This is a genomic window from Bradyrhizobium tunisiense (genome assembly GCF_042263385.1).
GTDB classification, from domain to species: Bacteria; Pseudomonadota; Alphaproteobacteria; order Rhizobiales; family Xanthobacteraceae; genus Bradyrhizobium; species Bradyrhizobium tunisiense.
Window position 1 is genome coordinate 57,672 of sequence record NZ_JBHLEV010000002.1, and the last position, 115,343, is coordinate 173,014.

At 63.4% G+C, this 115,343-nt stretch carries 75 protein-coding genes (2 of these 75 cut by a window edge); 50 read left to right on the forward strand and 25 right to left on the reverse strand.

Translation table 11 applies throughout. The annotated features are described in order from the left end of the window. The 10 genes from ACFDR6_RS07795 to fhuB form a co-directional block, all read left to right on the forward strand. A protein-coding gene (locus ACFDR6_RS07795; protein ID WP_375857961.1) for a TonB-dependent receptor crosses the window boundary here: on the forward strand, positions 1-2,137 show its 3' portion. The gene continues 203 nt to the left of window position 1, outside the view; the window shows 2,137 of its 2,340 coding nt (coding positions 204-2,340); the start codon falls outside the window, past its left edge; its stop codon occupies positions 2,135-2,137. Positions 2,138-2,513: 376 nt separating this feature from the next. Then, positions 2,514-2,741 carry an MbtH family protein gene (locus tag ACFDR6_RS07800; RefSeq protein WP_212092589.1) on the forward strand — a complete coding sequence of 76 codons (228 nt, stop codon included), beginning with the start codon at positions 2,514-2,516 and terminating at the stop codon, positions 2,739-2,741. Between the two features lie 21 nt (positions 2,742-2,762). Then, positions 2,763-3,518 (forward strand): thioesterase II family protein, encoded by a 756-nt coding sequence (locus ACFDR6_RS07805; protein WP_375857962.1) that lies wholly within the window; start codon positions 2,763-2,765, stop codon positions 3,516-3,518. Further along, complete coding sequence (locus tag ACFDR6_RS07810; protein WP_375857963.1) at positions 3,487-4,455, forward strand: TauD/TfdA family dioxygenase; 969 nt, start codon at positions 3,487-3,489, stop codon at positions 4,453-4,455. Before ACFDR6_RS07805 ends, ACFDR6_RS07810 begins: the two co-directional genes overlap by 32 nt. A gap of 65 nt (positions 4,456-4,520) precedes the next feature. Then, positions 4,521-14,267: a non-ribosomal peptide synthetase gene (locus tag ACFDR6_RS07815; RefSeq protein ID WP_375857964.1), complete on the forward strand. Its 9,747-nt coding sequence runs from the start codon at positions 4,521-4,523 to the stop codon at positions 14,265-14,267. A 2-nt stretch (positions 14,268-14,269) separates the two neighbouring features. Then, the gene (locus ACFDR6_RS07820) at positions 14,270-20,830 is read left to right on the forward strand and encodes a non-ribosomal peptide synthetase (protein ID WP_375857965.1); all 6,561 of its coding nucleotides are present in this window, start codon (positions 14,270-14,272) and stop codon (positions 20,828-20,830) included. After that, entirely contained in the window at positions 20,823-37,256 is a 16,434-nt protein-coding gene (locus ACFDR6_RS07825) for a non-ribosomal peptide synthase/polyketide synthase (protein ID WP_434056901.1), read from the forward strand. Before ACFDR6_RS07820 ends, ACFDR6_RS07825 begins: the two co-directional genes overlap by 8 nt. A gap of 4 nt (positions 37,257-37,260) precedes the next feature. Then, positions 37,261-38,241, forward strand: coding sequence for an alpha/beta hydrolase (locus ACFDR6_RS07830; protein ID WP_375857967.1), 981 nt, complete (start codon positions 37,261-37,263; stop codon positions 38,239-38,241). 66 nt (positions 38,242-38,307) lie between these two features. Further along, positions 38,308-39,240 (forward strand): ABC transporter substrate-binding protein, encoded by a 933-nt coding sequence (locus ACFDR6_RS07835; protein ID WP_375857968.1) that lies wholly within the window; start codon positions 38,308-38,310, stop codon positions 39,238-39,240. Beyond that, positions 39,227-41,233: a Fe(3+)-hydroxamate ABC transporter permease FhuB gene (gene fhuB / locus ACFDR6_RS07840; RefSeq protein ID WP_375857969.1), complete on the forward strand. Its 2,007-nt coding sequence runs from the start codon at positions 39,227-39,229 to the stop codon at positions 41,231-41,233. The genes ACFDR6_RS07835 and fhuB overlap by 14 nt, the downstream gene beginning before the upstream one ends. A 6-nt stretch (positions 41,234-41,239) precedes the next feature. On the opposite strand, the gene ACFDR6_RS07845 is transcribed toward fhuB, so the two are convergent. Both ACFDR6_RS07845 and ACFDR6_RS07850 read right to left on the reverse strand, forming a co-directional pair. Next, on the reverse strand, positions 41,240-42,040 hold the full coding sequence (locus tag ACFDR6_RS07845; protein WP_375858540.1) for an ATP-binding cassette domain-containing protein: 801 nt from the start codon (positions 42,038-42,040) through the stop codon (positions 41,240-41,242). Positions 42,041-42,090: 50 nt separating this feature from the next. Beyond that, positions 42,091-43,152, reverse strand: a complete 1,062-nt coding sequence (locus tag ACFDR6_RS07850; protein WP_375857970.1) for a DUF2218 domain-containing protein — start codon at positions 43,150-43,152, stop codon at positions 42,091-42,093. Between the two features lie 320 nt (positions 43,153-43,472). Between ACFDR6_RS07850 and ACFDR6_RS07855 the strand changes: the two genes are divergently transcribed. From ACFDR6_RS07855 to ACFDR6_RS07870, 4 genes are all read left to right on the forward strand, one after another. Beyond that, positions 43,473-45,152 (forward strand): cyclic peptide export ABC transporter, encoded by a 1,680-nt coding sequence (locus ACFDR6_RS07855; protein WP_317240081.1) that lies wholly within the window; start codon positions 43,473-43,475, stop codon positions 45,150-45,152. Positions 45,153-45,327: 175 nt separating this feature from the next. Then, a complete protein-coding gene (locus ACFDR6_RS07860) occupies positions 45,328-46,389 on the forward strand; it encodes a GNAT family N-acetyltransferase (protein WP_375848947.1) in 1,062 nt (353 codons plus the stop codon). A 22-nt stretch (positions 46,390-46,411) separates the two neighbouring features. Then, positions 46,412-47,710, forward strand: a complete 1,299-nt coding sequence (locus ACFDR6_RS07865) for a lysine N(6)-hydroxylase/L-ornithine N(5)-oxygenase family protein (protein ID WP_317240079.1) — start codon at positions 46,412-46,414, stop codon at positions 47,708-47,710. A 179-nt stretch (positions 47,711-47,889) separates the two neighbouring features. Next, the gene (locus ACFDR6_RS07870; RefSeq protein ID WP_212092579.1) at positions 47,890-48,276 is read left to right on the forward strand and encodes a hypothetical protein; all 387 of its coding nucleotides are present in this window, start codon (positions 47,890-47,892) and stop codon (positions 48,274-48,276) included. Positions 48,277-48,615: 339 nt separating this feature from the next. Here the strand turns inward: ACFDR6_RS07870 and prpB are convergent, their stop codons facing one another. Together prpB and ACFDR6_RS07880 are read right to left on the reverse strand one after the other, a co-directional pair. After that, positions 48,616-49,539: a methylisocitrate lyase gene (gene prpB, locus ACFDR6_RS07875; RefSeq protein ID WP_317240078.1), complete on the reverse strand. Its 924-nt coding sequence runs from the start codon at positions 49,537-49,539 to the stop codon at positions 48,616-48,618. A gap of 21 nt (positions 49,540-49,560) precedes the next feature. After that, on the reverse strand, positions 49,561-50,793 hold the full coding sequence (locus ACFDR6_RS07880) for a 2-methylaconitate cis-trans isomerase PrpF family protein (protein WP_375857971.1): 1,233 nt from the start codon (positions 50,791-50,793) through the stop codon (positions 49,561-49,563). 193 nt (positions 50,794-50,986) lie between these two features. On the opposite strand from ACFDR6_RS07880, the gene ACFDR6_RS07885 reads away from it, so the two are divergent. The 14 genes from ACFDR6_RS07885 (at position 50,987) to ACFDR6_RS07950 (ending at position 64,052) form a co-directional block, all read left to right on the forward strand. Further along, the gene (locus tag ACFDR6_RS07885; RefSeq protein WP_212092576.1) at positions 50,987-51,691 is read left to right on the forward strand and encodes a GntR family transcriptional regulator; all 705 of its coding nucleotides are present in this window, start codon (positions 50,987-50,989) and stop codon (positions 51,689-51,691) included. A 198-nt stretch (positions 51,692-51,889) separates the two neighbouring features. Next, on the forward strand, positions 51,890-53,410 hold the full coding sequence (tcuA, locus tag ACFDR6_RS07890) for an FAD-dependent tricarballylate dehydrogenase TcuA (protein WP_212092575.1): 1,521 nt from the start codon (positions 51,890-51,892) through the stop codon (positions 53,408-53,410). Beyond that, the gene (locus ACFDR6_RS07895) at positions 53,407-54,348 is read left to right on the forward strand and encodes an MmgE/PrpD family protein (RefSeq protein WP_375857972.1); all 942 of its coding nucleotides are present in this window, start codon (positions 53,407-53,409) and stop codon (positions 54,346-54,348) included. Before tcuA ends, ACFDR6_RS07895 begins: the two co-directional genes overlap by 4 nt. A gap of 126 nt (positions 54,349-54,474) precedes the next feature. Then, positions 54,475-55,632 carry an ABC transporter substrate-binding protein gene (locus ACFDR6_RS07900; protein WP_317240075.1) on the forward strand — a complete coding sequence of 386 codons (1,158 nt, stop codon included), beginning with the start codon at positions 54,475-54,477 and terminating at the stop codon, positions 55,630-55,632. Between the two features lie 66 nt (positions 55,633-55,698). Next, positions 55,699-56,568 (forward strand): branched-chain amino acid ABC transporter permease, encoded by an 870-nt coding sequence (locus ACFDR6_RS07905; RefSeq protein WP_317243961.1) that lies wholly within the window; start codon positions 55,699-55,701, stop codon positions 56,566-56,568. Continuing rightward, positions 56,565-57,551 (forward strand): branched-chain amino acid ABC transporter permease, encoded by a 987-nt coding sequence (locus ACFDR6_RS07910; protein ID WP_317240074.1) that lies wholly within the window; start codon positions 56,565-56,567, stop codon positions 57,549-57,551. The genes ACFDR6_RS07905 and ACFDR6_RS07910 overlap by 4 nt, the downstream gene beginning before the upstream one ends. Beyond that, positions 57,548-58,309 (forward strand): ABC transporter ATP-binding protein, encoded by a 762-nt coding sequence (locus ACFDR6_RS07915; RefSeq protein WP_375857973.1) that lies wholly within the window; start codon positions 57,548-57,550, stop codon positions 58,307-58,309. The genes ACFDR6_RS07910 and ACFDR6_RS07915 overlap by 4 nt, the downstream gene beginning before the upstream one ends. After that, positions 58,302-59,009: an ABC transporter ATP-binding protein gene (locus ACFDR6_RS07920; protein ID WP_375857974.1), complete on the forward strand. Its 708-nt coding sequence runs from the start codon at positions 58,302-58,304 to the stop codon at positions 59,007-59,009. Before ACFDR6_RS07915 ends, ACFDR6_RS07920 begins: the two co-directional genes overlap by 8 nt. 33 nt (positions 59,010-59,042) lie before the next feature. Next, complete coding sequence (locus ACFDR6_RS07925; protein ID WP_375857975.1) at positions 59,043-59,930, forward strand: NAD(P)-dependent oxidoreductase; 888 nt, start codon at positions 59,043-59,045, stop codon at positions 59,928-59,930. 53 nt (positions 59,931-59,983) lie between these two features. Further along, a complete protein-coding gene (locus ACFDR6_RS07930; protein WP_375857976.1) occupies positions 59,984-60,940 on the forward strand; it encodes a Bug family tripartite tricarboxylate transporter substrate binding protein in 957 nt (318 codons plus the stop codon). A gap of 8 nt (positions 60,941-60,948) precedes the next feature. Further along, the gene (locus ACFDR6_RS07935) at positions 60,949-61,752 is read left to right on the forward strand and encodes an N-acyl homoserine lactonase family protein (protein ID WP_375857977.1); all 804 of its coding nucleotides are present in this window, start codon (positions 60,949-60,951) and stop codon (positions 61,750-61,752) included. A gap of 69 nt (positions 61,753-61,821) precedes the next feature. Next, positions 61,822-63,300 (forward strand): aldehyde dehydrogenase, encoded by a 1,479-nt coding sequence (locus ACFDR6_RS07940; RefSeq protein WP_375857978.1) that lies wholly within the window; start codon positions 61,822-61,824, stop codon positions 63,298-63,300. 151 nt (positions 63,301-63,451) lie between these two features. Further along, entirely contained in the window at positions 63,452-63,703 is a 252-nt protein-coding gene (locus ACFDR6_RS07945; protein ID WP_375857979.1) for a hypothetical protein, read from the forward strand. A 109-nt stretch (positions 63,704-63,812) separates the two neighbouring features. Beyond that, positions 63,813-64,052 (forward strand): SMP-30/gluconolactonase/LRE family protein, encoded by a 240-nt coding sequence (locus ACFDR6_RS07950; protein WP_375858541.1) that lies wholly within the window; start codon positions 63,813-63,815, stop codon positions 64,050-64,052. 226 nt (positions 64,053-64,278) lie between these two features. Here the strand turns inward: ACFDR6_RS07950 and ACFDR6_RS07955 are convergent, their stop codons facing one another. From ACFDR6_RS07955 to ACFDR6_RS07970, 4 genes are all read right to left on the reverse strand, one after another. Continuing rightward, positions 64,279-64,677: a LysR family transcriptional regulator gene (locus tag ACFDR6_RS07955; RefSeq protein ID WP_375857980.1), complete on the reverse strand. Its 399-nt coding sequence runs from the start codon at positions 64,675-64,677 to the stop codon at positions 64,279-64,281. An 837-nt stretch (positions 64,678-65,514) separates the two neighbouring features. Then, entirely contained in the window at positions 65,515-66,555 is a 1,041-nt protein-coding gene (locus tag ACFDR6_RS07960; protein WP_375857981.1) for a class II aldolase/adducin family protein, read from the reverse strand. Between the two features lie 10 nt (positions 66,556-66,565). Next, positions 66,566-67,429, reverse strand: coding sequence for a TIGR01459 family HAD-type hydrolase (locus ACFDR6_RS07965; RefSeq protein WP_375857982.1), 864 nt, complete (start codon positions 67,427-67,429; stop codon positions 66,566-66,568). Then, positions 67,426-68,706, reverse strand: a complete 1,281-nt coding sequence (locus ACFDR6_RS07970; RefSeq protein ID WP_375857983.1) for an FGGY-family carbohydrate kinase — start codon at positions 68,704-68,706, stop codon at positions 67,426-67,428. Before ACFDR6_RS07970 ends, ACFDR6_RS07965 begins: the two co-directional genes overlap by 4 nt. A gap of 158 nt (positions 68,707-68,864) precedes the next feature. Here ACFDR6_RS07970 and ACFDR6_RS07975 point away from each other — a divergent pair, with 158 nt between their 5' ends. The 10 genes from ACFDR6_RS07975 (at position 68,865) to ACFDR6_RS08020 (ending at position 80,432) form a co-directional block, all read left to right on the forward strand. Then, a complete protein-coding gene (locus ACFDR6_RS07975; RefSeq protein ID WP_375857984.1) occupies positions 68,865-69,878 on the forward strand; it encodes a sugar-binding transcriptional regulator in 1,014 nt (337 codons plus the stop codon). Positions 69,879-69,891: 13 nt separating this feature from the next. Then, positions 69,892-71,331 carry an ABC transporter substrate-binding protein gene (locus tag ACFDR6_RS07980; protein WP_375857985.1) on the forward strand — a complete coding sequence of 480 codons (1,440 nt, stop codon included), beginning with the start codon at positions 69,892-69,894 and terminating at the stop codon, positions 71,329-71,331. A 155-nt stretch (positions 71,332-71,486) separates the two neighbouring features. Further along, the gene (locus ACFDR6_RS07985) at positions 71,487-72,413 is read left to right on the forward strand and encodes a carbohydrate ABC transporter permease (RefSeq protein ID WP_375858542.1); all 927 of its coding nucleotides are present in this window, start codon (positions 71,487-71,489) and stop codon (positions 72,411-72,413) included. Between the two features lie 16 nt (positions 72,414-72,429). Beyond that, positions 72,430-73,287, forward strand: a complete 858-nt coding sequence (locus ACFDR6_RS07990; RefSeq protein ID WP_375857986.1) for a carbohydrate ABC transporter permease — start codon at positions 72,430-72,432, stop codon at positions 73,285-73,287. Positions 73,288-73,291: 4 nt separating this feature from the next. Continuing rightward, positions 73,292-74,398 (forward strand): ABC transporter ATP-binding protein, encoded by a 1,107-nt coding sequence (locus ACFDR6_RS07995; RefSeq protein WP_375857987.1) that lies wholly within the window; start codon positions 73,292-73,294, stop codon positions 74,396-74,398. Between the two features lie 22 nt (positions 74,399-74,420). Then, positions 74,421-75,536 carry an ABC transporter ATP-binding protein gene (locus ACFDR6_RS08000; protein ID WP_375857988.1) on the forward strand — a complete coding sequence of 372 codons (1,116 nt, stop codon included), beginning with the start codon at positions 74,421-74,423 and terminating at the stop codon, positions 75,534-75,536. Next, on the forward strand, positions 75,533-77,113 hold the full coding sequence (locus ACFDR6_RS08005) for an FGGY family carbohydrate kinase (protein ID WP_375857989.1): 1,581 nt from the start codon (positions 75,533-75,535) through the stop codon (positions 77,111-77,113). Before ACFDR6_RS08000 ends, ACFDR6_RS08005 begins: the two co-directional genes overlap by 4 nt. Continuing rightward, complete coding sequence (locus tag ACFDR6_RS08010) at positions 77,106-78,146, forward strand: 2-hydroxyacid dehydrogenase (protein WP_375857990.1); 1,041 nt, start codon at positions 77,106-77,108, stop codon at positions 78,144-78,146. Before ACFDR6_RS08005 ends, ACFDR6_RS08010 begins: the two co-directional genes overlap by 8 nt. 19 nt (positions 78,147-78,165) lie before the next feature. Next, positions 78,166-78,924, forward strand: coding sequence for a class II aldolase/adducin family protein (locus tag ACFDR6_RS08015; RefSeq protein WP_375857991.1), 759 nt, complete (start codon positions 78,166-78,168; stop codon positions 78,922-78,924). Continuing rightward, positions 78,924-80,432, forward strand: coding sequence for a glycerol-3-phosphate dehydrogenase (locus ACFDR6_RS08020; RefSeq protein ID WP_375857992.1), 1,509 nt, complete (start codon positions 78,924-78,926; stop codon positions 80,430-80,432). The genes ACFDR6_RS08015 and ACFDR6_RS08020 overlap by 1 nt, the downstream gene beginning before the upstream one ends. A gap of 166 nt (positions 80,433-80,598) precedes the next feature. Here the strand turns inward: ACFDR6_RS08020 and ACFDR6_RS08025 are convergent, their stop codons facing one another. The 12 genes from ACFDR6_RS08025 to ACFDR6_RS08080 all read right to left on the reverse strand — a co-directional run bounded on the left by ACFDR6_RS08025 (position 80,599) and on the right by ACFDR6_RS08080 (position 92,913). After that, a complete protein-coding gene (locus ACFDR6_RS08025) occupies positions 80,599-81,573 on the reverse strand; it encodes a tripartite tricarboxylate transporter substrate-binding protein (protein WP_317240058.1) in 975 nt (324 codons plus the stop codon). Positions 81,574-81,597: 24 nt separating this feature from the next. After that, positions 81,598-82,314 (reverse strand): GntR family transcriptional regulator, encoded by a 717-nt coding sequence (locus ACFDR6_RS08030; protein ID WP_375857993.1) that lies wholly within the window; start codon positions 82,312-82,314, stop codon positions 81,598-81,600. A 24-nt stretch (positions 82,315-82,338) separates the two neighbouring features. Next, positions 82,339-83,079 (reverse strand): SDR family oxidoreductase, encoded by a 741-nt coding sequence (locus ACFDR6_RS08035; RefSeq protein WP_317240057.1) that lies wholly within the window; start codon positions 83,077-83,079, stop codon positions 82,339-82,341. A gap of 24 nt (positions 83,080-83,103) precedes the next feature. Then, complete coding sequence (locus ACFDR6_RS08040) at positions 83,104-83,874, reverse strand: SDR family oxidoreductase (RefSeq protein WP_375857994.1); 771 nt, start codon at positions 83,872-83,874, stop codon at positions 83,104-83,106. A gap of 15 nt (positions 83,875-83,889) precedes the next feature. Continuing rightward, positions 83,890-84,270, reverse strand: coding sequence for a carboxymuconolactone decarboxylase family protein (locus tag ACFDR6_RS08045; RefSeq protein ID WP_008557226.1), 381 nt, complete (start codon positions 84,268-84,270; stop codon positions 83,890-83,892). Between the two features lie 28 nt (positions 84,271-84,298). After that, positions 84,299-85,525: an ABC transporter substrate-binding protein gene (locus tag ACFDR6_RS08050; RefSeq protein ID WP_375857995.1), complete on the reverse strand. Its 1,227-nt coding sequence runs from the start codon at positions 85,523-85,525 to the stop codon at positions 84,299-84,301. 32 nt (positions 85,526-85,557) lie between these two features. Next, on the reverse strand, positions 85,558-86,793 hold the full coding sequence (locus ACFDR6_RS08055; RefSeq protein ID WP_212092545.1) for an ABC transporter substrate-binding protein: 1,236 nt from the start codon (positions 86,791-86,793) through the stop codon (positions 85,558-85,560). Between the two features lie 31 nt (positions 86,794-86,824). Continuing rightward, positions 86,825-87,532: an ABC transporter ATP-binding protein gene (locus ACFDR6_RS08060; protein ID WP_375857996.1), complete on the reverse strand. Its 708-nt coding sequence runs from the start codon at positions 87,530-87,532 to the stop codon at positions 86,825-86,827. Next, positions 87,519-89,291: a branched-chain amino acid ABC transporter ATP-binding protein/permease gene (locus ACFDR6_RS08065; RefSeq protein WP_375858543.1), complete on the reverse strand. Its 1,773-nt coding sequence runs from the start codon at positions 89,289-89,291 to the stop codon at positions 87,519-87,521. Before ACFDR6_RS08065 ends, ACFDR6_RS08060 begins: the two co-directional genes overlap by 14 nt. Before the next feature lie 2 nt (positions 89,292-89,293). Further along, positions 89,294-90,229 carry a branched-chain amino acid ABC transporter permease gene (locus ACFDR6_RS08070; RefSeq protein WP_317240053.1) on the reverse strand — a complete coding sequence of 312 codons (936 nt, stop codon included), beginning with the start codon at positions 90,227-90,229 and terminating at the stop codon, positions 89,294-89,296. Between the two features lie 80 nt (positions 90,230-90,309). Beyond that, positions 90,310-91,704 carry an MmgE/PrpD family protein gene (locus ACFDR6_RS08075; RefSeq protein ID WP_375857997.1) on the reverse strand — a complete coding sequence of 465 codons (1,395 nt, stop codon included), beginning with the start codon at positions 91,702-91,704 and terminating at the stop codon, positions 90,310-90,312. 30 nt (positions 91,705-91,734) lie between these two features. Continuing rightward, complete coding sequence (locus tag ACFDR6_RS08080; protein ID WP_375857998.1) at positions 91,735-92,913, reverse strand: NAD(P)-dependent oxidoreductase; 1,179 nt, start codon at positions 92,911-92,913, stop codon at positions 91,735-91,737. On the opposite strand from ACFDR6_RS08080, the gene ACFDR6_RS08085 reads away from it, so the two are divergent. The 3 genes from ACFDR6_RS08085 to ACFDR6_RS08095 are packed head-to-tail and all read left to right on the forward strand — an operon-like array spanning position 92,874 to position 95,479. Next, a complete protein-coding gene (locus ACFDR6_RS08085; protein WP_375857999.1) occupies positions 92,874-94,226 on the forward strand; it encodes an MmgE/PrpD family protein in 1,353 nt (450 codons plus the stop codon). The two genes, ACFDR6_RS08080 and ACFDR6_RS08085, sit on opposite strands and share 40 nt — an antisense overlap. Before the next feature lie 28 nt (positions 94,227-94,254). Then, positions 94,255-94,644: a carboxymuconolactone decarboxylase family protein gene (locus ACFDR6_RS08090; protein WP_212092539.1), complete on the forward strand. Its 390-nt coding sequence runs from the start codon at positions 94,255-94,257 to the stop codon at positions 94,642-94,644. 25 nt (positions 94,645-94,669) lie between these two features. Further along, complete coding sequence (locus tag ACFDR6_RS08095) at positions 94,670-95,479, forward strand: N-acyl homoserine lactonase family protein (protein WP_375858000.1); 810 nt, start codon at positions 94,670-94,672, stop codon at positions 95,477-95,479. A gap of 99 nt (positions 95,480-95,578) precedes the next feature. Here ACFDR6_RS08095 and ACFDR6_RS08100 read toward each other — a convergent pair whose 3' ends face one another. After that, a complete protein-coding gene (locus ACFDR6_RS08100; RefSeq protein WP_375858001.1) occupies positions 95,579-95,779 on the reverse strand; it encodes a hypothetical protein in 201 nt (66 codons plus the stop codon). A 1,701-nt stretch (positions 95,780-97,480) separates the two neighbouring features. Here ACFDR6_RS08100 and ACFDR6_RS08105 point away from each other — a divergent pair. The 3 genes from ACFDR6_RS08105 to ACFDR6_RS08115 all read left to right on the forward strand — a co-directional run bounded on the left by ACFDR6_RS08105 (position 97,481) and on the right by ACFDR6_RS08115 (position 100,092). Continuing rightward, positions 97,481-97,726, forward strand: coding sequence for a hypothetical protein (locus ACFDR6_RS08105; RefSeq protein ID WP_317240047.1), 246 nt, complete (start codon positions 97,481-97,483; stop codon positions 97,724-97,726). A 181-nt stretch (positions 97,727-97,907) separates the two neighbouring features. After that, positions 97,908-99,026, forward strand: a complete 1,119-nt coding sequence (locus ACFDR6_RS08110) for a PqqD family peptide modification chaperone (protein WP_317240046.1) — start codon at positions 97,908-97,910, stop codon at positions 99,024-99,026. Continuing rightward, the gene (locus tag ACFDR6_RS08115) at positions 99,013-100,092 is read left to right on the forward strand and encodes a nucleotidyltransferase family protein (RefSeq protein WP_317240045.1); all 1,080 of its coding nucleotides are present in this window, start codon (positions 99,013-99,015) and stop codon (positions 100,090-100,092) included. Before ACFDR6_RS08110 ends, ACFDR6_RS08115 begins: the two co-directional genes overlap by 14 nt. Positions 100,093-100,252: 160 nt before the next feature. Here the strand turns inward: ACFDR6_RS08115 and ACFDR6_RS08120 are convergent, their stop codons facing one another. Then, on the reverse strand, positions 100,253-100,639 hold the full coding sequence (locus ACFDR6_RS08120; RefSeq protein WP_317240044.1) for an H-NS histone family protein: 387 nt from the start codon (positions 100,637-100,639) through the stop codon (positions 100,253-100,255). Positions 100,640-101,306: 667 nt separating this feature from the next. Here ACFDR6_RS08120 and ACFDR6_RS08125 point away from each other — a divergent pair. Further along, positions 101,307-101,675: an H-NS histone family protein gene (locus ACFDR6_RS08125; protein WP_317240043.1), complete on the forward strand. Its 369-nt coding sequence runs from the start codon at positions 101,307-101,309 to the stop codon at positions 101,673-101,675. A 67-nt stretch (positions 101,676-101,742) separates the two neighbouring features. On the opposite strand, the gene ACFDR6_RS08130 is transcribed toward ACFDR6_RS08125, so the two are convergent. The 3 genes from ACFDR6_RS08130 to ACFDR6_RS08140 form a co-directional block, all read right to left on the reverse strand. Then, positions 101,743-103,212 (reverse strand): exopolysaccharide biosynthesis polyprenyl glycosylphosphotransferase, encoded by a 1,470-nt coding sequence (locus ACFDR6_RS08130; RefSeq protein WP_317240042.1) that lies wholly within the window; start codon positions 103,210-103,212, stop codon positions 101,743-101,745. A gap of 140 nt (positions 103,213-103,352) precedes the next feature. Continuing rightward, positions 103,353-105,365 carry a hypothetical protein gene (locus ACFDR6_RS08135; RefSeq protein ID WP_375858002.1) on the reverse strand — a complete coding sequence of 671 codons (2,013 nt, stop codon included), beginning with the start codon at positions 105,363-105,365 and terminating at the stop codon, positions 103,353-103,355. A gap of 75 nt (positions 105,366-105,440) precedes the next feature. After that, positions 105,441-107,771 carry a Wzz/FepE/Etk N-terminal domain-containing protein gene (locus tag ACFDR6_RS08140; RefSeq protein ID WP_375858544.1) on the reverse strand — a complete coding sequence of 777 codons (2,331 nt, stop codon included), beginning with the start codon at positions 107,769-107,771 and terminating at the stop codon, positions 105,441-105,443. 355 nt (positions 107,772-108,126) lie between these two features. Between ACFDR6_RS08140 and rfbC the strand changes: the two genes are divergently transcribed. The 5 genes from rfbC to ACFDR6_RS08165 all read left to right on the forward strand — a co-directional run. After that, a complete protein-coding gene (gene rfbC, locus ACFDR6_RS08145) occupies positions 108,127-108,684 on the forward strand; it encodes a dTDP-4-dehydrorhamnose 3,5-epimerase (RefSeq protein WP_317240039.1) in 558 nt (185 codons plus the stop codon). A gap of 14 nt (positions 108,685-108,698) precedes the next feature. Continuing rightward, complete coding sequence (gene rfbB / locus ACFDR6_RS08150; RefSeq protein WP_317240038.1) at positions 108,699-109,757, forward strand: dTDP-glucose 4,6-dehydratase; 1,059 nt, start codon at positions 108,699-108,701, stop codon at positions 109,755-109,757. Between the two features lie 7 nt (positions 109,758-109,764). Continuing rightward, positions 109,765-110,754 (forward strand): dTDP-4-dehydrorhamnose reductase, encoded by a 990-nt coding sequence (gene rfbD / locus ACFDR6_RS08155; RefSeq protein ID WP_375858003.1) that lies wholly within the window; start codon positions 109,765-109,767, stop codon positions 110,752-110,754. Next, complete coding sequence (gene rfbA / locus ACFDR6_RS08160; RefSeq protein WP_317240036.1) at positions 110,663-111,550, forward strand: glucose-1-phosphate thymidylyltransferase RfbA; 888 nt, start codon at positions 110,663-110,665, stop codon at positions 111,548-111,550. Before rfbD ends, rfbA begins: the two co-directional genes overlap by 92 nt. 108 nt (positions 111,551-111,658) lie before the next feature. Further along, positions 111,659-115,343: the 5' portion of a DUF4082 domain-containing protein gene (locus ACFDR6_RS08165; protein ID WP_375858004.1), read on the forward strand. Its footprint extends 3,224 nt past the window's final position; 3,685 of the gene's 6,909 nt are visible here — the first part of the coding sequence; it begins with the start codon at positions 111,659-111,661; the stop codon falls past the right edge of the window.

A 115,343-nucleotide genomic window follows, 5' to 3' on the forward strand; every position in this document is an offset into this window, starting at 1 on the left:
ACAGCGATCCGTCGCCGCGGCGGCTCCGCGCCAGGCGGCACCCGTTCCCTATGTGGTGCCCTCGACCGGTACCATCGGCACGGTGCCACCCGCCTATGCAGGCGGCCAGGTCGCAACAGGCGGAAGCCTGGGTCTTCTCGGCAATCGCGGCGTCATGAACACGCCGTTCAACCAGACCAGCTATACGGCGGAGCTGATACAGAACCAGCAGGCGCGCACCATCGGGGACGTCTTGTTCAACGATCCGTCGGTTCGAATGAAGACGCCCGCTGGCAACGGTATTGATGGCGCGTACATCAGAGGCTTTTGGCACGACAGTGGCGACTATTCCATGAACGGTCTGTACGGAATGGCGCCGTTCTATTCAACATCGGCCAATTTCCTCGAGCGCGTCGAGGTTTTGAAGGGGCCAGGCGTTCTTCTCGGCGGTATGCCGCCATCGGGCGCCAATGGTGGCAGCATCAATCTAGTAACAAAGCGAGCTCCCGACACCGACATCACGCAGCTGACCGCACTCTATATTTCAAAGTCTCAGTTCGGGCTGCAAACCGATGTGAGTCGGCGATACGGCGAGCATAAGGAATGGGGAGTCCGCTTTAACGGCATGGGACGGGGGGGGTCGACAGCGTATGACCGACAAACCGATCAGTTCGGCAACGCGGTGCTCAATCTTGACTACCGCGGCGAGCGTGTCCGCTTTTCCACCGATCTCGGTTATCAGGCCGACAATCTCAAGCCGCCCTTGCGATTCCTGACGTTTACCAGCAGTCCTCCTTTTGCGACCACCATCCCGGTGCCGGCACTTCCGAAGCCCGGAGCTAATTACATGCCGGACTGGGCGACGTGGAAGCCGAGAGATGCGTTCGCCTTGACGCGAGGTGAAGTTGATCTAACGGAGTCGGTGACTGCGTATGGCGCGGCCGGATATCACAGGAGCGAGATTGACTACGTCTACCCGTCGCCGCGCATCACGAGTGCGAACGGAAACTGGACGGCCGTTCCGTTCAGCGGGCGTGATGTATATGACAATTATACGGGTGAGGCTGGGCTGAGGGCTTCGGTCGATACCGGGCCTATCAATCACCTGTTGACCGTAAACTATTCGGCCTTTGAGCGAGATTACAGTTCGTTCGGCAGGGCAGGTGCTGCGATCAATTCGAACCTGTATAATCCGCTTCCGATCCCTTACCCGAACTTCGCTACGGTTGTCCAAAATCTGGAGACGCGGACCAAGCTAACAAGCATTGGTGTCGCCGACACGATGTCGATGCTCGACAACAGATTACAGTTTGTCATCGGGGCGAGGCGGCAAACAGCAGGTGTCGATAGTGTGAATCTGTTGACCTCTGCCAAATCGAGTGTTGACGTTCCGACATGGAGCCCCGGCTATGCAGTAATCGTCAAGCCGTTGGAGAATATCTCGCTTTACGCAAATTACATCGAGGGCCTCAAGGCGCCTGAAGTCGTTGTCGGAGCCACGTCTTACTCGAACGTTGGCGAGATCATTCCTCCTGCTCAGACCAAGCAGAAGGAAGTTGGCATGAAGGTCGATATGGGGCGAATTGGCTTCACGGCAAGCGTATTCGACATCACCAGCCCGAACATCATCTCGGTCGCCGTCCCGGGACAAGTCTTGCCCGCAAGGCGACTTTCCGGCGAGCAGCGCAATCGGGGATTTGAACTTTTCACCTTCGGCGAAGTGACGCCGACCTTCCGATTGCTGGGTGGTGTGACTTTCATTGACGGCGAAGTCGTCAGACAGGCGGTCTCCGTTGGATCGATCATTGTCAATTACAACGGCAAGATTCCCGTCGGTGTGTCGGCGGTCAACCTCAATCTGGGAGCCGAGTGGGATACTCCGTTTCTGCGGGGGCTAACCATGACGGGGCGGGTCATCTATACCAGCGAGAGCTACGCCAACGATGCGAATACGCAGCAGCTTCCCGCGTGGACGCGCGTGGATCTTGGTGCGCGATATACGTTCCTCTCGCCATGGAACGGCAAGCCGATCATCGTTCGCGCCAGCGTCGAGAACGTCTTCAACGAGGCGTATTGGAACTCCTATCGCACGGTGAGCAGCGCAGTATCGCTCGGTGCTCCACGCACCTATCTACTTTCAACGACCTTCAATTTCTGAAACACTACGTCATCGTTGCAGCAAATGCGCCGCCGCGGATCTCGTCCGCGGCGGTTTTTCGTTGGCCCATGACCGGCAACGCTGAACTTCCGGATGTTGATGACAGTGCAATGAAACCCGGCCTGCGGCGAAGCGCGCGATCACGGCGTATCGGAAAAGTTCCTGCTGGCGCGCTTAGAATTGCAGCAATCGGCGACGTGTCCTGAAATATCGATATTTTCCCGCGTGTTGGCGCGCAAGCGTGGAGGTTGCATTGTGTACGTCTGTCGCCAGTTTTGAGCTCTTAAAAAATGCGGCGTCGATATTGCTTTGACCCTCGTCTGCTTCTGACCTAGTCAAACATCTCTGCTTTCGCTTTTCGAAGAGGGACTGAGTCATGATGGTGTTCGACAGGGACGACGTCACCTTCACCGTCGTCGTCAATCACGAAGAGCAATATTCCATCTGGCCGACGTTCAAGAAGATTCCCGTGGGCTGGAAGTCGGTGGGGAAGACCGGCAGCAAGAAGGAATGTCTCGATCACATCGAACAGGTGTGGACCGACATGCGCCCACTCAGCTTGCGCAAGTTCATGGATGACGCGGCGCCTCGGCAGTCATCCTAGTCGGCGGAGCCTGGTCTTTCGATGCGGCTTCTTTGTCTGCCTTACTCCGGCGGCAGTGCCATGTTCTATGCGCGCTGGCGAAGGCTTCTGCCGACATGGATCGACGTGCGGCCGGTGGAATGGCCCGGGCGCGGCGCGCGGATGGACGAGCCGCTGACGACCGATCCGCGTGCATTGGCAGCGCAGCTCGCCGGTGAGCTCGGCGCGCAGCTCGACAGGCCTTACGCGTTGTTTGGGCACAGTCTTGGTGCGGTGATCGCGTTCGAGCTTGCGCATCGCCTGCTCGACCGCGGCGCGCCGGCACCGGCCGTTCTCTTTGCCTCGGGTGCGGAAGCGCCGGCGGTTCGGGACGGCAGCAAGTGGCGCGAGCCCTTGAGCGACGAGGCGCTGATGCAGCAGCTGCGTAATCTTCAGGGTACGCCCGACGAGGCGTTGTCGAATGCGGAGCTGATGCGATCCGCGCTGCCGGTGCTTCGCGCCGACTTCCTGATGTGCGGAGCCTATGTCTACCAGCCGCGTCGTCCGCTTCCTTGCCCCGTCCATGTCTTCGCCGGAACGGACGACGAGACCGGCCGTGAAGCGCTCGAGGCCTGGCGCAAGGAGACCTCGGCGTCATTCACGCTCGATATGCTGCAGGGGCATCACTTCTTCATTCACACGCAGCAAGCCGAGCTGGTCGACCGCATCGGTGCGGCGCTGGCCCGGCAAGCGGGTCGATCGATTGATTTGCATCGGAGCGAGGATCATGAGCGCGTTCTCCGTTCAGCCACTCATTGAAGGCAAAACCCTGCCCCTGCTGCTCAAGGCAGGTGAGGCCGGGCAGCCGCTCGGCGAAGCCCTTCCCATGCTGCGCCAGACGATTGACCGATACCTTCCCGACAGCGGCGGCATCGTGTTCCGTGATTTCTCGCTCGATGGTCCCGACGCGTTCCGGGCCTTCGCGGCAGATTTCGGTCATCCGCTGCTCACCTACGAGTTCGGATCGACGCCGCGTTCGCAGGTGACTTCGGGAGTCTACACGTCCACGGAATATCCGCCGCATCAGCATATCCCGCTGCATAACGAGCAGGCCTACACCCGCGATTGGCCGATGAAGATATGGTTCTACTGCATGCAGCCGGCGCTGGAGGGCGGGGAGACACCGATCGCCGACAGCCGCGCCATCTATCGCGACATGCCGCCAGCCATTCGGGAACGGTTCGCGGACAAGGGTGTGATGTATGTGCGGAACTACGGCAACGGCCTCGATGTCGACTGGCAGCAGGTGTTCGGCACCGACTCCAGGTCGGAAGTGGAGACATACTGTGCTCGCCACGACATCGAATGCGAGTGGAAAGAGGATGGCGAGCTCCGTACGCGCCAGGTCTGTCAGGGTACGGCGCGGCACCCCGCCACGGGCGATTGGGTTTGGTTCAACCAGGCACATCTGTTCCACGTCTCCAATCTCGAGCCGGAAGTCCGCGAGAGTCTGCTCGATGTGGTCGATGACGAAGCCGATCTGCCGCGCAATGTTTTCTACGGCGATGGTTCGACGATCCAGGACGAGACGTTGTCGATCGTCCGGACAGTTCTCGAGAAGCACAAGATCAGCTTTCCCTGGCAGGCCGGCGACGTCGTGATGCTCGACAACATGCTCACCGCGCATGCGCGCGCTCCATTCAAGGGACCGCGCAAGGTGATCGTCGCAATGGCCGAAGCTCATCGGCAGGGATGACCGGCAGCACTCGTGATTCGGGCGGTGAGGATTTCGGGCTTGTGGCCGGACAGGGATTCGAGAACATGGATAGAGCCAACCTCGTCGAACGCCTGCGAGAGCATGCCGCCTTGCAGCCGGAGAAGGTGGCGTTGCGGTTCCTGGAAGGCGACGGCGTCGCGGATGAGCTGACGTATTCTTCGCTCGACGTTCGGATCAGGGCGCTCGCGGCGTGGATGCGGCAGATGGGCGGTGCAGGCGAGCGGGCGGTAATTCTTCTTCCGAGCGGGATCAATTATGCCGTCGCGTTTTATGCCTGCCTGTATTCGGGCGTGATCGCCGTTCCGGCGTATCCGCCCGAGGGCGGTCCCGAGCGTTATGCAGGGCGTCTCAACGGCATTCTGCGGGATGCGGCGCCGCGCTTCATCCTGTCGGAAACGGCTCTGCGCGATGTCATCGAGGCAACGCTGCCCGCATTGGGCGACGTGCAAATCGTTGCGGTGGATGCGATTCCGCCCGAGCTCGCAGCGGAGTGGCGCGAGACCAGGCTTGCGGCCGATGCCATCGCGTTCCTCCAATACACATCTGGATCGACCTCGCGGCCGAAGGGCGTTTGCGTCTCTCATGGCAATCTGGCGGCCAACGAGCGCGCCATCGAAGCGGCTGCTGGAGGAACGCCGGACGACGTCTTTGTAAGCTGGCTGCCGCTCTATCACGACATGGGACTGATCGGCGGACTTCTGAATCCGTTGTTCACGGGCTTTACAGGCGTCCTGATGTCGCCGCGGAACTTTCTCGAGCGGCCGCGACGCTGGCTCGAGGCCATCGATCGTCACGGCGGCACGATGAGCGGTGGCCCCGACTTTGCGTACTCGCTATGCGCCGACCGCATTTCGGATGACACGATCAGTCGATTGGACTTGAGCCGGTGGAAATTCGCATTCTCGGGGTCGGAGTTTGTCCGCCGGACCACCCTCGAGAAGTTCGGCAACCGGTTTGCGCGAGCCGGGTTCGATCAACGGGCGTTGACGGCTTGCTATGGCCTTGCCGAAGCGACGCTGCTGGTCACCGCCGGCGACATCGGTGCCGATACGGTCAGCTATTCGCTCGACACCGCGGAGCTCGCCGCAGGCCGCATTGTGAGTGCCAGCGCAGGCACCGATCTCGTGGCATGCGGTCGAACCGCTGCAGGTCACGACACGCGCATCATGCGGGTCGACGGTTCGGCTGCGGCCGGGGCAAACGAGGTCGGAGAGATCTGGGTCGCCGGCCCCAGCGTCGCGCTCGGCTACTGGAACAATCCCGAGGCGACGCACCAGGCGTTCGTGGAGCGGGATGGCACGCGCTGGCTGCGGACCGGCGACGTGGGTTTCATTCGCGATGGCGCACTGGTCGTGGCCGGACGCCTCAAGGACCTGCTCATCGTTCGCGGGCAGAACGTCTACCCGACGGATGTCGAGCAGGCTGTCGAAGCCGAGGTCGAGTCCGTTCGCAGCGGGCGGGTGGCCGCCTTTGCAGTCGAGATCGACGGGCGTGAGGCCATCGGCGTCGCGGCGGAGTTCAGCCGCGCCGTGCTCAAGCGCAGCGATCCGGAAGCGCTCGCGCATGCAATCGGCGAAGCGGTACTGCGTCAGGCACAGGAATATCCGGCCGTGATCGTGCTGCTGAACCCGCAGGCGATGCCGCTGACCACGAGTGGCAAGCTGCAACGATCGGCTTGCGCGGCGCGCCTCGCCGACAACACGCTCGACAGTTTCATGGTATTCGAGCGGGGCCGTCGCCGCAGCACTGGATCCTTCACGGCACCGGCGAGCGCGACCGAGCGCGCCGTCGCCGCGATCTGGTGCGAGGCGCTTGGCGTCGCAGCGGTCCATCGCGAGGACGATTTCTTCGTCCTGGGCGGAAACTCGATTGCCGCCGGTCAGGCCGCTGCTGCGATCCGCGAGCGCCTGAACGTGGAAGTGGAGCTGCGCCTCTTCTTCGACGCGCCGACGCTGGCGGCGTTCGCTGGCCGGATCGATGCGCTGGCAGGCGCCGGTGCCAGCCGCGCGCTGCCGCCGATCCCGTGGGCGGCACCGGCCGAGCGTGCGACGCTGTCGCACGCGCAGGAGCGGCTCTGGTTCCTCTGGAACATGGATCCGGGCGGAACGGCCTATACCGTCGCAAGCACGATCCGCCTGAAGGGGCGGGTCGATCAGGCCGTGCTATCGCGTACATTTGACGAGATCGTCCGCCGTCACGAGATCTTGCGCACCACGTTCACCGCCAGGGACGGCCGGGGAACGCAGTTCATCCACGATGCCATGAACATTGGCATTCGGCACGAGGATCTCCGGTTCTATTCGGCGCGGGAACGGGCCGAGCGCGCCGAAGCACTGAAGCGATCCGAGCTCGGCAAGCCGTTCGATCTCGTGAACGGGCCGCTGTTGCGCGCGGTGCTGTTGCAGCAGACCGACGATGCGTACGAATTGCTGCTGCTGGCCCATCACATCGTCGTGGATGGCTGGTCGCTCGACGTGTTGCTCGAAGAGCTGGCCGCGCTCTACCGCAGCGGCATCGGCCAGGGCGCGGGCGGGCCGTCGATTCCGGCAATTCAATATGCTGATTTCGCAGCCTGGCAACGAAACTGGCTCGCGGCAGGCGAGGGCGATCGGCAGCTCGCCTATTGGCGCAGCACGCTCGGCGACGTTCATCCGGTCCTGGCGTTGCCGCACGATCGACCGCGTCCGGCGGTCCAGAGCCATGCCGGCGATTCCATTGGACTTGCCATCGACGGCGCGCTCGCGTCCCGTCTCCGGGAGATCGCCGCCAAGCAGCGTGTCAGCGTCTTCATGCTGCTGCTCGGCGCATATCAGGTGCTGTTGCATCGCTACACCGGGCAGAACGATTTGCGCGTCGGCGTGCCGGTCGCAGGGCGTCGGCATGCGCAGCTCGAAAGGCTGATCGGATGTTTCGTCAATACCTTGGTCCTGCGGGCCGAGATTGCCGGCGAAGCAGGCTTCCCGAGCCTGTTGCAGCAGGTCAGAGAATCCGTGGTCGGGGCGCTATCGTACCAGGATCTCCCGTTCGAAATGCTGGTCGACGGCCTTAAGCCCGAACGCAGCGGGGGGCACAACCCCCTGTTCCAGGCGAAGTTCAACTACATGACGGCGCCGCAAGGATTCGCCGGCGTCGAGGGGCTCGCCGCCGAAATCGACATCGTCGATCTCGCGGGTTCGCATTTCGATCTCGCGCTCGACGTGATCGATGGCGCCGTCGGCATGAAGGTCACGTTCAACTACGCCACCGATCTGTTCGATCGTCCAACCATCGCGCGGCTGGCGGCACAATTCGGTTCGATCCTGCGCCAGATTGTCGACAATGCCGAACGGCGGATATCGGACTTCGTCATCGACGAGCAGCACCGGCAGATCGTGCCGAGTGAAGCCGCGACGTTCCGCGACACCGATGTGCTCAGCCTGCACCGTGGATCGAGCGCCGATAGGTCGAGCGCCGTAGCCATCCGATGCGGCCGGGATCAGTTGACCGTTGCGGAACTCGAGCAGCGCTCGAACCGTATCGCACGTGTCCTCATCGCCAAGGCCGTGGCGCGCGAGACGCCGGTCGCGCTGTGGATCGAACGATCGCCGGCCTTTGTCGTCGCCTTGCTCGGCGTGCTCAAGGCCGGCGGCGCGTACGTCCCGCTGGATCCGAAATGGCCGCTGGAACGTATTCGCCGTATCTTGACCGACGGCAACATCGAGATCGTGCTGGCGGCGGGTGAGACATTGGCGGACGCGCGTGGGCTCGATTGCCTGCTGCTCGATGCGGAGACCGAAGCCGTGCGCGCGGAGGTTTCGAGCCGGGCGGTCGACACGACGATCCATCCGGAGCAGACCGCCTACGTCATCTATACGTCGGGATCGACCGGCGCGCCCAAGGGCGTCAGCGTCTCGCACAGCGCCTTGGCCAATTACGTGCAGGGGCTGCTGCAACGCCTGGGACCGCGTCCGTCGGCGAACATGGCGATGGTATCGACGGTGGCGGCCGACCTCGGCCACACCGTCCTGTTCGGTGCGCTGGCGACCGGCGGGACGCTGCATCTGCTATCGCCGGAGGCCGTGTTCGATGCGGATGGGTTCGCGCAAGCGATGCGCGAAGGCGAGGTCGACATCCTCAAGATCGTCCCGAGCCATCTGCGAGGATTGCTGAAGGCGTCGCGGTCGGCCGATCTTTTGCCCCGCGATGCGCTCGTCCTGGGTGGCGAGGCTTGCGATGGCGCGCTGCTGGACGAAGTCCGACGCTTGCGGCCGGGGTGCCGGATTCTGAATCACTACGGACCTACGGAAACTACCGTCGGTGTGGCGACGCATGAGTGCGCGGTTGAACAGGAAAACAGTCCGATTTCAATCGGACTGCTTCTTGCCAATCTGCGGGCCCATGTCCTGGATGACGCGCTGAACGAGGTACCGATCGGCGTTGCCGGCGAGCTCTATATCGGCGGTGCAGGGTTGGCACGGGGCTATCGCGGCGCGGCGTGCCTGACTGCGGAACGCTTCGTGCCGGATCCGTTCGGAGAGACAGGCGAGCGGCTCTACCGAACCGGGGATCTCGTCCGCTGCGACGGCGCGGGCCGGCTGATATTCCTGGGCCGCACCGATGACCAGATCAAGCTGCGCGGCTATCGCATCGAGCTCGGCGAGGTCGGGCGCGTCATCAGGGCGCTGCCGGGGATCGAGGATGCAGTCGTAGTCCCGCGCGCGATCGGCGGAAGCGCGCAGCGCCAGGAGCTCGTCGCCTATTGTGTGCCCGCGATCAGCGCTGGTCTGCAAGCCGATGCGATCAAGCAACAGCTGGCAACGATCGTGCCGGACTATATGGTGCCGTCGCACATCGTCCTGTTGGCGCGACTGCCGCTGACGCCCAATGGAAAGGTCGATCGCCGTGCGCTGCCGGAGCCATCGCAAGACGAGGCCTCGGCCGGTTATGCCGCACCTGCGGGCGACATCGAGGTCGCGATCGCGGCGGTCTGGTGCGAGGTGCTCGGTCGCGAGCATGTCGGTCGCAGTGACAATTTCTTCGAGCTCGGGGGCGACTCCATCCTCAGCCTCCAGATCATTGCCCGCCTGCGCAAGCGTGGTATCCGCCTGACGCCGAAGCAGATCTTCAGCCAGCAGACAGTTGCCGGGCTGGCGACGGTCGCCGTCGTGTCGAGGGAGGTGCCCGCAAGAAAAGGCAAGCTGGACGCGACGACGTCGACCGGCGGCGAGATCGAGCCTGGCATGCGTCACCTGACGCCGATCCAGGCGCGCTTCTTCGCCGAAGACATCAGCAACCGGGATCACTGGAACCAGGCGGTTCTGCTGCGGCCTCAGATACGAGTCGATTGGGAGGCGCTACGGCGCGCGCTCGCGGCCGTCGGGGAGCATCACGATGCATTGCGCCTGCGATTCAAGCAAGTTGACGGCGCCTGGCAGGCGGAGCAGGGGCCGCTGCCGGCGCCATCGGAATTATTGTGGCTGCATGCCAGCGTCGATAGCGCGACGGAGATCACGGAGCTGGCCCGCGCTGCGCAGGAAAGCCTCTCGCTATCCTCGGGGCCGCTGTTGCGCGCGGTCGGCATGGACCTGACCGACGGCGGCCAACGGCTGCTGCTCGTGATTCATCATCTCGTCGTCGACGGCGTGTCCTGGCGTATCCTGCTGGAAGATCTGGCGTCGGCCTATAACCAGCTGCAATGCGGCAACTCCGTCACGCTGCCGCCAAAGAGCGATCCCTATGCTTTGTGGAGCGAGCGGCTGCACGCCTATGCGTCGAGCGCAGAGCTTGCGGCGGAGTTGCCGCACTGGCGCGATTGCGGTGCCGGCACGCCTCTGCCATGTGACGAAGAGCATGGCGGCGTCGATCGCGTCGGCGACGGCGGCGAAGTGTCGTTGGTGTTCGGGGCCGACCTGACTGCCCGGCTGCTCGAACAGGCACCTGCCGCCTATCGGACCCAGGTCAACGACCTGTTGCTGGCTGCCCTGGTGCGGGCGGTGTCGCGCTGGAGCCCGCGCGACGAGGTGACGGTAGAGCTCGAAGGCCATGGCCGCGAGGACATTTTCGCGCACGCGGATGTATCCCGTACCGTCGGCTGGTTCACGACGGCCTTCCCGGTCCGGCTGAAAAATGTGGACAGCGACGAGGCCTCGCTGATCAAGGCGGTCAAGGAAAGGCTTCGCGCGATTCCGAAGCGTGGTCTCGGCTATGGCGTGCTCCGCCATCTCGGCTCCGAGCAACAGCGTCATGTCCTCGCTCAACTGGCGGAGCCGCAGATCGTCTTCAACTATCTGGGCCGGTTTGACGCGAGCGTCGGCACCACCCAGCTCTTTACCTTCGCACCGGAGAGCGCCGGTCCCTCGCGCAGTGCCATGGCGCCGATGCGCGGATGGCTGAACGTCACTGGCCTCGTGCGTGACGGTCGGCTGGAATTGTCCTTTGGGTATGGACGCAAGCGCTACCGGTCCGCCACGATCGAACGGCTGGCGGCGCATTACGAGGCTGCGCTGCGCGAACTGGTCGCGCATTGCTGCAACGGAGCGTGCGGCCTCACGCCGTCGGATGTTCCGTTGTCCGGGCTTGCTCAGGCCGACCTCGATCGGCTTGCGACGGCCTTGGACCTTCGCGGCATCGAGGACATCTATCCGCTCTCGCCGATGCAGCAGGGCATGCTGTTCCATGCGCTGCGTGACGGTCCCAACGATGCCTATGTGAATCAGGTAGGGCTCGAGCTGTTCGGCGTCGATGCCGGCAAGCTGCGAGCCGCGTGGCAGGCGGCCAGCGACCGGCATGCCGCGATGCGGACCGGATTCGTCTGGCAGAACCTGTCGGGCGCGACGCAGCAGGTGGTGCATCGCCATGTGACGGTGCCGTTCGTCGAAGAGGACTGGCGCGACGGCGCGTGTGGGGATCTGGAATCCGCGCTGGCCGAGATATCCCGGCGCGACCGCGAGAAGGGCTTTGACGTTTCGCAACCGCCTCTCCAGCGCGTTCGCCTGATCCTTCTCGACGACAATCGTCATTGGTTGATCTGGACCCATCATCACATCTTCGTCGATGGCTGGAGCTCGGCCCGGCTGATCGCGGAGGTTTTGCAGCACGTGAGCGGCGACACGCTGCCGGCCATACAGGGCAACTATCGTGACTACATTGCGTGGCAGATGAGCCGCGATCGCGAAAGCGCTGACAGGTTCTGGCGCGAGGTGCTGGCAGCACTCGAAACGCCGACATTGCTCGCGAATGCGTTGGTGTCCAGCAGGACCTCCGGGGCCGAGGGGCATGCCAGTATCGGGTTTGCGGTGGATGCGCGGCTGACCGAGCGCCTGAAGTCGTTTGCCAGGCGCGAGCGGGTGACGCTCAACACGGTCATACAGGGCGCCTGGGCACAATTGCTGCGCAGGCATTCAGGCCAGTCCGCGGTCTCATTCGGCGTGACCATATCGGGCCGTCCGGCCGACTTGCCCGGTTCGGAGGAGATGGTGGGCCTCTTCATCAACACGCTTCCCATCATCGATGCGCCGAACCCGCAGTCCATCGTCGGCGACTGGCTGCGCCGGCTGCAGGACCAGAACCTGGCCCTGCGCGAGCACGGCTGGACGCCGCTCTACGAAATTCAGCGGCTCGCAGGCCAAGCCGGCCAGCCGCTGTTCGACAACATCCTGGTGTTCGAGAACTATCCGATCGACGAGGGATTGCACCGGGGCGGGGAGGGCCGTCCTCGGATCGGCCGCGTGGTACATGTGACGCCGACGAACTACGCGCTAGCGGTCGCGGTGTTTGCCGCAAGTGACGGGCTGAACATCGAGTTCAATTATGACCGGTGCCGGTTTGACGAGGCTGCCATCCTGCGCGTTCGCGACGTTCTGCACGGTCTGCTGCAACAGATCACGGCAAACGCGGAGTGTGCGCTCGGTGATCTCTCTGCGGCAGTTGAGCAGGACGCGCGACGAACTCTCGAATGGAGCGGCGCAGCGCAGCTGAACTCGGCATCACCCTGTGCCGACGTCGTGGCGCATTTCGAAGCGCAGGCCGCGCAGGCGCCGTCCGCCGTTGCCGTCCTATGGGGCGACCAGCGCATCTCCTATGGCGAGTTGAACACGCGTGCTAACGCGCTTGCACGGCGGCTTCGGCTCTGGAATTTGGCCCCCGACCGGCTGGTCGGCATTGCCTTGAGCCGAAGTCCGGACATGATCATCGCGCTGCTCGCGGTCCTGAAGGCCGGTGGCGCTTATTTGCCGCTCGATCCGGATTATCCGACTGAGCGGCTCGGCCACATGTTGTGCGACAGCGGCGCCGCGCTTGTCCTGACGCAAGGCGCGCTGCTCGAGCGGCTCGCACCTGTGCTGCGCGAAGCCAGGGTCGAAGGGCTCTGTATCGACGAGCTGATGCCGTCCGCCGGTGACGACGGTGGGACTCTCGACGTCGAAATCCATCCGGATAGCCTTGCCTACGTCATCTACACGTCGGGATCGACGGGGATGCCGAAGGGTGTCGCCGTTGCGCGCGGGCCGCTCGCCATGCATTGCGAAGCGATCGGCCGGCTGTACCGCATGACCTCGCGCGATCGCGAGTTCCAAACGGCATCGTTCAATTTCGATATTGCCCATGAGCGATGGCTCGTGCCGCTGATGACCGGCGGCTCGCTGGTCCTACCTTCGAAGCCCGGCCTCTTGGTCGACGACCTCGTCAGCGAGATCGCCCGCAATTCGGTGACCTCGATCTTTCTGCCGCCGGCCTATGCGGATCAATTGAGCGCGGCGTTGCGGCAAACCGGTCGGAGGCTGGCGATCAGGGCATGCATCGTCGGCGGCGAAGCCTGGTCGGATAGCGGCATCAAGGCATTTCGCGCGTCTGCCGATGTCGAACTTCTGGTCAACGCTTACGGCCCGACCGAGACGGTGATCGCGCCGACGGCGTGGATCGTCGATGATGCCGCGCTGACGCCTCACCAGCCCGCGCCAATCGGACGTCCTGTCGGGGCCAGGTCCGCGCACATCCTGGATTCCGACCTCAACATCGTTCCCGTCGGCGTCACCGGCGAACTGTTCATCGGCGGCGTTGGCCAAGCCCGCGGCTATCTGAACCGGCGTGCGTTGACTGCGGAGCGGTTCGTCCCCGATCCGTTCAGCGACAGCGGTGCGCGCTTCTACCGCACCGGCGATCTCGCGCGCTGGCGCGATGACGGCGTGATCGAATATATCGGCCGGGCCGATCAGCAGGTGAAGATCCGCGGCTTCCGCATCGAGCTCGGAGAGATCGAGGCGCGACTGCTCGAGCAGCGTGGCGTGCGTGCGGCGGCCGTGGTGGCGAGCGAGGGCAGGACCGGGCGCCAACTGCTCGCCTATGCGAGTGGTGATCCGTCGCTCGACGGCCGCGCCTTGCGCGACGCGCTATCCGCCATTCTGCCCGACCACATGGTGCCGGCCGCCGTGACGGTGCTGGAGCAGTTGCCGCTCACTCCCAATGGGAAGATCGATAGGCGGGCACTGCCGGCGCCGGGCGAGGATGCGTTGACGCGCCGCTCCTATGAAGCGCCCGAGGATGAGATCGAGCTCGCACTCGCCAAAATTTGGGGGAAGCTGCTCGATGTCGACCGGGTCGGGCGCAACGATCACTTCTTCGAGCTCGGCGGACATTCCCTGCTTGCGGTGCGGGTGCTCAGCCGCGTGTCGCAGGACATCGGCGTGTCGATCGCGGTCTCGGATCTGTTCGCTCATCCCGATCTCGCGTCATTTTCACGCGTCGTGTCGATCAGGCTGATCGAGCAGGAGTTCGACGCCGAAGAGCTCCGGGAACTGGTCGGAGCGGAACAGTGAGCATGGCAGACACGGCAAAGCCGAGCTTGCGAGACCTTGATCCCGCGCAGATGAGAAAACTCGTCGCGCTGGCCAGGGACCGCGGCCGAAATGCCGAGAAGAGCGGCGCGATCCCCGTGGCGCCGCGCGACGGATCACTGGAGATGTCCTTTGCGCAGCAGCGGCTTTGGCTGCTGGCGCAACTCGATGGTGCCAATTCCGGCTATCATATTCGCGGTGCATTGCGGCTTTCGGGCCAGATCGATGTCGAAGCGTTGCGTCGAAGCGTCGATCGCTTGTTCGCGCGCCACGAAGCGCTACGCAGCGTCTTTCGCGTGGTCGACGAACAGCCGCGCGTGATGCTGCTGCCCGCGCACGAACGCGTTCCCCTGCTCGAACACGACCTACGCGGCCGTGACGACCGTGAGCAGGAACTCGCGCGCCTTTGCCGCGTGGAGGCTGCAACGCCGTTCGATCTTGCCACGGGACCATTGATCCGTAGCCGACTGATCCGGACGGAGGAACGGGACCATCTCTTCCTGCTCACCCAGCATCACATCGTCTCCGACGGCTGGTCGATCGGCGTGCTCGTGCGAGAGCTCGGTGCGCTCTACCGGGCTTTCGTCGCAGGCAAGGACGATCCATTGCGGCCATTGGCCATCCAGTATCCGGACTACGCCGCCTGGCAGCGACAATGGCTGTCGGGAGAGCGATTGCAGCGGCAGGTCGAGTATTGGCGAAAGGCACTCGCGGATGCGCCGGCCGTGCTCGAGTTGCCGACGGACCGGCCGCGTGGGGCGGTCAGGTCGCTCGCCGGCGCGTCCTTGCCGATCGAGATCGATGCGGAGTTGGCATCCGGCATCCGGCGGCTGGGTCAGTCGCACCACGCCAGCTCGTTCATGATCGTGCTGGCGGCCTGGGCGGCGGTGCTGTCCAGGCTCTCGGGGCAGACGGATATCGTGATCGGCACCCCGACGGCCAACCGAAACAGGCCCGAGATCGAGGGCCTGATCGGGTTCTTCGTCAATATGCTCGCTGTCCGCATCGATCTCTCGGCGGAGCCCAACGTCGCCGAACTGCTCCGCCGCGTGCGCACCGCGGCGCTCGCCGCGCAGGATCATCAGGATCTGCCGTTCGAGCAGGTCGTCGAGATCACCCAGCCGCTGCGAGGGCTGGGGCACACGCCGGTGTTTCAAGTCGCGTTCGGCTGGCAGAGCAACGAAACGGGTGCTCTCGAGTTGCCGGGCCTCAAGGCCGAGCCCGTCGATATCCCGCTCCAGCAGGTCAGGTTCGATCTCGAGCTTGGTCTCGGCGAGATGGACGGACGTATCGTCGGCTCCCTCAACTATGCGACGGCGCTGTTCGACGAGGCGACGATCAGGCGCCATCGGGACTATCTATTGACCTTGCTCCGGGCCATGGTTGCCGATGCGGACCAGATAGTCGATCGAATCGACGTTGTTGGCGCCGAGGAGTCCAGGCGCGTTCTCGACACGTGGAATGAGACCGCCACACCGTTTCCCGCCGAAAGCTGCATCCACGAACTATTTGCGGAGCAGGTGAGAAGGACGCCGGCCGCCATTGCGCTGGCCTACGATGACGTTCGCCTAAGCTATCGCGAACTCGATGCCCGCGCCGACCGGCTTGCGCGGCGCTTGATGGTTTTGGGTGTGGTGCCGGACCAGCCGGTCGCGATCTGCTTGCCGCGTGGTATCGCCATGGTCGTGAGCCTGCTGGCCGTGCTGAAGGCGGGCGGTGCGCATCTGCCGCTCGATCCCGCTTATCCGGCGGCGCGACTGCGTCAGATTGTCGAGGATGCCAGGCCGCGCGTGCTGATCGCCGACGAAGCGGGAAGCGCGATATTCCCGGATAGGGCTTGCGAGATCATCGACCCCGAAGCGGACGTATCGACCGTCACACCGCAGGCGACGTCGGGCCTTGGGGATCTCGTCACAGGGCTAACCTCGCGAAACCTCGCTTACATCATCTACACGTCCGGTTCGACCGGCCGGCCCAAGGGGGTGATGGTCGAGCACCGTGGCCTGGTGAATTTGGCACTGGCGCAGCGGGCGCTGTTCGAGCTCAATTCGCACAGCCGCGTCGTGCAGTTTGCCTCATTCAGCTTCGATGCCAGCATTTGGGAAATCGTCATGGCGCTGTGCTCGGGTGCCGTGCTGTTCCTGGCCGGCCCGCGAGAGCATCAGGATGCTTCGGAGTTGCTCGGCTTCCTCGCGGACAAAGCGATCACACATGCGACCCTGCCACCGGCGATGCTGCACGGGCGGACCGATCTCGATCGCCTTGCCTGTCTGCGGGTCCTTGTCCTGGCCGGCGAACTACCGAGGGCCGAGCTGGTCAAGGATTTGCCTGCTGGCATCGCCGTCTTCAACGGTTATGGTCCGACGGAAGCAACGGTCTGCGCGACGAGCTGGTTGCGGCATCAGGGCTTTGACGGCGACTTTGCTCCAATCGGTCGTCCGCTGCCGAATGCGCGGATCTATCTTCTGGATCGATTTGGTGCGCCCGTTCCGCTCGGTGCGGCGGGTGAGATCTACATCGGTGGCGTTGGCGTTGCGCGCGGCTATCTCAATCGGGCCGATCTGACGGCGGAGCGCTTCGTGCGCGATCCCTTCTGCGGCGATGCGGATGCGCGCATGTATCGCACCGGCGATCTCGGGCGTTATCTGCCAGACGGCAATATCGCGTTTCTGGGCCGCAACGACCACCAGGTCAAGATTCGTGGTTTCCGCATCGAGCTCGACGAGATCACGTTCCGGCTCAACGAGCATACCGACGTGACCGATTCCGTCGTGCTGGTGCAACGGGATCACGGTGGTGACGCGCGGCTGGTCGCCTATGTCGCCGTACGCCGTGGCAATGGCGCGGGGCTCGATGCCAATGAATTTGCCGGCGCGATGCGCAATCACCTGCGTACGTGCCTGCCGGACTACATGGTGCCGTCGGCCTTCGTGCGCCTCGATGCATTGCCGCTCACGCCGAACGGCAAGATCGATCGCAAGGCGTTGCCGGCGCCGGAGGATGATGCGTTTGCGCGACGCGGTTTCGAGCCGCCGCGAGGCGAGGTTGAGCAGATCGTCGCGCAGGTCTGGGCCGAGCTTTTGGGCGTCGATCGGATTGGGCGCAGCGACCACTTCTTCGAGCTCGGTGGCCACTCGTTGCTCGCAGTCCGCATGCTGGAAAGGCTGCAACGGCATGCACTCAGCGCGGACGCGCGCATGCTGTTTGCAAAGCCGGTGCTGGCCGATTTTGCCGCCGGCCTCGATGATGGCGGAGAAGCCGACGTTCCCGTGAACCGGATCTTGCCGCAGACGACGGCAATCACGCCCGAACTTTTGCCGCTGGTCGCTTTGACGCAATCTGACATCGACGGCATCGTGGCCGGCGTTCCCGGCGGCGCCGCCAACATCCAGGACATTTACGGACTGTCGCCGCTTCAGGATGGCATCCTCTTCCATCACCTGTTGTCGAAGGACGGTGATCCTTACCTGCTGGTCGGCCGGATGGCATTTGCCCGCCGCGATCTGCTCGACCGCTATCTCGATGCGGTCCGGCAGGTGGTGGACCGCCACGACATTCTGCGAACGTCCATCGTGTGGAACGGCTTGTCCACGCCGGCGCAGGTGGTTTGGAGGAATGCGCCTTTGGTCGTGAGCGAGGTCGTGCTGGACGGCGAAGGCGGCGCTGACGAGCAGCTCAGGCGGCGATTCGATCCGCGTCACCATCGGATCGATCTCGGACAGCCGCCGCTGCTGCGATTTGCCGTTGCGGCTGATCCCCGTGGAGAGCGCTGGCTGCTTCTCGTCCTGATGCACCACTTGATCGGTGACCACTCCACGCTGGAGGTGATGCACGATGAGGTCGGTAAGATCTTGTCCGGGCGAGGTCACGAACTGCCGCCGCCATATCCGTTCCGGAATCTGGTGGCGCAGGCGCGCGGATCGGCGGCGAAGGCGGATCATGAGCGCTTCTTCCGCGGAATGCTCGCCGACATCGACGAACCGACCACGCCGTTTGGGCTGGACCGGGTGCACGGCGACGGCGGCGGCGTCGTGGAAGCGCGGCGGATCTTGCCCGAAAACTTGAGTGCAAGGCTTCGTGCTCAGGCGCGGCGGCTCGGCGTCAGCCTCGCCGGCCTTTGCCATCTCGCTTGGGGACAGGTGGTGGCGCGAACCAGCGGGCGCGATCGTGTCGTGTTCGGGACCGTTCTGTTCGGCCGCATGCGGGCTGGCGCCGGCGGCGATCGCACCATGGGCCTGTTCATCAACACCTTGCCGCTGCGCCTCGATCTCGATGACACCGCGGTCGAGGACAGTGTTCGCGATGCACATCATCGGCTGACCGAGCTGATGGCGCATGAGCACGCTTCGCTGGCGCTTGCGCAACGATGCAGTGGCGTCGCGGCGCCGGCGCCTCTGTTCAGCGCCATCCTGAACTATCGACACAATGTGCCGCGAGCCGAGTTGACCGACAAGGACGGCTCCGGCACCGAATGGATCGGAGGCGAAGAGCGCACCAATTATCCCTTGATGCTGGCTGTCGAGGATTACGGCCAGACGCTTGGCTTAACCGCTCAGATCATCCGTCCGCATTCGGCCGATCGCATCTGCGCCTTGATGCAGCAGGCACTCGATCAATTGGCGGAGGTGCTGGAACATGCGCCGCGCACGCCGGTCCGACAACTCGACATTCTGCCTCCCGAGGAACGACAGCTTTTGCTGGAGGCGTGGAATCTGACGCGGGCGCAATATCCGGGAGTCGGGTCGTTTGTCGCGCAGTTCGAGGCGCAGGTGCGGAGGTCGCCGGAAGCGATCGCGCTGGTGTCCGGCGAGACGGAGCTGAGTTACGCGGCACTGAACGCGCGTGCCAACCGGTTGGCGCGGCGATTGCGCGACCGCGGCGTCGGGGCCGACGGCGTGGTCGGGCTGGCGCTCGACCGCGGTGCCGGGATGCTGGTCGCGCTGTTGGCCGTGCTGAAGGCGGGCGGGGCCTATCTGCCGATCGATCCGGATTACCCGCCGGAGCGGCTGGCGCACATGTTGCGCGACAGCGGCGCGGCGCTGGTGCTGACGCAGCAGGACTTGCAAGGTCAGTTCGCCGCCGTGCTGGCGGAAACCGGAGCCGAGGCCTGGCTGCTCGACGCTTCGGATGGCGAGGGCGACGATGCCGGCAATCTCGATGTCGCCGTTCACGGCGAGAGCCTTGCCTATGTGATCTACACCTCGGGCTCGACCGGCCTGCCCAAGGGCGTGATGGTCCGCCATGACGCCGTGACCAACTTCCTGGCGACCATGGCGGAGCAGCCGGGCATGACGGCCGCCGACCGCGTGCTCGGCTTGACCTCGCTGTCCTTCGACATCGCGGTGCTGGAGCTGTGGCTGCCGCTGACGATCGGCGCCTGCGTGGTGCTGGCCGATCGTGCGGCGGCGCATGATCCGACCAGGCTCAAGGCGATCGTGGAGCGGCACGGCGTTTCCATGATCCAGGCAACGCCATCGACCTGGCGGATGCTGCTCGATCATGACGGTCCGTCGCTGCCGGCCAGCTGCCGGGTGCTGTGCGGCGGCGAGGCGCTGCCGCCGGATTTGGCGCGGCGGCTGGTGGCGCAGGCGGGCGATGTCTGGAACCTGTATGGTCCGACCGAGACCACGGTGTGGTCGGCCCGTCACCGGCTCGATGCGGCGGACGATCGTCCGCTGCTCGGCGGCCCGATCGGCAACACCACGCTGCACATTCTCGATCGCGATCTCAACCTTGCGCCGGTCGGCGTTGCCGGCGAGCTCTATATCGGCGGCGCCGGGCTGGCCCGCGGCTATTGGCGGCGCGGCGGGCTGACGGCGGAGCGCTTCATCCCGGATCCGTTCGGTCCACCGGGCGCGCGGCTGTACCGCACCGGCGACGTGGCGCGGTGGCGGTCCGACGGTGTGCTCGACTATGTCGGCCGCGCCGATCACCAGGTGAAGATCCGCGGTTTCCGCATCGAGCTGGGCGAGATCGAGGCGCGGCTCATGGCCCAGCCTGGCGTTCGCGCGGCCGTGGTGGTGGCGCGCGAGGCCGGCGCCGGCCGCCAGCTTCTCGGTTATGTCAGCGGCGAAGCCCTGGATAGTGCGGCGCTCAAGGCGGCGTTGTCGTCAACCCTGCCGGACTACATGGTGCCGGCGCGGGTCGTGGTGCTGGAGCGCCTGCCGCTGACGCCGAACGGCAAGATCGACCGCAAGGCGCTGCCGGCGCCGGACCAGCTTGTAACGTCAGCCGAGCATGTCGCGCCGCGCACGCCGAAGGAAGCTGCGCTGGCCGCGATCTGGGCCGACCTGCTGCGCCAGCCCGACATCGGCGTCACCGACAATTTCTTCGAGCTCGGCGGGGATTCCCTGATCGCCGTCCAGCTCGTCAGCCGCATCAAGCGCGATCTCGGCCACGACCTGCCGCTCAACCGTCTATTCGAAATGACGACGGTTGAAACCATGGCGGCTGCGCTGGGTCAGGAGAGCGAAACCGACAAGCGAGGCGACGACATCGCCGCGATGCTCGACATGTTGAAGGAAGTCGAACTGTCCGATGAGTGACATGGCAAGCACGCAAAAGCAGCAGCTGCGCGACATCTCACGGCGCTTGATGCGCCTCGATGCCGGCAAGCAGCACGCGTTCCTCTCGCAGCTTGCGGCGAAGGGCGTCAACCTCGCCATGTTGCCGATCGTGCGCCAGGAGCGCAAACGTGCGCCGCTGTCCTTTGCGCAATCCCGCCTTTGGTTCCTGTGGCGGATGGACCCGGGCAGTGCCGCCTATAACATCTCGGCGACGCTGCGCGTGCGCGGCCAGCTGCAACCACGCGCGCTGCGACAGGCGTTCGATGCGCTCGTTGCGCGTCACACAGCGTTCCGTACCGTATTTCGACAGGAAGGAGAAGTCGCCGAGCAATTCATAGGCGATCCGCAACCGGTCGCATTGCGACACGTGACCCTCGATGGCGATGACCGGGAAGGACGGGCGCGTTTGCTGGCGCGACAGGAAGCCTCGCTGCCGTTCGATCTTGAATCCGGTCCGCTCATGCGCGCGGCGTTGCTGACGCTGAACGAGGACGACCACTTCCTCGTCGTCAGCCTGCACCATATCGTGACCGACGGCTGGTCGATGGGCGTGCTGGTCGATGAATTCTGGACGCTGTACGCGGCATTTGCCTGCGGTGAAACGCCGGCCTTGCCGGAGCCGGAGATCGAATATGCCGACTATGCCGAATGGCAACGGCTCTGGATGAGTGCGGTCGACGGCGCGCGGCAGGTCGATTACTGGACCAAACGTCTTGCCGACCCGGCCGTGCTCCAACTGCCGTTCGACCGGTCGCGGCCGGCGGTGCCCGATCTTGCGGGCGCAGCACGCCGCATTCCACTTGATCCGGCGCTGGCGGACGGTTTGCGCGCGCTGGCGCGGCGCCACCGCACGACACTGTTCGTCGTGATGCTGGCGAGCTTCAAGCTGCTGCTCTACCGCTATACGGGCCAATCCGACATCAACATCGGCGTGCCGGTCGCCAATCGGCACCGCGACGAAACACGCAACGTGATCGGCTTGTTCGTCAACACCCAGGTGCTTCGTACGCGGATCGACGGCCGGGCGCCGATCGGCGCCTTCATTGCGGCAGTCCATTCGGCCACAGTAGAGGCACAAGAGAACCAGGATCTTCCGTTCGAACGACTGTTCGAGATCCTCCAGCCCACGCGCAGCCTGAGCCAGAATCCGCTTTTTCAGGTCCTCTACAACCATCAACGACGCCGGGGGTCGGGCAATCCGCCCGATCGGACCGGACTTCAGATCGAAACCATCGATGCCGAGGTCGATACGGTCAAGTTCGACCTCGCGCTCGACACGGACGAGGGGTCATCGGGCGAGATCCGGGCGATCCTCACCTACGCGACGGCGCTGTTCGAAGGCGCGACGATCGAGCGCTTGGCGGCGCACTGGACCACGATTTTGAAAGCGATGGTTGCCGACGACGTGCAATCCATCGCCGATGTGCCGTTGCTCTCCGACGAGGAGCTGGAGAAGCTGCGCCATTGGAACGATGCGGATGCTGGAACGAGAGACGCACCGTTCACACCGGTGCACTTGACGGTGGCACGGCTGGCGGCCTCAACGCCCGACGCGACGGCCCTGGTCTTCGGCGATGATGACATCAGCTATTCCGAGCTCAACCGTCGCGCCAACCGCCTCGCGCATCACTTGATCGGCCGGGGTGTCGGGCCCACCGACCTCGTCGGCGTCTCGGCACGACGCTCGCCGCATCTCATCGTGGCGCTGCTCGCGATCTTGAAGACGGGGGCGGCCTATCTGCCGCTCGATCCCGAACATCCGGCCAGGCGACAGATCGGCACCCTGAGCGATGCGGGCGCGAATGTCGTTCTGGTTGACGCGGATGGCTCGGTATTGACGCCGCCGCCCGCCGGCATCGACGTCATCCCACTCGATGCGACCCACCTCGTGCAGGAGAGCGAGAGCGATCCCGAGATCGCGGTGGCGCCAACGAGCCTTGCCTATGTGATCTACACCTCCGGCTCGACCGGTATCCCGAAGGGTGTTGCGGTCGAGCACGGCCCGTTCGCGATGCATTGCGAGGTGACGGCCGGGCTCTACGATATGGACCGGCACTCGCGCGAGCTGCATTTCCTGTCCTTCACCTTCGACGGGGCCCATGAGCGACTTTGGACCGCGCTGACCTGCGGCGCAGCGCTCGTGATGCGCGATGCCGATCTGTGGTCGGCCGAGCAGACCCTCGACGTTCTCCGCCGGCAGCGCGTCACCAACGCCGGATTCCCGCCTACCTATCTGCAACAGCTCGCCGACTTCGCAATGTGGCGCGGCGATCCGCCGCCCGTGGAGCTCTATTCGTTCGGCGGCGAGGCGATGGCCAAGGCGGGCTTCGACAAGGTCAAGCGCGCGCTCAAACCGCGCACATTGATCAACGGCTACGGGCCGACCGAAACCGTGGTGACGCCGCTGGTCTGGAAGGTCGATGCCGACGAAGAGATTGAAGGCAATTACGCGCCGATAGGCCGCCCCGTGGGCCGCCGCTCTGCCTATATCCTGGACAGTGATCTCAACATCGTCCCGGTCGGCGTGACCGGTGAGCTGTTCATCGGCGGCGAGGGACTGGCGCGTGGTTACTGGCGGCGCGCCGAGCTGACGGCTGAACGCTTCGTCCCTGATCCGTTCGGTGCGCCGGGGGCGCGGCTCTATCGCACCGGCGATCTGGCGCGGTGGCGCGCCGACGGGGTGATCGAATATGTCGGCCGCTCCGATCACCAGGTGAAAATCCGCGGCTTCCGGATCGAGCTCGGCGAGATCGAGGCATGGCTGATGCGGCAGGCCGGCGTGCAGTCGGCTGTCGTCGTTGCCCGCGACGCCGGCGTCAGTCGCCAACTGGTCGGATATGTCGCCGGCGACGGACCGTTCGACGAGGCAACCATGCGCGCGGCGCTCTCGGACGAGCTGCCTGATTACATGGTGCCAGCCCGTATCGTGCCGCTGGAGCGGCTGCCGCTCACCGCGCACGGCAAGGTCGATCGCGATGCCCTGCCGGCCCCCGAGATGCCCACCGCAATCGCTGCGCACGTGGCGCCGCGCTCTGCGGCCGAGATGGTGCTCGCTGCGATCTGGGCCGAACTGCTCGGCCAGCCCGTCATCGGTGTCGAGGACAATTTCTTCGAGCTCGGCGGCGATTCCATCATCTCGCTACAACTGGTCGGCCGCGCCCGCCAGGCGGGCTTATTGATCGAACCGCGTGACGTGTTCCGGCATCAGACCTTGCAGGATTTGGCGCGGGTCGCGCGAAGTGAGAGCAGGGCGGGTCATGTCGCCCCGGAAGTCGAGATCGAAGGCCATGAGCATCCGCTGCTGCCGGTTCAGTTGCGGTTCTTCGGCGAAGATGCGGGGGACCGTCATCATTGGAACCAGGCCGTCCTGTTGATGCCGAAGTCGCGGCTCGACTGGAAAGTTGTCGAGTCCTCGGTCGCCGCTCTCGTCGCTCATCATGCGGCTCTGCGTCTGCGCTTTGAGAGGATTGATGGCGGCTGGCGCGCGACCTATGGCTCGTCGCTGGCGGTGTCGGAATTGCTTTGGATTCGACCCGACGTTCGCGATGCAGCCGAGGTCACGGAAGTTGCAGCGTCGGCCCAGGCCAGCCTGTCGCTGGCCGGGCCGCTGCTGCGCGTGGTCGGCATGGATCTCGCGGGCGGCAGCCAGCGGCTTCTGGTGATCGTGCATCATCTCGTCATCGACGGCGTGTCATGGCGCGTGCTCCTCGAAGACTTGGCGACGGCGTACGATCAGTTCGGCCAAGGCGCAGGTTCGGTTGCGCTGGCGAGGAGCGACTCCTATGCATCCTGGGGCGCGCGGTTGCAGGCCTATGCTCGAACGGACGAGCTGGCCGCCGAGCTCGATTATTGGTTCGAGCGCGGAGCGCATGCTGCGGTTCCCTGCGACGATGATCATGACGGGGTCGACCGGGTTGCCGATGGCGAGCAGGTCCTGCTGGCATTTGACGCTGGCTTGACGGCGCGGTTGTTGAAGGAAACTCCGTCCGCCTACCGTACGCAGGTCAACGATCTCCTGCTGGCAGCACTTGCACGAGCGGTGTCGCGCTGGAGCGGAATCGAGGATTTGGTCGTCGAGCTCGAAGGTCATGGCCGCGAGGACGTGTTCGACGGTGCCGACATATCCCGCACCATCGGCTGGTTCACCACGGCCTTTCCGGTGCGGTTGCCGGGCGGTTCGGGAGACGATGCCGCGCTGATCAAAGCCGTCAAGGAGGAACTTCGCGCCGTTCCGAGCCGCGGGCTGGGTTACGGCGTTCTGCGTCATCTCGGCAACGAGACGCAGCGCAGCGCGCTGGCGGCAGGTCCCGAACCGCGCATCGTCTTCAACTATCTCGGCCAGTTCGATTCCAGCATGGGAGAGGCCGCACCGTTCCGCCTCGCGCCCGAGAGCGCGGGACCGATGCGCAGCGATAGCGCGCCGCTGGGCCGCTGGGTGAGCATCAACGGGCAGGTCGGTGAAGGACAATTGCGCCTGTCGTTCAGCTATGGCCGCAGGCGCTATCGGCGGGCAACGATCGAACGTCTGGCGGCGCATTATGCTGCGGCCCTGCGCGAGCTCGTTGACCACTGCACCGGTGGCGGTCGCGGCGTAACGCCGTCCGACTTCGCGTTGTCGAACCTGAACCAGGCTGATCTCGACGTACTGGTCGCAACGACCGATTGCCACGAGATCGAGGATATCTATCCGCTCTCGCCGATGCAGCAGGGCATGCTGTTCCATGCCCTGCGTGATGGCGAGAGTGGGAATTACGTCAACCAGATCGGACTGGAGATCCGCGGCCTCGATGGCGGCAAGCTGCGCGCGGCCTGGCACGAAGTCAGCGCGCGGCACGCCGTGTTGCGAACTGGATTTGCATGGCGTGAACTGTCGGGCGCCGCGCAGCAGGTCGTCTATCGCTCCGCACATCTGGCATTCGAGGAGGAAGACTGGCGCGCGCGGGCGGCAGCCCTGGACGACGAAGAGCTCCGAGCCGCGCTGTCCCGCGTCTCGCAAGCAGAGCGCGCAGAAGCGTTCGATCTGTCGCAGGCGCCGCTGCAGCGAGTGCGGCTGATCCGGCTCGACGAGGCGCGCCACTGGCTGATCTGGACGCACCACCATATCCTGCTCGACGGCTGGAGCGCAGCACGCTTGATGGCCGAGATCTTGCAGCACGAGCGCGGCGAACGCTTGCCGGTCGTCAAAGGCCGCTATCGCGATTACATCGCGTGGCTGCAAGGGCAAGACCGCGATGCATCGACTTCGTTCTGGCGCACGGCGTTGTCGGAATTGGAGGAGCCCAGTTTCCTCGCAGACGCGCTGGGAGGACCCGTAACCGGCGGTGCCTCCGGCCATGGCTCGCTGGACCTGCTGCTGACGGCGGAGTTGACGGCAAGCCTGCAGGCGTTTGCCAGGCGGGAGCGCGTCACGCTCAACACCATGGTGCAGGGCGCCTGGGCGCAGTTGTTGCGTCGTCACACCGGGCAGCGCGCAGTCTGTTTCGGTGCGACGGTCTCGGGCCGTCCGGCCGAGCTCGACGGGTCGGAGGACATGGTCGGCCTGTTCATCAACACGCTGCCCGTCGTCGACCAGGCCAGCCCGCAAACTGAAGTGGGAGCGTGGCTGCGCGACCTCCAGGCGCGCAACATCGATCTGCGCGACCACGGCTGGATGCCGCTCTATGACATTCAGGGCCTTGCCGGCCGCTCCGGGCGTGCGCTGTTCGACAATATTCTCGTGTTCGAGAACTACCCGATCGATCAGGCGCTTCGGGGCGAGAGCGAAAGCGGACGCCGGCTCGGCCGGGCGGAGCAGGTCTCGATTACCAATTATGCGCTCACGGTGGCCGTGTTCGCGAAGTCCGACGGCATCAATCTGGGCTTTCGTTACGACCGCGGTCGCTTCGACGACGACCAGATCAGATATTTGCAGGCCTCGCTGTCGCGGCTGCTGGTCAGGATCGTGGAGAACGTGTCGCGGCCCGTTGGTGCGCTCGACGGTCTCGATGCCGACGAGAAGCAGAGAGTGCTCGGCTGGAGTGGCAGTGCCGAAAGAGGGCGGTCATTTAACGACAGCATCGTCGCGCAGATCGAATCTCGGGCCGCGGCTTCGCCGTCGTCGGCCGCATTGATCTTCGGCGACCAGCAGATCAATTATGGCGAGTTGAATGCGCGTGCCAATCGGCTGGCGTGGCGGTTGCTGCAGCATGGAATTGGCCGCGATCGGCTGATCGGCTTGGCACTCGAGCGCAGCGTCGAGCTGATCGTCGGCGTGCTGGCCGTGCTGAAGGCGGGCGGTGCCTATCTGCCGCTCGATCCCGACTACCCCTCCGATCGGCTGCTGCACATGCTGCGCGACAGCGGAACAGCACTGGTGCTGACGCAAGAGCAGTTGCTTCCGCACCTGGCGCCGGTGATCGGGGAGGCGGGCGCTGAGGCCTGGACCATCGACGGAGAGGCCGGCGCTCGCCTCGTGGAGCTTTCTGACAATCTGGGCACGGAGCTTCATCCGGACAGCCTGGCCTATGTGATGTACACGTCGGGCTCGACCGGCGTGCCCAAGGGAGTGGCCTGTTTGCATCGCGCGCTTGTGGCGCGACTCGGCTGGATGCAAGCGGAGTATTGTCTCGATCCCGGCGAAACCTTGCTGCACAAGACGCCGTTCAGCTTTGATGTCTCGGTCTGGGAGATCTTGTGGCCGCTCGCTACCGGCGCGCGGCTTGCGATCGCGGCTCCAGGTGCGCATCGCGAGCCTCGGCTGCTGGTGGACGCCGTCATCGCTCATGACGTGACGACGCTGCATTTCGTGCCGCAGATGCTCGAGCATTTCGTGACCGAGCCGAGCGTGGCACGCTGCACTTCGCTCAAGCGCCTGTTTGCCGGCGGTGAGGCGCTGTCGCTCGACCTGATGAGGCGCGTCCTCCAGGCATTCCCCGGTGTCCGGTTCGACAACCGCTATGGCCCGACAGAAGCCCTGATCAATGCAACCTATTGGACCTGCCGTGACGAGGGGGCGGCGCGCGTGCCGATCGGGCGGCCTATTCCCGGCGTGACGATTCGTATTCTCGACACCGATCTGAACATGGTTCCGGCGGGCGTGACCGGTGAGCTGTTCATCGGCGGGGCGGGTCTGGCGCGGGGCTATTGGCGGCGCGAGAAGCTGACGGCTGAGCGTTTCATACCCGATCCATTCGGGCATACCGGTGAGCGTCTCTATCGATCGGGAGATCTGGCGCGCTGGCGGCCTGATGGCGCTATCGACTATATCGGGCGCGCGGATCATCAGATCAAGATTCGCGGCTTCCGCGTCGAGCTCGGAGAGATCGAGGCGCGGCTGCTCGAGCAACCCGGCGTTCGCTCTGCCGTCGTGGTGGCGCGCGCTGTCGGCGTGAGCCGCCAACTCGTTGGTTACGTCAGCGGCAGCGGCGAGTTGGCGGAGGCAGGCTTACGGACCGCGCTGTCGGCCGTCTTGCCGGACTACATGGTGCCGTCCAGAATAGCGGTGTTGGAGCGACTGCCTTTGATGCCGAGCGGCAAGGTGGATCGCCATGCCCTGCCGGCGCCCGAGATGGTCCATGGGAGTGCGGAGCATCAGGCGCCACGCACGCCGGCCGAGATTGTCTTCGCGGCGATCTGGGCCGAGCTGCTCGGCCGGCCCGCCGTCGGCCTCACTGACAATTTCTTCGAGCTCGGTGGCGATTCCATCATCTCGCTCCAGATGGTGAGTCGCGCGCGGCGCTCCGGATATCTGATCGAGCCCCGCGACGTGTTTCAGCATCAGACGCTGGAATCGCTGGCGCAGGCGGCGCGGACCGTGCAGCGCACGGAGACGCTCGCCGACCAAGGGCAGATCATCGGCCCGCATCCGCTCTTGCCGATCCAGTCCCGCTTCTTTGCGGAGGACATGCAGAATCGGGATCATTGGAACCAGGCGGTCCTGCTGCAGCCGAGAGATCGAATCGACTGGGACGTGATGCGGCGCGCACTCGGTGCTGTGGTCGATCATCACGACGCGCTGCGCCTGCGCTTCGAGCAGAGGCAGGGGAGCTGGCATGCCGAGCATGGCACCGCTCCGGCCGCGGACCCGCTGCTCTGGGTCCGGCACGGGATCGACCGCAATGCCGTGACGGCGCTGGCATCATCGGCGCAGGCGAGCTTGTCGATCTCCGGCGGGTTGCTGTTGCGCGCGGTCGGAATCGACGTCGCTGATGGCAGTCAGCGGCTTCTGATCGCGATCCACCATCTCGTGGTCGACGGCGTGTCATGGCGAATTCTGCTGGAGGACGTCGCTTCTGCTTACACGCAGCTTGCGCAGGGCGCCGCCACGGTCACGTTACCGCCGAAGAGCCACGCTTACGCGCTGTGGGGTCAGCGCTTGCAGGCTTACGCAACGTCGCCCGAACTGGCGTCCGAACTATCGTACTGGACAAACCGCACCGCGAACGCGGATATTCCCTGCGACGACGATCATCCCGGCGTCGATCGCATGGCGGACGCCGATGAGGTCCAGCTGTCATTCGAAAGCGAGTGGACGCAGCGGCTGCTCACGGACGCTCCGTCGGCCTACCGCACGCAAATCAACGATCTTCTTCTCGCCGGCCTCGCCCGCGCCGTCTGGCAATGGAGCGGGCAGGACGACGTCCTCGTCGAGCTGGAGGGGCACGGCCGCGAACACCTGTCGGGCGATCTCGACCTCTCGCGTACGATCGGCTGGTTCACGACGGCCTTTCCCGTGCGGCTTCGCGACGGCTCGCAAGAGCCTTCGCTATTGATCAAGTCGGTGAAGGAGGAGCTTCGCTGCATTCCCGGCCGCGGGCTGGGCTACGGCGTGTTGCGCTATCTCGGCACCGAAGAGCAACGCATGGCGCTGGCGCATGTCGGAGAGCCGAAGATTGCTTTCAATTATCTCGGACGGATCGACAGCGGTGACGCCGACGCGGCGCTGTTCGCGATGGCGGCGGAGAGCGCTGGCCCGTCGCGCGATGCATCGAGCGCGCTGCGGCGCTGGCTGAGCGTGAACGGGACGGTGCGCGATGGCCGGCTGCTTCTGTCCTTCAGTTTCGGCCGCAAGCGCTATCGGCGCGAGACCGTCGAGCGATTGGCCGCGTTGTACGAGGATGCACTGCGTGAGCTGGTCGGTCATTGCACCGGCGGCGTGTGCGGCCTGACGCCATCAGACGTGGCATTGTCGGGTCTCGATCAGGCCGAGCTCGACAGGCTTGCGCTCGATTGGCACGAGATCGAGGACATCTATCCATTGTCGCCGATGCAGCAGGGCATGTTGTTCCATGCGATGCACGACGGCGAGAGTGGCCTCTATGTCAATCAGGTGGCGGCGGAAATCCGTGGCCTGGATGCCCAGAGGTTGTGCCGCGCCTGGCAAGCTGCCAGCGATCGCCATGCCGTGCTGCGGACCGGATTTGTCTGGCGTGACCTGTCCGGCGCGCCGCAACAGGTCGTTTATCGACGGGCCGAAGTGCCTTTTGCGGAGGAGGACTGGCGGACTCGGATTGTCGCGTGGGACCAGGCGCAATTGGACGCGGCGCTGGCGGATGTTTCGCGGCGGGACCGGGCCGCCGGGTTCGACCTGTCACAGCCGCCCTTGCAGCGGGTCCGGCTGATCCGGCTCGACGACGACAGGCATTGGCTGATCTGGACGCACCATCACATCCTCCTCGACGGATGGAGCTCGGCGCGGTTGATCGCCGAGGTGATGCAGCACAGCGGCGAGGGGCGACTGCCGGCCTTGCAACATCGTTACTGCGACTATATCGCGTGGCTGAAGGGGCGCGACGGCGACGCGGCGGCGGCATTCTGGCACGATGCAACGGCCGGCCTGGACGAGCCGAGTTTCCTGGCGGACAGCCTGGCCGAGCGAGTGGATGCGGAAACGTCCGGCCATGGAATGCTTGCGCTGGAGCTGGACCCTGCCTTGACCGGGCGGTTGCAGGACTTTGCCGCGCGCGAGCGGATCACGATGAACACGCTGGTGCAGGCGGCATGGGCGCAGCTGCTTCGACAGCATACCGGACAAGGGACGGTCTGCTTCGGTGTCACCGTGTCGGGCAGGCCGCCTGAGCTTGCCGGCGCCGAAGAGATGGTCGGCCTGTTCATCAACACGTTGCCGGTCGTTGACGACGTCAGTCCGCAGCAGACCGTCGGAGCATGGCTGCGCGAGCTACAGGACCGCAATCTGGCCTTGCGCGAGTTCGGCTCGACGCCGCTCTACGAAATCCAGCGCCTCGCGGGGCGTCCCGGACGGCCGCTGTTCGACAGCATCCTGGTGTTCGAGAACTATCCGGTTGACCGCGCGCTGCTCGGAAACAACCGGCAGATCCAGGTCGGCGAGACCCGGATCGTCGAGACCAGTAATTATCCGTTGTTCGCAAGCGTCGGCGTCGATGAGCACCTGCGCCTCGTGTTCAACTATCAGCGCAAGCATTTCGACGAGGCGCAGATCGCGCGGCTACAGCAGGCCTTCGTGCGGCTGATCGAAGCGCTGAGCATCGATGCCGATCGACCGGTGGGCGAGATCGCGGCGTACGATCCCGCGGATGACGTCCTGCTCGCCCGGGCGAATGACACGCTACGATCTGAACAGCGCAAGGGGATTGTCGCGCAGTTCGAGGCGCAGGTGCGGAGGTCGCCGGAAGCGATCGCGCTGGTGTCCGGCGAGACGGAGCTGAGTTACGCGGCACTGAACGCGCGTGCCAACCGGTTGGCGCGGCGATTGCGCGACCGCGGCGTCGGGGCCGACGGCGTGGTCGGGCTGGCGCTCGACCGCGGTGCCGGGATGCTGGTCGCGCTGTTGGCCGTGCTGAAGGCGGGCGGGGCCTATCTGCCGATCGATCCGGATTACCCGCCGGAGCGGCTGGCGCACATGTTGCGCGACAGCGGCGCGGCGCTGGTGCTGACGCAGCAGGACTTGCAAGGTCAGTTCGCCGCCGTGCTGGCGGAAACCGGAGCCGAGGCCTGGCTGCTCGACGCTTCGGATGGCGAGGGCGACGATGCCGGCAATCTCGATGTCGCCGTTCACGGCGAGAGCCTTGCCTATGTGATCTACACCTCGGGCTCGACCGGCCTGCCCAAGGGCGTGATGGTCCGCCATGACGCCGTGACCAACTTCCTGGCGACCATGGCGGAGCAGCCGGGCATGACGGCCGCCGACCGCGTGCTCGGCTTGACCTCGCTGTCCTTCGACATCGCGGTGCTGGAGCTGTGGCTGCCGCTGACGATCGGCGCCTGCGTGGTGCTGGCCGATCGTGCGGCGGCGCATGATCCGACCAGGCTCAAGGCGATCGTGGAGCGGCACGGCGTTTCCATGATCCAGGCAACGCCATCGACCTGGCGGATGCTGCTCGATCATGACGGTCCGTCGCTGCCGGCCAGCTGCCGGGTGCTGTGCGGCGGCGAGGCGCTGCCGCCGGATTTGGCGCGGCGGCTGGTGGCGCAGGCGGGCGATGTCTGGAACCTGTATGGTCCGACCGAGACCACGGTGTGGTCGGCCCGTCACCGGCTCGATGCGGCGGACGATCGTCCGCTGCTCGGCGGCCCGATCGGCAACACCACGCTGCACATTCTCGATCGCGATCTCAACCTTGCGCCGGTCGGCGTTGCCGGCGAGCTCTATATCGGCGGCGCCGGGCTGGCCCGCGGCTATTGGCGGCGCGGCGGGCTGACGGCGGAGCGCTTCATCCCGGATCCGTTCGGTCCACCGGGCGCGCGGCTGTACCGCACCGGCGACGTGGCGCGGTGGCGGTCCGACGGTGTGCTCGACTATGTCGGCCGCGCCGATCACCAGGTGAAGATCCGCGGTTTCCGCATCGAGCTGGGCGAGATCGAGGCGCGGCTCATGGCCCAGCCTGGCGTTCGCGCGGCCGTGGTGGTGGCGCGCGAGGCCGGCGCCGGCCGCCAGCTTCTCGGTTATGTCAGCGGCGAAGCCCTGGATAGTGCGGCGCTCAAGGCGGCGTTGTCGTCAACCCTGCCGGACTACATGGTGCCGGCGCGGGTCGTGGTGCTGGAGCGCCTGCCGCTGACGCCGAACGGCAAGATCGACCGCAAGGCGCTGCCGGCGCCGGACCGGCTTGTAACGTCAGCCGAGCATGTCGCGCCGCGCACGCCGAAGGAAGCTGCGCTGGCCGCGATCTGGGCCGACCTGTTGCGCCAGCCCGACATCGGCGTCACCGACAATTTCTTCGAGCTCGGCGGGGATTCCATCACCTCGTTGCAGATGGTGAGCCGGGCGCGGCGCGAAGGCGTGCTCATCGAGCCACGCGACGTGTTCCGGCATCAGACCATCGAGGCGCTGGCTGCGTTGGGCCGCGATGTCGGCTCCAGCAAGGACACCTCGGCATCCGAGCGCGGTTCGCTCGCGGGGATGTCCGCCGAGCAGCTTGAGCGCCTCGACCTGGACTGGAACCGCATCGAGGACGTCTATCCGTTGTCGCCGATGCAGCAGGGAATGCTGTTTCACAGCCTGCGTGATGCCGGCAGCGGCGTCTACGTCAATCAGGTCAGCGTCGAGATCAGAGGTCTCGATCCCGAGCGTCTCGGCAAAGCATGGCGCGAGGTGAGCGAGCGCCATCAGATGCTTCGCACCGGCTTTTTGTGGCGGGAGCTTTCCGGCTCTCCGCTCCAGGTCGTCTATCATGATGCCGTCACGCCGTTCGAACAGGAGGACTGGCGCGGGCAGGTCGTCGGTGACGAACGGATCGCGGCCGCCCTTGCCGACGAGCGCGCCGCCGAGTTCGATCCCCAGACACCGCCGCTCCAGCGGGTACGGCTGCTGCGGCTGCAGGACGATCTGTACCGGCTGATCTGGACGTATCATCACATCCTGATGGATGGCTGGAGTTCAGCCAGGCTCGTCGGAGAAATCCTGGAGTGCTATTATGGCGGCAGGCCCGCCGCAAATGCGACGCGCTACCGCGACTACATCGCCTGGCTGCTGGCTCAGGATGCGAAAGCTGCGGAAAGTTTCTGGCGCGAGCAGCTCAGAGGCTTCGACCAGCCGACGCAGCTGGCCGACGCCTTCGGTGCGCGCCGCCATCAGGCCTCCGGTCACGAGCGCTGCTACACGCGTCTCGGAGAGACGGCGACCGCTGAGCTGAAGGCGTTCGCGCGGCGCGAACGGATCACGCTGAACACGATTGTGCAGGGCGTGTGGGCCTTGCTGCTTCAGCGCTGTACCGGCCAGAGCACCGTGACGTTCGGTGTGACGGTCGCTGGTCGTCCGGCCAGTCTCGACGGATCGCAGCAGATGCTCGGGCTCTTCATCAACACACTGCCCGCGATCGAAACGCTTCCGCCGGCCAGCTCCATCGGCGACTGGTTGCGCGCGCTGCAGGACCGCAATTCGGCGATCCGGGATTACGAGCACACACCGCTCTATGACATCCAGGGCTGGGCCGGTCGTGCCGGCCAGACCATGTTCGACAGTATCATCGTGTTCGAGAACTATCCGATCGAACGCAGCATGCACCGCGGCGCCGGTGCTCTCCAGTTCAGCGGTCTGAAGAACGTCGATGTGACGAACTATCCCATGGACCTGTCGGTTCTCGTAGAAGACACGCTTCAGGTTGAATATACCTACATGCCGAGCCATTTCACGACAGAGCAGGCAGCGCAGATCAAGACGCAGTTCGAGCATCTGCTGGCTGCGCTGACGCGGGACGCCACGGCATTGCTCGGCAGCATCGATCCCGTCACGCAGCTCGATGTCGCTCCTGCGGATCTTTGCAATCGTCACGCGACGTCGAGCGCACCGCTGCCTATGGTGCACGAAGCGATCAGCAACCACGCGCAGCGTCATCCGGATCGGACAGCGCTGACCATTGGCAGCACGGTGCTCTCTTTCGGAAAAATCGAGCACAAGGCCAACCGTCTGGCTCATTACCTCATCGCCCGGGGTCTCAAGCCCGAGCAGCGCGTCGGCGTCGTGGTCGAGCGAACCGCAGTCACGATGATTGCGCTGCTGGCTGTCCTCAAGGCGGGCGGCGCTTACATTCCACTCGATCCGGAGTTGCCACCCGAGCGGCATGCCTTCGTCATGCGCGATGCCGCGATCGCATTCCTGCTGACGGGACGGCTGGAAACTGAAGACAGCCCGGATGGCATCGAAAGGATCGCGCTGTCCACGTTCGACTTCGACGCGGGACCCGACCATCCGCCGCAACCTGAACTGCATCCGGAAAATCTCGCCTATCTGATCTACACCTCGGGCTCGACGGGCACACCGAAGGGGGTCGCCGTCGCGCACGGGCCGCTGGCGATGCACTGTCACGTCACAGGCGGCCTCTACGAGATCGACGAAAGCTCGTGCGAGCTGCATTTCCTGTCGCTGGCCTTCGATGGCGCTCATGAGCGCTGGCTGACGGTTCTGTCTCACGGCGCGCGGCTGCTGATGCGTGACGCCGAATTGTGGACGCCGGAGCAGACCGTCGAGAACCTGCAGGCCCATCGCGTCAGCCATATCGGGTTGCCGCCGGCCTATCTTCAGCAGGTGGCGGAATGCGTCGAGCAGAACGGCAACCCGCCGCCGGTCAAGCTCTATTCGTTTGGCGGCGAGGCGATGCCGAAGGCGGGGTTCGACAAGGTCAAGCGCATCCTCCAGCCGCGCATCCTGATCAATGGCTACGGCCCCACGGAAACCGTTGTCACGCCCCTGGTCTGGAAGGTAGACGGTACGGGCGAGTGCGACACGCCCTATGCGCCGATCGGCGTCCCGGTCGGAGACCGCCGCGCCTACATCCTCGATGGCGGGCTCGACATCATTCCCGCCGGCGTCGCCGGCGAGCTGTATCTCGGCGGCTTCGGGCTGGCGCGCGGATATCACGGCAAAGCGGGCATGACGGCCGAGCGATTCGTGCCTGATCCTTTTTCCGCGGTGTCGGGCGCGCGGCTGTACCGCACCGGCGATCTGGCGCGTTGGCGCGATGACGGTGCAGTGGAATATCTTGGCCGTAGCGACGACCAGGTCAAGGTCAACGGCTTCCGAATCGAGCTCGGGGAGATTCAGACCTCGCTGCTCCGTCACGAAGCGGTCGCGCAGGCGGCGGTCGTGGCTGCGCCGGCGGCGGCCGGAAATCAGCTCATCGCCTATGTCGCTCCGAAGGCGGCAGGCGACGCAGCGGCTGGCGCGGCCGAGGCGCTGGTCGAGCGCTTGTCCGGTTTCCTGAAGCAGATCCTGCCGGCCTATATGGTGCCGGCGCGGATCATGGTGCTCAAGCAATTGCCCACATTGTCGAGCGGCAAGGTCGATCGGCGTGCATTGCCCGCTCCCGATGCGTCGATGCGGAGCTTCGTCGCCCCGCAAGGCCCGGCAGAGATCGCGATGGCGCGCCTGTGGTCCGACATCTTGGACGTGCCGCAGGTCGGCGCCACCGACAATTTCTTCGAGCTCGGCGGCAATTCGATTCTGTGTCTCAAGGTCGTAGCGCGGCTGCGACAGGACAAGACGTTCGGGATCGAGATCAAGCTGCGTGATCTTCTTCAGAAGCCCACGATCCGTGCGCTGCTCGCGGACGGCGGGGCCGCCGCGTCGGCCGCACCTTCGGCGCTGCTGCCTCTCAACGCCGCAGTTCGCACCGCCAATCCGGTGTTCTGCGTGCATGGCGGCTTCGGCACGGTGTTCGACTATGGTCCATTGGCGCGTCGGCTCGAAGGGCGGCGGCAGGTGATCGGGCTGCAATCGAGGATGCTGGTCGACCCGTCCTGGAGCGACAGTTCGCTCGAGGCGATGGCGGTGGACTATGCAGCCGAGATCAGGCGGAGTCAGCTGCGCGGCCCCTATAGCCTGGTCGGCTGGTCGCTGGGAGGGCTGCTGGCAAGTCTCGTTGCGGCCGAGCTCGAACGTGGCGGTGAGCGTGTCGATCGCCTCGCGTTGGTCGACAGCTTCGTGCCGCGACAGCCGGACGGATCGAGCCGGCAGGAGGCGATCGCCCATTGGGCTGACGATCTCGCCGGATTGCTGTCGGCCGTGCTTCCGAGCGCGGCGGCCTCTCGCATCAACGCACCTGTCGACGCTGCGAAACGCGCTGGCCTGCCGGAGATGCCGGAGAGCATTCGTGATGTGGTCGCGGCCGTCATGGAGCAGGGCAGGGGCGTGAGGACGGACGAGGCGTTGCTTGGTGCGGATGATGTGTCCGCCGCCTTCGCGGTCGGACGGCATCTCAACCGGCTGGCGCAGAAGGCGACGCTGCCGCAGAGCCTCGAAGTCGCGCCACTGTGCTGGTGGACGTCGGCTCGTCTGGCGCAACGCGATCGGCTGGAATTGCAGCTGCCGAAGGCCGTCGATCGCGGCGTCGCTGGCGACAACCATTTCACGATCCTGAAGCATGCCGGCCTGCTCGATGAGATCTGCAGCCTGCTCGCGCCGGCGGCAGCGTCCAGGGTCGTGCAGGATACGATTCCGGAACCGGCGGAGTAGGCATTTGAGTCTCGATCCAGATATCGCAGCATTGCTCGAAATGGTGCAGGCCGGCACCGAAAGTGGCGCGCGCATTCCGTTTCCGCAACTGACCGCAGCGCAGGCGCGGGCCGATTTCGATGCGTCGTCGCCGCTGCTCGATGTCGATCCGCCCTCGCTCAGCTACGAGCGGAGACTCTCGCTGCCGACGCGGGATGGCGCAATGATCGAGGCGCGGCTCTATGCTAACGAGGCGCCGAGTGGTCGCGATCCGATGGCGGTGCTGCTCTATATGCACGGCGGCGGCTTCGTGGTCGGCAGCCTCGATTCGCATCAACCATTGTGTCGCGGCCTTGCTGAGGACGGTGGTGCGGCCGTGCTTTCGGTCGGCTACAGGCTTGCGCCTGAGCACAAATTTCCGACGGCTTTCGAGGATGTCGTCGATGCGCTGAGCTGGATCGGGCGCGAGGGCCACGCGATGGGGCTCGATGCACGACGTATTGCGGTCGGCGGCGACAGCGCCGGCGGAACGCTTGCCGCCGCGCTCGCGATCGAGGCGAGGGCGAACAAGGACCTTCCGCAGCCGGTGCTCCAGGTTCTCGCCTATCCAGGCCTCAGCTCGCGGCAGACCTCCGCGTCCTATGAGCGATATGGTTCCGGCCATCTCCTGGAGCGCAGCACTGTCGATTGGTTTTTCCGGCAATATCTGCGCGATGAGTCGGATCGCGACGATTGGCGCTTTGCGCCGCTCGTCGCGAGGGATTTGTCGGGCCTCGCGCCCGCATTGATCGTCCTCGCCGAGTTCGATCCCCTGGTGGATGAAGGGCGCGACTATGCGGCACGGCTAGCGGCGGCGGGCGTCCCCGTCGATTTGCGCGTCTACCCCGGCATGATCCATGAATTCCTGCGCATGGGGAATGTCGTCGCCGATGCCTTGCAGGCACGAGCGGTGATCGGGCAGGCGCTGGGGAGCGCCTTTCGTGCCGGTGGCGAAAAAGCGGCTTGATATGGAAACGCGGCGCGAACAAGGGTATGTCATGACTGTCATCGCCCCGCTCTCGAACTGAATTCCATGAGCACGTTTGTCCCAGACCACAGGCTGTCCCGCCGCACGCTTCTCGGCGCGGGTGCGGCGATCGGCGCTGCCGCGCTCTCCGGGGCGGGGCCGATGGCACTCGCCCAAACCAGCGGACCGCAATCCGGCCCCCGAATTGCCGCGCTCGGTTGGGCCTGTGCTCAGACGATACTGGCGCTCGGCGTCGTGCCGCTGGTGATCCCGGAGATCGAGCGGTACGGCCGGCTCGTGGTTGAGCCGGCGGTCCCACCCGGCGTCCAGGAGATCGGCCTGCGTTCGGAGCCCAATCTCGAGCTGCTGCAGAGCTTCGCACCTGACATCATCATCATCGACCCCAGCATTGCTGCCGCCGCGCCCCGGCTCAAGCTGATTGCGCCGGTCGAGATGTTCACGATCTTCCGGCCCGGCGGGCATCCTCTCGACACGGCACGCCGTTCGACGATGGAGCTTGCGAAGCGTCTCGGAGTGCAAGGGGCGTGCGAGGCCTATTTCGCGCGCTTCGACGTTGCCATGACCGGCTATCGTGAGCGGCTCCGTGATCGCGGCGGCAAGCCGCTCTATCTCGTCAGCGAGATCGCGCGCAATCGCGCGCTCGTGTTCGGCCCGAACAGCCTCTATCAGGAGGTGCTCGATCAGTTCGGATTGAAGAATGCCTGGACCGGACAGAGCGGCCCATGGGGCTATACCAGTGTGGGGCTCGAAGTACTTGCCGCGGTTCCGGACGCGCGGCTGGTGCTGATGACCTCGCGCGTCGCCGACGTCGAGGCCCTGTTGAAGGCAAGCCCGGTGCTCCGAACATTGCCCTCTCTTCGGTCGCACCGGCTGACGGTCCTGGACAATCAGTTCTTCTATGGCGGCGTGCCGGCGGCCGAGCGTTTCGCGCGTCTTCTTGCCGAACGGCTGCCGCGGGAAAGTCATGAGCAAGGTTGATGCACTGCCGGCCCGGTCCGGCTTCGACATGCATCCGGCGGTGCTGATCGGGCTATTGGTGGCGGCCGCGGCCGTACTCACCTGGCGCAATCTGTCCGGATATCTGCCCGCCGGCGCGTGGTTGCCCGTGCTGTGGCGGCCCGAGATCACCGATCCCCAGCAGATGCTGGTGCACTACACCGTATTTCCGCGCATTGCGGTGGCACTGCTGGCCGGCGCCGCCCTCGGCCTTGCCGGCACCGTCTGTCAGCAGGTGCTGCGCAATCCGCTTGCGGAGCCGAGCACTCTCGGCGTACTAAACGGCGCCTATCTCGCGCTGGCCGTGACGACCCTGTGGGCGCCGTCGCTGCTGGTCTTCGGCCGGGAGTGGATTGCTCTGATCGGTGGATTCGCTGCGTTCCTGTGCGTGTTCGGGCTGACCTGGAAACGTGCGCTGTCGCCGGTCATCCTGGTGCTCGCCGGATTGATCGTCAGCTACTATTGCGCCGTGACCACTCAGGCGCTGGTGTTGCTCAACCACGAATATCTGATCGGTCTGTTCATCTGGGGCGCCGGCTTCCTCAATCAGCAAGACTGGAGCAACGTCACGTTCCTGGCGCCGCGGCTGCTGATTTCGATCGTCCTCATCGCGCTCATGGTTCGTCCACTGACCTTGCTCGGTTTTGACGACGAGACCGCGCGCAATCTGGGCCTTGGATTGACGCGAGCGCGGGTCTTCGCGCTTGTTATCGCCATCGCGCTCAGCGCGTCGGTCGTCAGCGTGGTCGGCGTCATGGGGTTTGTCGGCTTGTCCGCCCCGGCCATCGTCATGCTCGCAGGCGCGCGCCGCTTTCGCGACCGGTTGATCTGGGCGCCTCTTTGCGGCGCCCTGCTGCTGTGGCTGACGGATCAGCTCGTGCTGTTGATCCCGCCCGGCTATCGCGAGATGCCGGCCGGCGCGGTGACGGCCCTGATCGGTGCGCCGATGCTGCTCCTGTTGCTGCCGCGGCTGCGCGCGGCCATGCCGATGGGAAACCTCACGCCATCTGCTCCGCCGCGCCTTGATCACCCCTGGCGCGTGATCCTGTTCGCTCTTGCCTTGCTGCTGCTCGCCGTGTGGATCGCACTTGCCCTCGGCGTCGGCGCCGACGGCTGGCATTGGAGCGGCCTAACCGGCTTGCAGGAGTTCTGGCCGTGGCGCTGGCCGCGCGTGGTGTCGGCGCTGGCAGCAGGTGCGACGCTGGCGGTCGCCGGTACGCTGCTGCAGCGGATGACCGGCAACCCGATGGCGGCGCCGGAAGTCATGGGCATCAGCTATGGCGCCGCGATGGGTGTGATCGTTCTGCTCTATCTGTTTCCCGCGCACACACGGCTGGCGCAGATAGGAGCGGCCGGGATCGGAGCCTTCATCGTGCTGGCGCTGGTGCTGCTGTTCAGCCGGCGGTCAGAATTCAGCCCGGAGCGCGTGCTGCTGGCCGGTGTCGCCATGAGTGCGGCGTTCGGCGCTGTGATTGCCATGGCGCTGGCGACCGGCGATCCGCGCATCGGCACGCTGCTGTCGCTGCTGACGGGGTCGCTCTACCAGATCGGTCCGGCCGAGGCGGCGATCCTCGCCGCCGCGGCGCTCGTTCTGCTGATCATGGTCCCGATGCTGTCGCGCTGGCTCGACATCCTGCCGCTGGGACCTGCGACCTCGCGCTCGATCGGCATCTCGCTGGCGCGGAGCCGCATCATCATCATGCTGCTGACAGCGCTGCTGACGGCAACGGCGACGCTGATGGTGGGACTTCTGAGCCTGGTCGGCTTCATCGCGCCGCACATGGCGCGAATGATGGGAACGCAGCGCGCGCTGGATCAGGCAGCGCTGGCCGCGTTGATCGGGGCGATCCTCATGGTCATTGCGGATTGGGCCGGGCGCATGGTGATCTTTCCGTTCCAGATGCCGGCCGGCATCTTCGCCATGATGCTTGCCGGGCCCTATCTCATCTGGCTGTTACGGCCGCAGCGTAGCTGACGGCGCTCATCGGGCGAAGCTGATGAGATGACCGTGATCGGGCGACGGCATCACGCCCATCGGGATGCCGTAGATGGTTTCGAGTTCGGCCGAGGTCATGATCTTGTCCGGCGTCCCGCGCGCGATCAGTTTTCCGGAATGCAGCGCGATGATCTCGTCGCAGAAGCGGGCAGCCATATTGACGTCGTGGAGCACGACGACGACGCCGAGATTGCGCTCGCGCGCGAGCTGCTTGACCAGCGACAGCACCTCGATCTGATGGGCGATGTCGAGTGCCGAAGTGGGCTCGTCGAGCAGCAGGCATTCAGCATCCTGTGCGACCAGCATGGCGATCCAGACCCGCTGGCGCTCGCCACCGGACAATGTGTCGACCAAGCGGTTTGCGAACGGCTCGATATGGGTCAGCGCCATGGCGCTTTCGACCTTCTCGCGATCGATGTCGCCGAACCGGCCGAGCGCGCCGTGCCAGGGATAGCGGCCGAGTGCGACCAGCTCCTTCACCAGCATGCCGGCCGCCGGCGGCGTCTGCTGCGGCAAATAGGCAACCTTGCGGGCATAGTCCCGATCGCTCCACGTGCGCAGCGCGCGGCCCTCGAAACGGATCGTTCCCGACGAAGATGGCTGCTGGCGCGCCAACAATTTCAGCAGAGTCGACTTGCCAGAGCCGTTATGCCCGATCAAGCCGACAACGCTGCGCGTGGGAAGCGACAAGGTGAGCGGTTCTAGCAGCGCGCGCCCGGCCACCGCGAAGGCGACCTGATCGAGCTCGAACAAGGAGGCGGGCGCATCTGGCGAGGTCTGCGGCATGTCGGTCGGCAAAGCGGGCGTTCTTTCGCCCGTCTGCGCCTGTTGGAACGTCATGGCTGGCGCAGGCTCCAATAGGCGACGGCCAGATGCTGATCGCGCGCGAGCTTTCGATCGTCGCGCAAATGATCTCGCAAGGCCTTCAGCGCCTGCGCCTCACACGCGACCCAGGCGAAGACCTCCCGATGGTCCGGCCAGCGCACTGCCTTGACCGCGTCGACCAGCATCTGCGTCGTCCCGGCCGGACGGCCGTCGCGATGCAGCCAGCAGACCGCCACGCCCTCCGGCGCGACCAGCGGAACCTCCTCGCGCCGATCGGCGACTTCGATGAAGACTTCGCCCGTTGCCGTCGCCGGCAGCGTCTCCAAAATTCGCGCGATGGCGGGTAGGGCGGCTTCGTCGCCCGCCAGCAGCACCCAGCGCGCCGGGCGAATGCCTCGGCCCAACGGGCCGGCCATGCCGCAAATGGCGCCGGCCTTTGCGTTGACGGCGAACGCCGAACCCGGTCCAGCGTGGTCATGGACCACGAAATCGATATCGATCTCGCGGCTCTCCAGGTCGATGCGGCGGATCGTGTAATAGCGGGTGATGGGCCTGCGGTCCGGCTCCGGCCACAGGATGCGTCCGTCCGGGGCGGGCCACGGCCATTCGGGCTTGGCGAGGCCTTCGGGCGGGAAGTACAGCCGCACGTGCAGCTCGTCGTCGTCCACGAAGCGGGCGATGTCGTCGCCTGTGAAGGTCAGCCGGCGCATGTGCGGCGTCAAGGCGATCGCTGACTTCAGCTGCACCTCGCGGAAATTGGCCAGGGTGCCGCCGTTGGATTCATGACCGGACCAAACGATGGTCGGAGCAATGTCGCCCGCGAACTCGATCACATGCGAGGCGACGACCGAGCGCAACATTTCCAGATTGCCCTTGTCGTCGGCCTCGACGCGGATCTTGAGCGCTTCGGCCTCGACCGCGAGGGAACTGGTGCCGAAAGGCAGTTTCGCCACCATGAGACCGTCCCGGTCCTCGAAGGTGATGTCGTGCTCGGCGAGATGATCGACCATCCGCGCGGCAAGGCCGGCGGCATCGGGAAGCGCGATACGGGTTTCGGAGATAAGCAAGTCCAAAGTTAGTCTCCGCCGGGCCTGTCCAATGCCGGCTTACAAGCCCTTCGATGTCCGGATGTCGCGGCCTGGCATGGCGCTGGATCGATATCCTATTCGCTCGCCGGCTGCGATGCAAAAGCGGTACCACCGCATCATATTAAAGGCATTGCCGATCCCAAATTAGAATCCATCGAAAGAACAGAGAAAATAAGCGCTGGAGTTGCGGCGCCGCCATCATGTATTCGCATCACATCGGCACGGCTTGTCGTGATTGCGACTGCATATGTAGGTTCGCTTCAGGTCCCTCCAGCGCGGCTCTCGTCATGAATTCACGAAACGGCTTGACGGCGCAGATCCTGCACCTCCTGCGGCCCTATTGGGTGCTCGTGCTTGGCGGTGTCGTTCTGGGTATAATTGGCGGCGCCAGCGTCGCGGCGTTGCTCGCGGTCGTCAATCAAGGGCTCTATGCCACGCAGGCCGACGTTGTCACGCTGCTTTTCGCATTCGCCGGCCTGTGCCTCCTGATCCTGATCGGTTCCATCGGTGCCGATATCAGCGCCAATTACGTCGGACAGCGGATCATCGCCGAGCTTCGCAAGTCGCTGGCCGCCAGGATCCTGGCGGCGCCGATCGATCAGCTTGAAATCTACCGCACGCACCGTCTGATTCCGGTTCTCACGCAGGACGTGGATACGATCAGCGATTTCGCGTTCTTCTTCTCGTCCTTCTTCGTGTCGCTCGTGATCGCACTCGGCTGTATGGTTTACCTGGCGGTGCTGTCGTGGCCGCTGTTCCTGATCACGGGAGTCGTCATCGTCCTCGGATCGCTGGCGCATGGCTATGCAAGAACCCGTGGCGTCCATGGCTTCAACGTCGCGCGCGATTCGGAGGATCAGCTGCACAAGCAGTACCGGGCGATCGCCGAAGGGGCCAAGGAGCTGCGTCTCAATCGGGTCCGGCGTCTGCGCGTCTATGTCGAGCAGCTCCAGCAGACCGTTGACCGGATCAGCTCGGTGCAGATCAAGTCGATCAATCTGTTCGTGACGGCCCGGGCGTTCGGGACGATGCTATTTTTTGTCGTGATCGGCGTGGCGCTGACCCTGCGCCCGTTTTTGTGGCCGGACAGCCCCGCCGCGGTGTCCAGCGGTTTCGTGCTGGTGCTGCTCTATATGCGCGGACCCATTGATCAGGTCATCGGTATCCTGCCCGCGCTTGGCCGCGCCCAGGTGGCGATGCGGCGCATTGTGGAGCTTGCCGAGCAGTTCTCGACGCCCGAGCACGATTTGCTGGTCACGTCGCCTGCTGCACCGGGCAAGACGACGATCGAATCCATCGAGCTCCGCGGCGTGACCTATGCCTTTCGCGCCGTGGCGGGCAGTGAGCCCTTTGTCCTCGGGCCGGTCGATCTGCGCATCCGGCAGGGGGACATCGTCTTCATCGTGGGACAGAACGGCAGTGGAAAGACGACCCTCATCAAGCTGTTGCTGGGTCTATATGCTCCGCACGGCGGCACCCTGCTACGCGACGGCGCGCCGGTGCTGACGGAGACGCGTGACGATTACCGCCAGCTCTTCACGACCATCTTTTCCGACTACTATCTGTTCGAGGATCTCATCCGTGGAGAAGGCGTGGTTCCGGATGTCGCGGAACGTTATCTTCAGCGGTTGGAGGTCGCGCACAAGGTCTCCGTCGAGAACGGTGTGTTTACGACGACGGATCTGTCGACCGGACAGCGCAAGCGATTGGCCCTGATGAATGCATGGCTCGAGGAACGACCCGTTCTCGTGTTTGACGAGTGGGCCGCCGATCAGGATCCGGCGTTCCGGCACATCTTCTACACGGAGCTGCTACCCGACCTGAAGCGTCTCGGAAAGACCATCATCGTGATTTCGCATGACGATCGCTATTTCGGGATTGCTGATCATCTCGTGCGGCTGCGCGAGGGCAAGATCGTCGCAAGTGAGGCGAAGGCGGATAACGTCGCGAGAGCCTCCGCAGTTCCAACCGATGCACCTCTTTAGACATATTTTGGCAAGGCGCGGGCGCTTCTCTCGCATGCGGGCGACGACATCGATCGCTTTGCGACAGGTTGTCAGATTTGTAGAGAATCTAATCTACGTGTGCGCCCATTTCTTGTCAGCCTGTACGCGAGTGATCTACACCACGCGTCAGCGATGATTGAAATGCGAGGGCCGGATGAACAAGGCTTCGGATTCCGGGACCGGACCTCGTGCGTTCCCGGTTGGCCCATATTCCGCTCTGACCGTTTTGCAGGATGGCGATCGGCTTCGCGTCGTTGCCGACGACGTGACGGCGTTGGAGCTGCGCCTTCGAGAGCGCGTCGATCACCTCGAGGTCCTCAACGCCTCTGACGACCGCGAGCTCGCGGTACGGGCCGTTTCGGCGTCGGCCGAAGCGCTGTTCGCCTGGCGGCGGGGTGTTGATCGGCTCGTTTTAGATATCGGTGATGGAGCATCGCTTGCGCGGGAACTGACGGATGGCGGTCTGGCCATCAGGTCCGAGGATCAATTGCTGCTGCTTCCCGAACTGATCATGCAGCGTCGGGACAATTGGCTGGTGAATCCTGGACGACCGTCATGGCCGCAACTGCATGTCATGACGGACGGTCGGCGGCATCCGCGGCGCGCTCCCAAGCCGACGGGTAAAGTATACGGCCGCTACATCCCCTGGCTGTCGCAAGTCATCTCCTTTCGCGTGGCCGATCTTGAGAACGATCTTCATCTGCTGCATCGCTGGATGAATGATCCCCGCGTCGACGCGTTCTGGAACGAGGCGGGCGACCTCGACAAGCATCGTCGATATCTGGCCGGCCTCCTGGCCGATCCGCACATGCTGCCCCTGATCGGCTGCTTCGGTGACGAGCCCTTTGGCTATTTCGAGCTCTATTGGGCCAAGGAAAATCGCATCGCACCGTTCTACGACGCCGGGGACTATGACCGGGGATGGCACGTGGTCGTGGGCGAGGACGCTTTTCGTGGTCGTCGTTACATCAGCGCGTGGCTGCCCTCGCTGATGCACTACATGTTCCTCGACGATTGCCGGACGCAGCGGATCGTGGGGGAGCCGGCCGCGGCGCATTCCCAGCAGCTTCGCAATCTCGAGCTCTCGGGGTTTGCAAAGATCAAGAACTTCGACTTCCCCCACAAGCGTGCGACCCTGGTGATGCTGTTGCGCGAACGCTTCTTCGGCGATCGGCTCTGGCTTCCGGCAGACGCCGGCCCGGTGGTCTCGTCCTAGAGCGCGAGCGGAGCGCAGCTTCATGTCCCATCATCTTGCGATCGAGCACGACGTCATCGGCCTCGGATTCGGCCCCTCCAACCTCGCACTCGCCATCGCGTTGGACGAATGCGCGAAGCGATCGCGGCTGAACTGCGCGCCGCTGTTCGTGGAAAAGCAGCCGCACTTCACCTGGCACGGCGGCATGCTGCTTCCGGGCAGCGACATGCAGATATCGTTTCTCAAGGATCTGGTCTCCTTGCGCGATCCGACCAGTCCTTTCACCTTCGTGAATTACCTGCACAAGCGCGGCCGCTTGCTGGATTTCATTAATTGCCGGACGTTCTATCCGAGCCGGGTCGAGTTCAACGATTACCTCCAATGGGTCGCAGGCCATTTCAAGTCGCAGGCCGCCTACGGCGAAACGATCGTTGCCGTCGAGCCGGTGACGGCCGGGCAAATGGTGACGTCATTGCGCGTGCATTCACGCTCACTGGCGGGCGGAGAGACCGTGCGCCTCGCACGAAACCTCGTGGTCGCGGTGGGAGGCCAGCCCTATATCCCGCAGGTGTTTGCCAAGGCCGCCGACGACCGCAGGCTGCTGCATTCCAGCCGCTATCTCGACTTGATCGAGCGGGTCGTCCCGCGCAGCGGGGCCGCGCGTGTGGCCATCGTCGGCGGCGGACAGAGCGCGACCGAGGTGACGGTCGATCTCCATGGCCGATGTCCCGAAGCGAACATCGATCTGATCTTCCGCGGCCATGCTCTCAAGCCGTCCGACAGCAGTCCGTTCGTCAACGAGATCTTCAATCCGGGCTTTACCGACTTCGTCTACACGCAGCCAGCCGAGCGGCGAGACGCAATCGTCCGCAACTTTCGGAACACGAACTATGCCGTGGTCGATTCCGACCTGCTGGACCAGCTCTATCGGTTGCTCTACCAGCAGCGCGTCGGCGGTGACGAAAGGATCGTGTTGCGCCCCCGCAGCGAGATTACGAATGTGGATGCGGGACCGGATGGCATTGAGATCGGCGTGGTCGACAAGTTTCGCGGCGAAAGTCGTCGTTCAAGCTATGACGCCATCATCCTGGCGACGGGATACGACAGGGAAACGCCGCATGGGTTTCTCGAGCCGCTCCGCCGCTACATCCGCGATGCAGCACTCGATCGCAACTACAGGCTCGTGACTAGCCCGGCGTTCAGGCCGCAGATCCACCTCCAGGGCTATTCGGAATCCTCCCACGGCCTGAGCGATACGCTGCTCTCGGTGATTGCCGTGCGGTCGCAAGAGATCGCGGAGTCGTTGCTGTCGACCATAGCGCGCCGGGAGCTCATCGCTTAGCCCGGCGCGCTCGGCCAAGCGCGTCGGTTCCGCTTGCGAGCAGCACGACGCGACCTGAAGCATCCGTGGTCTAGAACTTGTCTAATCAGTATCAACCGGGGCGTGTACAGCCGGGACAGAGTCCGACGGCTCTGCTAGAGGTGTTCTTAGAACGATCTTTGGAATGGATACAGGTCCGCGTGGAACTGACCGTGAGGAAAGCCTTCGAGCAAAGCCACAGCCATTTGCCGGAGCGAATTGCAGTCATATTGGTTCACAGCCCGCTCGCGGCGCTGATCGGCCGAGAGCCGCTCACGCGCATGAACTATCTCCTCGAGATTGCGTCGCTCCATACCAAGGCCGAGCTTCTTGCACAGCCGGGCCTGGGACGGCCCGGCGTACGCCGGATCGAGAGGTGGATGGATTTTCATGGACGTCGCGTGCGCGACGTCAGCGAGAGTCTCGATAGTGTGATCTGCAATTTTACGTTCCGGCGCTCTTCCGCCCGAAAAAGCGGTCGCCGCTGCCTTTCTCTGCCGGCAATCGTCTCGATTTCGGAAGAGCGCTTGCGCAAAACGGCTCGGTAAGATCGTTGTTTGGGCGCGAATGTCACCGCTAGTTGCAGCAGAGCCGCTTCCCGCGGCGCTTAAAGGGTGTGTCAGAGCTTGGCTCTGATCCAGCCAAGTACGATCTGGTAGCACCACGCGAGGTCTGGACGATCCATTGCGGTCAAGGTTGCGCTCCATCTCGTGCGCCCATTCTTTGTCGTCCTTGCGCCGGCAGAAAGTCTCGGAGATGGCGTCCTCGGCCTATATGGTTCCTACAAATCGGACGCCTCCGGCCGCGTGCTCTACCACTATTCCACGCCGGTCGACTGGCGCGCATGGACGTCACGACGAGCTTGAATTGCCAAAGGAGCGAGATTGTCATTTGCGTTGAGGCATGCCCGTCGGAATGATTGTCTGAACGATCGAAGAATCCAACGCTTCGTAATCGCTCAGTCCAATCGTTGCGTACAGCTCCGCGCGCGTCTGCATCCGATCGATGACCTTGTGCGTACCGCCATCCCGCGAGATCGCTGCGTAAAGCTCGGCTTGTGCCTTGTTGGCCATCCGCAAGGAAGAGACCGGCCAGATCACCATGGCATAGCCCATTGCCTCGAACTCTGCGGCCGTGAAGAACGGCGTCTTACCGAACTCCGTCATGTTGGCGAGCAGCGGCACGCCCGGCATGCGCTCGGCAAAAGCGCGAAACATCTCGGCGGTGTTGAGCGCCTCCGGAAAGATCGCATCGGCGCCCGCTTCCATGTAGAGCTTTGCGCGGGCGACCGCGCCGTCGAGGCCCTCGCTTGCTGCGGCATCGGTCCTGGCGATGATCACGAGGTCGCGCCGCGCTTTCGCTGCCGCCGCGACCTTGGCCGACATGTCGTGCGGGTCGGCAATCTTCTTGTCGTTCAGATGGCCGCACTTCTTGGGCAGGATCTGGTCCTCCAGATGAAGAGCGGCCGCGCCTGCGTCCTCGAAGACGCGGGTGGCATGCATCACGTTCAGTGTCTCGCCGTAGCCGGTGTCGGCATCGACGAGCAGCGGAAGTCCCGACGCGCGGGTGATCTGGCGAACGAAGAAAGCGACTTCGTCCACGGTGATGATGCCGAGATCGGGTAAGCCCATCGATGCGGTCATGGCCGCGCCCGACAGATAGAGCGCCTCGAAGCCCGCCGCCTTGGCCTGCAGCGCCGCCATGCCGTTGTGAGCGCCCGGCAGTTGCAGAATGCCGGGCTGCTTCAACAGCGCCCGAAAACGCTGGGCGGCGGATTCGCGGGGAAGTTCGGCGGCAACCAGATAAGTCATCGTTCAGGGCTCCGGATCAGATCATGCGCTGCGCCGCGCCTGCGCGGTCGCCTTGGCGGTTCGATAGAACACGTTGCCCTCGAACAGTCGCCGCGCGGTGCGATAGACCGCGCCATGAATGGCGCGGGCCTTCGCGGGGTCGTCGGCATGTTCGACCGCTGCATCGACCACTGTCGTGCCGGAGGGATGGGCGATGGTGATCGGGCCATCGCCGGCGCGGGCCAACCGGTTTGCCAACGTGCCCTTGATGCGGACCGCGATCGCAAGGCAGGTAGCACCGGTGATCGGCACTGCGCGATGCGGCTGGCCGATCGAGATCATCCGGATACCGAGCGACATCTCCGAAGGCTGCAGGTGTCGTCCCGACAAGGTCGTCATCTGCCTGGGCGACACGATCATCGCAACCTTGGGCACGCTCGGGATCTTTGCGGCGGCCGCGACATCGGGCGCGAGGCCCATCGCCACCGAGGCTGCGCATCGTATTGCTTCCATCGTCGCGAGGAAGACCGGATCGCTCTCGAGCGTATCAGGCATTTCGTCGCCTGCCTTGCCGACCGAATTTGCCGCGACGAAGACGCATGGGTTGGCGGCGTCGACCAGCGAGGCCTCGATCGTGCCGAGACCAGCGATCTCGAATTGATCGCAGGCGCGTCCAGTCGGGAGCAGGCGTCCAGTCCTTGTTCCGCCGGGATCGACGAATTCGAGCCGGACCGGTGCTCCCTGTCCGCCGACGCCGTCGATCGTCATGTCGCCGTCGATCTCGACCTCACCGTCAGTCATGGGGAAGCGCGCGACGATGATCTTGCCGGTGTTGGTGTTGTGAACGCGCACGACCGCTTCGCCGTTCGCGGGCGCGCTCACCAGGCCTTCGCTGACAGCAAACGGGCCCATCGCCGAAGACATGTTGCCGCAATTGGCGCTGTAATCGACCGTGGCACGCTTCAACTCGATCTGCGCGAACGTATAATCGATGTCGGCATCGGGGCGCGTCGGCGCGCCGACCACGCAGACCTTCGACAGCGACGACAGCCCGCCGCCCATGCCGTCCAATTGGCGGCCGTTGGGGTCGGGCGAGCCCATAACTGCCAGGAAGATCGGATCCCAAAGCGCGGGATCTGCTGGCAGGTCCTGTCTGTTGAACACGACGGCCTTCGAGGTGCCGCCGCGCATGAAAGTCGCCTTGAGCTTGTTCTGGGGCATCGAGCGATCCATTGCATACCATTGTATACTCTGGATACCACTGTATACATTCATGGTCCGGCCTGCTACCCTTATTCTATTCAGTGGACGCTAATGGCCTCGTTCCAGACAGGCATCGCGACGCCGAATATCCTGCGTCGGTCATATGCTCCGTGCGTCGGAAGGATCAGGCGCAGATCAATGATAGACGGCCTGCGCCTCACGCTCGCATGGGGCGGCTGCTGCCGAATGAGATCGGGAAGACTTCATGAACGACGACATGGTGTTGCCGGACCGCGCGAAGTTCGCATCTGCTGCCGATTACGCTTACGCAGCGCTGCGGCGTGAGATCGTCGAGGGGCGCTTTGCCCCCGGGCGGCGCATGCGCGAAGTCGAATTGGCGGAACACCTCGGCATCAGCCGAACGCCGACGCGGCAGGCGTTGACGCGTCTCGAGCTCGAAGGCCTGCTCGATCTTCGCCCGCGAACCGGGCTGGTCGTGTCTGTGCTCGACATGGATGCGGTCGAAGAACTCTATGAGATGCGCGCGGCGCTCGAAGGCACCGCGGCGGCGATGGCCGCCAAGCATGCAAGTCCAAAAGACCTTGCCGCACTTGCCCGGCTCATCGCCGAAGGTGACAAGCTTGATCGCGATCCGCTGAAGCTCTATCGGCACAACAGGGAACTCCACGACGCCATTCAGGTCGCGGCGCACAACCGCTATCTCGAGAAGAGCTTGTCGGCCCTTCAGGATGCGATCGCGCTCCTCGGGCCGACAACCTTGGCTGACAAGGGCCGCTTCGCTGTCGCCCAGGCCGAGCACGCCGCCATCGTGCAGGCGATTTCGCAGAGAGACGACGAGAGGGCCAACGAACTCGCGCGCACGCATGTTCTCAATGCGCTCGAGACCCGTCGTGCAATCCTGGCGAAGGAACGCGAGTTGGAAGCGCGCCGCGAGCACGACGGCGCCTGAACTAACCCGCGCGCTGCTAAGCCTGTTGCGTTCAGCACCGCCTCGATCGCCATCTGCTCCCATAAATTTCAGTAACAGACTGTTTTCATGAGGCTTTCCTCTGAAAGCGGCGTCGGCCAGAATTATCTTGCATTCCAATGTATACAGACGTATTCACGAGCATACAGAGCACAAAGACGCAGGCGGGAAGGAACGGAAATGCACGAAGAGTTCGATGTGATCGTCGTTGGCGCTGGAAACGCTGCCTTGGCTGCGGCGGTCTCGGCGAAGGAAAACGGCGCGGATCGTGTCGTCGTTCTCGAAAAGGCTCCCCGCGAAATGCGAGGCGGAAACACCCATTGGAGCGGCGGTGTGCTGCGCTTTGCCTATGACGAACCGCGCGAGATCGGTGCTCTGCTGCCGGGGATCGAGGACGAGTTCGAGAATTTCTACGAAGGAATCTCGCCCTACACGCAGGAAGACTTTCACGGCGATCTCATGCGCGTCACCAATGGGCGGACGGACCCCATCCTGTCGCGTCTTCTCGTGTCGAACTCGCAGGCGACCGTTCGCTGGATGAAGGACACCGGCGCCATCAAGATGGAGCCGGCGATCAGCCTGTCCGCCGTCAAGAAGGACAACGTCATGGTCTGGGCGCGCGGCCTCGTCGTGCGCGCCGCGCATGAGGGCGTCGGTCTTTCGCGCAGCTGGTTCTCGACCTGCGAGCGCATGGGCATCGAGGTGCGATACGGCAATGCCGTCTCGGAGCTGCTCGTCGACGACAATGGCTGCGTCGTCGGCGTCAAGACCAAGGACGAGGAGGGCATTCGCTCGCTCGGCGCCAAAGCCGTGGTGCTCGGCTGCGGCGGCTTTGAGGCGAATGTCCAGATGCGCACGCAGCATATCGGCCCGCTGGTCGGCGCCGCGAAAGTCCGCGGCACGCCGCACAATCAGGGCGACGGCTTGCGAATGGCGCTGGCCATCGGCGCCATGCCGTGGGGACAATGGAGCGGATGCCACGCCACACCGATCAGCGCGGACTGGGGCGACTTCGCGCCGCGTGAAATGACCGACCGCAGCAACCGTCTGTCCTACGTCTATTCGGTGATGATCAACCGCAAGGGCAAGCGCTTCGTCGATGAGGGCGAAGACGGCGCGCTCTTCACCTACGCCAAGTTTGGCCGAGCAATCCTGGCCGAGCCGGGCGCCAAGGCCTATCAGCTCTTCGACAGCAAGGTCGTCCACCTGCTCGAGCCGCGCTATGCGACCAGCGACCCGATTAAGGCCAATTCGCTGGAGGAGCTGATCGCGCAGCTCGATATCGACGACAAGGCGCAGGCCCTCAAGACGGTCCTCAACTATAACGACCACGCGCGATCGGCGGACGAGGGCTTCGATCCCACCAAGAAGGACGGCCTCTCGACCAAGGGGCTCGATCTCGAAAAGACCAACTGGGCGCTCCGTCTGGACAAGCCCCCTTACTATGCCTACAGCGCGACTGGCGGCATCACCTTCACGTTCGGCGGTCTGAAGATCAACGAGAATGCCGAGGTGATCGGCACCGACTGGCGCCCCATCAAGGGTCTGTACTGCTGTGGCGAGCTGGTCGGCGGCCTGTTCTACGACAATTATCCCGCAGGTACCGGCCTCGTCTCGGGTGCGACCTTCGGCAGGATCGCGGGGCGCAACGCCGCGGGCGTGCAGAGCGTGACGCAGGCCAAAGCGGTGGCATCGCGATGAGCGCCAGCACCACGATGATGGGCCTGGCGGAGCGGATCCGCGCCTACGATCCGCTGCAACGAGATGCGATGGCTGTGGCGCGCGCGCGGGCAGCCATCATCACGGCGTTCGGCCGGACGCTGTCCGGCGCGCCGACCGCAATCACCACGGCATTGCTGGCGACGTCAGGTGTCGCCACGGTTGGCGGCTCGTCGCTTGTGTTCGGTACCGAACGGCGCACGAGCGCCATCGAGGCAGCTTTGGTCAACGCCACGGCGACCGTGGACGGGTCCAAGGAATCACTCGATGCCGCGAGCGGAGCCTTTATCGTTTCGGTGTTCGGCCTCTGCGAGGAGCGCGGAAAGACGGGGCAGGAGTTCGTTGATGCGTTGATTGCGGGGGCCGAGATCGCGCGGTCTCTGCCGTCGGCTGGCCGGCTCGGAGCTGCCTTGCTGGGCAGCGTCGCCGCCGCGGCACGGTTGCTCGGGCTGAGCGCCGCGAAGATTGCAGCCGCGCTGCTGATGGCGGGCGTGGCAAAGGCCGGCGCGGACGGGCAGGGCGGAGCTGAAGCGCTCATGGTCGGTCAAGGCCTGAGAAACGCCTTGCTCGCGGCACTGCTGGCCGAAGCGATGGACGAGACATCCTGCAAGCAAATGATCGAAGGCGACCAGCGCGCCGCTGGCAAGGCCGTTCCGGGAGCGGAAGCGCTCGATCTTCTGGCGCTCCAATCGCCGCCGGGGACCGATCTCTGGGATCGGTTCGATCAACACGTCGGCGCCATCCTGCCGCGTGATGACGTCGCACCGCTGTTCGAGCGGCTCGAGACGATCGAGAAGGTGAAGGACCTCGCGACGGTCTCGCGCCTGTTGCAGGGGCGCGGCATGCGAGCGGCGCCAAAGAAGGTCGTCTTCGCGCCCCGCGGAACGCATGAGCCGGAGGAGACCAATTGGGTCCCTTGACCCCGCGAACGAGGGCGATGGCGTGAAACCGCCATCGCAAACGACTGGCATTGCCTGACAAGAAAAAGCCGAGCCTGAAAACAAACGAGCAAGGCAGACAAGAGCAACATCTGGGGAGAGATTGGAATGAAGCGTTTTGAGTTGATTGCCGTGCTGGCCGCGTCGGTCGTCTGTTCCGCTGCGTATGCCGAAGACAGTGTCACGATTGGCGTGCACGCCAGCTTTTCCGGTGCTGGCGCCGCGTTCGCGGAAGGCATGCTCGCCGCCACCGATTTTGCCGCTGAGGACGTCAACAAGGACGGCGGCCTCGAGGTCGGTGGCAAGCGCTACAAGATCCTGTTCAAGCAATATGACGACCGCTACCGCGCCGCGGACGCGGTCACCGCGATGGATCGCCTCATGATCCAGGACGGAATCCGCTTCGTGGTCGGCCCGATGGGCTCGGCGGCAGCGGTGGCGACCAAGGACCAGACCACCTCCGGAAAAGTCATTACCATGACTCTGGCTTTCACGCCGCGAGCGCTCGGCGCCGACGCCCCGTTCGCCTACCGTCCCGTGATCACGACCGGCGAGTTCTCCGACCCGCAGGTGGCGTGGCTGATGAAGAGCACGTCGGCCAAGCAGGTCGTGTCGCTGCTCCCGAACGACGAGACCGGGCAGCAGATCGGCGTGGCGAATTTCAACTCCTACGCTAAGGCCGGCACCAAGTTGCAGGTCGAATATTTCGAGCGTGAGCGCGTCGACTTCGTGCCCATTCTCACGCGCATCCTGATGAAGGCGGACGGCCTCGAGCTTGGCGGCAATTCTCCGACCACCGCCGGGCTGATCCTCAAGCAGGCCCGCGAGCTCGGTTACCGCGGCCCGGTCTTCGTCACCGGCGGCGACGTCTCGGCGGAGATGCTGAAGGTCGCTGGCAAGGACGCGGCCGAAGGCACCTACGTCCATCTGCCGATCGACACCGGCCTGCCGGACACCGCGGCCTACGTTGCCCGCTTCAAGGCCAAGTACGGGCAGAACATGAACGGCTTCAGCCCGTTCTTCTATGCCGGCCTGCAGATGCTGTTCACGGCCATGAAGAAGGCCGGGACCGTCGACGACGCGACCAAGATTGCCAAGACCCTCGATGGGCTGGTGGATGTCCCGACCGCGATGGGGAAGGCGGGTTGGACCGGCGAACCGAAATACGGGATCAAGCACCAGATCGATCTCCCGTTCTATGTCGGGCAGATCAAGGATGGCGTGGTAACGAAAGTCGCCACCTGCGATGTCAACGCTTGCAAGTAAGCGTCCGCTGAAACGGGTGAGGCGCCGCGCGCGCCTCGCCGATGCGATTGGAGTCGTCCCGTGAGCATGGACATCATTCTGGCCCAGACGATCGTAAATGGCCTCATGGTCGGCATGATCTATGTGCTGATGGCCATCGGTTTCACAATGGTGTTCGGCATCATGCGCATCGTCAATTTCGCGCATGGCGAGTTCTACATGGTCGGCGCATTCCTTTTCGCCATCCTATACGGGAGCAACGAGTTGCCGTTCGCCGTCAGCGTTATGCTCGCCGTCGGCGCCACGGCCCTGCTCGGGCTGGTGATGGAGTTGGTCGTCTTCCGCCGCTTTCGCGGCAACGAGCTAAACGGCATGATCGCCTCGGTCGGTGTCGCTCTCATCATTCAGAACAGCGCACTGCTGACGTGGGGATCCTCGCCACGCACCGTGCCGCCCGTCGTCTCCGGCGTTCTCTCCGTTGGCGGGATCGTATTCCCCTGGTCGCGGCTGGTGGTCATCATCGGGGCGATCGTCGCCGTCGTGTCGCTCAATCTGTTGATCGGGTATACCCGGATCGGCCGCGCCATGCGGGCGGTGGCGCAGGACTCCGAGATTGCCCAGGTGCAGGGCATTCGCGTCGACGTCATCTTTCCTGCGGCGTTCGTGCTCGGGGTCAGCCTCGCGGCCTTCGCCGGCGTCCTGATGGCGCCGGTCCTGTCGGTCTCGCCCTTCATCGGGCTGGCGCCAACACTGAAGGCCTTCGTGATCGTCGTCATTGGCGGGCTTGGCAGCGTTCCCGGCGCGGTTGTCGGCGGGCTGCTGATCGGCCTGATCGAGAGTTTTGCGGGCACCTTCGTCAGCGCCTCGCTGTCCGAGATTCTTCAGTTCCTGGTCGTGATCGCCGTCGTGTTGCTGCGCCCGCAAGGCCTGCTCGGCCGAAAGGAGCGTGAGGCGTGAAGTCTCCAACCATCAAGCCCCTGCATTATACCTGCGTCCTCGTCGCGGTTGCGCTTGCGGCGCTGCTGCCTTGGCTCGCGCCGAACCAGTTCTACATTCACCTCGCGACGGTCGGCTGCATCAACCTGATGCTCGTGCTTGGCCTTGCCATCATTGCCCGCGCGGGCCAGCTCTCCATGGGCCATGGCGGCTTTGCGCTGGTCGGCGGATATGTCTCCGCTCTGTTGTCGATGAAAGGCTGGCCGCCTCTGCTGACGCTGTTCATCGCAGGATTGGTTGCCGCCGTGATCGCCGCCGCCCTGGGCTGGATCATCCTGCGTCTGCGCGGCGTGTATTTCGTGCTGGTGGCCTTTGCGTTCAGCCAGATCGCGGTGCTGCTCGCGCTGGACATGAGCTCGATCACCGGAGGCGCGAACGGGCTCGTCGGCGTGCCTCCGATTTCGATCTTTGGCCATGTCCTTCGCGCCAAGCCGCAGTTCTATCCCTTCGCGCTCGGCTGCGCGTTGACGACGCTGCTTCTCACCTGGCTGCTCTACCGCTCGCCACTGGGGACGATGATGGCGGCCACCGCCGAGAACCAGCGTCTCACCGAATCCAGTGGGATCGACACGCACCGGGTCCAGGTGATCGCCTTCACGATCGGATCCGGCATCGCAGGCTTTGCCGGTGCATTGTCGACGCACTACCTCCGTTTCATTTCTCCTGATTCCTACACGTTCTGGGAATCCGTCTCCTACCTGACGATGCTGGTTGTCGGCGGCCGCGACGGCGTGCTCGGGCCGGTCGTCGGCGTTCTCGTCCTCACGCCCCTGCCGGAGCTGCTGCGATCCACCGAAGGCCTCCAGCATATCATCTACGGGACGGTGCTGGTGCTATGCCTGATGTTCGTGCCGAATGGCCTTGCGAGCATTGTCCAGATGTGGCGTGCGCGCCAGCGCGTCACGACGACCAGCGCAACCCTCGTCGCCGGGGAAGTGCCATGAGCATGCTCAAGGTCGACAAGCTGAAGCGCTCCTTCGGCGGCCTTGTCGCCGTCCGCGACGTCACCTTCGAGGTCAACGAAGGCGACTTTCTCGGCCTGATTGGCCCGAACGGCGCAGGCAAGACCACGCTGTTCAACGTCGTCTCCGGCATCCTCCGGCCTTCAGCGGGCACGGTCCGGTTCATGGATCGCGACATCTCCGGGCAACCTGCCAACCAGACGGTGCGCCAGGGGCTCTCGCGGACCTTCCAGGCTGCAACCATCTACCCGGAGGCGACGGTCATCGAGAACGTCTCGCGCGGTACGCTGGGCTCGAGCCTGACCGGCCTGTGGGGCGGGTTTCTCTCGAACAAGTGGCGGACTGCCGTGGAAGAGAAGGCGCTGCATGTGCTCGACCTGCTCGGGTTGGCGCGCCGTGTGGGCCTGAAGGCGCGCGAACTGTCCTATGGCGAGCAGCGACGCCTTGGCGTTGCGATCGCGCTTGCCAGCGAACCCCGGCTGCTGATGCTCGATGAGCCGGTAGCCGGACTCAACCCTGAAGAGGCGGCCGAGCTCGCGTCGGTTCTGCGCCGGGTCAAGGCGGAGCGCGGCGTCACCATGGTGATGGTCGAGCACCACATGCGCACCGTGATGGGCCTGTGCAATCGCGTCGTGGTGCTGGATCACGGCACGCTGATCGCGCAGGGAACGCCTGCGGAAGTCGTATCGAACCCGGTCGTGATCGAGGCTTATCTCGGCAAGGAAGCGGTTCATGCTTGATGTTCGCGGGATCAGCGTCGCCTACGGCCCCCTCACGGCGGTCCGCAATCTGAGCCTGTCCGTTGCCGACGGGTCCATCGTGTCTCTGATAGGCTCGAATGGAGCGGGCAAGACGACCACGATGAAGGCCATCATCGGGCTGAAGCCGGTGAGTGGTGGGGAGATCTATTTCGACGGCGAGCGCATCGATGGCGTCGCCGCTCCGCAGCGGGTCGGGCGTGGCATTGCCCTGTCGCCGGAGGGGCGGCGCGTATTCCCGCAGATGAGCGTCCTGGATAACCTCCTGGTCGGCGGCTACGCGCAGCGCGACAAGGCGCAGCAGAAGAAGACGCTGGACCAGATCTACGGATATTTCCCGCGCCTGGTGGAGCGGCGAAGCCAGATGGCAGGATCTCTATCGGGCGGCGAACAGCAGATGGTCGCCATCGGCCGCGCGCTCATGGCAAGGCCGCGCCTGCTGCTGCTGGACGAACCCTCGCTTGGGCTTGCTCCGATCATCGTCGACGAGATCGCGCGCATCATCGCCGAGATCAATCGTGATATCGGTGTGTCCATCGTCCTGGTCGAGCAGAATGCAAAGCTTGCGCTGAACCTTTGCCATGAGGCCTTTGTGCTGGAAACGGGCGCAGTCGCGCTCAGTGGAAAGGGCCAGGACCTCCTGGCCAGCGACTATGTGCGCCGGGCCTATCTTGGTATCTGAAATGACTCTGTCTGGGAATTCCGGAGTTTTGACATGACTAGCACTTCGACCTTCGGCTTCATCGGTTTGGGCGTCATGGGTGAGCCCATGTGCCGGCACCTGGTGCAGAAGACGAAGCAGACCGTGCTGATCTACGACATCAACCCTGAGCCGGTGGCGCGCCTGGTTCAGGCCGGCGCCATCGATGCTGGTTCGATCGCCGGGCTCGCGAAAGCCGACATCATCTTCATTTCCATGCCGAGCGGTGAGCATCTCAAGAAGATCTGCGAGATGCCCGGCGGGCTTCTCGAGCTTGCGCATGCCGGTCAGACCATCGTCGACCTCTCGACCAGCCCGTTGAAGCTGACACGTGAGCTGGCCAGCGTCTTCGCGTCGAAGGGCGCGGATTATGCCGATGCCCCTGTCGCCCGGACGCGCGCGGCGGCCGAAGCCGGAACGCTGGCCATTTCCGTCGGCGCCAGCGCAGGTGTGTTCGCGCGCATCGAGCCGCTGCTCCGCTGCTTCGCCAGCGAGGTTACCCATTGTGGCGAGGTCGGATCGGGACAGGTGGTGAAGATCCTCAACAACATGGTCGTGGTCGGAACCGTGACCGCCTTGTGCGAAGCCGCCGCGATCGCGAACGCCGCGGGTGTCTCGACCGAAACCTTATTCGATGCCTTCTCCAAGGGCTCCGCGGACAGCTTTGCGCTGCGCAATCACGGATACAAGGCCGTTGCGGCGCGCGAGTTTCCCGAGCGGGTGTTCTCGACTGACTACATGCACAAGGACGTGTCGTACGCGCTCGACATGGCGAAGGACGCCGGGATCGAGGCGAGGGAAGCTGCGCTCGGCGCCAACCTTCTGACCGAGGCCTCTCGGGCCGGTTTCGGAGCGAATTACTGGCCGGTCATCGTGAAGATCATCGAGCGTACCTCGAAGTAGAGGTCAGACGCCGGCTGCCGGGTCTGAAAACGAAGCAATCAACGGGAGGGTTCATGCGGGTGCTGTTGTTGACGATCGCGCTGCTTCTGTCGAACGGGAGCCTGGCGTCAGCGGAAAACTATCCCTCGCAGAGAATCACAGTCGTCGCTCCCTTTGCCCCTGGCAGCGGGACCGACGGCGTTGCGCGAATCGTGTTCCAGAGACTATCTGAATTGCTGAAGACGACGATTGTGATCGATAACCGCGTTGGCGCGAACGGCGCGGTGGGTGCTACGGCCGCGGCACGTTCGGCGGCGGACGGATACACCTTGCTGATGGGCGGCACTTCGACGCATGCCGCCAATCCCAGCATGCTGAAGTCGATCCAGTACGATCCCGTCGCCGACTTCGTTCCGATTTCGCAGTTCGGGCTGTTTCCCTATTTTCTGATCATCGCCCCCGGCCTATCCGTAGAGAGCGTTGCCGACCTCGTGACACTGGCCAAGAGCAAGCCGGGCACGCTGACATTCGGCTATGCCAACGCCCTGGGACAATTGTCCGGCGAAGCTTTCAAGCGCAGGGCAGGGATAGACATTGCCGCGGTGCCGTACCGGAATAGCCCGCAGGTCGTGACGGACATCATCGCGCAGCGTGTCTCCATGACGTTCACGGACATGGCGCCCGCGGTTTCGCAGGTGGAGGCCGGTTCAGCCCGCGCGCTTGCAACGACAAACCTTGCCCGCGCCTCGCGGTTTCCGAAGATCCCGACCATGAAGGAAGGAGGCCTCGAGTTCATCAACATCTCCGCGTGGACCGGTCTTTTCGCTCCCAAAGGCACGCCTTCGGAAGTCGTCGCAAAGCTCTCGGAGGGTGTGCGCGAGGTGCTGGCGGAGCCCGAGATCAAAAGCCGTCTCGCCGATATCGGCTTCGAGGTTCAATGGACCGGGCCGGCGGATTTCGCCCAGCACGTCAAGGATGACATCGAATTGTGGGCCGCGACAACGAAGGAAGCTGGCATCGAGCGCCAGTAGGGATCGACATGTCCGACTATGAAATCTATGCGATCCGGTATGCTAGGAAGGACGAGCGCCGCGCATCCGAAAACTTCATCGACAACAGCGATGTGCCCGATACGCCGATGCCGCTGGATTTCTTCGTCTGGGCGCTGGTTGGCCGGGACCGTACCGTGATCGTCGATACCGGCTTCGACGAGAAGGCTGGCAACCCGCGCAACTATGCCGTGACGCGTCCGGTCGCCGAAGGCTTGAGGCAGATCGATATCAATCCGGACAGCGTCAAGGACGTCATCCTCACCCACATGCATTGGGACCATGCCGGCAACCACGATTTGTTTCCGCGAGCGCGTTATCACGTCCAGGAGCGCGAGATGCATTTCTGCACCGGCCGCTGCATGTGCGACGCCGAGCAGAAGAAGGCCTACAACGCCGAGGACGTCAGCCATATCGTCAAACGGAATTTCGAAGGGCGCGTGACTCTCCATGATCCCAACTCCGCTTTCGACGACGGAATATCCCTGCACTGGCTGGGCGGCCATACCGCGGGACTTCAGGTCGTGAGGGTGAAGACGCGCCGCGGTTATGTGGTGCTGGCCTCCGACGCTTCGCATTATTACGCCAACATTCTGCGGCGCCGGCCCTTTCCGGTCCTGTTTGACACGAACCAGATGCTGAACGGCTTTGCGGTCATCGAGAAACTGGCGGATAGCCCGTCGCACATCATTCCCGGTCACGACCGGCAGGTCCTCTCGCTGTTTCCTCCCGCCCGCGAAGGGATCGACGGGATCGCGCGATTGGACGCCGATCCTCTCGGGAGCCCAGTCTAACCATCAACCGAAGCCAAACGTCCCGTCCGGATGAGACAGGCAATTCGCCAGTTGCGGAGACAATCGACTATGCCAAAGAAGTACGGAATTGCCATTGCAAACGAGACGGTCAGTGCGCCGAACCAGGAATGGTTCGCGGCCATAAACCCCTATACCCGCGAGGAATGGGCGCAGGTCGCACAGGCGACCCCTGTACAGGTCGGCGACGCGATCGCGGCGGCGCGACGGGCCTATGATTCCGTCTGGAGCAAGACCACGGGTCTTGCCCGCGCGACCTTGCTGAACAAGCTCGCCGATCTGCTCGACGCGCAGGCCGAGCGCATCGCCGTCATGGAGAGCACCGACAACGGAAAGATCATCCGCGAGACGCACGGGCAGATGCACTTTGCCGCGCGCGCCTACCGGTTCTTCGCTGGCTGCGCCGACAAGATCTTCGGCGATACCATTCCGCTCGACCAGCGCGATGTGTTCGACTTTACGCGCCGCGAGCCGATCGGCGTTGCGGTTCTCATCACCGCCTGGAATTCGCCGATGGGCCTGCTCGCCAACAAGCTTGCGCCGGCACTGGCGGCGGGCAATTGCGTCGTCATCAAGCCGTCCGAGCATGCGTCAGTGACGACGTTGGAGTTCGCCGAGCTGGTCCGGGAGGCGGGCTTCCCGGCGGGGGTCGTCAATGTTGTGACAGGCGATTACAGGACGGGGCAGGCGCTGCTCGCGAGCGGCCGGATTGACCGCGTCAGTTTCACGGGAAGCCCGAATGTCGGCCGCCAGATCGCGGCGGCCGCGGGCCGGTCCCTTGTCCCTGTGACGTTGGAGTTGGGCGGCAAGTCTCCCAATGTCATCTTCGAGGACGCCGATCTCGACAAGGCGACGGTCGGGGCTCTCGCCGGCATTTTCGGTGCGACCGGGCAGACCTGCATCGCCGGCTCGCGGCTCCTCGTGCAGCGTCCCATTCACGACGAGATCGTGAACCGTCTGGTCGCCCGGGCGCACAAGATCAGGCTCGGCAATCCCCTGGATAAGGCGACGGATATGGGTACCGTGGCGAACGAGCCGCAGTTCGAGCGCATCCTCAAATGTATCGGCGATGCGCAAAGAGAGGGGGCGATTCTCGCGTGCGGCGGAAAGCCAGCGACAGGCGATGCGCTTGGCAACGGCCTGTTCATCGAGCCGACCATCTTCACGGGCGTGGAGAACAAGATGGCGATTGCCCAGGAAGAGGTGTTCGGACCCGTGCTCTCGATTATTCCCTTTGACACGGAAGACGAGGCGATCGGCATCGCTAACGACAGCAAATATGGCCTGGCTTCCGGGATCTGGACCACGAACCTGTCGCGCGGCTTGCGGGTGTCGCGGGCTGTCCACGCCGGAACGGTCTGGGTGAATACCTACCGCGCCTCCAGCGCGATGGCGCCGTTCGGCGGGTTCAAGGAGTCCGGCTTCGGCAAGGAGCGCGGCGTCGCGGCGTTGGACGAGTTCCTGCAGACCAAGAACGTGATGATCGATTTCTCCAACGAGGAGCGCGATCCGTTCGCCCTCAAGATGTGAGCGGCGTGGCCGTCGAACGGCGCCCGCGACTCATCTGGCACAAGGACAAGAGCAACTTTGCCCGTCCCAGCGGTCGCGCCGAGGACTACACCACGGGCCGCATCGAGCGGGTCGATCTCGACACCGGCGCGGTGCGGACTCTCTACGAGAGTTGCGGTGGAACGACATCGTCTTCGACGACAAGGGCGGCTTCTGGTTCACGGACCTCGGCAAGACCTATGACCGCCTGATGGACCGCGGCGCGGTCTATTACGCAGGCGTTGACGGCTCGATGATCAAGGAAGCGATCTACCTGATCATGACGCCCGAACGGCGTCGGGCTGTCGCCGGACGGGCGCACGCTCTATGTCTCGGAAACCGAGACCAGCCGGGTCTGGAGCTAAACGATCACGGGCGAAGGTGAGGTTGCGCCGGAGCCTTGGCCGTCGCCGAACGGCGGCCGGCTGCTGCACGGGCTGCCGGGCTATCAGCGTTTCGATTCGCTGACCTGACCGTGGAGGCCGGTTGGCAACATTTGCGTTGCAACACTTGTGCGCGGCGGCATCAGCGTCTTTTCGCCGGATGGTCGGCTGATCGAATTCCACGAGGCCGACGAGGTCTATTGCACCAACATCTGCTTCGGCGGCGCGGACATGCGCACGGCCTTCATCACGCTCTCGGGCACCGGGCGACTGGTCGCCGTGGACTGGCCGCGGCCCGGTCTTGCCCTCAACGACCCCCGCACGCGCGGCGGTAGGGCGCGACCCCACTGATAAACCTCCCACCCCCGTGTACCGCAGCGACGGATTCATCGCGGGCGAGGGGAGATCTGCGGTTCGTGACAGTCGGCAGCGGGACCGAGAAGACGGCACCGATCATCGGTTCCAAGGAACGTCGGCGCAGGGAATCGGACCGACGCATGCTTCGTGCGGCGGTGGCGCTGATCTGCAAGCATGGCACGGCCGGCGCGAGCCTCGCCGATATCGGCGTCGAAGCCGGTTACAGCCGTCGTCTTCCGGTGCAGCGGGCGATCTCGCGCGCCACATTGTCGTAGATCTTCATCGACACGTTGGGGTAGGCCGCGCTGAAATCTCGCAGCATGCGCGGGAGCTGATAGGCCGTAATCGTCGGCAGGCATCCGATGGTGACGCGTTCGACCTGGTTGGCGCCGTGTGTGCGAACGCCTTCCAGCGTGTCAGACAATTCGTCGAGCAGCGCGCAAGCCTTCAGCAGCAGCTCGAGGCCGACTGCAGTGAGCGAGACCTGCCGCGTAGTGCGCACGATCAGTGCCGCGCCGAGGTCCTCCTCGAACTTCTTCATCCGGTGGCTCAGTGCCATCTGCGACAGGTTGAGATGAGCAGCGGCGCGCAGGAAGCTGCCGCGCTCGGCCACGCTCACGAAGGCCTGCAAGCCCAGAAATCGATCCGCCGAATGGCGTGATGTCGTCCATTCGGATGTTCGAACGCTATCGCCCTGGCACTCTAGATCCGCTTGCGGTTCAACAGAAATATTCAGGTCGATTCGAGAGCCTCCTTACGCCAACAATTGCCGACGATTTGTCTCGAAGTATTCGATGAGTTCGTCGAGTTCATCTTGCGTGGGCCGCCGGTCGCGCTCTTTGCTCTTTCCCAACAGATTGAGGTGAGTTAACGCGACACGTGCGAGGCGTGCTTCTTCGGAGGACTTGAACGCGCCAGTTTCCCGATACCAATTGAGTGAAAGTCGCCACGCATGTGCATTTCGGCTTTTCGGTGCACCATGTGTGCACCGGGGGTCAAACGGGGTGCAAACGTGTACAGCTTCGGCTGGTTTGGAGTGCACACATTTTCCTTCCATCCCCTTGATGAGGGGACAGGGTAAACGATTGAAACATCGAGACTATCGCTTTTCCGTCGCCCCGATGGCGAATTGGAGCGAGTGTTCAAGTTTTTCAATCGGTTAAAGGGCAGCGTGTGCACGACGTGTGCACCGGGAGGCCAAAGAAAATCTCATCACGGCCAAGATGAGCAGACCTTCTGAGAAGCACGCGGGCGGCTTCAGATCGGCGGACGACTACAAGCCGACGTTTCCAACGGCGACGAAGAGGGCTGCGTCGCGCTATTCGTCGCTCCGCGCCTATTGCCGCTCGCCTCGGACGCCGAGAATGGTGTTGTCGTTCACCAGTAGTGTAGTGGACAATAGGGCGACCCCGACGAGGCCGCGCAGGGTTCGTAACCGGAAGTCAGGATTGTTAGTTCAGTCGGCTCCGCGGGTCGCGGTCAGTTGCTGGCGATATCGCTCGGCATCCCAATTCACCAACGCAGACTCATTATTCTGAGTTAGATAGCGGATCTGCGCAGTGAGAGGCAAACGGCAGGTCACCAGGGCGAGACAGCTCAGCATCGCCTCGGCGCCGTCGCTTGCATCCTTGCGAACGACGCAGCCGAGGCCTGGAATGAGCAGTGCGACCGGATGCGGCAGCCCATCCGCCCGCACTCGCGATGTCAGGGCGCGAAGATCCTCGCCTCGTTCCAGCACGGGTAAGCCCGGGCCGAGGAAGACCACATGGTCCGGATAGAGCGAACCGCTGGTCGCAATCGCGCGGCTGTAAGGGTCGATAGCGACGCTATGGCATTGCGGATCTTTTGGCAGGCGATACGCCGTGCCAGCGCAGATTGAGAGAAGCGCGCCGTGATCCGGGGGAATTGCGGAGCGTGGCGCGAGCGCAAGGCGCCTCTCGACCTGGTTCACCAGCGCCTCTGCCGCAGCGCTGGTCTCGGCGCCGACCACCAGCCCGTGATTGCCGAGGATGAGCACATCCGCTTTGTCCTGTGCCAGCGCGTCGTTCACGACCTTGGCCAGCGGCAGTCCCGGATGATGATAGTCCAGCCATTGCCAGGCCAGTCCCTCCAGTCGCTTCGCAAACTCCTCTCGCGCGTCGATCCGCACCGCCCATGCAATGGTGTTGACCGAATGCACATGCAGCACGACCGTGTGCGGCATCAGCGCGTGCAGCGAGGTCTCGATCGAGGCGCGCAAGGCCGTGGCGGCGTCGGTCGCGAGGGGAATACTTTCGTCGCCTTGCGCGAGCGCCGCGCGTGCCGCGCCGAGCGATACCGGCACGAAGATGTCCTTGTGCTCGGCATCCGCAAGCCAGGTGCCGGAGGCCTTTACCCAGAGCAGGTCATCCCGCTTGATCGAGGAGTTGCCGCCGGCGCCCTGCACCAGCAGAATATTGCGGCCGACGCGCGCCGACATACGACGAAGCTCGTGGAGCAGGGCAGGTTGCTGTTGCATCGCACGCCTCTCACCAGGCCAGATGATCCATTGTCCAGTGCGGCATCGGCACAGCCGCGACGGGCGGCCCTCGTACCAATTCACCCGGACCAGTCCGCGTCTCATTCCGGTGCACGCCGGATCTGAGCAGCAGCGTCAGCATGCCGGCCCTGGCGGCGCCGGCCACGTCATGGTCGAGGCTGTCACCGATCATCAGCACGCGCGCCGGCGCCGGCTGGCCGAGCCACTCGAGCGCCGCGGCAAAGATCGGCGCGTGCGGCTTGCCAACATAGGTCACACGGCCGCCCAGCGTCGCGTAGAAGCGCGCCAATGCGCCGGGCGCCGGGATCAATCCGGTGGCGCCGAACATCGCGAGATCGGGATTGGCGCACAGCATCGGCAGGCCGCGTGCAACGGCCGCGGTCAGGCACGCGCGCCAGTATTCGGGCTCGGCGACGGAGTCGTCGAGACCTGCGAGCAGGATGAAATCGGCTTTCCCGATGTCGGTGACGAGATCGAGGTCGAGCCCGTCGACGATCGCCTTGTCGCCGCCGCGCGCGATCAGGAAGCAGCTCTGCCCAAGTCCGATGAAGGGCTCCTGCGCGCGCGCCTTCAGGCCGTGCCACGTGACTTCGCCTGATGTCAGGATGCCGTCATAGGCCTCCGGGGAAAGACCGAGCGAGGCAAGTCGCGCCGCATTGCTGCCGGAGCGCTTGCCGGAGTTCGACAGCACGAGGATGCGCTTGCCGGCCTGGCGCAGTCGCGCAACGCAGTCGCGCGCCTGGGGAAAGATGGCCTGACCCTTGTGCAGCGTGCCCCATTGATCGAGCAGCACGTGATCGAAGCGGCCCGCGATCGTGCCGAGACCTTCGATGTCGATGATGTCGGCTGTCATGGCGGGGCGCCTCGCAGTGCGAGCAGCGCCGCGCCGTAACTGGCCTCCGTCTCTTCAGCGACGGTGACGGCAACGCCGAGGGCGCGGCGCCTGATCTCGGTCCAGGCCGCGTTCCTCGCCCCGCCACCAATGCTGACGACGCGCCGCAGCTTTGGTGCTCCAAGCTCGGCCAGGCGCCGATAGGCGAGCGCTTCGATCCCCGCGATGCCTTCGAGCAGCGCCTGGAAGAAGCGGTGATCGTCCGAAGGGCGCGGCGCCACCTTTGCCGGCAGAGCCGGATCGGCGATTGGAAAGCGTTCGCCGGGCTTGGGAAGCGGATAGTAGTTGAGCCCGGTCGGCACCTCCGGCTGCAATCGCGGCGTCATTCGTTCGATATCGGCGGCCGTGAAATGCGCGAGCAGCGCGCCGCCGCCGGAATTGGAGGCGCCGCCGGCGAGCCAGCGCTCGCCCAGCCGGTGCGAATAGACGCCTTGATCGGCGGCGAAGATCGGCCGCGTCGCCAGCAGCTTCACCACCAGCGTCGTTCCGAGCGAGGTGACGGCATCGCCGGGCGTATCGGCGCGGGTGGCGATAAAGGCGGCGACGCCGTCGGTGGTGCCGGCAGCTATGCGCGCCGCCGGCGACAGGCACAGCGCCGTCGCGACAGCGGAATCGATCTCCGCAAATGGGGTTCCCGGCACCAGCACCTTCGGCAGCAATTCACGGGGCACGCCGAGCGCGTCGAGCCAGGCCGGCCAGCCGCGCGTCACGGGATCGTAGCCGAGCTTCAGGACGTTGTTCTCGTCGCTGATGCCGTGATGTCCGGCGAGCCTTCCTGCGATCCAGTCGGCCTGATGCACGGCAAAGCGCGCGTGTCCGGCCTCGCCGCGGCCCGACAGATACAGCAGCTTCGCCAATGCGCTGCTCGCGCCATGTGCGCCGCTGTCCGAGGGGGCCACTGCCGCAATGCGGACGGCTTCGGCTGCCGCTCGCGCGTCATTGTACATCAGCCCCGGCGTGCAGGGCCGGCCTGTGGCGTCGATGAGCAGCAGCGTTCCCGACGTGCCGTCGACGCTGACGCACTCGACAGCCCCGAGATCGACAATGCGGCCGAGCTTGCCGATCGCGGCCGCCGTCGCCTTCCACCAGAGTTCCGGATCCTGGTCGATCGCTTGGCCATTCTGGCGTGGCGCGGGAAGGGGCGCCGATTCCATGCCGAGCTTGTCACCGCGCGCATCGAGGGCGCAGGCGCGAACGCCGCCCGTTCCGACGTCGATGCCGAGGAACACGCCTGTCATTCGACCTCCTCAGCGTGAGCGATGCGTGCCCGGCAAGATTGCACCGCAGCACGTTTGGGGGATTGACGTTCCAACCCGTCTCTGCAATTTTTTGCAAGACGTGAAGAAAATTGCAAGAGGGCTTTTCCGGCGTGGCGATACCTTCCGACAGGCTGCCGATGGTTGACGGTGAGGCGTCGCTCGCAACGCGCGCGGCGTGGCTGTACTTCGCCGCCGGGCTGACCCAGTCCGAAGTCGCCGACCGCCTCAACATCCAGAGCACCAAGGCGCATCGGCTGATCGCGCGTGCCAGCCGCGAGGGCATGATCCGCGTCTTCGTCGAAGGTCCTGTGGCCGAATGCGTCGCGCTGGAGAACACGCTGGTCGAGCGCTACGGCCTTGCCTTCTGCCGCGTCGCGCCCGATCTCGGCGAGGGCGAGCTGCCACTCAGGGCCCTTGCGCTCGAAGGCGCGAGCTTCCTGCGGCAGAACCTCGAACGCGGCGAGGACAAGATCATCGGCGTCGGGCATGGCCGCACGCTCGCAGCGGTAGTCGAGCAGTTGCCGCAGACGCCGGCGCGCAGCGTGCAATTCGTCTCCCTGCTCGGCGGATTGACGCGGAAATTCGCCGCCAATCCGTTCGACGTCATTCACCGGCTAGCGGAACGCACCGGCGCGGAGGCTTATCTCCTGCCGGTGCCGGTGTTCGCCAATTCGGTCGCCGACCGCGCGGTGTTGATGAAGCAATTTGGCATCGCGGAGGTGTTCGCGCTCGCGCGCAAGGCCTCGCTCCTGTTCGTCGGCATCGGACAGATCCATGCCGAGGGCTTCCTGGTCTCGAGCGGCATGATCAGGCCGGACGAGGTTGTCGAATTGAAGCGCGCCGGCGCCTGCGCCGACCTGCTCGGGCATTTCTTCAACGCCAACGGCGAGCTGCTGGACATCGACCTGTCGGCGCGTGCGACCTCGATGGAGGGCGCGGACCTCAGGAAACACCGCATCGTCGCCATCGGCGGCGGTCTCGCCAAGGTGACGGCGCTGCGCGCGGTGCTGCGCAGCGGCCTCCTGCACGGTCTCATCATCGACGAGGTGACCGCACAGGCCCTCGCAACCGACAAGCTGGCGGCGACATCCGGCAAGGGCAAGACCAACAAGACCAAGAACAAGCGACAGAAGGGAAGTAAACGCGCATAACGGGAGGTTACCCATGCACGATCGCGAGAAGAATCTGTTCGACTCCTACGCCGCCAAACGCATCAGCCGGCGTGATCTGCTGGATGGCGCCGCCAAGCTCGGCATCGCCGGCGTTGCTGCTAATGCGGCCTATGTCTCCGCAATGTCGCGGGCCATGGCGGCGGACTTCAACTGGAAGGCCTATAGCGGCAAGACGGTCAAGCTGCTGTTGAACAAGCATCCCTATGTCGATGCGATGATCGGCGATATCGAGGCCTTCAAGGCGCTGACGGGAATGAACGTCGCGTACGACATCTTCCCGGAGGACGTCTATTTCGACAAGGTCACCGCGGCGCTGTCCTCGAAATCGGACCAGTACGACGCCTTCATGACCGGCGCCTATATGACCTGGACCTACGGTCCGGCCGGCTGGATCGAGGATCTTAACGCCTACATCAAGGACCCCGCAAAGACCAACCCGGCCTTCGCCTGGGACGACGTGCTGCCCGGCCTTCGTTCCTCGACGGCATGGGACGGCGTTGCTGGCTCCGAGCTCGGCTCGGGCAAGGCCAAGCAATGGTGCATCCCGTGGGGCTATGAGCTCAACAACATCACCTACAATCGCAACATCTTCGGCAAGGTCGGCGTCAAGCCACCGAAGAATCTCGACGAGCTGCTCGACGTCGCCGCCAAGATCACCAAGGATGCGGGCGGACCTTACGGCGTCGGCGTGCGTGGCTCGCGATCGTGGGCCACGATCCATCCCGGCTTCCTCTCGGCCTATTCGAATTTCGGCCAGAAGGATTTCGTGATGGAGGGCGGCAAGCTGAAGGCCGCCATGAACACCAAGGCCTCCAAGGAGTTTCACGAGAAATGGGTCAAGATGATCCAGACCTCGGGGCCGAAGAACTGGTCGACCTACACCTGGTACCAGGTCGGCACCGATCTCGGCGCCGGCGCCTCCGGCATGATCTTCGACGCCGACATTCTCGGCTACTTCATGAACGGCGGCGAGAACAAGGAGAGGGGCAATCTCGGCTATGCGCCGTTCGCGGCCAATCCGGCCGCCAAGGCGCCGACGCCGAACGTCTGGATCTGGTCGCTCGCGCTCTCCAGCTTCTCCAAGCAGAAGGACGCGACCTGGCTGTTCATGCAATGGGCGGCCTCGACCGAGCACGATCTGTTCGGCGCCCGCAAGATGGATTTCGTCAATCCGGTGCGCGCGTCGGTCTGGAAGGACAGCGAATTCCGCGATCGGATCGCAAAGTCCTATCCGGGCTATCTCGAGCAGCATGATCTGTCCTCGCCGGGTGCCAAGATTTACTTCACGGCCCAGCCGCTGTTCTTCGACCTGACGACGGAATGGGCGGCTTCGCTCCAGAAGATGGTAGCCAAGGAGGTCAGCGTCGACGAGGGACTCGACAAGCTCGCCGACAGCATCAACCGCCAGCTCAAGCAGGCAGGCCTTGGTTGAACGGCCTTGGTTGAACAGCCTTGGCTGAGTTTGCCGCCTACGATGCCTTGCGTGGCGCCCATTCCTCCGCGCCACGCCAACTCGCCGGTTCGGAACGCCCATCTGGTCCGGGCCGGCGAGTTGAAGCCAATGCGTGATCCCGTATCATCATGAGCATGGTCCAGTTGTCCCAGACGAATGTGCTGCAGCGCCGCACCACGAGGCTGCGCGGGCGCATGCTGCCCTATCTGCTAAGCCTGCCGGCCCTGCTGGTCTGCATCGCCATCCTCGTGCCCTTCGTGACGGCGGCGATCTATTCGCTCCAGCGCTACCGGCTGAACCTGCCTCATCTGCGCGGCTTCATCGGGGTCGACAATTACATCGACTTTCTCTCCGATCCCGCCTTCTGGAACACGCTTCGCATCTCGCTCACCTATACCGCCTTGACGGTGGTGCTCGAGCTGCTGCTCGGTCTCGGCATTGCCCTGCTGCTGCGACGTCCGACGCGCTTTCACAATGCGGTGTCCATCGCGCTGCTGCTGCCGTTGATGACGGCGCCCGCGATCGCGGCGCTGATGTGGAAGCTCATGACCAACCCGAGCTTCGGCATTCTGTCCTATCTCGTCAGCCTGCTCGGCGTGCACGACTTCAAATGGGCGTCCGATCCTTCGAGCGCATTGTTCACGGTGGTGCTGGTGGACGTCTGGGTCTACACGCCCTTTATCATGATCCTGCTGCTGGCGGGCCTGCGCTCGCTGCCGCGGCAGCCGTTCGAGGCCGCAGCGCTCGATGGTGTCCCGGCCACCTTCGTGTTCTTCCGCATCACGCTGCCGATGCTCGCGCCCTACATCATCACGGCGTCGCTGTTTCGCCTGCTGGATTCGATCCAGCAGTTTGACATCATCTATGCGATGACGCAGGGCGGTCCCGGTGACCGGCTGATGGTGTTCCAGGTTCAGGCCTATCTCGAATTCTTCCAATACACCAATGTCGGCCGTTCGGCGGCATTGCTGATGATCCTGTGGCTGATCACCAATATCCTGTCGAACATCTTCATCAAGAACTGGCTGCGCCTACGGGCGCGCGCCCACGGCCACGCGTGAGGCACGGGAGGCGGCGATGGATCACTCCAGTTTCGCAGGGCGCATCTTCCGAGGCATGGCGCTCGCGCTCGTGCTCGTGTTCTTCATGTTTCCGATCGTCTGGATCTTCCTGATGTCGTTCCAGGCCAACGAGCAGATCCTGCGGATTCCGCCGCACATCCTGTTCGAGCCGACGCTGACCAATTATCAGGCCCTGATCTCGGGGCAGCTGCGGACCGCTGCCGGCAATCTCGAAATATCCTTCATGCGTAACCTCGTGAACAGCTTTGCGCTGTCGAGCGCTGCCGTGGTGCTGGCCCTGCTGCTTGGTGTGCCCGCGGCCTACGCCTTTGCGCGGTTCAAGTTCCGGCTCGGCGAGACCATCGCCTTCACGCTGCTGTCGTTCCGCTTCGCGCCGCCGCTGCTGGTGCTGTTGCCGCTGTCGCTGTACTACCAGCAGCTCGGCCTCAACGACACCTATTTCGGCATCGTCTGGGTCTATCAGCTCATCGCGTTGCCGCTGATCCTGTGGATCGTGCGCGGCTATTTCGAGGACATCAGCCCCGACATCGAACATGCCTATCGCCTCGCTGGTCATACCTGGCGCGAGGCATTCACGCGGATCGCGGTGCCGCTCGCAGGACCTGGCATCGCGGCAGCCGGCCTGCTGTCCTTCATCTTTTGCTGGAACAATTTCGTGTTCGCGCTGATCCTGGCCTCGGCCGACAAGCAGCCTGTGACCGTGGGGGCGCTGGCGTTCGTCACGGCGTCGGGCATTCAGTACGGCCAGATCGCAGCCGCGATCGTGCTCTCGGTCACGCCGACCCTGCTGCTCGCGCTGTACGCGCAGCGCTATCTGGTCGAAGGTCTGTCGCTCGGTGCGGTGAAAGGCTGACAGCATGGCGCGTCTTGAACTCAACGCCGTCGGCAAGTCGTTCGGCCCGGTCCGCTGCGCCGAGGATCTTTCGCTGGCGGTCGAGCCCGGCGAAATCGTCGCGGTGTTCGGTCCGTCCGGCAGCGGCAAGACCGTGCTCCTGCGCATGATCGCGGGCATGTTCGAACCGGACGAGGGAGACATCCTGGTCGGCGGTCGATCGATCGTGGGCGCGCCGCCCGAGCAGCGCGGGATCGGCATGGCCTTCCAGAACTTTGCCCTGTTTCCCCACATGAGCGCGCAGAACAACATCGCCAGCGGCCTGCGAGCCAAGGCGGGCGCCGCGGAGGTGGCGAGCCGGGTCAAGTCGATCAGCCGGCTGCTGAAGATCGAGCATGTGCTCGGCCACAGGCCGCGCGAATTGTCGAACGGGCAGAAGCAGCGCACCGCGCTCGCGCGCGCCCTGATCGGCAACCCGGATGTGCTGCTGCTCGACGATCCCTTGCGCAATGTCGATGCCAAGCTGCGCTACGAGATGCGGCTCGAATTGCCGAGCCTGCTGCGGCGGAGCTCGGCCTCAGTCCTCTACGTCACCCAGGACTATCGCGAGGCGATGGCGATCGCCGACCGGATCGCGGTGCTGGTCGACGGCCGCCTGGTGCAGGTCGCGCGTCCCGAGGAGATCTATGCCAGGCCCGCGTCGGTTGCGGTCGCGCGCCTGTTCGGCGATCCCAGCATCAATCTCGCGGAGGTCGAGCCGGTCGCCGCGCAGGGCGGGCTCAGCGCGCAGGTGGCGGGGACGCCCGTGCGGCTCGACGCCGCCGATCGCGCGATCGCCGATCACGGTCCGTGCTGGCTCGGCGTGCGTCCGGATGATCTCGTCATCAGCCGCCAAGCCGGCGAAAACGCCCTACCTGCGCGCATCGTCGCGGTCACGCCGATGCATGAGAAGGCCGTGCTGCTGCTGCGCTTCGCGGACGGATCCGAGTGGCTCGCCGCCCTGCCGCAGGGCTCGGCCATGGCGAGCGCGGAGGACGGGGTCTTCGTTCGCTTCGCGCCGGAGGCGGCGCTTCTGTTCGACCGTGCAACGGGTCTGCGCGCCGGACTGTCGCATCGACGGCAGGCGGCATGAGGAGAGCGGGATAGGCATGGGCATGCTCGAGATCAGCAAGGTCGACAAGGTCTATCAGAGCCGCGGCAAGCCGCCGGTCCATGCGGTGCGCGCGCTCGACATGGAGGTCGGCAAGGGAGAGATCGTCGCGCTGCTGGGCTCGTCGGGCTGCGGCAAGACCTCGACCTTGCGGATGATCGCGGGCTTCGAGAGCGTCACCTCGGGGGCGATCACGCTCGGCCGGCGCCGGATCGACCAATTGCCGCCGGCGAAGCGCAGGGTGGCGATGGCCTTCGAAGGCTATTCGCTCTATCCGCCGCTCACCGTGCGGGAGAACATCGCCTTCGCCCTGAAGGCGCAGCAGCTCTCGCATGCCGAGGTGACCCGGCGTGTCGAGGCGATCGCGCAGCTGGTCGAGATCGCCGATATCCTGGACAGCTATCCGCGCTCGATTTCCGGGGGGCAGCAGCAGCGTGTCTCGCTGGCGCGCGCCCTGGTGCGCGATGCCGATCTGTATCTGCTGGATGAGCCGATGGGCCAGCTCGAGCCGCAGCTGCGCGCGGTGCTGCGCGGACGGATCAAAGGCTTGCTTGCCGAGCGCGGCATGACGGCGATCTTCGTCACCCACGATCAGACCGAGGCGAGCGCGCTTGCCGACCGCATCGCGGTCATGGAGGATGGCGTGCTTCAGCAGTTCGCCGGCGAACGGGAGTTGAAGGATCATCCGGCGAACCTGTTCGTTGCGAGCTTCATCGGCGAGCCGCCGATGAACCTGCTCGAGACCGAGGTGGCGCAGGCCGATGGCGGTTTTCGTCTCTCGATCGGTGCGGATCTCGCGTTCAGCTTGGAAGGGCAAACGCTCGATGCTGCCGCCGGCCGCGCGCTCGCGCAGAGCACGCGCCTGTGCGTCGGCATAAGACCGCAGAGGATCGCCGTCGGCAGCGGCGATGTGCGCGTGCGCGTCGTCTCCAACCAGTGGCTGGGCGACCAGTCGCATGTCGCAGGCGAATGCGACGGCCGCCTCCTCATCGCGGTGACGCCGAACAAGATCACAGCGCGGCCCGGGGACATCCTGCCGTTCGCGCTGGAGGCACGGCATCTTCATTTGTTCGGCGCCGACGGCAACTGCATTCACCATGCGGAGGCAGCCCGACCATGAGCATCTTGCCTGGCCGCGACGTCATCATCGGCATTGATGCCGGCACGTCCCTGATCAAGACGGTCGCGTTCACGCGCGACGGGCGGCAGCTCGGCGAATACGCGCTGCCGAACAGCTACACGACGTCAGTCGGCGGCCATGTCGAGCAGGACATGGCGCGGACCTGGAACGACACAATTGCCGCCCTGCGCGGCCTGGCGGTGGCGGTTCCCGATCTCGCATCGCGGCTCGCCGCCATCGCGGTGACGGGGCAGGGCGACGGCACCTGGCTGATCGATGATGACGGCCGTCCCGTCGCGCCCGCCTTGCTGTGGCTGGATTCCCGCGCGGCCGGCCTCGTCGAGCGGATCCGCGACAGCGAGCGCAATGCGGCGCTCTATCGGCGGACCGGCTCGGGGCTCAATGCCTGCCAGCAGGGACCGCAACTGGCCTGGTTGCAGGCGCATGCGCCCGAGACCCTGTCTCGCGCCCGCACCGCCTTTCATTGCAAGGACTGGTTGTATTTCCTGCTCACCGGCGAGCGTGCGACCGATCCGTCGGAGGCGACCTTCTCCTGCGGCGATTTCCGCAAGCGCCGGTTCGACGCCGAAACCGCGCGCCTGATCGGGATCGCCGATTGCATGACCCTGTTTCCCGACGTCGTCGACGGTGTCGTGACCACGCATCCGCTGAACGCCGCCGCGGCGCGCGAGATCGGCCTGCCGCAGGGCGTTCCGGTCTCGCTCGGCTATGTCGACGTGATCTGCAATGCGCTGGGGGCGGGACTCTACGATCCGGCGCCCGATGTCGGCTGCACCATCATCGGCTCGACCGGCATGCATATGCGCCTCGCGCCCAGCGCCGATGCGGTGGTCCTCAATGCCGAGGCCACCGGCTATACCATGCCGTTTCCGGTCTCCGGTCATTATGCGCAGATGCAATCGAACATGGCGGCGACGCTGAATATCGACTGGCTGCTTGACCTCGCACGCGATCTGCTCGCCGCCGAGGGTATCGCGCGCTCGCGCGCCGATCTGATCGGACGGCTCGATGAGCGCGTCATGCAAGCGCACCCCGGCGAACTCTTGTTCCACCCGTTCATTTCCGATGCCGGCGAGCGCGGCCCGTTCGTCGCGCACGAGGCTTGCGCGCAATTCCTGGGGTTGCGCACCCGCCACGGCTATTGGGATCTGATGCGGGCGGTGATGGAAGGGCTCGCCTTCGCCGCCCGCGATTGCTACGCCGCGATGGGCGCGCTGCCGCGCGACCTGCGCATCACCGGCGGCGCCGCGCGCAGCCGCGCGCTGGGCGCGATCCTTGGCGCTACGCTCGAATGCAACGTGCGCGTCTGTAGCCGCGGCGAGGCGGGCGCTGCGGGCGCCGCCATGATCGCGGCGGTGGCGACCGGCCTCTATCCGGACATGACGGCCTGTGCGGATGCGTGGGTGCGGCCATATCTTGCGACGCCGCAAACGCCGGACGCGGCATTGGCGTTGCATTATGGACGGCTGTTTCCGGCCTATCTGAATGCCAGGCTCGCGGCGCGGCCGGTCTGGAAGCAACTCGCGGCCGTGCGTGCGGGAGCCGGCCATGCCTAGCAAGATTGCCATCGTCGGGGACCGCTTCATGCTGCCGAAGGTCTTCGCCGAACGGATCACGGCAGCCTGTGGCAACGCCATCGACATCCGCGTTCTGGAGCAGCCATGGCCGGACGAGCCGATGGAGCATGGCTATGCCGGCTCCAAGCTCGACGGACTGAAGGAGTTCATGGGCGATCCCGATGAGATCGTGAACTTCATCGGTGACGCCGCATTGCTGGTGACGCATCTTGCGCCGGTCTCGCGATCGATGCTGCAGCGCCTGCCGGGCCTCAAATTCATCGCGGTCTCGCGCGGTGGCCCCGTCAATATCGACATGCAGGCCGCGCGCGACCACAGGGTGCTCGTGGTCAACACGCCTGGCCGCAACGCCAGCGCCGTGGCCGAGTTCACCATCGGCGCGATTCTCGCTGAAACGCGCCTGATCCGCAGCGGCCATGAATCCCTGCGCGGCGGCGAATGGCGCGGCGACCTCTATCGCGCCGATCGCACCGGGCGCGAGCTCGGCGAGATGACCGTCGGCATCGTCGGCTATGGCGCGATCGGCACCCGCGTCGTAAAGCTGCTCAAGGCGTTCGGCTGCAAGATCCTGGTGACCGACCCCTACGTCCAGCTCAGCGCGCAGGATCGTAATGACGGCGTCGAGCATGTCGGCCTCGGCGAGCTCCTGGCGCGCGCCGACGTGATCAGCCTGCATGCGCGCGTGACCGCCGAGACCACCGGCTTCATCGATCGCGCGGCGCTGGCGCAGGTCAAGCCGGACGCCATCTTCATCAATACGGCGCGTGGCCCCCTGGTCGACTACCAGGCGCTGTTCGAGGCACTGTCTGCCGGACGGCTCGGCGGGGCCATGCTCGACACTTTTGCCGTGGAGCCGGTCCCCGCCGACTGGCCGCTGCTGCAATTGCCCAACGTCACGCTGACGCCCCATATTGCGGGAGCCTCGTTGCGCACCGTCACCATTGCCGCCGATCAGGCGGCGGAAGAGGTTCGCCGCTATCTTGCCGGCGAGCCGCCGCTCAATCCGTGCTGAAGACGAAAGGTATCTTGCCATGACCCGCGAGGAGCGACAGTTGCGCGAGGCGATCATCGCCAAATGTCGGTGGATGAACGCATCGGGCCTCAATCAGGGCACGTCGGGCAACATCTCCGCCCGCTACAAGGACCGGATGCTGATCACGCCGTCCGCGACGCCCTATGACGCGATGAAGCCGGAGATGATCGCCGCGATGCCGCTCGATCGCGACGACGGCTCCTGGGACGGGCCGTTGAAGCCGTCGACCGAATGGCGCTTTCATCTCGACATCATGCGCGGCCGTCCCGATGTCGGCGGCGTCGTCCACACCCATTCGACCTATGCGACCGTGCTCGCGATCGCGCGCAAGCCGATCCCGGCTTGCCACTACATGATGGCCGCGTTCGGCGGCAATGACATCCGTTGCGCCGGCTACGCGCGCTACGGCACGGCGGAATTGTCGGAGCTGGCGCTCGCCGCGCTCGAAGGCCGCAACGGCTGCCTGCTGGCCAATCACGGCATGATCGCAGTCGGCGCCAACCTCGACAAGGCGATGTGGCTGGCGGTCGAGCTCGAGACCATCGCGCGCCAATATTATCTCTCGCTTGCATTGGGATCGCCGCACATTCTCAGCGAAGCCGAGATCGCCGACACCGCGAAGGGATTCTCGACTTACGGCCTCCAGCAGCCCGAAGGTTCCAAGTCCAGGGCTTCCAGGCCGAAGCCGGGCAGGGCGGCCGCATCGGCAAAGGCGGCAGCGCGGCAACGGGTCGAGAAGAAGCGCAGCAGGACGTGATGACCGGGGCTGCGCCGCACGCGGGCAGGGATCACGGGCTGGTCGACATCGCGATCATCGGCGGTGGCATCAACGGGGCCGGCATCGCGCGCGATGCCGCGGGCCGCGGCCTGAAGGTTCTGCTGTGCGAGAAGGGCGATCTTGCCGAGGGCACTTCGTCGCGCTCGGGCAAGCTCGTTCATGGCGGGCTGCGCTACCTCGAATACTACGAGTTTCGCCTGGTGCGCGAAGCCTTGATCGAGCGCGAGGTTCTGCTCGCCTCCGCGCCGCACATCATCTGGCCGATGCGTTTCGTGCTGCCCCACTCGCCCGAGCAGCGGCCAGCGTGGCTGGTTCGCAGCGGGCTGTTTCTCTATGACCATCTCGGCGGTCGCAAGCATCTACCGTCGAGCCGTGGTCTCGATCTCACGCACGCGCCTGAGGGCGCGCCGCTGCGCTCCGAGTTTCGCCGCGGGTTTGAATACTCGGATTGCTGGGTCGATGACGCCCGGCTCGTGATCCTCAATCTGGTTGATGCCGCGCACAACGGCGCGATCATCCTGCCCCGCACCCGCGCGTTGCGTGCGCGCCGGGAAGCGGGCTTATGGCACCTGGAGATGCAGGGAGATGACAGCGGCACGCAGATCGTCCGGGCGCGAGCGCTGGTCAATGCCGCAGGTCCCTGGGTCCAGGACGTCGTCCAGAGTGTCGCCGGGCTGAACGCCTCGCACAATGTGCGGCTAGTCAAGGGAAGTCACCTGATTGTACCAAAATTCTGGAGTGGGCCGCAGGCCTATCTGCTCCAGAACGCGGACCGTCGCGTGATCTTCGTCAACCCTTACGAGAAGGATCTGGCGCTGATCGGTACGACGGACGTCTCCTATGACGGCGGCGTGGAAGACGTCGCGATCGACGAGGGCGAGATCGCCTACCTGTTCGGCGTCCTGCGCCGTTACTTTCGCGCCCCGCCGGACGAGCGGGAGATCGTCCATTCATTTTCCGGCGTCCGGCCACTATACGACGACAATACCGAGAACCCCTCGGCGGTGACGCGCGACTATGTTTTCGAGGTTCACGGCGCAGATGGCGTGCCGCCGCTGCTCTCGATCTTCGGCGGCAAGATCACGACCTACCGCCGGCTCGCGGAACAGGCGTTGCAGCGTCTCACGCCGTGGTTCCCGACCATGGCGCAGGCCTGGACGGCGGGACGGCCGCTGCCGGGTGGCGACATCGGCCGTGACTTCGATGCCTTCATCGTCCAGCTTGCGCGCGAATATCCCGATCTGCCGTCCAAGCTGGTCCACCACTATGCCCGCCTGTACGGCACGCGGGCGCGCGAGCTGCTGGGTCCCGCCCGCGTGTCGGCCGATCTCGGCCGGCATTTCGGCGGAGACTTCTACGAACGCGAGGCCATGTTTCTTCGCGAGACCGAATGGGCCAGGGTGCCCCAGGACTTTCTGGATCGGCGCACCAAACATGGCCTGCATTTGACGATGGCGCAACGGGACGCATTTGCGAGCTTTATCTAACCCGTCGGCGCCATGCCCCTCAAGTAATTTCAGTCAGTTAGAAGGCCGCGTGTGCACCGATAGATCAAGAAAAATCCATCATTAGTAAGCTTTTGGCGATCGGCCTTTGAGCGATCGAGCGCTATCGCAGCATGTAGAGAGGCATCCGCCTCTCCGACGCTGGCGTCTACTGCGGATCGATTCCAGCGGCTTTGATGATCCGTCCCCATTTGCCGATCTCGGCTTTCAAGAACGCTTCGAGCGCTTCCGGCGTCGCGCGCTCGGACTCGACGGGAGTCATGCTGAGCTCGGCAAAGCGGCTGATCAGTGCGGGGTCCCTCAACGCCGCCTGCAGCGCGGCGACGAGATGGTCCATCACCGGTTTCGGCGTCCCCTTCGGCGCGTAGAGACCATACCAAGTCGTCACGTCGAATTCGGGAACGCCGGCTTCCGTGGAGGTCGGCACCTCAGGCAGCGTCGCCACCCGCGTTTTGCTGGTAATGGCGTAGCCCTTGATCGTGTTCGACTGGATGTACGGCGTTGGACCGGTTGCGGGATCGCAATAGACGTCGATATGGCCGGCGATGACGTCATTGAGCGCTGGTCCGCCGCCCTTGTAGTAGATCGGCGTGAGTTTGGTGCCTGTAGCGTTCATGAACATCAGGCCGCAGAGCTGCGAGGCTGAGCCGAGGCCGACATTGCCGAAAGTGACCTTATCGCCGGCCTTGCGGATCTGCGTGATGAGCTCGCCGAGGTCCTTGGCGGGATAGTTCGGCCGCGCGACCAGGATCATCGGCACGTCGGTGACGAGCCCGATTGGGGCGAAGTCGCCGACCGGATCGAACGGCAGCTTGGCGTAAAGGGCAGGGGCGGTGGCCTGGCCGACATGCATCAGGAGCAGCGTGTAACCATCGGGGGGTGCCTTGGCGACGCGGTTGGTGCCGAGCGTGCCGCCGGCACCGACGACATTTTCTATAACGACGGACTGTTTCAGCGTTGCACTCATGGCGCCGCCGAGGATCCGCGCGATCACGTCGCCCGGTCCGCCGGCGGAGAAGGGCACGATGAGCGTGACCGGACGTGAGGGATAGTCGTTCGCGACGGAAGCGCCGCAGGGTGTGAGCAGGACAAGCAGGATCAGCGATCGTACGAGATACGGCATCGAACACTCCCTGGCGGCATTGTTCTAGTCGTCGGTAGGCGCCGCCTCCTTGGCCGCCGACGATTTTTCGATCATGTCGAGCGCGGCCACGGCGGCCGCATTGATGTGGTCGACGCAGCAGCGCTCGGCGAGCTCCGCATCGCCGCTCTGGATCGCCCGCCAGATCGCGGTGACCTCGCGCAGGCTCTTGTTGATCCGCTTCGGCTGCGACATCGAGGTGATCCGCAAGAGCTGGATACGGTCGTGGAGCGGCTTGAGCGCGCGCTCGATGAAGGCATTGCGGCAGCCGCCGATCAGCGCGGCGTAGAAGTCAGTCTTGGCCTCGAGGCAGCCGACGAGATCCTGCTTGGCCGCGGCCGCCTTCAGCCGCGTCAGGGCCTCCCCGATCCGGCGCGCCACCTCGGGATCATGTAGCCTGGCACATTCGCGGCCGGCGAAGCCTTCGAGCACCGCGCGCGCCGCGTAGAGCTGCCGGGCTTCCTCCAGGCTGATCGTGGACACCACGGGGCCGCGATGGGGGACGATGTTGACCAGCCCGTCGGCTTCGAGCGCGCGAAGCGCTTCACGGATCGAGGGGCGGCTGACGCCCATCATTTCGCAGAGCTCGCGCTCGACCAGGCGTTGGCCCGGCTTCAGGGTTCCGGACATGATCGCCTCGCGCAGCTTCTGGGCGACCATCGCCCGGACGGTCGGAACGTCCTCGATGCGGAGTGTCGACTGCAAATCGCTACGTCTGTCCATGTCCGGGCCCTAGTTCGGGAAAAGTCAGTACCGGTTTACAGGCAGAATCATCATTTCGGCAATTTGAACGTGGGCGGGCTGGTCCAGCGCGAACACGATCGAGCGGGCAATATCGGCAGGCTCCAGCGCCATTCTGAACTGGTCGAAATAGTCCTTTTCTTTCTGCTTGTCGCCGCGATAGCGGGTCAGGATGATGTTGGTTTTGGTCAGGCCGGGCTGGAGCTCGGTGACCCGAATCGCGGTTTCGGCAAGTTCACCCCTGAGCGTCTCGGTGAACATGTGCACGCCCGCCTTGCTGGTGCTGTAGGCCGCCATGTCGGGGACGATGCGGACGGCGTTGATCGAGCTGATGTTGACGATGTGTCCGGCGTTGCGCTTGACCATTTCGGGGAGGATCGCGCGCGTGACCCGCATCAGGCCGATCAGGTTGGTCTGGATGATGTTGGACCAGTCGTCGGCGGAGCCGGCATCGAAGCGCGTCCGGCCGCCGATGTCATGCCCGGCATTGTTGATGAGGACATCGACCGGCTTGAAATGAGCGGGAACGGCCTCCGGCAGACCATCCACGGCGCGAGAATCGCTGACGTCGAGCTGGATCGGAAACACCCTGTCGCCGGCCGTGGCGGCCAGCTCCTGAAGCGCCCTGGCGTCGCGGTCGACCAGCACCACGCGGCGACCGCTCTCCAGCAGCGCCTCGGTGATGGCACGTCCCATGCCGCCGGCAGCGCCAGTCAGGACGACGGTCTGGCCTTGTTGTTCAGTCATCGCAGCACTCCCATCCCACTTCTGTCATGCGATCGACCAGCCGCCGTCGATGGGCAGGCTGGCTCCGGTGATGTCGTTTGCGGCGGGACCACAGAGAAAGACGACCATGGCGGCGACGGCGTCCATTCCGATGAAGCGCTGCGTCGGCTGGCGCTCGCCGAGATATTCGCGGGTCACGTCGTCGAGCGGACGATTGCTGTCCGCTGCCATCGTCGCGATCTTGTTCAGGATTGCGGGTGTCGGCAGCGTGCCGGGACAGAGCGTGTTGCAGGTGACGCCACTGCGGGCGGTCTCGATGGCCACCGCGCGGCTCAGGCCGAGAATGGCCGTCTTGGTAGTCACGTAGTCGATGCGGTCCTCGACCGCGCGGCTCGAATAGATCGAGCCGAGATTGACGATCCGGCCCCAGCCGCGCTGCTTCATGGCCGGCAGAGCCAGGCGGATCAGGTGGAACGGTGCCGACAGGTTCACGGCGAGCGCATCGTCCCAGCGATCGGACGGAAACTGCTCGATGGCCGAGAAATGCCTGACCACGGCGTTGTTGACGAGGATGTCGACAGCGCCGCAGCGGTCGAGGATGTCGGCCATCATGCTCTCGATGGCGTCGCGCCGGGACAGGTCGGCAGAAGCGGGGATGATCTCGACGCCGAAGCGGGTGCGGAGATCATCCGCGACCTGCTTCGGCGCAATGAGATCGTGCAGGACAATGTTGCAGCCCGCGCCGGCCAGGCCTTCCGCGATCGCGAAGCCAAGGCCTGCGGTCGCGCCGGTCACGAGTGCCCATTTGCCCTTCATCGCACGGATGCTTCCTTATTTCTTGTCGAGCTCTGCGAACACTTCCTTCGCGTTGCGGAACGCGTCGACGCCGGCAGGCACGCCGCAATAGATCGCGACCTGCATGAAGACCTCGCGGATCTCCTCCCGCGTCGCTCCATTGGCGAGCGCGCCGCGGACGTGGGTCTTCAGCTCATGCGGACGGTTGAGTGCGCAGAGCATCGCCAGATTGAGGAAGCTGCGGGTCTTCCGCGTCAGGCCCTCGCGGCCCCAGACGTAACCCCAGCAATATTCCGTGGTGAGGTCCTGCATCGGCCGGTTGAAGTCGTCCGCGGATGCGATCGCCTTGTCGACGAATTCGTTGCCGAGCACGCTCTTGCGGATCTCGAGCCCGCGGTCATAGGTCGCCTTGTCCATTGTGTTCTCCGTTTCTCTTGCAGCGATATCAGCTCTTCGGCCAGAAGGGCTTTGCCAGCGCGAGCTCCGGCGGGAACACGGTTACCGGAACGCCGGATTGCCACTGCACGATGGTCATGCCGGCGCCGACGCGGCGGCCCTTCTGGTCGAACTTGATTTCGCCGAGCGGGTAATATTTCGAGGGGCCGGCATCCATGGTGCGCAGCGCCTCGCCGACGGCGACGCGGTCGGCCTTGCCGGCCTTCTCCAGCGCGTCCTTGATCACCCACATGTCGCCATAGGTGGAGATCGCGTTCTGCGTCATCCACGGCTCCTTGTAGCGGGTCTTCAATTCCGCGATCAGGGCCTCGTGGCCCTTGGCGCCCCAGCTCGCAACGCAGGTCAGGACTCCTTGGAGCAACTCCGGACTCACGGTCTGCAGCATGTCGGGCTCGGCGATGGCGATGCCGAAGGAGATGGTCGGCACCTTGCCCTGGCCGAGACCAAACTCGTTCATCTTCTCGAGGAGCAGCTTGGCATCGGAGATCACGGTCGGCAGGAAGAACAGCAGATCCGGTTTCGCCGAGCGGATCTTCTGCACCAGTGATGTTGCATCCGCGAGCGGCGGGGTGAAGGTCTCGTCGACGATCAGCTGCAGCTGGTTCTCCGCCAGCAGGCCTTCGCGCATCGATTTCGCCGAGGCGATCGACGCGGCCGTGTTGTCGGTGAGGATCGCAACCGTCTTCGGCCGCTTGCCGGACGCCGTCTCCGCCAGCTTGATGATCTGCGGCAAGGCCTGGCGGGCCTGTGAGCCTGCCGTGGCCGAGGTCTGGAATACGTATTTGAAGCCGCGATCCGTGATCAGGTCGGAGTAGGAGAGGGTGAGGACGGGCAGGTTGGCCCGCTCGGTGACCTCGGTCACCGCGAGCGTGAAGGATGACAGATAGGCGCCGCTGGCCGCGACCAGATCGCTCTCCTGCGCGACCATGCGCTGGGCCGCATTCTTGGCCTTCTCGGTGGAGTCGCCGGAATCGAGCACCACGAGCTTCAGCTTGGCGCCGCCAAGCGCCTTGATGCCGCCTTGCGCGTTGATGTGCTCAACCGCCATCTCGGCGCCATGACGCATCACCGTGCCTGGACGGGCGTACATGCCGGAGATCGGCACCAGCAGGCCGATCTTCACTTCCGCCGGTTGCTGGGCCCAGGCGCGGGATGCGATCAGCGTGCCGGACGCGCCGGCAAGCAGCAATCGCCGGCTGATCTTGGATTTGGTCATGACAATTCTCCTCCCTGAAATCGCGCGTTGCTCTATGATTTCTTCGGCCAGAACGGCTGCGCCTGCGCCAGCTCGGGCGGATAGACGGTGACCGGCACGCCCGATTGCCATTGCACGATGACGACGCCGGCGCCGACCCTGCGACCTTTCTCGTCGAATTTGAGCTGGCCGCCCGGATAATATTTCGACGGGCCGGCATCCATGGTGCGGAAGGCCTGCGCGACCGAATTGCGGTCGGCCTTGCCGGCCTTCTCCAAGGCTTCCTTCATCAGCCACATGTCGCCGTAGGTCGAGATGACGTTCTGCGTCATCCAGGGCTCCTTGTATTTGGCCTTCAGCTCGGCGATCAGCGCCTCGTGACCCTTCGAGCCCCAATTGGCGACGATGGTCATGATGCCCTGCACGGTCTCCGGGCTGACGCTCTGGAGCATATCCGGCTCGGCGATGGTGATGCTGAAGGACACGGTCGGGATCTTGCCCTGGCCGAGCCCGAACTCGCTGATCTTCTCGAGGCCGAGCTTGGCGTCGGACACCGCGTTCGGCATGAACAGCAGCAGATCGGGCTTGGCCGAGCGAACCTTCTGAATCAACGGCGTCGCGTCCGACAGCGGAGGGGTCCAGACCTCCTCGACGACGAGCTGGAGGCCTTCCTGTGCGAACAGTCTTTCCTTCAGCGCCTTCGCGGTGGCAACCGACGTCGCGGTGTTGTCCATCAGCATCGCCACCGTCTTCGGCTTCTTGCCGGAGGCGTTCTCGGCGAGCTTCATCAGCGTCGGCAGGCCGAGCTCTGACTGACGGCTTGCGGTCGCCGCAGTTTGGAAGATGTATTTGAAGCCGCGGTCGGTCAGAAGGTCCGAATAGGACAGCGTCAGCACAGGCAGCTCGGCACGCTCGGTCACCTCAGTTACCGCCAGCGTGAAGGAAGAGAGATAGGAGCCGGTCGCGGCGACAAGGTCGGGTTCCTGCGCCACCATACGTTGCGCCGCGTTCTTGGCCTTCTCGGTGGTGTCGCCGCAGTCGATCACGACCAGCTTCAGCTTGGCGCCGCCGAGCGCCTTGATGCCGCCCTGCGCATTGATGTGCTCGATGCCCATCTCGGCGCCCATCTTCATCACCTGGCCGGGACGGGTGTAGATGCCCGACAGCGGCACGATCAGCCCGACTTTGATCTCGGCCGGCGACTGCGCGCGCGCCACGCCGGCGAGGCCCACGGCGGCAGCGCCGGACAGCACGGTTCGGCGCGAGAGCCCCTTTGACGTCTTGTTCATTATGTTCTCTCCCTTGTCTTTGTTCTTGTCGTCACATGCCGAGATAGGCCTTGCGCACGCGATCGTCGGCGCGCAGCGTGTCGTTGTTGCCCTCGAGCACGACGTGTCCCGCTTCGAGGACGTAGCCGTGGTCCGCGGATTCCAGAGCTTCGGCGACGCGCTGCTCAACCAGCAGCATGGTCAGGCCGGACTGCCGGCGAATATCGATCAGGCGCTCGAAGATGAAGTCCGCGGTCGAAGGCGCCAGCCCCATCGAGGGCTCGTCGAGCATCAACAGCTTCGGCGAGGAGGCGAGGCCGCGACCGATCGCAAGCATCTGCTGCTGGCCACCGGACATCGTGCCCGCGAACTGGTTGCGGCGTTCCTTCAGCACCGGCAGCCATTCGAAGATGCGCTCGATGTTGCTCTGCCAGTCGCGCCGGCCGCTCTCCGTCATCGCGCCCATTTCCAGGTTCTCCATCACGGTGAGAGACGGGAAAACCTGGCGGCCCTCGGGAACGTGGGCGATGCCGAGATGAGCGCGCTGCGGCGGTGGCACGGCGAGCAGGTCGATGCCGTCGAAGATGATGGCCCCGCCGCTCGGCTTGACGATGCCGGAGATCGTCTTGAAAAGCGTGGTCTTGCCGGCGCCGTTTGGCCCGACGATCGCGACGAACTGCCCGGCGCCGACATTGATCGAGATGTCGTTCAGGACGGGCTTGGCCGAATAGCCCGCGCTCAATCCCTCAATTCGCAGCATGGCCCACCCATTTCTTGCCGAGATAGGCCTCGATCACGCGGTTGTCGCGCGTCACCACCTCCGGCAGGCCTTCGGTGATGACGGCGCCGTGGTCGAGCACGACGAACCTGTCGACCAGGCGGACCATCGCCTGCATCGTGTGCTCGATGATCGCGATGGTCGTTCCGTCGCGCGCCAGCTGCTGGATCACTGCGACGACCTCGTCGGCCTCGCCGTGGCCGAGGCCTGCGAGCGTCTCGTCGAGCAGCAGGATGCGCGGCTGGCCGGCAATCGCGCGGGCCAGCTCCATCAGCCGCAGCTCCTTGGTCGAAAGCTCGCCGGCCACGCGATCGGCAACCGCAGAGAGACCGACCCGAGCGACCGCGTCGGCAGCGAGCTTGCGTGCCTCCTCGTCCGACCGCGCCCGCACATAGGCGCCGATTACGACATTGTCGAGGATCGACATGCGCAGGAACGGCCGCATCACCTGGAACGTGCGTCCGATGCCGGCCTCGCAGATCACGTGCGGCCGCTGGCCGGACATGTTGCGGCCGCTGATCAAGACCTCGCCCTCGCTCGGTTTCAGGAAGCCGTTGAGGAGATTGAACAGCGTGGTCTTGCCGGCGCCATTGGGCCCGATGATGCCGAGGATCTCGTTCTGATGCAGCTTGAAGCTGACGCCCTGCACGGCTTTGAGGCCGCCGAAAGATCGGGAGAGGTTTTTCACTTCAAGCATGACCTCGCCGGCCGCGGCGCGCTGCCGCGGGGCGGGCTTCAGTGCCGTGACGTTGACGGCCGCCGTTTCGGCAACACCGGCCGCAGCGGTCTTGGGCGCGATACGTTTGCGCAGCAGATCGCGCAGCTTCCAGAACAGTCCCTCCGGCGCCAGCAAGATCACGCAGACGATGGCGAAGCCGAAGATGACGCCCTGAATGCCCGGGAAGCGGTCGCCGGCCTCCGCATGCAGGATCTCGGCAAGCGGAATCAGGATCACCGAGCCGATCACAGGACCCCAGACCGTGCCGACGCCGCCGAACATCGCTACCGTGAGCGCTTGCGCCGACACCAGCATGCCGAACACCGATTGCGGCGTGACGACCAGCAGCACCTGGGCATAGAAGCCGCCGATGGCGGCGGCGATGGCCCCGCTCAGCGTGATTGCACGCAGCTTCCAGGCGAGCGTGTTGATGCCGGCCGCCTCGGCGGCGGCCTCGTTCTGCTTGATCGCGAGCAGCGCCATGCCGAAGCGGGACCGCTCGATCACTTGCGTCAGCACGACGGTCGCCAGCATGATCGCGAGCCCCAGCAGCGTGTAGATGTGCGGGTCCGAGAACTGCATGTAGGCGATCGGTGCATCGCGCTTGATCGGAAGCGTGACCTCCTGGAAGCCGAGCCACTCGAACACGTAGAGGATGGCGAGCGGGTAGGCGAGCATCGCCAGGGCGAAATAGTGGCCCTGCAGGCGGAAGGTCGGAAAGCCGATCAATAGCCCTGCGATGCCGCCGAGCGCGGCGGCGACCGGGATCAGCAGCCAGGGGGAGATGTCGAAGTAGATCTGGCCGAGCGCAGTCGCATAGGCGCCGATGCCGAAGAACGCGGCGTGGCCGAACGAGACAAGCCCGGTATAACCGCTGAGCAGGTTCCAGGAGAGGCCGAACACCGCCCACACCGGCACCAGCGTCAGGATCAGCTGGTAATAGGAATTGGTGACGCCGAGCGAGAGCGCGGCATAAGCGAGCGTGAACAGCAGGGGCGGCAGAAAGGAGCGCATCCGGAGCATGGTCACGTCCTCTCCACCATCCGTCCGAAGAAGCCTTGCGGACGGAAGAAGATGATGAGGAGGAAGACGGCGAAGATCGCTGCGTTCTGCAATTGCGTCGGCAGGATCAGCGTCGACATCTGCTGCACGAGGCCGATGGTCATGCCGCCCCAGAACGCGCCGATGATGCTGCCCATGCCGCCGAGCACGACACCTGCATACATGACGATGACGTATTCGAGCCCGACGAACGGGTGGAACGGATAGTTGGTGGCAAGCAGGCCCCCGGCGATCGCCGTGATGCCGCAGCCGAGCGCGAAGGCGGTGCGGTGCGCGCGGTCGACGTCGATGCCCATATAGGTCGCGGCGGTCGGATTGTCGGCCGCCGCGCGCAGCGACTTGCCGATTCGCGTCCGCGTGATCAGCAGGGAGAGCAGGATCATCGTGACCAGCGAAACGATCATGTCGATGCTGCGGGCCTTGTTGAGGAAGATGCTCATGTCGAAGAAGGGACCGAGCTCCCAGGCCGTGCTCGACAGCGGCGTGCGGATCGAGGCGAGCACCGAGCCGAACACGAGGAGGCCGCCGTTCTGCAGGATCAGCGCAATCCCGAGTGTGAGGATGAGCTGGGCGTAATGGCCTTCGCCTTCCAGCGATGCTGTGCGCGTGCCTGAGACGTGCGAGATCAATGCCAGGTGGACGAAGTAGCCGAAGACAGCGAGCACGGGGCCTGCCAGCAGGATGGCGACGAACGGTCCGACGGCATTGCCAAAGAACGATTGAACGCCGGCGGCGGTGAACAGATAGAAGGCGGTGTACATGCCCAGCATCATGAAATCGCCGTGGGCGAAGTTGATGACGCGCATCACGCCGAAGATCAGGCCGAGCCCGACGCACATCAGGCCGTAGACAGCACCGATCAGAACGCCCGCGGCGAGGGCTTGCAGAAATCCCTCCATCAGCCCCGGCTCCGCATGGCTGACGAACTTAAGCAGGTCTCGAAATCGACCATGTTTTCCCCCGTACTCTCCGGCGCTTCTTATGATGCCGATCGTAAGACCCGTTCCGCCGTGTCCAGGCGGCATTGCGCTGCGATGTCGCCGGCATTGCCGAGCCGTTCGCTGTTCTCGATGAGCTGCTCCAACCGCTGCGCACGGTCCTCGCCGAGGACGCCGTGAGCGGCGGCGCGGAAGCGCGTGCGAATGTCGGCAGGCGTCGCGGCGATGACGTCGGGCAGCGCGTGCCGGATGGTCCGGCCGCCGCGCAGAAATACGGTCACCTCCGCACCCTGCTTGGCGGGGAAGGCGGCCGTGAAGTCGGTATCGGCCTCTAGATCCGTGATCGCGACCAGGCGAATGATGTCGACATCATTGAGCTCGGCATAATTCTGTTCCTCGATCTCGCCGCGCGCCAGCGTCGCCGCGACGCTGAAGGGAATGCTCATCTTGGCCTGGAGCGCATTGCGGTAGGGTCCCAGGGAATCGCAGCCGGGATAGCGAACCGCAGCATCGGGTGCGCGAATGACGACGCGCTCGATCTCATCGGTGCCGGCGAGCTCGTGCGAGACGCGGAGCGCGGCTTGAGCTGCGGTCTGCGCGAAATTGCAGACCGGCACCGGCTTGTTGTACACCGCCATGATCTCGCACTCTCCGTCAGGAAAGATCGCGATGCTGTCCGGCGCGGCCTGGCGACGATATGCGGCGAAGAGGCCGGCCTCGCCTTCCAGGATCGTTTCGGAGCCAAAGGCGCCGGCCGCGGCCAGACCGATCGCCTTGATCGCGTTGCTCGCGGCAAAACCCGGATGGAAATACATGTCGGAGCCGCCGGCATGCGGCCACTCGTTCAACCCGCTAGACGTATTGGCGGCGATCGCAACGGCACTGGTCGCTGCGTCCTCCGACAGGCCGAGCGCAAAGCTTCCGGCGAGCGCCGCGCCCAGGGGGGCCACAAGGCCGGTCGGACGGTAGAGGCGAGCGAGATCGGAGGTCAGCAACGCGCGGCCTATCCGTGCTCCGGTCTCGTAGCCGATGATGGCGGCCGTCAGCAGCTTCGCGCCGTCCAGCGGCGATTGTTCGGACAGCGCGAGCAGCGTCGGCCAGATCACGACGCCGTGGTGCGCGATGCTGGCCGCGTGCATGTCTTCGCGCACGAGGCCGTGCCCCATCACGGCATTGGCGAAGGCGGCATCGGCCGGCGAAGAGAGTTGCGACGTTCCGATGATCGTTGCTCCGCCGCCACCTTGTGCGATCGCAACGGCCTGGCGGCTCCAGGGATGCTGGGAGGCCTCGAAGGCGCAGGAGAGGAAGTCGAGCAGGCAGAGCTTTGCCTTCGCAACGACGTCGGCCCCGAAATCGCCGAGATCGACTGCAAGTGCGCTCCGCGCCATCCGGCGCGTGAGCGATAGCTTGCCGGATCCGGTCGAGCCGTTCGTCATCGCAAATGGTGCTCCCAAAAGCTCTCGCGCTCAGCCGCGCATCTCGACCCCGGCCCACTCCTCGAGCACCTTTGCGATCGAGGTGAAATCGGATGATGGACCGTATTTGGCATTGGTGATCGCCAGCATCTGCCGCACGACCGCTCCGCAAACCATCGGCACGCCCATGGCCTCGGCCTCGTCTACGCAGAGACGAACGTCTTTGTAGGAAAGACCGGTGGCGAAGCCGAAATCGAATGTGCCCGGCAGCACCGAGCGCGGGAATTTGTCTTCGGAAGCGCTGTTGCGGCCACTGCTGGCGTTGATGATGTCGATCAGCACCTTGGCATTGACGCCGCCCTTGACGCCCATGGCGACTGCTTCCGAGGTGATCACCAGCGCCGCCGCCGCCATCAGATTGTTGGCGAGCTTGGCGGTCTGCGCCACGCCGGGCTTGTCACCGGTGTAGAACAGCTTGCCGAAGTTCTTCAGGATCGGCTGCACGGTCTCGTAGGTCGGCTGCGGGCACGACACCATCACGGCAAGGGTGCCGTTGACCGCGCCCTTGATGCCGCCGCTGACCGGGGCATCGACCAGCGTCATGCCTTTGGCTTTGAGGCCCTCCGCAACGAGCTTCGCCGCGCCAGGGCCCGAGGTCGACAGGTCGATCACGATCTTCGCGCGGTTGCCGCTGCTGATGCCGTCCTGGCCGAGCGTGACGGCCTTAACGATGTCAGGCGTCGGCAGGCTTGCGAGCACGATGTCGGCGCGGGAGGCGACGTCCGCCGGCGAGTTGCCAAGGAGAGCGCCGCGCTTGACCAACGGCTGCGTCGCGTCAGCTTGCGTGTCGTAGACGACGAGCGAATAGCCCGCGTCCATCAATCGCCCCGCCATGGGGCCGCCCATGCGACCCGTTCCGATCACGCCGAGCGTCTCTCCCGCCATCGTCCACTCCCTGTTGCGCGGTCCATGATGGGCGCGCCGTCTTGATCTTGTCGTTACCTTCACCAGCTGGTCTGGACGACCGCCGTCGTTGCGGCGGCGGGGATCCCGCGCCAGCGGCCGGATTGTTATGATTGTCAGACAAGCTGTCAAGCATAACATTTGGAGTCGACAGTTTGCCGCGGATCGTCTTATGGTCCGAGAAAACGAGGAAGACGCCCGGCGTGCCGCAAGACCGAATTCCAAGCGTGAGCAAGACCCTCGCCGATGTCGTTGCGGCCGCGTCATGGGCGGACGTGGGGGCGCAGAGCATCGCAGCGCGGCGCTCGATCCTCAATTTCTTTGCGACGGCACTCGGCTCCGCACGCGATCCCGTCGTGATGGCGGCGATGCGAACCTTGTCGCCGTTCAGCGGCGCGGCGACCGCAACGGTCATCGGTCATTCACGGCAGATGGACGCGATGAGCGCATCGTTCCTCAACGCCATCTCGGCCAACCTGCTCGACTTCGACGATACGCATCCCGAGACGATCATTCATCCAGCAGCGCCGGTCGCAGCTCCCGTCCTGGCGCTCGCGGAGACGCGCAGGCTGTCGGGACGCGAGGTGCTCACGGCGTTCATCCTCGGAGTGGACATCGAGTGCCGGATCGGCAATGCGGTGTCGCCGCGCCATTATGCGCGCGGCTGGCACATCACCTCGACCTGCGGGATCTTTGGCGCCGCGGCGGCTTGTGCAAAACTGCTGGGCCTGCCAGCAGAGGGGATTGCGAACGCCATCGGGCTCGCGGCGAGCCAGTCCGCGGGCAATGTCGAGAACCTGCCCAGTGCCGCCAAGAACGTCAGCGTCGGCAACGCAGCGCGTAACGGACTGTTCGCTGCATTGCTGGCGCAGCAGGGTTATGAGGCGGCCCCGCGCGCGATTGAAGGTCCGCTCGGGTGGGCGCGCACTATGGGGGATGAGCCGGATATTGCTCGTCTGCTTGATGGTCTCGGCAAGACCTGGGAGATCGCAAAAAACACCTACAAGCCTTATCCCGCCGGCATCGTCTTCCATGCGGTCATCGATGCCTGTCTGAAATTGCGGGAGCAGATCGGTCGGCACTTCGACCAGATTGACGCCGTGACGGTTCAGGGCTCGGCGCTGCTGCTTGCCCGCGGCGATCGCCCCGTCAACAACGAGCGCGATGCGCGCGTCAGTATCCATCATTGTGTCGCGTGCGGCTTGCTGCTCGGCAGGGCCGGGGTCGCTGAATTTGCCCGCGAGACGGTGGTCCGGCCCGATATCGCGCAGCTGCGGCAGAAGGTGAGGGCGCAGCTTGATACGCGGATGCCCGATGGAGCTGCGCGCGTCACCTTGCGCTTGTCGTCTGGCGAGGCGCTCACTGAAACGGTGATGTCGCCGCGCGGCAGTCAGGCTGCACCGTTGTCGGATCGCGACATCGAAGAGAAGCTGCGCGAAGGCATACGGACTGGCCGAAGCGATTGGGATGCAGACCGCGTCATCGACGCGGTCTGGCGGCTCGATGCAGCGGATGACGTAGGTAAGGTCCTGCAATCGCTGCGACCGCCGTCGGCGTCGCGCCAACCAACTTCCAACTAGACTGTCGCAAGACCGGAAAGGGACGATCATGAGCAAGACCGAACTGTTCGAAAACGGCCTCAAGGTGCGCAAAGAGGTGCTCGGCGAGGACTACGTCAACAAGTCGATCGCCGGCGCCGACGAGTTCACGCGCACCATGGCAGAATGGTCGACCGAGTTCTGCTGGGGCGCGCTGTGGACGCGGCCCGGCGTTGACCGCCGCACGCGCTCGATCGTCAATCTGGCGATGCTTGGCGCGCTGAACAGGCCGCACGAGCTGAAGCTGCACGTCAAGGGCGCCCTGAAGAACGGGCTCACCAAAGAAGAGATCAAGGAGATCCTGCTCCAGGTCGCGGTCTATTGCGGCGTGCCGGCCGGCATCGACGCCTTCCGCAATGCGCGCGAGGCGTTCAACGAGGTCGACGCGGCAGGTTCTTGACCGCGTCCGCTCGATTGGAAGCCCCATGGCAGACCCGGAATACGAGCTCTTCGCCATCCGTTACGCGACGCGGGATGCGCAGCGCAGCGAGCACTTCATCGGCGGCGACCCGCATGATGGCCCGATGCCGATGGACTATTTCATGTGGCTGGCGCGGGGAGGCGGGCGCAGCTTCGTCATCGACACCGGCTTCAACGCGGACGTCGCCAGGCAGCGCGGGCGGAATTTCCTGCGCTGCCCGGTGGAGACGCTGGCCGCGTTCGATATCGACGTCGGCGACGTCAAGGACGTCATCCTCACGCATCTGCACTATGACCATGCGGGCAATTTCGACCGGTTCCCGCATGCGCGCTTTCATCTCCAGGAGCGCGAGCTCGCCTACGCCACCGGGCGCTACATGCAATATCCGCGTCTGTCGCATTCCTTTGAGGTGGAGGACGTCTGCGGCATCGTGCGGCTGAACTATGCACGGCGGGTGCTGTTCTACGATGGCGACGCTGAGATCGCACCCGGACTGACGGTTCATGCGGCCGGTGGGCACTCCGCCGGTCTTCAGTTCGTCCGTGTCAACACGCGCCGCGGCCCTGTCGTGCTCGCCTCCGACGTCAGTCATTTCTACGAGAACATGACAAGCGAGCGCCCATTCACGACGGCGTTTCATGTCGGCGACATGCTGGTGGGGTTCGACAAGCTGCGCGCCGCGGCGCCGGATTCGAACCACATCATTCCAGGTCACGATCCACTCGTCATGATGTTTTATCCGGCGCCGAGCCCGGATCTGGACGGGATCGCGGTTCGCTTGGATGTGGCGCCGTCCGGGCCTGCTCATTCCTAGGGGGCGAGAGGACCACGCGCCGCCTCCTCGGCGAGCTTCTGTCCCAGGGACGGACGAACCTTTCGCGACTTGGCTCCAATTGGATCTCGATTGCTGGAGCTAGCGATGTTCAACGCCTCCGCTGCCTGGCAGCTTGGACGGCAGCGCGCGGCTTTTGGGGATCCACTGGGTCGATCGCTCCATATCGAGCGCCCGGTCTTCGCCGTCCTTGCGTCGACGGAAGGTCTCTGACACGTAGCGGTTCTTGCGGCGGACCTGGACGCGCCAGTTCCCGGAAGGCAACTGAGTGAAGCTGGCCATGGCCGTGTACACTCCCCAATTCGTGTGCGCTACGTGTGCACCGAGAGGTCAAAACGGGTACAAACGTGTGCAATTTCGGCTAGTTTGGAGTGCACAGTTCGTGTTTCATCCTATTGAGATGATAAGGTAAATCATTGAAATCGCAAGACTATCGATTTTCTGTGGCTCCGATGATGGATTGGAGCGAGAGTCCAAGCTTCTCAAGGGATTAGAAGGTGGCGTGTGCACGATGCGTGCACCGGGAGATCAAGAGAGGCCCTTGGAAGGCAAGTCGAACCGGGCGCTTGTGAAAGCGGGATAGACGGGACAGAAGGCTTGCAGATTTCAGAGAATATGGCTTGCACATCCATGCTGGTCTTCAATCCAGCCAGACGGTGATCAGAAACGCAGCGGCTTGGGTAGCTCGCGCGCGATACCTTGTTGCTCGTGGCTTTCGCGCGCGCGGCGCCGACGCTGACCGTCGTCTGTCGACCGAGCGCCGTGCTTCCGCCCTTCGTACTCTCTCCCGGAGCCGGTTCAATTGAGCCAGCAGGCTAACGAGTTCGATCGTTGTGTGACGCAGAACAGCCAGGCTACAAACTCCGCTACTCACTACCACACCCCCAAACAAGCCTTGCCGAATCCGTGACGGGAAGCTCGAATTTGTGATGACGTGCCAATAGCGTCTAAGCGATGGCTCCTGGGGCCGTCCGTTCGCTTTACGACGATACACGGGGAATATTTTCGAGCGTTCCAATGCGCTGCAATGGAGATGGCTGTCTCAAACCAGAGAATTTGGGCGCACTCTCTGAAACGGCCACGGCATTTTGCATCAGCACGAGGGAGCGGCACCAAGGATATTCGTCGTCCGAACGATTGACTCTTCGACCCAGGCTTCGCGAGCGAACCAGCTGTGATCGGCCTGACAAGTCGGGCAACGAGTATTGCCGAAGAAAACGATGCTCCGCAGGAAAGTCTCACGATCGGATTTGATGCCGGTCGGAATCGCGCGACCTGTTTTGGGACACTTGACCATAATCATACCCATGTGAACCTCCCTGAAGCATCTGCCGAATAAATAAGAGGGGCCGATCGGCTGGAGTGCGCTCTCGACGGTGCAGGTTTCTTGGGGGCATCGCACCTGGGTCAATGTTCGAGCAACGGGCAGTTTGCTCGTGACGACGGTTCTCCAACCGACCGGATTCTTGCTGGGTGAATTCTTTGGCCCGCGCGGGCCTTGAAATGAGGCTTCGACCTCAACTGAAAGCTTCTGGGGGGCCCCTCACAATTATCATCCCCAGATCCCTGCGGCTTCGTGCGGAATCCTTCGCCCGCAACGAAATCGACACCTTCCTCTTGTCGGACATATCAGCCAATCGGATCACTCGTCTTACTCCCCCGCGCGCAATTCGTTAATATCTTCGTACATCATTTAATGTGCAATTAAATTCGCATTGTCGGTCCGGTTTACGACTCTCGACCGGTTTATTTTTCGGGGGCGCCGCGGCGGGACTGTCATTGTCGAAAACGTCAAATCCTTCGCATACTCAGCCGTTCCCACGGTACGGGTGCCGCCGCGATTTGACTTTGTAAACGGACGGTTGTGGGTGGTTCAAATCTGAAATAAATTTTGATTATCGGTTAATGCTATAAATGTCGTTGTTAATTGCTGGCGATCACGTAAGCTAAGCTCGTCCAGGTTTCATTCGGCTGGAGGAGACAATGTGGGATTTAACCCTTGGTGAGTACGACCTCGCCCCCGATACGCCGCACTTGGCCCAGATGCGCGCGGAACTGGTAGGCATTGGCGAGAAGGAGCGCATTCTGCGAGAACGCAGTGCCGATCGTGAAACCTATCGGTACCTCCTGGATGCTCATCGGTTGAGCGCGCGCGAGCTTTCTTTGAGAGCAGGTGTTGAACATTTCTCGGCAGGGAGAGAACAGGGCGGCCAGCTGTGGCATGACTGACTGTATTGTCGTTACGAACCGAGACCGATTGGGTGACTTGTGCCCGGCAGACGGGAATTGCCGCGCCGCGGACGGGTTAGATCGAACTTGGTAGGCTGCCGAGGGCCGTGGAGAGTATCCCAGAGCTGTCCTCGCCTCGTCGCTACAGGACGAGGCAGACTGCTTCGATTTGGTTGGTGCCGTGCTGGAAAGATCGTCGGCAGAGATGATGTTGAGACCAGCTTCGGATGCAGTGTTCGCGCTGCTGGACGATCGACCAGTGCTTTTCAGCGAAACAGGGCAGAAGATCTTTGAACTGGACGGAGTAGGGGCATTCGTTTGGTGTAAGTTGTCGCAAGGTGCCTCTCTGGAAGAGATCTATCAGGAGCTTGGGACGCTAGACATTGACGATCACACGGCACGCCGGTTCACGCGAGAGCTCGTCAATGTCTGGATCGATCGAGCGTTGCTCGAAGTCGATTGGCGAATGCCGATCGATTGTGCCTTCTCGGCGATTCTGGGTCGGCACAGAATAGGTGTCCGGGCTGCAAATCGCGACCTCCTGAGACGGCTGATTTCGCCATTTTGCGTCCCGGATCAGGGCGCCGGGGGTCACGGCGACATTGCGATTGAGGCAATGATGCTGGACGAGCAAGTGTTCTTGCGCGGTGAGGATTCCAGCGTATCCAGATGTGAAGTCGAAGCACTGGCACCTACGATCAAAGCGCACATCACCGAGCGGCTTATTCGAAGCGATCGTTGGGTCTTCTCCCTTCACGCCGCTTCTCTGGTCAAAGACGGCATGGGCCTATTGTTGTGCGGCCAACCGGGAGCTGGAAAGTCTACCCTTACTCTGCAGCTGGTGAACGCCGGACTTCGGTATGCCGGGGATGATGTTGCGCTGGGTGGAGCTGACGGAACGATTTGCGGCCTTCCGTTTGCTGTCACCTTGAAGGAGGGGTCGTGGGACTTGCTCTCGCGACTACACGGGGACCGGTACCACGCGACGCATTGTCGCTCCGACGGCGTTTTGGTGCGGTACGTGCCTATTCCGGATGCGCACCACGAATGCTTTGCCGCAAGCTGGATCATCTTCTTGAACCGCATAGCGAGCGGTCCGGCCGAATTGACCGTGATAGATCAGTTGGATTCGATGAAGCGGCTCATCGAGAATGCATTTGCTGCCGACGGCCGACTTTCGCGAGTCGGCTTTCTCGCATTGAAGCGGATAGTCCTGGGGGCGCAGTCGCTTCAGTTGACCTACTGCGAGGCTGTGGAGGCTCGGCACGTACTTATGGATCTATGCAATGGCAAGGCATAGCACGGCCCTGACGAGTCTTTGCAATTGCCTGCAAGGCATGCCACCAGTCGACGTCGAGTGGATGTCCGTAGTCGGGCTCGCAAATCAGACTCTGACGACGCCGGCGCTCATCAATTTTGTCGACAAATTTGCACAGATCCTGCCGAAGGACGTCTGCGGATACATTCGCCAGATCCACCGCCGAAACGTGCTGCGAAACAATCGGCTCGTCGCTCAACTTGAAGAAGCTGTTATCGCGATGAACGGCCTTGGAGTTACGCCGATCATGCTCAAGGGGGCATCGACGCTGGCGACCGCGCCGGAGGAGCGACGAGGAGTTCGGTTAATGTCTGACCTGGACATTATGGTTATGCCGGACGAAGCCAAATTGGCTGTCTCCGCTCTGTGCGCAATTGGTTACGATATTGACTATGAGACCCCTCCCGAAAGCCAGAGATGGCATGTCGAGCTGAATCGCTCACAGGATGTCGGGACCATCGACCTGCAGCAGGCAGCTCCAGGCCCTGCGTACCTCTACGAGAGCGTCGGGCATCCGCTGAACCGTTGCGTCCCCGCTCCGCTGGGGCGCGGACGCGTGTATATCCCGACGCCTGCCTACAGAGCGCTTATGTTGATCATCCATGATCAGTTTCAAGACTATGGATATTGGCTCGGCGATCTCGACCTGCGGCACCTTGTTGAATTACGCGATCTGAACAATTCTGCCGAGGGCCTCGATTGGAAAGAGCTTACCTCTCTTGTCTCGGGCGAATTGATGAAAAATGCGGTTGAAACCCAGCTGTTCGCTCTTGCTGAGTTGCTTGGCGTGGAGGTTCCACACGCATTACGTTCCCGACTGATTCCCCGACTGCAGTTCATGCGACAGTTGATGCAAGCACGCTTTCCGGCCACACGCGTGCCTCTCTTGGCGATGAACATTCTGGATATCAGAAGTTACCGCCGGGAGGCGACTACTGTCTCGACAAAAACTAGCGCGCATCAACGTGGATTGTGGTCTGTGCCAAGAGCGAGCACCCTGCACTTTCTGTTGAATGCGACGACCGCAGTTCGGGCGGGAAAGGTCTAGAGCCTGAAGCCGTCACACGAGCGCCTTCGAGACATGGTGGCAACAGGTCTCTTGGTAGAGCAAGTTTTCGATCCGCTACCTGCTCCAGGTGAGGGGGCTGCCGGGAATCCGCAGGGCCAAACATTCTCAGCCGCCCCGCGGTGCGTCCAGTCGCGCCCAGCTAGGAATGCTCTCGGCCACTAGCATTCCGTTCGGAAGATTCGCCCTTCTCGCGGATTCTGAACTCCTCCAGCGTGTGGCCTGATTGGAGGGCGGCAACCAGCCAGCGGGGCTGCTTACCACGTCCTGACCAAGTCTCAGTTGGCTGGAGCGGGTTGTAGTACTTCGGCATGACCTTCGGGTATTTGCGTCGGGGCGGTTGGTCTGCCCCCGCCTCAGCCGCCCCACTTTCAGCTTCACCGAATTGTTCCGGTTGGTTGAGTTGCGCAAGACGCTTTTCAAGTTCCCGCTTCTCGGCGGTGATCCTTTCGGCAAGGATCTTCGTTAGCTCCTCGTGAAGAAGCCAAAGTTCCTCAAAATCCATGGCTTCGAGATCTTGCCTTCGCATAGCATTTCTCGTCACCGTTCGACTGACCCGAGTCAGCGCTGAAATTGACAACAATAAATTTTGTTATATATTATTTAATGATTATTGCGACGATTATTTTATTAATTGACCTCGGCAGGTGAAGAAGCTGCTGGAGGCGCGGGTAGGAGCGTAGTCTTGATTGAGTATCCTCTTGAACGTCTTCAGGATTCAGTCCGCCGGTTTGTGGTTCCCTCGATTGCCGTGACGGACATTCAGGCCCTTAGGCTCCAAATCGAACTCAGACGGCGTGCGCTGAAGGATATCGAGGTTATTAGCTCGCGTCTGCGTCTATGGGACAGCCGCACGGCGGTAAGGGCTCCTGAACGACGGAAAAGCGGCCGCCCGTCCCTAAGATGCAGGCTGAGGCGGGGCGGATCGTTTGGGCGACAGCTTGATTCCTCATCCTTCCACGGCGCTTGAGCGGTTTCCTGGCCGCAGCTAACCACCCGCAACTAGCGCGTGTGGTGGTGCGTGCCCGCGGTTAAAATTAAGCTTGCTCATTTTACCGGCTTGATTAATAACCGCGACCCGGTTATCTGGGTGGGCGAGTTCGGTTCCACACATTGTCTTGGGATAATCAGTTTCTCTGTCTTGATTAATATCGACAGGGAGAATATTGGATTGGGCGCAACTACACGGTGAGAGCATGTCAGCGAAGAAACTCGAGTTAGAAACGATGTCCCTCGACGATCTCTGGTCGCTTCATGAGGAGATTAGCGGAATTCTGTCCGATCGGATCAAGGCGGAAAAGAACGAACTCGAAAAGCGCTTAGCGGCACTTGGGGGCGGGATGGCTATTTTGGCGGATTCGAGCCGGGAAGGCGTGTCTTCCACCGGCAAGCCGAGACGTAAGTATCCGCGCGTGCTGCCGAAATATCGGAATCCGCAGACATCCGAGACCTGGTCGGGGCGTGGCAAGCGGCCGCGGTGGTTGGTTGCTGCAATGAAGTCTGGTCGGAGAATTGAGGATTTTCGCATTGGCGAAGCAAGTCCGAAGCTTCGTCAGCGGGCGTGACTGAGGCTGTTTGATTGGCAGGATTGTGGCGACCTAAAAGCCGGCGAAACTCCCATAAGTCTTGGGTCTAGTAGGCGTTGCGCCCTCTTAGAACCTCGACGGGCGTCCGCAGCAGGATTGCGAGATCCAGCCCGAGACTCCAGTTGTCGATGTACCAGAGATCATATTGGACACGTGTTTCGACCATGACTGCTGTGGGGGTAGGGCCCCGGCAGCCATGAACTTGGGCCCAGCCGGTCAATCCCGGCCTGACCCGGTGGCGAAGCGCGTAGTTGCGCACGAGCTTGTCAAATTCACTGTCGTGAGCCACGGCATGAGGACGCGGGCCCACCAGCGACATGCTGCCGTCGAGAACATTTAGCAGCTGTGGCAGTTCATCGAAGCTCGTCCGGCGCAGCCATTTGCCGACGCGGGTGACGCGTCGATCGGCGCGGTTGGCCTGAAGGATCACAGGCCCGTCCTCGAGCACATGCATCGTCCGGAATTTGCGTATCAAGAATATCTGGCCGTTGAAGCCACAGCGCTGCTGGCGAAAGAATACAGGGCCGGGAGAATCTAGCTTGATGGCCACTGCAGTCAGCGCAAGTAGCGGAGCGAACATAGCGAGGGCGAGGCCCGCGCCGACAACATCAATCGTCCGTTTGATCGTGCACTCCAGCGGCGTAAGGGGACCACGCTGGAGTTCTACGCAAACAGCACTTCCAAGACTCCGCTTAGGGTGTCGAAGCAATTCGGACGTTGTGCCGACGGGCACGAATATGATCGGGAACGGCAATACGCGCAAATCGGCAACAAAGGCTCGCAATTCAGGCCATCGCTCCGGGTCTGCTTCCACCACCACCTGATCGAGCTGGCAGGTGCGAATGTGGTCGATGACGCGGGCCGTGAGACGCCTTCGGCTGGCAGGACCGAAGCCAAATGGAGGCAAGCTGAATCGTCCCTTCACGGAATATCCGTGCATAGACAGGGTTTCGGACAATCCCACGTTCTTCGACAATGGTTGATCGCTGATCAGAACGATATTTGTGTTGGCGAACTTTCTGCCGCTCAGGGCTCTTCCGAGAAGCACCTTGACTCCCCACCGCTCGGCCAAAAGCAAACCCAGACCGATAACGACGAAGAGCAGGCCTGCTTGCTGGGATGCCCCCGGGTGAATTGCAAAGCCGTACACCGCCCAAATGAAAAGCACCGACGACGCCCAAGCCAGACAGACCACGCGTATCTGATTTCGGAGGGCAAGGAGCTCAACCGGCTGATAGAGCCCATAGGTCTTCAGCAGGCAAACGAGGCAAGCTGCGCTGACTAGCGCCGGGCCAAGTGCGTTCTCCAAGCCGACTGCGGCTTGCCCATGCTGAGCCTGGTAGAGCAATGTAGAAACGATGCTCGCAAATAGAATGGTTGCAATATCCGCACCAAGCGCCACGTGCTCGACCGCATCATAACGGAGAGGCCATTTATGCTGGCGGGATATTGCAGGCTTGGGACTGACACGATCCGTAACCTCCCGTTCGGGGAAATGTCGGTTCACGAAATTCATGGCGGGCCCTTCTATTTAATATTTAATTTATTATTAATTACTCAAGTTTATCAAGTGGAAATATCGGTTCCGGCAATTTGATTCGTGCGCCCCATTGTCGCCGGAACCGCGAGCGCCTGTTGATCAAAGGTCGTGGCTTCTTATCGAGAACCCTGTTGGGAATTCCGCGTGCGCACTTGGTCGAGGTACGCCGGATCCAGTTCCGAAATCAGGCCCTCCAGATAGATCTTCCCGTCGGCCGAGGCTGACCGGTATGCGGTCACAAACGCCGGCCTGAGGGCTGGCCGATGTCTAACGACGAGGCTGATGTCCCGCTTGATCAATTCACGAAACTCAGGCTCCCGTACCACGCCATCCGTAGCCAGTGCGACGGATAAGCGTAACGGAACCAGATCCAAATCGTTCGGCGCGGTATAGTACGACATCTTGAGCATCGCTGCCGTGCTGGATTGGGACGAATTGTGCTTCGACCTCGCCGCGAGCATGAGCCAAATGTCGCCCCGGAGCGGCGAAGAGCGCAATGCACGAGCAAGCACACTCGAAGTCACTACAGGAGCCGTCCGTTGCTCGTCCGCAGCTACAGCCGAATCCCAGTTGAATCTTGATCCGCCTCGGATCCATAGGTCTTCACGGGCTGCCGCTACCGAACCTGGCTTCGAGATTCCGTTCGGCCAGCCTGTTGCAGTCGACACAGCTGACAATAAGGAAGATCGCCCACCGAGATACAACTCAGGGAGGACCATCCATACTGCCTGCAGGATCAGTACGATTCCAAGCACCATCAAGGTGATGCGGGGCCACATGGTGACGAATGCTGACGCGAACCTCCGAGGAGACGCCGGTGCTTGAACTGCGATCCGGTCGGAGGTCTCTTTTGGTTCCAGGGATATGACGTCGCGTCCCGCGCCGGGAACGCTTTGCCCCCACGCCAGCCCAAAAAGGGCGGCGGCCAGAAGCGACGCGCCCAAACCCAGAATTCCGTGGTCAGAAAAGGCCAGTACCGTCACTGCAATCGAAGCGGCAGCGCCCAGGGCTGGGAACACGTAATCGTAGGTGCGCGACAGAGAGCGCCTCATCAGAATACAAGCGCCGAGCATTGCAATAACCACGAGCCCGCAAAGGAAGGCCCACCCCATATCAATAACGATCGCGGCGGCGGCAGTTGGCCTTTCTCGCGAGGCGCCGACTTCAACGTCCTGGTAAACCGGCAAGAGCACGGTCGAAGCACCCGCGCCGGATCCCGCCAGCCCAACGTCCTGGAGCATCCGCTCTGTTGCGCTCTGACTGCTCGTCGACAAGGCGATCGTCAGGTCGGTGTTCGTCTTGAAGGGAATGACTGTCGCGATGGTAATGAAGACGATCGCGGTGGTTGCGAGAACGCCAGCAGTACCCCACAAGCCTAGAAACCACCTGCGAATAGCAAATACTGAGAGCAGGATTACAGATCCGAGGAGGGCGGCAACGACTGCAGCTGAATTGGCCCGAACAAGCAGCGCGGCCATGCAGATCATCATTGCAATTGTCGCGGCGGACAGAGCAGGGAGCGGGGCTGTCGCAATTGTTCCTGGCCGACTGTGTCGCAACAACTGATCGACCGCTCGTATTGCCGTTGCGCAGGAGAGCAAGACACCGAGCACTGCGACTGTTGAGCCATTTGGCCCGGCGACAGCGGTTGCTTCCTTGTCGAACCACATGGTCGTAGCAATTGTGGCTATCAACAGCAGAATGTGCAGGACATGCGCCGCGCGATATCGGTCAAGCGAGATGACGGCCGTGATGAGGGCCGCGGCGAGTACAGCGCAATACTGCGCCAGCGAGAATATTGTCGCCCCGGTATCGACTGTGATCATTTGGGCGAGCGGCTCGTTCAAGGCCGCCGATGCAGCCGCCCAAATGGGATTGCCGAGTTTGCCCATCGGCATCGGCACTGCCTGCAACGCCATCCAGAGCACCGGAGCCGCGAGTACGACAACGAGACCGGGCCGAAGCAGTTTGGCGAGCCCAAGGGAGGAGGACGATGGAGAGATCGCGACCACCAGCGCCGCCGCTGCAAGTACCAGGGATGCCACCACCCAGCCTTGCAGGCTTTCAGGCATTGCAAACGCCGCGGTAATCGCCACTAACTCGGCCAATATGACAAGCCGAACCATCATGTAAACACCGTCGTGTGGTGCGGCCGCTCCGCTGATCTCGCACGTCAGATGAGTGCGGGCCGCTATGAGACAGCCTCAAGAGCCAGAAAGACCATAACGGATGTAATGGCTATCATGATAATAGTAGCTTCGATGACCGTCATATCGGGCCATCGCCTTAGTGTCCGTCTTGCTGAGAACTGCTCCAATCAGCGAATCGTGAATGTTTGGTGCCGTGTGCAGTGCGTGTTGTACGACATCTATTTTTGTCCTGCCCCATTCAACAACGAGAATGTAGCAGTCAATCAGAGATGAAGTGGCCCGAACGTCGACCAACGGGGTCAGGGGAGGAAGGTCGACGATGACGTAGTCATATTCGGCGCGTAAACGGCCGAACAGCTTGCTTATAGCGTCGGCGCAAAGAATTTCGCTGGTGTGGAGCAGAGGTCCAGGCCGCACGGCGGGCAGAAATGTAAGATTGGTCGTCGGATCCCGCCAGATTGCATCGGAGAGCGACCGGCTGCCGTTTGCAACTTCGATGATTCCACAGGCCGCTTTTGGCGCAAAGATGGCAGTTAGCGAGGGATTCCTGAGGTCGCAATCCACGATGATAGCCTTCTTTCCGGTGTGCCCGACTAGTTGCGCGAGCGAGGCTGCAATCGTGGTCTTCCCCTCATTCGGTAGGGCAGACGTAACGCCGACGACCTGCGCCTTCCCCGGATTGTGGTCGATGGCCAGCTTGATAGAACGAATCGCCTCGGTGTATCGAGATAGCGGCATTCCGATCACGGTCCGATGAATTGCGGTTGGAGATGAAACTATCCGTTGTTGAACATCATCATCTGTTTTCTGGAGGCGAACGGGTATTTTCGGAGATTTGCCGGCCGGCAACAATGGGACCATAGATAGACAAGGCAACTCCAGCACGGTTTCCACTTGTGACGAAGTCCGAAAGACACGGTCCATTAGATCCCTGAGGAGTGCCAAGCCGATGCCTAGCGCGAGACCGCCGAGAATGCCAAGCGCCAGTACCAACCTTGTCTTCGGCTTGCTCTTGCTCGCCGGCGGCGACGCCGGAAAGAGTACACGCGTGTCCGATGTGGGAAATGTCTCCTGCTGTGCGGAGCCCATGTAACGCTGCAGGAAGGTCTCGTACAAGCTACGCAAGCCCTTTGCCCGGCTTTCCAAATCCTTGATGGTGAGTTCAGCAGAATTGACCGAACGGGACTGCGAAACGGCTCGCGATAACTGCTTTTCGATTTCTTCCTGGCGCTGTTTGGCGAGTTCGAACTCGCTTCGGCTGACCTCTGCAAGTCTCCTGACCTCGTCGAAGATGGAGACGCGGAACTCTCTCGCGCGGTTCCGGATATTGACGACGGCCAGGTGGTCGCGACCGACCCTGGCCGCTAACTCGGCCTCACGTCTGGTGAGCTCCAGATATTGCTGGCGCAGCCCCGTAATGATCTGGCTGTTCAGCGCGTCGGTCCCGATAGCATCCAGATTGTCAATCGAGGACGGCTTTTTCGGATCGATAGAAAGGAGGGTGTCGTAGCGAGCCAACTTGGCGGTGGCTTCGGACGTTTGAGCACGTGCCGCGGCCAATCGATTGTTGGTTTCCGTGATCTGTTGCTCGTCGATGGGTTTTCCGTCCAGAGAAACGATGTTGTTTTGGGCCTTGTAGACGTCAACGGCACGTTGTGCAGCGAGGGCCTGATCGCCGAGATCGCGCAACCTCTCCTGCAGCCAGGTGGTCGCCCTGCGGTTGGCGTCGAACTTTGCATTGAGCTGGTCTGCAACATAAGTGTTGGCTACCGCGTTCACGATCTCGGCGGCTCTGGCTGCGTTGCTCGAACTGAAGCTGATCTCAATGACGTTGCTGTATCCGATCCGTCCAGCGGAGAGCCGACTGAGAAATGTGTCTACGAGATTGTCCGATGGTTCGCCATGCGTCTCGGGTGGCGCATCTTTCTTCGATCCGGTTGAGGCCAACGACCGAACTCGTTGCCAGAGCGACTGAAAAGATAGGCCGGACGGCTTGAAATCCGGATCTTCGGTCAGTTTCAGCTGATCGATTACCGCAGCCGCGGTGGCCTTCGACCTCAGGAGCTGTAACTGAGTCTCGATTTGACTGAGGTCGAAAGCCGGCTCGGCTAGAAGTGATTGCTGCTGGACAAATTGAGGCCTTGGATTGGCCAAGAGGATCTGAATCTGCGCCGTATAGGTTGGAGGGACCAAATGGAGGTAGAGCAGGCTGGCCGCAGTGGCGAGTGCGGCAGTGACGAGAATGACGAGATACTGGCGCCTTAGAAGCCCGATGCCGAAATTGATGACGTCGGTGATTCCTCCGCCGTCTGCCTGGGCGGGTTGAGGCAGTCCGTTTACCGGCAGCCGCATTCTATCCGTGTGTTGAAGATTGTTATGAAGCATCACGTACCTGTCCGACGCTGGGTCACGTTGCGGCCTTCCACCCGCAAACCCAGATTTAATGAGGCCTGCGGGAAGGCGAGATATTATATAGCTTGTAAAAATCCACTTGCCAAATTAAATAAATCATATATTAAATTGAACCGCGATGAAAATAGCGGCGTGCGGCTCAACTCAGGCATGTCTTAAAAGAATTCGAAGACATTTCCGTAGTTTGCGATTACCGCCCGGGCGGCTTCTTAAAAATAAGGCGAGCGTTTAGGCGTGGATTGAGGGGGCGGAAAATTAACTCCACCGGGGATTATGGTCCACCGCATCGAAGCCCGATCCGAATTGAGAGAGGGCAGGAGGGTACCCAATGTTGGAACTGCGATCCTTGGCGATCCCCGATGTCAAAGTCATTCGCCCAGATCGGTTTTCTGACGCCCGCGGTTACTTCTGCGAGACTTTTCAGCGATCGGCTTTTGCGGAGAAGGGAATTCTTCATGACTTCTCTCAGGATAATCAGTCCAGCTCGGATCGGGTCGGCACGGTGCGCGGCTTGCACTTCCAGCGCCCGCCCTTCGCGCAGGCGAAGTTGATACGGGTGTTGAGCGGAGCGATTCTCGATATTGCAGTTGACCTTCGGCGTTCATCGCCCAGCTACGGCAAGCACATCGCGATCCAACTGGATAGTGAGAGCGGTGATCAAGTCTTCATTCCGAAGGGATTCGCGCACGGTTTCTGTACGCTGCAGCCCAAGACCGTCGTCTTGTACAAGGTCGACCAGGTCTATGCCCCAAGTCATGACGGTGGCGTCTATTGGGCTGATCCAACGTTGGCGATCGAGTGGCCCGTGACGCCCTCGGAAGCCCAGGTGTCGCCAAGGGACCAGACCCTTCCTACGCTCAGCCAGCTCGGTTGCGTTTTCGACTAGTGGAGACGGGTAGAATGCGTATCTTGGTAACCGGCGGAGCGGGTTTTATCGGTTCTGCGGTCTGTCGCCGTTTGGTGCTACAGACGGGTGCTGCGGTGATCAACGTCGACAAGTTGACATACGCAGCCAACCTGGCGTCGCTCGCGAGCATCGAGCGACTGGAGACTTACGCATTCCTGCAGTCCGACATTTGCGATCGTGAGACCATGGATTTTGCGTTCGCCGACTATGAACCGGATGCGATCATACATCTGGCCGCCGAAAGCCACGTCGACCGCTCGATCAACGGGCCCGACGCCTTCGTCAATACCAATGTAGTTGGCACCTATACGCTGTTGGAGGCTGCCAGAGCCTACTACGAACGTCTGCCGTCTTCGAGGCGGAAGCAGTTCCGCTTCATCCACGTGTCGACTGACGAAGTCTACGGCTCGTTGGGTCCCGACGACTTGTTCCGCGAGGACACGCCCTATAAGCCGAGCTCCCCATATTCGGCGAGCAAGGCGGCCTCGGACCACCTCGCACTCGCGTGGTTTCGAACTTACGGCCTGCCGGTTATCGTATCGAACTGCTCGAACAATTACGGTCCGTATCAGTTTCCGGAGAAGCTTATCCCGCTGACGATCCTGAATGCCATCGACCGGAAGCCTCTGCCAGTCTATGGCAACGGCAGGAATATTCGAGACTGGCTTCACGTCGATGATCATGCCGCAGGCTTAGTATGCCTTCTGTACGAAGGAAGGCCTGGCGAGAAGTACAATTTCGGAGGAGATGCTCAGCGATCCAACCTGGAGGTCGTCACTCGGATTTGTGACGTTGTGGATCGATTGTCTCCGGGCGCCGGATCGAGACGTTCCCTCATTACGTTCGTACCGGATCGTCCGGGACATGATGCGCGCTATGCGATCGACGCATCGAAGGCACGTCGCGAACTCGGCTGGGAACCCAAGCGAACCTTCGAACAGGGCCTGGCCCAAACCGTCGGATGGTATCTCAAGAACCGCACATGGTGGGAACGTGCTCGCTGCGGCGTCTATGACGGCTCGCGGCTGGGTCTCCTGGCCGCCCAAAGCTGAGTTGAAGATGACAGATCGACCCATCCTCATCGCCGGACGCAATGGCCAGTTGGCAAGGTGTCTTCGTGAACTTGCCGCAATGCGCGGTCTGCTTGCGGTGACTCTCGGGCGCCCAGAGCTCGATATGGAGAACCGCGAAGGGATCGAGAAACTCATCGCGTCGATCGCGCCTTCCGCAATCATCAACACGGCCGCCTATACAGCGGTAGATCAGGCCGAATCCGAAAGAGCGAGGGCGTTCAGCATCAACCGCGATGGCGCGGCGGCGCTGGGAGATGTCGCGTGGCACATGAACATTCCGCTGATCCATCTGTCGACCGATTACGTGTTCGACGGTGCGAAGTCCGATGCCTACGACGAAACCGACATTCCGGCGCCGCTGAACGTCTACGGCGCATCCAAGCTTGCCGGTGAAGCTGCTGTATTGGCCGCGCACCCGCTTGCGACGGTGATCAGGTGCTCGTGGCTTTACAGTCCCTATGGCAGCAATTTCGTCCGGACGATGCTGCGGTTATGCGAGACGCGGCAAATTGTAAGGGTTGTCCGCGACCAATGTGGAAATCCGACCTACGCGTTCGACCTCGCGGAAGCCGTCCTCCGGATCGCACAACGGTCCGTAGCGGACGATCGCAGGGCCATCGCCGGCATCTTTCATCTCGCGGGTCAAGGCGAGGCAAGCTGGTACGATTTTGCAGAGGCGATCTTTCACGAGCGTTCCCGTCGTGGAGCGCGGATTCCGACGCTCGAGGCGATTACGACCGAGGAGTTTCCAACTGCTGCGCGTCGACCTCGGAACTCGCGCCTGGACTCATCCAAGGCCGAACGTGTGTTCGGGATTCGATTGGCACCTTGGCGCCAGTCACTGGAATCTTGTCTGGACCAGCTGGTCGGAGAAGGAGAAACCGATGCTGAAGGGAATCGTGCTGGCTGGCGGCAGCGGAACGCGGCTCTATCCGATAACGCGCGTGGTCAGCAAGCAGTTGCTCCCGATCTATGACAAGCCAATGATCTATTATCCCCTGTCGACGCTGATGTTGGCGGGGATCCGCGAAATTCTGATCATCACTACGCCTTCAGACCGGTGTCAGTTCGAGCGATTGCTGGGGGATGGTAGCCAGTGGGGCATCCGGCTCAGCTACGCGGAACAAGCCCGACCCGCCGGTCTCGCGGACGCGTTCATCGTGGGTGCGGATTTCATCGGAAACGATCGCGTGGCGATGGTGCTTGGAGACAATATTTTCTTCGGCGACGGCCTGAGCGAGTTGCTTGCCAGAGCGGCAGGACGTGAAGAAGGCGCAACAGTGTTTGCCTATCACGTACGCGACCCGGAGCGATATGGCGTCGTCGCGTTCGATGAGGCGGACCGCCCGGTGTCGATCGAGGAGAAACCCAGGCTGCCAGCTTCGAACTGGGCAATCACGGGATTGTACTTTTTCGACCACCGCGTTGTCCGCTACGCTCGTCGTGTCGAGCCATCTGCGCGCGGCGAGCTCGAGATTACTGATCTCCAGATGCGTTACCTTTCGGCCAACGAGCTCCACGTTGAGCGCATGGGACGGGGGTTTGCCTGGCTGGATACCGGCACGGTCGAATCACTCATCGATGCAGGGACGTTCGTGCAGACCCTTGAAAAGCGGCAGGGAATGAAGATTGCCTGTCTCGAGGAGGTCGCTTTCAGAATCGGCTTCATCAATCGCGATCAATTGCTCGCGCTGGCGCGCCCCTTGGAGAAGAGCGGCTACGGCAGATATTTAAACGAAATCGTGCGGCTGCCCCAATTCGCTTCGCGATAACACTACTCAGCGGGCAGGTTAAATTGCGTTATATGTTGCGCATTTAATTGACCGCGGGTCAAAATGGAATTAAAGAGTTGTTCTGTTATTTATTTAATCGGTACGGCTATGCTGGTTCAAAAAACGAGCGTCTTCGGCCGGGGAACTCGCTCCGTGCTTCCGGGGGAAGATATTTTCGCCCCTTGGCAGGAATCGACGTTCTTGAATGGATTCGCGGGCTTCGACCCGCATGGCCTCTGGGCTCCGTCGCTCGTTGATCACACGGTAAGCGGGATATCCACTCTGCCTTCTCTTGTCGGTGACGCCTCGTTCTTCGAACGGACGTCTCGGCCCGGCCCGGGTGATACGTCGGGCTTACGCGCCTTTGTGCCCCGTTTCTTCGCCGCAGCTTCCCGGTCGCGATTGTCTGCGCTGCTGTCCTCGACGTCTTTGACGAGCGGTCACAAAGGCCTGGCGCTCACGCTCCCGTCTGCGGCGAACGATGCGACGCCGACGTCACAACCGATTTCCACCCCTGGCGCCACTCACTGGGCCCATCCGACTGACGGAGGCTGGAATGTCGCACCGAACTGGAGCGCTGGCCTCCCGAGTATCAACGACTCTGCGTTCCTCGATGCCTCAGGAACGTATGTCGTCACGAGCTCGGCCCCTGTTGATATTGGGAGCCTGGTGCTCGACGCAGGTGCAACGCTTTCGTTGGATGGCGGCACGCCGTTTATCGTCGAAGGCAATGTTCTGAACAATGGGACGGTCGTCGTTGGAGCGTTCCTTGGCGATCGCATAGCGACCGCTGAGTTTAGGGGCGACGTCAGCGGCACTGGATCTTTCGAGATCGCTGACCAAGCGGTCCTGAAGATCGGAGGTTCTGTTTCCGGCCAGTTCTTGAATGGATCGTTCTCCGGCATAACCGTGTCGTTCGACGCGGATGTTGGCACGCTTGTCCTCGACCAGTCGGCCAACTTCCGCGGATTGATCGCAGGTCCATTCCCGGAAGCGCCGCTTTCCCCTGGGAATCTCATCGACCTGAAGGATCTACCCTTTACAACGTCGATGTCGGCGACCGTCCACTACGACAGCAGCTCGAACATCAGCGCGGTCGATTTCAGCAACGGTGCGGCCAACGTCTCCTTGCTGTTCTCGGGGATGGACTTGAACTGGAATTTCACGAGCAATGGGCAGGGGGGGACTATCGTCTCAGATCCACCCACGAATCCCACCGTATTGGAGAACCAGAAGCCGGGCACACCGAGGAGTGTCTGGGAGATCCAGCCGGGCGACAATTCGACCCTGACCCAGGGGTTTGCGACAGCAATCAGCACCAATGTCGGAAGTACGGTCCAATTCAAGATCAACAACCTGACCGGCAACCCGAACTATCGCGTCGATGTTTACCGGCTAGGCTATTACGGTGGCGATGGTGCCAGACTGGTTACGAGCCTGCAGCATCAGGCCGCCGCCGCGGTCGTCCAACCCGCTGCACTAAGGGAGGCGTCCACCGGTCTCGTCGATGCCGGCAACTGGAGCGTAACCGATTCCTGGAGCGTGCCAGCCGATGCGGCCTCGGGGGTCTACTTCGCCAACGTCATCAACGGCACCGAGATTTTCCAGATTCCGTTCATCATACGGAACGACGCTTCACACAGCGACATCGTCCTGCAGACAAGTGATCAGGATTGGCAAGCTTACAACGGTTGGGGAGGGGCCAACCTTTATTTCGGGAATGGCCCGGGCATCAATGGATCGGCCTACGCGGTCAGCTACAATCGTCCCCTCGTAACGCGTGACGGCACCGGAACCTTCTCCGAGGGAGGAGACTCCCCGTTCACGGCTGAGATTGCGGCCATCTATTGGCTCGAGCAGAACGGGTACGATGTCTCTTACATTTCTGGAATAGATGCTGCGACAAACGGCTCGTTATTGCTCAATCACAAGGTCTTCATGGACGCGGGGCATGACGAGTATTGGACCGAAGCCCAGCGCGCCAACGTAGAGGCGGCCGCGCACGCCGGCGTGAATCTTGCGTTTCTCACAGCCAACGAGATCTATTGGAAAACGAGATTGGTACCCAGCATCGATGGCAGCGGGACAGCCAATCGCACACTCATTAGCTACAAGGATACGCACGCAAATGCGCTGATTGATCCGTCAGGACAGGCGACCGGAAACTTCTCCGACCCGCGCTTCGGTGCTCCTCTTCCCTCGAATCAGCTGACCGGTACATTGTTCGCGGTCAACGCATTTCGGTACGACACGATCACGATACCTTACCCGATGACCCAGTTGCGCTTCTGGCGCAATACGGCCGTCGCGCAAACCTCATCGGGTCAGACTGCCTCGCTCGTACCCGGCCTGTTGGGCGTTGAGTGGGACATCGCGCCGGACAATGGATTCCGCCCTGCCGGGTTGGTCAGCGTCTCGTCCTCAACAATCAATGTAGATGGGAAGTACCTGCTTGACTATGGCAACACGTTCGGAGCAGGCACGGCGACCCACAATCTCGTTCTGCATCGGGATCCCGTCAGTGGCGCGCTGATCTTCTCGGCCGGTTCAATCAACTGGCCGTGGGCGCTTGCCAGCGACCACGACGGTCCTGAGACTCCTGTCGATCCCAACGTCCAGCAGGCGATGGTGAATCTTTTCGCCGACATGGGGGTTCAGCCGGCGGCCCTGCAAGCCAGCTTGACTGCCGCGATCCGGTCGACAGATGTCACGGCGCCGAGCTCCAGTATCACCAATCTTTCTGCTGCCAGCGTTGCCGAGGGGCAGTCCATCACGGTGACGGGGACGGCCACTGACGCGGGTGGAAAGATTGCCGGCGTCGAAATCTCCACGGACGGTGGAACGCGCTGGCATCCAGCCAACAGCAATGTCGGCGCGGCCAACGTGACGTGGTCATACTCGTTCAGCACAGGAGCTCAGGGGGCATATTCTCTGAAAACCCGGGCGGTCGACGACAGCCTGAACCTGGAAACACCCGGTGCGGGCACCAGCTACACGGTAACAGCATCTTCCGCCCTGACACTCTTCAGTCCGACCGCCACGCCAGCAGTGATCTCGAACAGCGATTCCGGCGCGGTTGAGCTTGGCGTCAAATTCGTGCCTACCGTATCGGGTAAGATCATAGGCATTCGTTTCTACAAGGGACCCGAGAATACGGGCACCCACATCGGTGATCTCTGGACATCGAACGGCGCGCTGCTTGCGAGAGCCACCTTTAGCAACGAAACCGCGAGCGGCTGGCAGCAGGTTGATTTTGCGACGCCTGTCAGTGTGCAGGCCGGCGTCACGTATGTCGCCTCGTATCACACGAACACCGGCCATTATTCCTCAACGGACTACTACTTCATCGACTATGACGGAATTACGAAAGGTGCGCTCACCGCGCCCGGTAGCAGCCTCAACGGCATCTATGCTTATGGCAGCAGCCCGGTCTTCCCCAGCAACACCTCCTTTATCAAGGCCGCGAATTACTGGGTCGACGTCGTTTTCAGCGATTCAGGCTTGACGTCGCCGCAAGCTCACGAAGACAGCGGCTTTACAGTTAGCCAAAATGGCGTGCTGAATATTCCGGCATCAACGCTGCTCGCGAACGACACCAACCCGTCGGGGTTGGCTTTCTCGATTACCAGCGTCGGTAACGCTGCCAATGGAAGCGTAAGCTACAATTCGCAGAGCCAGACGGTGACGTTTACTCCCACTCCCGGCTATGCCGGGGCGGCGAGTTTCAGGTATACGATCACGGACACGAGCGGCCAAAGCGGGTCCGGTCAGGTGTCGCTCAAGGTCAACTATC

Coding starts and splice junctions, on each gene's coding strand:
- ACFDR6_RS07800 (WP_212092589.1), top strand. CDS start 2,514: ATGATGGTGTTCGACAGGGACGACGTCACCTTCACCGTCGTCGTCAAT.
- ACFDR6_RS08045 (WP_008557226.1), bottom strand. CDS start 84,270: ATGGACAAGGCGACCTATGACCGCGGGCTCGAGATCCGCAAGAGCGTG.
- ACFDR6_RS08005 (WP_375857989.1), top strand. CDS start 75,533: ATGAGCATCTTGCCTGGCCGCGACGTCATCATCGGCATTGATGCCGGC.
- ACFDR6_RS07810 (WP_375857963.1), top strand. CDS start 3,487: ATGAGCGCGTTCTCCGTTCAGCCACTCATTGAAGGCAAAACCCTGCCC.
- ACFDR6_RS08095 (WP_375858000.1), top strand. CDS start 94,670: ATGGCAGACCCGGAATACGAGCTCTTCGCCATCCGTTACGCGACGCGG.
- rfbD (WP_375858003.1), top strand. CDS start 109,765: ATGACAGATCGACCCATCCTCATCGCCGGACGCAATGGCCAGTTGGCA.
- ACFDR6_RS08130 (WP_317240042.1), bottom strand. CDS start 103,212: ATGAATTTCGTGAACCGACATTTCCCCGAACGGGAGGTTACGGATCGT.
- ACFDR6_RS08025 (WP_317240058.1), bottom strand. CDS start 81,573: ATGCCGTATCTCGTACGATCGCTGATCCTGCTTGTCCTGCTCACACCC.
- ACFDR6_RS08000 (WP_375857988.1), top strand. CDS start 74,421: ATGCTCGAGATCAGCAAGGTCGACAAGGTCTATCAGAGCCGCGGCAAG.
- ACFDR6_RS07985 (WP_375858542.1), top strand. CDS start 71,487: ATGGTCCAGTTGTCCCAGACGAATGTGCTGCAGCGCCGCACCACGAGG.
- ACFDR6_RS08050 (WP_375857995.1), bottom strand. CDS start 85,525: ATGACCAAATCCAAGATCAGCCGGCGATTGCTGCTTGCCGGCGCGTCC.
- ACFDR6_RS07885 (WP_212092576.1), top strand. CDS start 50,987: ATGAACGACGACATGGTGTTGCCGGACCGCGCGAAGTTCGCATCTGCT.
- ACFDR6_RS08100 (WP_375858001.1), bottom strand. CDS start 95,779: ATGGCCAGCTTCACTCAGTTGCCTTCCGGGAACTGGCGCGTCCAGGTC.
- ACFDR6_RS07940 (WP_375857978.1), top strand. CDS start 61,822: ATGCCAAAGAAGTACGGAATTGCCATTGCAAACGAGACGGTCAGTGCG.
- ACFDR6_RS07815 (WP_375857964.1), top strand. CDS start 4,521: ATGGATAGAGCCAACCTCGTCGAACGCCTGCGAGAGCATGCCGCCTTG.
- ACFDR6_RS07915 (WP_375857973.1), top strand. CDS start 57,548: ATGAGCATGCTCAAGGTCGACAAGCTGAAGCGCTCCTTCGGCGGCCTT.
- rfbB (WP_317240038.1), top strand. CDS start 108,699: ATGCGTATCTTGGTAACCGGCGGAGCGGGTTTTATCGGTTCTGCGGTC.
- rfbC (WP_317240039.1), top strand. CDS start 108,127: ATGTTGGAACTGCGATCCTTGGCGATCCCCGATGTCAAAGTCATTCGC.
- fhuB (WP_375857969.1), top strand. CDS start 39,227: ATGAGCAAGGTTGATGCACTGCCGGCCCGGTCCGGCTTCGACATGCAT.
- ACFDR6_RS07965 (WP_375857982.1), bottom strand. CDS start 67,429: ATGACAGCCGACATCATCGACATCGAAGGTCTCGGCACGATCGCGGGC.
- ACFDR6_RS08030 (WP_375857993.1), bottom strand. CDS start 82,314: ATGGACAGACGTAGCGATTTGCAGTCGACACTCCGCATCGAGGACGTT.
- ACFDR6_RS07995 (WP_375857987.1), top strand. CDS start 73,292: ATGGCGCGTCTTGAACTCAACGCCGTCGGCAAGTCGTTCGGCCCGGTC.
- ACFDR6_RS08075 (WP_375857997.1), bottom strand. CDS start 91,704: ATGACGAACGGCTCGACCGGATCCGGCAAGCTATCGCTCACGCGCCGG.
- ACFDR6_RS08080 (WP_375857998.1), bottom strand. CDS start 92,913: ATGACGCGGCCGCAACGACATCGGCGAGGGTCTTGCTCACGCTTGGAA.
- ACFDR6_RS08040 (WP_375857994.1), bottom strand. CDS start 83,874: ATGAAGGGCAAATGGGCACTCGTGACCGGCGCGACCGCAGGCCTTGGC.
- ACFDR6_RS07920 (WP_375857974.1), top strand. CDS start 58,302: ATGCTTGATGTTCGCGGGATCAGCGTCGCCTACGGCCCCCTCACGGCG.
- ACFDR6_RS07905 (WP_317243961.1), top strand. CDS start 55,699: ATGGACATCATTCTGGCCCAGACGATCGTAAATGGCCTCATGGTCGGC.
- ACFDR6_RS07845 (WP_375858540.1), bottom strand. CDS start 42,040: ATGCCGCAGACCTCGCCAGATGCGCCCGCCTCCTTGTTCGAGCTCGAT.
- ACFDR6_RS08065 (WP_375858543.1), bottom strand. CDS start 89,291: ATGCTCCGGATGCGCTCCTTTCTGCCGCCCCTGCTGTTCACGCTCGCT.
- prpB (WP_317240078.1), bottom strand. CDS start 49,539: ATGACTTATCTGGTTGCCGCCGAACTTCCCCGCGAATCCGCCGCCCAG.
- ACFDR6_RS08090 (WP_212092539.1), top strand. CDS start 94,255: ATGAGCAAGACCGAACTGTTCGAAAACGGCCTCAAGGTGCGCAAAGAG.
- ACFDR6_RS07930 (WP_375857976.1), top strand. CDS start 59,984: ATGCGGGTGCTGTTGTTGACGATCGCGCTGCTTCTGTCGAACGGGAGC.
- ACFDR6_RS07895 (WP_375857972.1), top strand. CDS start 53,407: ATGAGCGCCAGCACCACGATGATGGGCCTGGCGGAGCGGATCCGCGCC.
- ACFDR6_RS08140 (WP_375858544.1), bottom strand. CDS start 107,771: ATGCTTCATAACAATCTTCAACACACGGATAGAATGCGGCTGCCGGTA.
- ACFDR6_RS08070 (WP_317240053.1), bottom strand. CDS start 90,229: ATGGAGGGATTTCTGCAAGCCCTCGCCGCGGGCGTTCTGATCGGTGCT.
- ACFDR6_RS08035 (WP_317240057.1), bottom strand. CDS start 83,079: ATGACTGAACAACAAGGCCAGACCGTCGTCCTGACTGGCGCTGCCGGC.
- ACFDR6_RS07880 (WP_375857971.1), bottom strand. CDS start 50,793: ATGAATGTATACAGTGGTATCCAGAGTATACAATGGTATGCAATGGAT.
- ACFDR6_RS08115 (WP_317240045.1), top strand. CDS start 99,013: ATGGCAAGGCATAGCACGGCCCTGACGAGTCTTTGCAATTGCCTGCAA.
- ACFDR6_RS07925 (WP_375857975.1), top strand. CDS start 59,043: ATGACTAGCACTTCGACCTTCGGCTTCATCGGTTTGGGCGTCATGGGT.
- ACFDR6_RS07970 (WP_375857983.1), bottom strand. CDS start 68,706: ATGACAGGCGTGTTCCTCGGCATCGACGTCGGAACGGGCGGCGTTCGC.
- ACFDR6_RS07865 (WP_317240079.1), top strand. CDS start 46,412: ATGTCCCATCATCTTGCGATCGAGCACGACGTCATCGGCCTCGGATTC.
- ACFDR6_RS07960 (WP_375857981.1), bottom strand. CDS start 66,555: ATGCAACAGCAACCTGCCCTGCTCCACGAGCTTCGTCGTATGTCGGCG.
- ACFDR6_RS07900 (WP_317240075.1), top strand. CDS start 54,475: ATGAAGCGTTTTGAGTTGATTGCCGTGCTGGCCGCGTCGGTCGTCTGT.
- ACFDR6_RS08020 (WP_375857992.1), top strand. CDS start 78,924: ATGACCGGGGCTGCGCCGCACGCGGGCAGGGATCACGGGCTGGTCGAC.
- ACFDR6_RS07820 (WP_375857965.1), top strand. CDS start 14,270: ATGGCAGACACGGCAAAGCCGAGCTTGCGAGACCTTGATCCCGCGCAG.
- rfbA (WP_317240036.1), top strand. CDS start 110,663: ATGCTGAAGGGAATCGTGCTGGCTGGCGGCAGCGGAACGCGGCTCTAT.
- ACFDR6_RS08125 (WP_317240043.1), top strand. CDS start 101,307: ATGTCAGCGAAGAAACTCGAGTTAGAAACGATGTCCCTCGACGATCTC.
- ACFDR6_RS07935 (WP_375857977.1), top strand. CDS start 60,949: ATGTCCGACTATGAAATCTATGCGATCCGGTATGCTAGGAAGGACGAG.
- ACFDR6_RS07860 (WP_375848947.1), top strand. CDS start 45,328: ATGAACAAGGCTTCGGATTCCGGGACCGGACCTCGTGCGTTCCCGGTT.
- ACFDR6_RS07805 (WP_375857962.1), top strand. CDS start 2,763: ATGCGGCTTCTTTGTCTGCCTTACTCCGGCGGCAGTGCCATGTTCTAT.
- ACFDR6_RS07825 (WP_434056901.1), top strand. CDS start 20,823: ATGAGTGACATGGCAAGCACGCAAAAGCAGCAGCTGCGCGACATCTCA.
- ACFDR6_RS07980 (WP_375857985.1), top strand. CDS start 69,892: ATGCACGATCGCGAGAAGAATCTGTTCGACTCCTACGCCGCCAAACGC.
- tcuA (WP_212092575.1), top strand. CDS start 51,890: ATGCACGAAGAGTTCGATGTGATCGTCGTTGGCGCTGGAAACGCTGCC.
- ACFDR6_RS08015 (WP_375857991.1), top strand. CDS start 78,166: ATGACCCGCGAGGAGCGACAGTTGCGCGAGGCGATCATCGCCAAATGT.
- ACFDR6_RS08105 (WP_317240047.1), top strand. CDS start 97,481: ATGTGGGATTTAACCCTTGGTGAGTACGACCTCGCCCCCGATACGCCG.
- ACFDR6_RS07835 (WP_375857968.1), top strand. CDS start 38,308: ATGAGCACGTTTGTCCCAGACCACAGGCTGTCCCGCCGCACGCTTCTC.
- ACFDR6_RS07990 (WP_375857986.1), top strand. CDS start 72,430: ATGGATCACTCCAGTTTCGCAGGGCGCATCTTCCGAGGCATGGCGCTC.
- ACFDR6_RS08120 (WP_317240044.1), bottom strand. CDS start 100,639: ATGCGAAGGCAAGATCTCGAAGCCATGGATTTTGAGGAACTTTGGCTT.
- ACFDR6_RS07975 (WP_375857984.1), top strand. CDS start 68,865: ATGGTTGACGGTGAGGCGTCGCTCGCAACGCGCGCGGCGTGGCTGTAC.
- ACFDR6_RS08010 (WP_375857990.1), top strand. CDS start 77,106: ATGCCTAGCAAGATTGCCATCGTCGGGGACCGCTTCATGCTGCCGAAG.
- ACFDR6_RS08135 (WP_375858002.1), bottom strand. CDS start 105,365: ATGATGGTTCGGCTTGTCATATTGGCCGAGTTAGTGGCGATTACCGCG.
- ACFDR6_RS08055 (WP_212092545.1), bottom strand. CDS start 86,793: ATGAACAAGACGTCAAAGGGGCTCTCGCGCCGAACCGTGCTGTCCGGC.
- ACFDR6_RS08060 (WP_375857996.1), bottom strand. CDS start 87,532: ATGCTGCGAATTGAGGGATTGAGCGCGGGCTATTCGGCCAAGCCCGTC.